This window comes from Planococcus sp. RAB007_Raresut (genome assembly GCF_057369535.1).
Map to the genome: position 1 here is coordinate 1 of NZ_JBXYIF010000003.1, position 115343 is coordinate 115343.

The window sequence follows — 115343 nt, forward strand, 5'->3', positions numbered from 1 at the left end:
AGCCCGAGAGAGCCGCAGTGAATAGGCCCAGGCGACTGTTTAGCAAAAACACAGGTCTCTGCAAAACCGTAAGGTGACGTATAGGGGCTGACGCCTGCCCGGTGCTGGAAGGTTAAGGGGAGTGCTTAGCGCAAGCGAAGGTGCGAACCGAAGCCCCAGTAAACGGCGGCCGTAACTATAACGGTCCTAAGGTAGCGAAATTCCTTGTCGGGTAAGTTCCGACCCGCACGAAAGGCGTAACGATCTGGGCACTGTCTCAACGAGAGACTCGGTGAAATTATAGTACCTGTGAAGATGCAGGTTACCCGCGACAGGACGGAAAGACCCCGTGGAGCTTTACTGTAGCCTGATATTGAATTTTGGTGCAACTTGTACAGGATAGGTAGGAGCCAATGAACCCGGAGCGCCAGCTTCGGGGGAGGCGTCGGTGGGATACTACCCTGGTTGTATTGAACTTCTAACCCGCACCCCTGATCGGGGTGGGAGACAGTGTCAGGCGGGCAGTTTGACTGGGGCGGTCGCCTCCTAAAGAGTAACGGAGGCGCCCAAAGGTTCCCTCAGAATGGTTGGAAATCATTCGCAGAGTGTAAAGGCAGAAGGGAGCTTGACTGCGAGACGTACAGGTCGAGCAGGGTCGAAAGACGGGCTTAGTGATCCGGTGGTTCCGCATGGAAGGGCCATCGCTCAACGGATAAAAGCTACCCCGGGGATAACAGGCTTATCTCCCCCAAGAGTCCACATCGACGGGGAGGTTTGGCACCTCGATGTCGGCTCATCGCATCCTGGGGCTGTAGTCGGTCCCAAGGGTTGGGCTGTTCGCCCATTAAAGCGGTACGCGAGCTGGGTTCAGAACGTCGTGAGACAGTTCGGTCCCTATCCGTCGCGGGCGCAGGAAATTTGAGAGGAGCTGTCCTTAGTACGAGAGGACCGGGATGGACACACCGCTGGTGTACCAGTTGTTCCGCCAGGGGCATCGCTGGGTAGCTATGTGTGGCCGGGATAAGTGCTGAAAGCATCTAAGCACGAAGCCCCCCTCAAGATGAGATTTCCCATTGCGCAAGCAAGTAAGATCCCTCAAAGACGATGAGGTAGATAGGTTCGAGGTGGAAGCGTGGCGACACGTGCAGCTGACGAATACTAATCGATCGAGGACTTAACCAATTACTTTTATGAATTGCTTTGTTTGACCCGTTTCCATGTCGTTTATCCAGTTTTGAAAGAATAAAAAGGCGAAAAGCTGCTAAAAAAGGGCTTGTAAAACTCGCCAGAGTTGATATAATAAAACTTGTCTTTCAGAAATAACCACATAGTCCAGTGATGATGGCAAAGAGGCCACACCCGTTCCCATCCCGAACACGGCAGTTAAGCTCTTTTGCGCCGATGGTAGTTGGGGGATCTCCCCCTGTGAGAGTAGGACGTCGCTGGGCATACATATTGGAGGATTAGCTCAGCTGGGAGAGCATCTGCCTTACAAGCAGAGGGTCGGCGGTTCGATCCCGTCATCCTCCACCATTTATTTCTCTTTCGCCGGAGTAGCTCAACTGGTAGAGCAACTGACTTGTAATCAGTAGGTTGAGGGTTCAAGTCCTTTCTCCGGCACCACTCATTGCATGAGCCATTAGCTCAGTTGGTAGAGCATCTGACTTTTAATCAGAGGGTCGAAGGTTCGAATCCTTCATGGCTCACCATTTTTAATTTCATATTTGCCACGCGGGTGTGGCGGAACTGGCAGACGCACTAGACTTAGGATCTAGCGCCTTCGGGCGTGGGGGTTCGACTCCCTTCACCCGCACCATTTTTTGCGGAAGTAGTTCAGTGGTAGAACGCCACCTTGCCAAGGTGGAGGTCGCGGGTTCGACCCCCGTCTTCCGCTCCATTTTTTTGCAGACAAGCCGACCCTAAGCCGGGGTGGCGGAACTGGCAGACGCACAGGACTTAAAATCCTGCGGTAGGTGACTACCGTACCGGTTCGATTCCGGTCCTCGGCACCATTTGTTTGACAAAAACAGCAGCATTCATAGCAAGCGCCCGTAGCTCAATTGGATAGAGTACTTGACTACGAATCAAGCGGTTAGAGGTTCGAGTCCTCTCGGGCGCGCCATATTTTTTCATCCAGCATTGATAGTCCGGGAAGTAGCTCAGCTTGGTAGAGCACTTGGTTTGGGACCAAGGGGTCGCAGGTTCGAATCCTGTCTTCCCGACCATTTTCACGGGGCCTTAGCTCAGCTGGGAGAGCGCCTGCCTTGCACGCAGGAGGTCAGCGGTTCGATCCCGCTAGGCTCCACCATTTTTATATAAAGATCCAGGCGGCGTAGCTCAGCTGGCTAGAGCGTACGGTTCATACCCGTGAGGTCGGGGGTTCGATCCCCTCTGCCGCCACTTTTTTAGGACCTTTAGCTCAGTTGGTTAGAGCAGACGGCTCATAACCGTCCGGTCGCAGGTTCGAGTCCTGCAAGGTCCACCATCATATATTATCTCGGAGGAATACCCAAGTTTGGCTGAAGGGATCGGTCTTGAAAACCGACAGGGGAGTCAAATCCCGCGGGGGTTCGAATCCCTCTTCCTCCTCCATATTTTTAAAATGTGTGGACATCTTATTTTTGATGAAAATTAGTTCTTACTATTATCGCGGGGTAGAGCAGTTCGGTAGCTCGTCGGGCTCATAACCCGGAGGTCGCAGGTTCAAATCCTGCCCCCGCAACCAAATGGTCCCGTGGTGTAGCGGTTAACATGCCTGCCTGTCACGCAGGAGATCGCCGGTTCGATCCCGGTCGGGACCGCCATTTTTTCAAAAAATATGGGTCAGTAGCTCAGTTGGTAGAGCATTAGATTGAAGCTCTAAGTGTCGGCGGTTCGATTCCGTCCTGACCCACCATTTTTTGCGGGTGTAGTTTAGTGGTAAAACCTCAGCCTTCCAAGCTGATGATGAGGGTTCGATTCCCTTCACCCGCTCCATTATTTTAACGTTATGTTATGGGCCTATAGCTCAGCTGGTTAGAGCGCACGCCTGATAAGCGTGAGGTCGATGGTTCGAGTCCATTTAGGCCCACCATTCCGAAGTAGCTCAGTGGTAGAGCACCGCACTGTTAATGCGATGGTCGTAGGTTCGAGTCCTACCTTCGGAGCCATACTGGGGAAGTACTCAAGTGGCTGAAGAGGCGCCCCTGCTAAGGGTGTAGGTCGGGCAACCGGCGCGAGGGTTCAAATCCCTCCTTCTCCGCCAGTAATTGGCCCCTTGGTCAAGCGGTTAAGACACCGCCCTTTCACGGCGGTAACACGGGTTCGAATCCCGTAGGGGTCATATTTTGAAGAAAGCGTCCTGCATGAATTTGCAGGACGCTTTTCTTACGATTAGTCAATAGATTTTTCTCAACTTTAAAGAAGTTTTTTGAAATTCCCCCTCTTCTTGAAGGCGGAAAGTGGATCGGGTTAAAAATGAGCATGCCAAAAAAACCTCCGGCTTTTTCATTTTTTCGCAGGGGAAGAATGTGTTAAACTTTAGGTGCCACGGTGCAGGGGCTCAGCCTGTAATCGTAGCGTAATTGGTGTGTGACCAAGTGGTGGATCGTTTTGAGCAGCTTGTTCATACACGCCACCACGGCAACCTTATGACATTTGTTATAAGGTTTTTTTTTTAATTTCTGGTAATAATCCACCAGGTGGTTCTGCGACAGGCGCTTTTGTTTAAGCATGTTCATGATGATGATATAGAGCAATTTGCGGAGGTGTTTGTTTCCACGCTTATTGATGCGGTCCTTCGCGAGAAACTTGCCCGATTGGTACCGGCGGATGTCAATGCCGGCAAAAGCATTCAACTGTTTGTGATTCTCAAACCGGTGGATATCGCCGATCTCGGCAAGCAGGCGAACGGCGGTATTCTCCCCGATGCCCGGAATGCTTAACAGAATAGCATACTCATCCAATGGAGAAGCCAGCGCCGCCATTTTCTCGATACACGCCTCTTTCAGCAAGACAAGCTCCTGGAACCGTTTCGCGTACAGCCGGACCAGCTCACAAGACAGGTCATCGACCTTTACTGCGGGATTGGAACTGCCTGCGGCATCCAGCAGCTGGATGGCTTTTTCTTCTGCTTTTTTCGCGGACATCCGCTTCTCGGTGTTGGCTAGAATCCGGTTTTTGAGCACTGTCTTGGAGTACCCCAATACGAGGTCTGGATGCGGAAACAACTGCACCAACCGGAGAAAGAGGTCCGCTTTTGTCGTAAACAAGCCAGTCAGTTCAGGGAACGTGAGCTGCAGTTCCGCGTGCAGGCGTCCCCGGACGACGGTCAATTCATCGTCCAGATCGGCGTAATGCCGGGACAGCTTCTTGAATTGCCGGTAACAATCGGTTGAAGGCGTCTCCAAGCGGCGTTCATTTTGGAAATGACTGCTTGCGAGCTGATGGGCGTCTGCCCGGTCGGTCTTATGCTTTCGCAAACGGTCGCTCTGCAGTTTGGCTTCTAAGGGATTCATCAGGTAATACGGATAATCGTTTTCCTGCATGAAGCGTTCGAGTGGCCGTGAATAGACCCCGGTAGCTTCGAATACCAGATGTGGCACTTCATCATAACCTGCGGTTAGGTCGTCAATTAGCAACTTCAACTCAGCAAAATCTGCGCGCGTGTGCTGGATTTCCTTTTCAGCGATACAGGTTTTCAACGAGTTATAAACTACAACATAGCTTTTCCCCATACTGACATCAAAAGCGATGACATGTTTCATCTCCCACACTCCTTTAATTAGTTTGGAAGCTTCACCGATCCTTACCGATTCCCATTTCTTCTACACGATCTCAACGGATCCCACATACTCAAACCTGATTCAGATAAGGGGGTGAAGGAGGTCCGTTTTAATTCCGGATTCTAGACCCCAAACCGCTCTCGACCTCCGCTCCACCTCTACTATAAGAAAAATAGCAGGACAAACCAATGCCTTGGTTCGTCCTACTAATCTTAGTATGTTTTTGTTGTCTAAATTATAGTCCTGAAGTTAAGGAAGTATTAAGTGATCAAATTAATAAAGAGATGAAACAAAGAAAATGACTTTAAAATAAAAAATTAAAAGCACTCTCATTGTGAGAATGCTCTTGAAATATCTTATATGATGTGACCAAGTAATAAACCTATAGCTAACAGAAATGCAAAAAGTGTATTAGTGATTCCTGTATCTTTCATTGCAGGCATTACTTTTAAGGGTTCTGTATAGCGTTTAAAGATCTGAATGATTTTAATAGGTTTCAAAATGCTAAGGAAAACTAATAATGCCCATGGGGTAATCATTCCAAATAGAACCATGACTGCTATCCAAACGTATGACAGTACGAAGAACCCTAGGAGTATGTTGACTGCAGCTGCACGGCCGGCAAGAATAGCTAAAGTTTTACGGCCGCTTGCAGCATCACCGACTATATCTCTGATGTTGTTGGACATCATAATTGCTGCTACAAGAAGTGTGCTTGGAACAGATAGCAAGATTGCATCCGTTGTAACCGTACCAGTCTGAATGTAAAAAGCGATAATGACGATAAGAAAACCCATAAATAATCCCGAAAACAACTCTCCGAATGGTGTGTAAGCAATCGGATATGGGCCGCCTGTATAGAGATAACCCACAAGCATTGCTATACCGCCAACAACCAGAAGCCACCAGCTTGTTTGCATACAGATATAGATGCCAAGAATACCGGCTATAGCATAAAGGATAAAAGCAAGGGTCAGCACCGTTTTCGGTTTAACACCATTTCGAACAATTGCTCCGCCGATTCCTACTGATTTTTCGTTATCCAGTCCTCGTGCAAAATCATAATATTCATTGAACATATTGGTTGCAGCTTGAATTAAAAGGCTGGCAACCAGCATGGCAGCGAATAATAGCCAATCAATCTGTGTATTTCTTATAGCGATCATCGTTCCTAAAAAAACGGGAGCAAATGATGCAGTCAAGGTGTGTGGGCGGGTTAACTGCCACCAGACACGCCAGCCGCTATCCGCTTGTAAAGTTGTCGTCATGTTGTATCTCTCCTCTATATATTCCATATTATATTGTACTGCAAATTTGATCGGATTACAGCAAATGTTGTGCTGATTTTAGCAGAAAAGAGTATGATAGAGGGTAGAGGTTAAAAAGTTTGAGAGCTTTTCCAGTAATTCTGGGAGCTACCATATAAACGGAGGTAATTTGATGAATCGACCACAGTATTCATCGGCCGAAAAACGAAATAATTCTAGGTATGTCGCATACCGCTTTTATACAGAAACCATTGAAGTGAACAGAATGTCTGCATTAGCTTTTTTTGAAGCAGGAGAAGGCTTTTATAAAGGCAAACGATTTTTCTGGCAGAATCCTGAGAAGACTTTTACACTTGTCGGACTGGGTCATGCACATGTGCTGACTGGTGCCAATCACCAAGGGCGATTTGAAGATGTAAAAAACAATTGGCAAAACCTGTGCAAGCAGATTGTTAATGAAGAACATTTCGTGGAGCCAATCCTGTTTGGCGGTTTTTCGTTTGATCCGCTGAACAAATCGCAGAGTATTTGGCGCGAATTTCCGGAAGCTTATTTTGCAGTTCCGACATTCCAGTTGGTAATAAAAAATGATCGTGCTTATATCAGTATTCATCTAATCACTAAAAAAGAAGATACTTTTCCTGAGTTTGAAGCTTTGCGAAAAGAGCGGGATAAGTTGATTCATGCAGCACAGGTATCCGAACCGGTTACCTATAAAAAGCCTGAGGTTAAGGGGAGGGAAGAATTGAAAAAAGCTTCCTATCTATCTTCCATTGATAAAGTTACAGGTGTAATTAAGGCAAAACAGGCGGATAAAGTCGTTATTGCAAGAGTTCTAAGATTAGACTTCGATAAAACTTTATCAGCTTCTTCTGCCCTTTATCAGGTCTCAAAGGAACAGCCTGAAAGCTTCCTTTTTGGATTAGAAGCGGAGGAGCAATTCTTCTTTGGCGCAACTCCTGAACGGCTGGTGAAAGTTGAAGATCGTCAGGCTTTATCAACTTGTCTGGCTGGTTCAACTCCAAGAGGAAAAACCGTTGAAAAAGATAATGAACTCGGAAATGATTTATTGAATGACAGAAAAAACCGTTCGGAACATCAATACGTAGTGGACATGATCAGTAAAGTTTTTGCAGCTCATTGCAGCGAACAGTTTGTACCGAAAAAGCCGAAATTGATGAAGGTAAGAGATATTCAACATTTATACACGCCGGTTGAAGGAGAATTAAAACAGGGGTCGAATTTGATCGACCTTGTAAGAGATCTTCATCCGACGCCTGCACTTGGCGGAGAACCGCGGCAATCGGCGCTTAGCCTGATCAGACAATATGAAACGATGAATAGGGGCTTCTACGCAGCACCAATCGGCTGGATAGATGCAAAGGGCGATGGGGAGTTTGCTGTAGCGATCCGTTCAGCTTTATTGGATGGAAAAGAAGCTTATTTATATGCAGGGGGCGGAATTGTCGAAGATTCCACTCCAGAGTCGGAGTATGCTGAGACTTGGGTGAAATTCCGTCCGATGCTTCGTGCCTTGGGAGGTCAATTGAGTGACGAATCGTAAATATTTAACTGAATACGTATCTGCGTTCACCCACAGTTTGGTGAACCAGGGGGTAAAAAACGTGGTGATCAGTCCCGGTTCGAGGTCGACACCATTGGCTTATGCCTGTATGAAAGAAGAAGGACTGGCCGTTTACCGACAAATTGATGAACGGTCGGCGGCTTATTTTGCACTGGGAATGGCGAAGGCATCTGGAGAGCCGGTGATGCTTCTTTGCACATCGGGAACTGCAGCGGCGAATTATTTCCCTGCGATAGTCGAAGCTTTCTATGCGAGAATTCCATTGATCGTAGTGACGGCTGATCGTCCGCATGAACTTCGGGAAGTCGGAGCGCCGCAGGCAATCAATCAAATCGATCTTTTCGGCTCACATGTTAAATGGTCTGTAGATTTACCGATGCCGGAACCTGAAAACCGGTTGGATTTTTTGGTGCGCCATTTGCATCGTTCAGTTAAGAATGCTGTATCCGAGCCGAGAGGTCCGGTTCATCTGAATGTGCCTTTCCGTGAACCTTTGATCCTGGATTTTGAACAGCAGTATGACAGCCCAGGTGAAATAACGCATTTAAAAGATGAGTCACGGTTATCTTCATCAGTGGAACAATTTTTAATGGAAACCGTTAAGGACGAAAAAGGGCTTCTGATTATAGGAGAAATGACTGAAAAGATGCCTGCTGAATTTTGGGCGTTTATCCGGAAATTGAATTGGCCGGTTCTTGCTGATCCGTTATCCAATGTTCGCAGCAATGTAGATGAAAACTGCAAGGATTTGATAATCGACAGCTATGATGCCATTTTGAAAAGCGAAGTTTTTAAAAACATAATGGAACCGGCTATGGTTATACGCATTGGACCGCAGCCAGTCTCAAAACCTCTAACGCTTTATTTAGCTTCAGTAAAACCTAAAACGTATGTTGTTTTTGATGAATCACCTATGATGCGGGATGCGCAATCTGTTGTTACTCATCATATACAAGCATCAACTGACGGTTTATGGCGATTGGCGATTGAAACGAAGGCGACCAATTCCTATACGGAAAAATGGACAGCTGCGTCTGAGTTATTTTGGGAGCTTGCAGAAGTCCATTGCAATGAAAAAGTGGATGAAGGTGTGCTGGCGAAGGTACTGTTTGATGAACTTGATCATTGTGACCTTATTGTCAGCAGCAGCATGCCTATAAGAGATACGGATACTTATTTTAAATCCACATCTCGTGACGTCATGATTTATGCCAACCGCGGTGCCAATGGCATTGACGGAGTTGTATCGACGGCATTTGGCGTGCAGGCAGCGAAGAAGCGTCCGGCTTATCTGTTTATCGGAGACTTATCATTCCTGCATGATATGAACGGCTTGATTGCTTCGAAAATGCAGGAAACGGATTTAACGATTATTGTAATGAACAACGACGGTGGCGGAATTTTTTCGTATCTGCCGCAGTCACAGGAAGAACGTTATTTCGAAGAGCTATTCGGTACGCCTACAGGATTGAAATTCGAGGATGCAGCTAGAATGTATGACGCTGATTACGCTGCTGTCGAAACGAAAGAGCAATTTGTTGAGGCTCTTCGTACGAAAAAACAAAAAGCCGTTAAAATCATTGAAGTGTTTACGGACCGGAAAACGAATGTGCGGGTCCACAGAGAGTTGTGGAATCAGTTGATCGAGGAGCTGGACGGGCAATGAAATTGGAGATTGAAGGCGTCAATTATCACATTGAACTATTGAATGAAGATAAAGATCAGGCGCTGGTATTTCTCCATGGTTTCACCGGCAGCACTGAAACCTGGCACAAGATTGTCCCTCATTTTGAAGAATATAAAATTGTGCTTATTGATCTGCTTGGCCACGGTGGCACCGACAGTCCAAAAGATCCGGAGCGGTATTCAATGGAGCAGCAGCTGCGGGATTTGGAAAAAATATTTGACCATTTGGGGCTGACGAACTTTGCCTTGGCAGGATATTCGATGGGCGGACGAACAGCTCTTGCCTATGCCTGCGAATTTCCCGGGCGGCTTTCGGCTTTATTGCTGGAAAGTTCTTCGCCTGGTTTAAAGACTGAAGAGCACCGCAGCGAGCGAAGTAAAAATGATGGCAGATTGGCCGAACGGATTATATCAGGGGGAGTCATTTCTTTCGTCGATAGCTGGGAGAAGATTCCGCTCTTTAAAACACAAGAAGCCTTGCCTGAACCAGTGAAAAGGGATGTCAGGGAAGAACGGCTGGCGCAAGATCCGATAGGTCTTGCAAACAGCCTGATCGGCATGGGCACAGGTGCGCAGAAATCTTATTGGGAAACAATCAGCCAACTGCAGCTTCCGGTATTATTAGTTACGGGACGGTTGGATGAGAAGTTTACGGCGATAGCGGAAGAGATGGTTTCTCTGATGCCGAATGCCGAACACAGGGAGATTATGGCTGGACATGCTTTACATGTGGAAAAACCTGCTGAATTTGCTACAATAGTAGGGGAGTATTTAAAATGAATTTTTAGGAGGAAAATCATGACACGTGAATGGGTAAGTGAGCGTACATATGAAGATATCAAATATGAAATTTATAATGGGATTGCAAAGATTACAATCAACCGTCCGGAAGTGCGCAATGCCTTCCGTCCAAAAACGGTACATGAATTGATCGATGCATTTTCACGCGCCCGCGATAATTCAGACGTAGGCGTAATCGTATTGACTGGCGAAGGGGAGAAAGCCTTCTGTTCAGGCGGCGACCAAAGTGTCCGCGGACATGGCGGTTATGTTGGAGAAGATGAGATTCCACGTTTGAATGTCCTTGACCTTCAGCGTTTGATCCGTGTAATTCCTAAACCGGTTGTAGCAATGGTTGCTGGATACGCAATCGGCGGTGGACATGTATTGCATGTCGTTTGTGATTTGACGATTGCTGCTGACAACGCACGTTTCGGACAGACTGGCCCTCGCGTTGGTTCGTTTGACGCTGGCTATGGTTCAGGTTACTTGGCTCGCATCATCGGACACAAGAAAGCCCGCGAAATTTGGTACCTGTGCCGTCAGTACGATGCTCAGGAAGCGCTTGATATGGGTTTAGTAAATACTGTTGTTCCTTTAGAGCAGCTTGAAGATGAAACAGTGAAATGGTGCGAAGAGATGCTTGAAATGAGCCCGACTGCACTTCGTTTCGTAAAAGCGGCGATGAACGCTGACACAGACGGCCTTGCTGGTCTTCAGCAAATGGCTGGTGATGCTACATTGCTTTACTATACAACAGACGAAGCGAAAGAAGGCCGCGATGCTTTCAAAGAAAAACGCAAGCCTGATTTCGGTCAATTTCCTCGTTTCCCTTGATTATTAATAATTGAAAGCTGTCCTCTAGGGGGCAGCTTTTTTTAGAATGAACGGAGAGTGGTGAAAGTGTCGATTCGATATAGGAGTTTTACCAAGCTGGAGCCAGGCGAGTTATTGGATGGACTGGTTTTATTGCATACGAAAGTTTTTAGCAGTTCAGATGATTTGGCTGGCAGAATGGCTGAAAAACCGAAATTGCGAATAGACGTGGCGATGGATGGTGACAGCATCATAGGCTATAAAATCGGCTATGCCTTAAACCGGGAGCAATTTTACAGCTGGCTTGGTGGTATTGATGAAAGGTATCGGCATCAGGGAATAGCGCGCGAATTAATGGAGCGGCAGCATGAATACGCGCGGGATGAGTCATATAACGCCGTAAGGACCCATACAAAGAATAAATGGCGAAGTATGCTGCTGTTGAACATTCAAAGCGGCTTTGACATCATCGGCACTTATACAGACGATACCGGAGAATCGAAAATTATTTTAGAAAAGAAGCTGTGAGTAAGAATTCAGCTTCACAGAAAGGAATTTTGAATAATGAGCTATCCGAACTGGCTTAGCCAAAGGGCACATTTAAGCGGCAGCCGAATGGCGCTGTCATATGGCGGGCAGCAATGGACATTCGCGGAAATCAATGATGTGGCGAAAAATTATGCAGGCAGGTTGACTTCTCTTGGCATCACTTCCGAAACAAGAGTTGCAATTCTCGCCAAATCGCATCCTGAGTCTGTATTTGTTATGTATGCATGTCTTCATATCGGCTGTGAAATGGTCATGCTGAATGAACGGCTTTCAGCGACGGAATTGGATTATCAATTGCAAGATTCGGAAGCTGCTTATTTATTGGTGGATGAAGAACTGCAAGGGAAACTCTATTCTGGCAATAAAATCAGTTTTTCTGATATTCAAAATGCAACGCCTTCCAAATTCACAACCGAAAAAGATTGGGCAGAGGATCGGACGATTTCAATCATGTATACATCCGGCACCACAGGATATCCAAAAGGTGTAAGGCAAACAGCGGAGAACCATTTCTCAAGTGCCGTTTCCTCGGCATTGAATATTGGCATTGCACCCGGGGACGTCTGGCTCTGTGTCATGCCGTTATTCCATATCAGCGGCTTTTCGATACTGATGCGGTCACTCATCTATGGCATGGGTGTACAGCTTCATCCGAAATTCGATGCAAAAGTCTGTGCTCATGAATTAAGCAACGGAACCGTGACTCATATGTCTGTGGTGGCAGTGACACTGGAGCGTGTTTTGAGTGAGCTGGAAACAGCAAACCTAAATGTCTCGTCAAATTTTAAAGCGATGCTCGCCGGCGGCGGTCCGGTTCCGATTTCCTATATGGAACGGGCTGAGAAGTTCGGCATCTCTGTTCTGCAGACATACGGCATGACGGAAACATCGTCTCAAACGACCACATTGCAGCCGGCAGATGCCAAAAGGAAAATCGGTTCGTCCGGCAAGCCTTTATTTTTATATCAAATAAAGATTGGTGAAAATGCAGCACCTGGTGAAAAAGCGGAAATTATGATTCGGGGTCCGCAGGTGACACCAGGGTATATCGGCAAATTTGCGGAGCGGGATGTGCAGGAGGATGGTTGGTTCCATACGGGTGACATCGGATACTTGGATGAAGATGGTTTCCTGTTTGTCGTTGACCGGCGTTCGGATCTGATAGTATCCGGCGGTGAAAATGTATATCCGGCGGAGATTGAAAAGGCCCTGCTTGGGCATCAGGCTGTCCGCGAAGCGGGAGTTTGCGGCATGCCCGATGAGCAATGGGGAGAAGTGCCGGCGGCTTTTGTGGTTCTTCATGAAGAAGTAGTGATGGAAGATTTAAAAGATTATTTGAAATCGCATATTGCCGGTTATAAAATCCCGAAAGTGATCCGTGCAGTCCATTCATTGCCGCGCAATGCTTCGAATAAAGTGCTTAGAAGAGAGTTGAAATCATGGGTGTGACGATCCGGGAAATTAAATTCCAGCGAATTCATAAAAAGCTGAAAAAACCGTTTGTCACTTCCCTGCAGACTGTGAACGACCGTGAATCAATCATAGTAACAGTCGTATCTGACAGCGGGTTGGAAGGTTTCGGAGAATGTGTAGCATTCTCAACTCCCTGGTATACGGAAGAAACGGTGGAAAGCTGTGCTTTAGTGATGGAGCGGGTTTTAAAGCCGTTATTGCTGGATAAAAACCTGTCGTCACCTCACGAAGCAGCCACTGCCTTTGCACCGGTCAAAGGCAATCATATGGCGAAAGCGGCCATCGAAATGGCTGTTTGGGACTTATTTGCAAAATATGAAGGGGTCCCGTTATGGCAGTATATTGGCGGAATCCATAAGGATATTCCGGCAGGTGTAGTGGTGGCAGCCAGTGCTGAAGGCCTTTTGCGTGACATCGAGCAGGCAGCCTTAAACGGCTATAGCCGCATCAAAATTAAAATTACGCCAGAATCTGATACAGTTTTATTGAAAGAGGCTATCAGCCGTTATCCTGATATAATGTTTTTTGCGGATTCGAATGGCGGATTCAGTGAAGAGAGTTTTACTCAGCTTACGCTTTTTGATGAAATTGGATTTTCTTTGATAGAGCAGCCTTTCGGGGAACAGGAATGGGATCTCCACGCACAGGCAAAAAAAACTATGCAGACGCCTATTTGTTTGGATGAAAGCATTACAAGCGTCCATGATGTTTTGCGGATGATTGAGATGCAGGCAGCCGATATCATTGTATTGAAAATGGGACGGCTGGGCGGCTGGCATGAAACATTGGAAGTTGTCGATTTATGCAGGAGCAATGGCATCGGGATGTGGGTAGGCGGCATGATTGAGTTTGGCGTTTCCAAAGCCCATAATCTGGCGTTGGCTTCTCTGCCGGATATTGTGCTACCTGGTGATTTTTCAGATTCCCGGCATTTTTGGGATGAAGACTTGATTGCACCTGAGATTGAAGTTATGGATGGGAAAATCGAATTGCAGCAGCTTGCCGGCATCGGCTATAGTGTCGACTTAAATAAAGCAGGGCTCTAAGAGTCTTGCTTTATTTTTTTTGCCTTTATAGAACGAAAATATGATACGATTAATTGGAACTTTCTGTATAGTTCGTAATTTAAATAGATATAAAGAATAGGAGTCATGAAAAGATGTTGAAAAGATTTTTTGCGTCAATGGCTTTCCTCATAATTGCTTCCATCTGTTTTACAGGGAATGTTATTGCCGTAGCTATCAGTGCTGAAAGAGGCGGCCAAAGTGAAGTTGGCTACGTTTTGTTGATTATTAGCGGGATTGCCATAGCTGCTGCAGTATTCCTCGGTTTTTGGATGGAAAGGGATTATCAATATTGTAAAAAAGAAGTGAAAAACATATAACCATTTGAGATTTATAAAAATCAAAGAAGAGAACCGACGTATATAAAATACTATTAAGGTGATTGAGAAGACTTGAGGTAAGGGGTGTTTCATGAGTCCACGTATATTTTTTATTGTCTTATCCGTAATTATCTTAGGTTGGATTGCTGCAGCCACTTATGCTTATTCGCAGCAGCTGGAACAGCCTGTTTTCCTGGATCATTATTTTGAAGACTATGCACATGAAAACTTGCAGATGCAATTCTACTACATAACAAATAAGAGTGATGATAATACGATTAATATGATTACACTGGGCGATATCCCGGCTTTTGTCGATGATTTTCAGGTAATGTTTACGGAAGGAACATCTTACGTGCAGTAATTCGGCTCGCATGAATTGAGGACGCTCAGCGTCAAAATGGATCCACATGAATTAAGTAAATTAAAAGAAGAAGTTATCATTAACGAAATTACTGTCTATTTGGCTGGCGGTGATTCGTTCACAGCCGATATCGGAGAAATCATTATTCATCCTGAGGACGAGTCGTCAAAACCTTATCTATCACAGATGTCTTCAGGAGATGGTGAATTGACAGTTTCCTATCTTGAGGTGGAAGAAGAAATATCGATAAATGGATTTGAACCACATTTGCCTCCATATGGTATGGCCAATTTAAAAGTTCATGTGCCGAATACTGAAGATCATTTTAATAATGTTAATTATGTCCAAAAGATTGAGAACCGGTTAAAAGCAGGAAAAGGCGATGAATTACCCAATTTGGAATTCCCCCTGAATTTTAAGAAAAATGAGGGTTTCGCAATCTCGATTCAGAATAGAGGAGATTTAAAATACGTATTAAATTCATGGGTAATGATTGATGGCGAAGATAAAAACGGTACTGCTATAAGATTTCCAGCATCTCTATATCACATTCCAATCTTGACTCGAGAGGACAGTCGTACAATTATAGAACAAAAAGGGGCGGGTAAATAAATGAAAGGATCATTGGGACAGATTTTATATGGATACGTCTTCATTTTTCTCGCCATTCGTATAGGGGTCGACATCTTGGCGGATCCGATAGGATATTTCCTGATTGCAGCCGGTTGCTATAAAATCGGAGAAGTTATTGATGAAGGCAGGCAGGCTGCTTATATCTCAATTGGTCTGATCTTCATCTCGATCCCTTCTGTGTTCATTGATTTTAATCTTGTTGACAGGGGCCCCTGGTATTATTATTCTAATTTTTTGTTCGCTGGAGAAATTGTTTTGACATTTTATCTGTTCAGGATGTTAATAAAGCTGGCGGCCAAAAATGGGGAAATGGAATTGTTTAATAGAACACAGCGTTTATTCAATGTTTATATTCCCACAAATTTGCTGATGCTTGGACTAAGCGCTGTCATGATAGCTTTTGTATATGAAAGCCTGCAGGTACTCGCGTTTCTGTTGATAATCGTCTTATTAATATTAAATATCGCCTTTATTCTATTGCTGAATGCCTTTCGAAAAGCTGCAAAAGAGGAAGAACCGCTTGTTTTGGATCTGGGGGAAGGAAGTAAGGAGGGCTGATGAAGTTTTATATCGCTTCGAGTTTTGCAAATAAGAATAAGGTCAGGGAAGCTGCCAGCCTTTTAAGAGAGGCGGGACACGTCCAAACCTTTGACTGGACAGCAAATCTGCGCGCCTCTTCGGTTGAAGAACTGGCGTTGTATGGAACGCTGGAGAAGAAAGCTGTGCTTGAGGCGGATTTTATAATCGTTTTATTGCCGGCAGGAAAAGGCAGCCATATTGAATTGGGAATGGCGCTTGGACAAGGTAAACCCGTATATCTGCTTTCGGAAACTGAAGAGGTATTCGACTTTGAAGTGACCAGCACTTTCTATTATTTACCGGACGTTCAGATTTTGGTCGGAGCATTGAGTGGGAGTATTGAAAGCATTCTAAAATCCATGGAACAGCAAAAAAGCGTCCAATGATTGCCATTGGACGCTTTTTGCATGTTATTTATAGACTGGATTACGTGGAGATTTCAGTGCTTTGAAAAGAGTTTGTATCAGGATGAATACTGCTGCTGCCGCCATACAGGAGATAGCTAACAGAAAGAAGCTGTCAGCGAATTCTTCATATTTGAAGGGCAGTGACAGGTAGGCGCCGTCTTCAAAGCCGGTTTGCTGATAATAGAACAGATGGTCAAGCAGGAGATCGAGTGTGGAGAAAAGCCAGCCGATTACGAATGCCGCAAAAATACGCATGCCATGTGCCAGCATTTTTTCTTTTCGATCTTCAGGAAACTTTAGCATTAAAGCAAGCAGAGCCGTACCAATGATAATAATCGGTATTTCCAATTGTTCTACATACATGGAACGGGTCAATATCAGACTTGTCAGGATCGCTGCGACTGTTAAAGCGGCAAGCAATTTTTTCATCTGGACCATCCTTTTCAAAAAGAAGTTATAATCAGTATACAATAAAAATGAAAATTCCGAAAACAGGTCTGGGATTTTGTTATTATAATCGTTTACAAAAAAAACACACCCGCAATGGGTGCGTTTTTATTTAAGAATAGTTTCAAGGACTTCCAGATTTCTTTTCATCAAAGTGAAGTAGGTTTCTCCATTATCGATATCTTCTTGTGTTAATACGCCAAGATTATGCATTTGCACTGCTTCCGCACCGACTTCTTTCTGGACAACTTCTGTCAGATTGGAAGAAACATTCTGTTCGAAGACGATGTATTCGATGTTTTTCTCACGCGCCATGTCGACGATTTCCGTCAATTCCTTCTGTGACGGTTCGTCCTGGCTATTTAGGCCAGCTACAGCAACCTGTTCAAAACCATATGGTTCCGCTAAATAAGTGAAAGCTGCATGGGATACGAAAAAAGTATCCTTTGATACGCGTTCCTGCAATTGGCTGAATGATTCTTCCAATTGTTCGAGCTCTTCGATCAGCTTGGCGTGATTCGTTTCATAAACTTCTGTGTTATCCGGATCTTCAGCAATCAGCGAGTCTTTGATGGATGTTGCAAGTTGCTGGCTGAGCTTTGGCGACATCCAGATATGAGGGTCTGTCGAGCCGTGGTCATGGCCATCGTGGTCAGCTTCTTCTGTATGTTCTTCATGTTCGTCCTCATGGGCTTCTTCGCCGTCATGTTCAAGTGCAGCCTCCAATTGCTCATCAGTGATTGAATCCGCAAGTGCCGCAAATTCGACATCTTCGCCATCAAGCGTTTTTTTCGCACTATCAATAAAACCTTCAAGGCCAAGGCCGATATAAAACATAAGGTCAGCTTCTGCGATAGCGATCATGTCCTGCTGGGTGGGTTCGAATGTGTGTTCATTCGCGCCAGCCGGGTAGACGGATTGTACTTCGACTTGATCCCCGCCGATTCTTTCCGTGAAATAAGTGATCGGATAGACAGTTGTATAAACTTGAATCTTCGAACTGTCTGCTGTGGAATCAGTATTCTCTGTTCCGGAATCGCCGCAGGCGGCCAATATAAGTATTGATATTAATAGAATAAATAGAGCTGATTTTTTCATGTTGATCCTCCAAAATGTAACGATTACGTTTTATTTACAAAGAGTATCTTACCGCAAACCCTATTTAAACACAAGAAAAACCTCCAACTTATTTCTTTGGAGGCCATTCTTCAGGTACGAAATCAACGCCGCCTTTATTGAATGGATGGCAGCTGAGTATTCGTTTTATTGCCAGGTAACCGCCTTTTAATGCACCGTGCTTTTCAACGGCTTCGATGCCGTAGTGGGAACAGGTCGGATAAAACCGGCAGCTTGGCGGTGACAGGGGAGATATGAACCGCTGATAGAAACGGAAAATTTTAATGAGTATTGTTTTCATATAGTTCGCCTTCTTCTTTCCATAAGATTGGAAACTCTTCATGTTTATTGTAGGCATTTTAAAGGTATTAATAAAGTAGAAGAACTTATTAATTTGAATGGAGAGTGGATTTAGATGTCAAAAGAATTAAATCAGGAATTAAACGTGCAAGTCGCAACTTGGTCGGTGGTTTATACTAAATTACATAATTTCCACTGGTACGTGAAAGGCCATCAATTCTTTACACTTCATGTAAAGTTCGAGGAATTGTACAATGAAGCTACGTTGCATATGGATGAAATTGCAGAACGTTTACTGGCGCTTGGAGGTAAACCTGTTGCGACAATGAAAGAGCAGCTGGAATTGTCTGTTGTCGATGAAGCAACAAGCAAAGAGACTTCTGATCAGATGGTCGAGACGGTTGTCAGTGATTACGATAAAATTATGGCGTCGCTGAAAAAAGGCATGGAATATGCAGCTGAAGACGGCGACGATATGACAGAAGATATGTTGAATGCCATTCACCAGAACCTTGAGAAGCATTCATGGATGCTTTCAGCATTCCTTGGCGAAAAGAAGTAAAATAAAATTACACAAGCGCACACGTTACGAATTGTGTGCGCTTTTTTTATTTGTTCAGGAGTGAGACAGGATGGAATATACGGATTTGAATGGCTTCACTTGCCGGTTATCGTTTGAAAAGGATGCTTTTCAAGTGGAAAGCCGACACGTACTGGTTATTGCGAAATTCAAAGGAAAGTGGCTGCTGACCGAACACAGGGAGCGGGGGCTGGAGTTTCCCGGTGGCAAAGCGGAAGCAGGAGAAAGTTTGGCCGAAGCCGCCAAAAGGGAAGTATACGAGGAAACAGGCGGCGTAATCGAAGAGCTTGAATGGTTTGCGGAATACTTGGTCCATAGCGAGCCGCCATTTTCTAAGACGGTATTTACAGGAACTGTTGCAGCGGTAGATGAAATTGATCTGATGGAAACAAATGGAGCTGTTATGGTTGATAGTTTGGACTTGGACAGCGACTTCAGCTTTCTGATGAAAGATGAAGGAATGAAACAAATTATGGAGCGGGTGAAACTGGATGGAAAATGGGAAGATTAAATCAAAAAGAATTTACCCTTCGCCGAATCCCCATGTGAAGCTGACGGAAATCGTTTATTGGTCAGAAGGTTTGAAGGTCAAAGGTCTACTGGCGGAGCCGAAAAAGCCGGGAAATTACAGCGGAATGCTTTACTTGCGCGGCGGTATCCAGTCAATTGGCATGGTGAGGCCGGCACGGGCTGCCCAATATGCCGCTCAAGGCTTTGTAGTGTTTGCGCCTTATTACCGGGGCAACAGAGGTGGAGAAGGGCGCGATGAATTTGCAGGTGCCGATCGCTGGGACGCGGTGCATGCAGTGGATGTGCTGAAACAATTCTGCAATGGCCACGTGCATCTGCTGGCATTTTCGAGAGGCGGCATCATGGCGCTGTGGACAGCGGTGCTGCGGGACGACATCACTTCGCTTGTGACATGGGCAGGTGTAACGGATACCGTTTTAACCTATAAAGAGAGGCCGGATATGCGCCGCATGATGAAACGTATTTACGGTGGAACACCGAATACAGCTTTGACAGCTTATGAAGAACGGAATCCACTGATGCGTCTCGAGGAAGCGACAGCCCCTATGCTGATCATTCACGGACTGCAAGATGACAACGTACTGCCGGCGCAGGCTTATCTTTTGGAAGAAGCCTTAAAACTGAATGATCATCCTCATGAAACTTGGTATTTCCCGGAGTACACGCATTTCTTTCCACCGACAGCAAACCGTAAGACAGTTGCCGCGTTAGCGCATTGGATGAAAGAAAAAGAACAGGATACTGCAAATTAAAAAGCACATCCGGCAACTTGCCGGATGTGCTTTTGCTTATTAATTATTCAATGGTCCGCCTTGAGCGCTGATGTCAGCTGATACGGAACCGAATTTCTTGAAGTTGTCCTGGAATTTCTGAGCAAGCTCCTGTGCTTTCGCATCGTAAGCTTCTTTGTCAGACCAAGCGTCACGAGGATTAAGAACCTCAGTTGGCACGCCAGGAATTTCCTGAGGAATGCTTAGTCCGAAGACAGCTTCCTGTTCAGTCTTAACATTGTTCAATTCGCCTTTGATTGCTGCGCGAACCATAGTACGTGTATAAGAAAGTTTCATGCGGTTGCCGACGCCGTATTCGCCGCCAGTCCAGCCAGTGTTTACAAGGAAAACTTCCACTTCGTGTTCATCGATTTTATTGCCGAGCATTTCTGCGTAGACAGTTGCTTGCAATGGAAGGAAAGGTGAACCGAAGCAAGTTGAGAATGTCGCTTCCGGAGAAGTGATGCCACGCTCAGTGCCTGCCAGTTTCGATGTATAGCCGCTTAGGAAATGGTACATTGCCTGTTCCTTCGACAAACGGCTGATAGGAGGCAATACGCCGAATGCATCAGCAGTCAAAAAGACGATCGTTTTCGGATGTCCAGCCATTGAAGGATGGATGCTGTTGTCGATTGCATCAATCGGATAAGCAGCACGTGTGTTTTCAGTCAATGAACCATCATCGTAATCGGGAATACGTGTTTCTAAATCAACGACAACATTTTCAAGAACAGATCCGAAACGGATTGCATCAAAAATCTGTGGCTCATTTTCACGCGAAAGGTTGATGGTTTTCGCATAGCAGCCGCCTTCGATATTGAAAACGCCGTTATCAGACCAGCCGTGCTCGTCATCACCGATCAGTTTGCGGTCCTGGTCAGCGGAAAGCGTCGTTTTCCCTGTTCCGGACAAGCCGAAGAACAAAGCAACATCGCCATCCTGGCCTACGTTAGCAGAGCAGTGCATCGGCAAAATGCCTTTTTCGGGAAGGATATAGTTCATGATTGAGAAAATGGATTTTTTCATTTCGCCGGCATATTCAGTTCCGCCGATCAGAATTACTTTCTTTTCCATGGAAACAATGATGAACGTTTCGGAATCAGTGCCGTCCACAGATGGGTCAGCCTTGAAAGTTGGCGCATAGACGACAGTGAATTCTGCGTCATGGATTTTCATTTCCTCTTCAGTTGGACGGATGAATAATTGGTGGGCAAAAAGATTATGCCACGCGTATTCATTGATCGTCTGGATGTGAAGGCGTGACTCTGGGTCTGCACCGGCAAATCCTTTAAAGACGAAAAGTTCTTCTCTTTCTTTCAGGTGTTTCAGTACTTTTGCATATAGGTTCTCAAAAACTTCAGAAGAAATCGGACGGTTTACTGTACCCCAGTCAATTTTATCTTTCGAAATATCTTCTTCTACCATATACTTATCTTTAGGCGACCGGCCTGTGTATTTACCCGTTTCGGCTCTGACTGCGCCTTCGCGCGTCAGAATCGCTTCTCCACGTGAAGTGGCTGCCTCCACCAATTGTGGGACCGACCATTGGACATTGACGTTAGGGCCGTTTAAAAGATCTTTCAAATCGCTTGCGAAGTTAACTGAGTTCATATATGTACCTTCCTTTTCGGTTATTCCCAAGGCATTGGGGAAGAGTTATATTCGAACAATAGTATAACACATTAACTCGATTAGTCTATACTAATAACCCGCTGGAATTGAAAATTCATCATTTGTGCATAATTAATACCCGAAATAGGATGTTTTCATGCATCATAGGCGAATAAAACATAAAAAACGTTGACATCATATATCCAATTCCGTATGATGAAAAATTGAACGGATACTCTTATTCCGAGCTGGTGGAGGGGGCAGGCCCTATGAAACCCGGCAACCTGCTGCATTGATGCAGCGCTGGTGCCCAACCTGAAGCAAGGCTCACAGGCCTTGGATGATAAGAGTGAAAGGTGCTTATGATGATTTCTCCTTTCCTCATTGAATGATGAGTGAAGGGATTTTTTTATGAATCGCCCTTAATCCTCGTGTACAAAGGCCACAACGGCTTGAAGTTCAATCCATAATGTTTGGAACGGACTTGACATGGGAAAACGAGTACCGTATCAATTTCGAGAGCAATCTCGCAGGATATAAGGAGGAACATTTTTTGACAAACCGTCGATTATTCACATCAGAATCAGTAACAGAAGGACATCCGGATAAGATCTGTGACCAAATCTCAGATGCCATCCTGGACGCGATCCTCGCAGAAGACCCTAATGCACGAGTAGCGTGCGAAACTACCGTTACTACAGGACTTGTTCTTGTAGCAGGGGAAATTACAACAACAACATATGTCGACATCCCGAAAGTGGTGCGCCAGACTGTTAAAGATATTGGTTATACACGGGCGAAATACGGCTTTGACTCTGAAACAAGTGCGGTGTTGACTGCAATTGATGAGCAATCGCCTGATATCGCTGCAGGAGTGAACGTTGCTCTTGAATCACGCGAAGGCCAGATGACAGATAAAGAACTGGATGATATCGGAGCAGGCGACCAAGGTTTGATGTTCGGTTATGCGAACAATGAAACCGAGGAATTGATGCCATTGCCGATTTCATTGGCACATAAATTGGCTCGCCGTTTAGCAGAAGTGCGCAAGGAAGAGATTCTTCCATATTTGCGTCCTGACGGCAAAACACAAGTGACTGTTGAATATGATGAAAACGATAAGCCGCTTCGCGTGGATACTATTGTTATCTCAACACAGCATCATCCTGAAGTAACGCTTGAGCAAATCCAGCGCAATATTAAAGAATATGTCATTGATGAAGTCGTTCCGGCTAATTTGCTGGATGATGAAACAAAATATTTCATCAACCCGACTGGCCGTTTTGTAATCGGTGGACCTCAAGGAGACGCGGGTCTTACTGGCCGTAAAATCATCGTTGATACTTACGGTGGTTATGCACGCCACGGCGGCGGTGCATTCTCCGGTAAGGACGCGACGAAAGTTGACCGTTCCGGTGCATATGCAGCGCGCTATGTAGCGAAAAACATTGTCGCTTCAGGATTGGCTGATAAATGTGAAGTGCAGCTTGCTTATGCAATCGGTGTTGCACATCCGGTTTCAATTTCAGTTGATACATTCGGCACAGGCAAAATCAGTGAAGACCAATTCATCGATCTTGTCCGCAATAATTTCGACTTGCGTCCGGCTGGCTTGATCAAGATGCTTGATCTTCGCCGTCCGATCTACAAGCAGACTGCAGCTTACGGCCATTTCGGCCGCACAGATGTGGATCTTCCTTGGGAGCGCACTGACAAAGCAGATGCTTTGAAAGAACAATCAGGAATTTAATGAAAACAAAAACCCGCACAAGCCTCATGGCTCGTGCGGGTTTTATTATTTCTGCAGGGATTTATAATAAGCGGCTTTCTCGGCATATTCACGGACAATGCGTTCCATGTCGGCGATGTCGTCTTCGTTGAGATCCCGGATGACTTTAGCGGGGCGCCCAAATGCCAGTTTGCCTGGTGGAATGACTTTTCCTTGCGGTACGAGGCTTCCGGCTCCGATAAATGCACCTTCACCGATTTCAGCGCCGTCGAGGATAACAGATCCCATGCCGATCAATGCATTCTTACGGATGATGCAGCTATGGAGCGTCACCTGGTGTCCCACTGTGACATTGTCTTCGAGAATCAATGGATTATTGGGGCTCTGGTGCAGCATGCAGAGATCCTGGATATTTGTTTTATTGCCGATAACGGTTGGGGCTACATCACCGCGGACGACTGTATTGAACCAGATGGAAGATTCTGCGCCGATTTTCACATCACCAGTGATGGTTGTGTAATCAGCGATGAAAGCGGATGGGTCTATTTGCGGGTGTTTGTCATTGTATGGGTAAATCATGGTAAAACTCCTTTAATCAAGATAAGATATCTTTAATGGTAGCAAAACCTTTTGAAAGGTCAACTTTAAGATCTGATATTAATAGAAGATAGATTAAAGGGGGCGTTGGCAAATGTGGAAATGGCAGGCTGAAGGCCAGGCGAAAGCAGTGATCGTAATTATTCACAGTGCATACGAACATCATCTGCGCTACGCTTGGCAGATCAAGGAATGGAGAAGTTCCGGTTTTGAAGTGGTGATGGGAGATCTGCCGGGCCACGGTAAAAACGGGACGATTCAAAAAGCACACACTGAATCATTCGAAGCCTATGAAAAGGCGGTCAGTGAAATGCTGGATGTGGCAATTGAGCTTGAGATACCGGTGTTCATTGTGGCACATGGATTGGGAGCTACGTTGGCCATCAATTATTTGAGCAAACATTCCATTGAAGTGGCAGGTGCCGTATTTACTTCTCCGTGGCTTCATCTGCTGCGGACACCTTCCAAATTATCCAGCGCTTTGTCAGGCGTGCCGAAAATCACCTCACAGATTAAAGTAAAACACGAAATTACAATTGAAGATCTGACCCGGAATCCTGAAGTGATCGAACTTGAAAAGGACGATGAATTATATAAACCGCAGATATCAATCGGCTGGTACCGTGAGCTGCAGGCATATATGAAACAGGCTGCAAGCGGTAAACAGGTTTATCCGGATATTCCGACATTTGTTCAGACGGCAGAGAAGGATTTGATTGCTGATAAAGAAGCGTCGAAAAACTGGCTGAAGCAGCAGAATCTTAAAGAATTCAGTTATAAGGAATGGAAAGATGCCTATCATGATCTTTTTCAGGAACCAGAGCGCGAAGATGTATTTACGACCTCGCATTTATTCATAAAAAATGTTTTACGGTCTATCGGCTATTTAGTGAAATAAGAATTGAAATAAAGTTTGAAAGGAGTGGATGAATGTGGTTTTGCGTTATAGTATTCTCGATCAGTCTCCTGTGTCGGAAGGAAGCAACCCCGGCGAAGCCTTAAAGCAGACAGCCCAATTGGCGCAAGCTGCAGAAAAATGGGGCTACACCCGGTTCTGGGTATCAGAGCATCACGATGCAGCGACATTGGCAGGTTCATCTCCTGAAATCCTGATATCCCATTTGGGGGCAGTGACGGAAAAAATCCGGCTGGGGTCCGGAGGCGTGATGCTTCCGCATTATTCTTCTTTCAAGATTGCGGAAAATTTTAAATTGCTGGAAGCGCTATACCCGGGCCGTATCGATGCAGGCGTCGGCCGGGCACCGGGTGGAATGCCCAGAGCTTCATTGGCGTTGAATGAAGGAAGATCCCGGAATGTCGACCGTTTTCCGGACCAGATAGACGAATTGTCCATGTATCTGAACGATGCAATACCGGAAGACCATATGTACCACGGTATGAAAGCGACACCGCTGACTGAATCAGCGCCACCGATATGGATTCTTGGTTCAAGTATGACGTCGGCTTTATTGGCGGCTGAAAAAGGGCTGCCTTATATGTTCGCACAGTTCATCAACGGTGAAGGCGGACAGGATTTTACCCGTACTTATAAGGAACGTTTTGAATCAGCCGGAGACGCTCGCCCCTATGTCGGATTTGCGATTTTCGTCATTTGCCAGGAAACAGAAGAGGAAGCCGAAAGAATCGCGTCTTCTTTGGATCTTGCCTTATCAATGGGTGCACAAGGCATGCCTTCGAAGGGCACGCCGCCGCCTGAAAGGGCGCTTGCTTATGAATATACAAAGTTTGAGAAGCTGCTTGTTGAAGAGAATCGGCGCCGCATGATCGTCGGCACGCCCCGAATGGTAGGAGATCGATTGGAAGAGCTTGTGGAGGAATATCAGGCAGATGAAGTGATGCTGGTTTCCATGGCTTATGATTTCAATGATAAACTGAAGACGTTTGAGCTGGTGGCTGATGAAATGAAGAAAAGAAATTCACGCAGCAAAATAGAACAATAAAAAATACCGCTGGGATGCTTGTGCATCGGGCGGTATTTTTAATGCATCGGTTTATGGCTGTGCGCTGAAACCTAGAAGCCAATTCCCAGAAAGTATTCCCGGTAAGCAAAAAATGAAACGACCAGCATAACAGCTACATACATGATGGATCCAATCAGGATATAAGAGCGCTCAGAAACGGCAGCTTTGTGTTCCATCCGAATTCCGGTCTGCCCTTGTATCGACATATCCATCTGCCTTGAAGCCATGCCGCCTTTGCTGGTGATAAAATAGATTAGAATGAGGGCAAGACCGCCGACGGGGATCGAAATATCAAGAAATGACATATTCAAAAGTACAGAAGCGATCCAGTTCAAGGCACCGATAATAACGACAGTCAATAAAATTGTGATCATATTTTTCATTATATTTTCCTCCTTTCGGCAATAAGTCGGTGGAAATTTTATCCTTTACTATTAGATTATACGGTTTCAGTAGCGCGAAGTTTCATTTGTTTATAGAATTTTCTGTATTCTAAAAGCGGGAAATCTCTAGGAGAATAGAAAAAGCGATTGCATCGTTTGATACAATCGCTTTTTGATATTGATTATTTCTTTGTTTTTTTCTCAATTGCAACCAGAAAAGGAGGGGAATGCTGCTGATTGATGAATTGGTATTTCATTACATCGAATTTGGTTTGCGGCAGCTGTGACACAAAACCCATTACGGCATCCCGTTCTTCGCTGCCGCCTTCATGTCCCGAATAGATGACGATGGCGACGATTCCTGTCTCCTTCAAAAGCTCCAAGCATTGGGTGATGGCTGCCAGCGTTGTTTCTGATTTCGTGATTATGCTGTGGTCGCCTTTTGGCAAATAGCCAAGGTTGAAGACGGCTGCGGCAATTTCTTCTGTGACATACTGAGCGATATTGGCGTGGCTGTCGAGAATCACGTCGACATTGCGATAGTCTTTGACCCGTTCTTTAGTTGCTCGGACAGCATCTTCCTGAATATCGAAGGCGTAAACTTTTCCGGCATCACCAGTTAGTTGGGCCAGAAACAATGTGTCATGGCCATTGCCGGCAGTCGCGTCAACCACTTTATCGCCTTCAACAACCGCCTCTTGCAATAAAGATTTAGTGAATGGCAGAACACGCATCAATGTCATGCTTCCACCATCCCCTGATAGTATTTCCCTTGCCAGCTTCCGCGCCTTTCAAGTTCAGCGTCAATGCCGTTCAGGACATCCCATTTATTGACGCTCCACATCGGACCGATCATCAATTCGATAGGGCCGTCACCGGTTATGCGCTGGACAATCATTTCGGGGGGGATCACTTCCAGCTGATCGGCTACGAGTTTGATGTATTCATCTTTTTCAAGGAATTCCACCATGCCTTTTTCATATTGTTTGACCATGGGTGTGCCTTTTAAAAGATGCAACAGGTGGATTTTGATGCCCTGGACATCCAATTTAGCGACTTCTCGTGCTGTTTCCATCATCATATCCCGGTCTTCAAGCGGTAATCCGTTGATGATATGGGTACAGACGCGGATGCCGCGGCTGCGCAATTTTTCGACTCCTTCTATATATAAAGAAAAATCATGTGCCCGGTTTACTAATCGGGCGGTTTTATTATGGACAGTCTGTAAACCCAGTTCAATCCATAAATAAGTACGTTCATTTAATTCAGCAAGATACTCGACCACGTCATCCGGCAGGCAATCCGGACGGGTGGCGATGCTGAGTCCGATGACATTCTCCTGTGCGAGTGCAGCTTCGAATTTCTCTTTGATGACCGGAAGCGGAGCATGGGTATTTGTATAAGCCTGAAAATAAGCGATGTATTTGCCGTCTTTCCATTTTTTATGCATTTTTGCTTTGATCTGTTCGAATTGGACCGGGATCGGATCGACCCGGTCTCCAGCAAAATCACCGGACCCTGCTACCGAACAGAAAGTGCATCCGCCGAATGCGACAGTGCCGTCCCGGTTAGGGCAGTCAAAGCCAGCATCAAGTGCAATTTTCATTACTTTATGGCCAAAATGGTCGCGTAAGTGGCGATTCCATGTGTAATAGCGTTTGCCGTCTGAAGAAAAAGGCAGGTTCATTTCCATAAAAACAACTCCTCTTTTTTGTATTGTAGCATGGCCGGATTTAGGCTCACAACGGCAGAAAAATCTGTTATTTCCGGTTCGCTGAAAATCTTCTTGTAGAGTGCGGGTAAAAGGAATACAATGACTCTTGGAAATGAGCTAAGAGGAGACAGAACGATGCCGAAACAAGTATGGCTATTAATCATCGGAATGCTCGTCAATGTTACCGGGAATTCATTCCTGTGGCCGTTGACGACTATCTATATGCACGACCATTTAGGAAAATCATTATCACTTGCCGGCCTTGTGCTGATGGCTAATGCGGGAGCCGCTGTCATCGGGAATCTGCTCGGGGGCATGCTGTTTGACCGCATCGGCGGCTATAAATCGATAATGGGCGGAATCATTGTCACGATTTTCGCTTTGACAGGATTGACCATTTGGCATGATTTTGTGCCATTCGTGGCGTTTTATACCATCATCGGATTCAGCGGCGGAATAGTGTTTCCGAGCATGTATGCGATGGTCGGAACAGTATGGCCGGAAGGCGGCCGCAAAGCGTTCAACTCTATTTATCTGGCACAGAACGTGGGCGTGGCAGTCGGTCCGGCAATGGCAGGTGTACTGGCTGCGTTGAGTTTTGATTATATATTCATGGCAAATCTCGGAATGTATATCGTGTTTTTCTTTATCGCGTTATTCGGCTTTAAATCGATGTCGATTTCCGCGTCTTCACATACCAGTGTATTCAATGAAGGCAAAAAAATCCGCAACCGGGCGCCGTTCTATGCGCTGCTCATTGTCTCGGCTGGCTATCTGCTGTGCTGGGTCGGCTATGTCCAATGGCAATCGACGATATCCGCCTACACACAGGAAATCGGCATCACCTTGCCGCAATACAGTTTTCTATGGACATTGAACGGTGCTTTGATCGTACTTGGACAGCCCCTGATTCGCCCGATCATCAAACGCATCGAAGATAATATCAAGCAGCAATTGCTGATTGGAATCGTTATTATGATGGTGTCGTATCTGGTCGTCGCTTTTGCAGAGGAATTCAGCATGTTTGTAATTGCCATGGCGATTTTGACCATCGGAGAAATGTTCGTCTGGCCGGCTGTTCCGGCACTCGCCAATCAACTGGCGCCAAAAGGGCGGGAAGGGTTCTATCAGGGAATCGTCAACAGCGTAGCCACCGGCGGCCGCATGATCGGCCCTTTGATGGGCGGATTGATGGTTGACCTTTACGGAATGTCGGCTCTCTTTATACTGATAACTATTTTGCTTGTGGCGGCAATCGGAACTTCATTGGTCTACGATATTCCGTTGAAAAAGAAACAGGCTGCTATGGATCAGGAAAAGGCGATAATTTGAATCACTTTTAGGAACTGCGCAGATGCGGAGTTCTTTTTTTTATTGTCATATTCCAAAGTCAATTGAGCTGACGGCTGTTTTAGCTCTATGTTGCGTTTCATAGGGGACTTTGTTTAAATTAAGAATGAAAGCGTTTAAATAGTATGAATACTATGTACATAAAGCTGAGGGGGAATAAAAATGAAACCTATTTACAGTTCCGCTAAAGAAGCGGTCGAACAAATTCAGGACGGGGCCACGATTATGGTGGGGGGCTTCGGTCTTGTCGGTATTCCCGAGCAATTGATATTGGCTTTGGTGGATAAAGGCGTAACCGATCTTACCGTCATTTCCAATAATTGCGGCGTCGATGAATGGGGTCTTGGACTGCTGCTGAAAAATAAACAGATTAAAAAAATGATCGGCTCCTATGTCGGAGAAAATAAAGAGTTTGAACGCCAGGTGCTGTCTGGTGAAATCGAAGTCGAGCTGACGCCGCAAGGTACACTCGCGGAAAAAATGCGCGCAGGCGGAGCGGGGATTCCTGCTTTCTTCACTCCTGCAGGCGTCGGGACTACGGTTGCTGAAGGAAAAGAAATACGTGAATTCGATGGTAAGGAGTATGTGCTTGAGCATGCTCTGAAAGCTGATTTTGCGTTGGTGCGTGCCGCTAAAGCAGATAAGATGGGCAATCTGGTATACAACAAGACTGCGCAAAACTTCAATCCGCTTGCAGCTGCAGCCGGGAAAATCACCATAGCAGAGGTTGAGGAAATCGTCGAAACAGGTACGATTGACCCGAATCATGTTCAAACCCCAAGCATCTATGTACAGGGCTTACTGGAAGCAAAACAGGAAAAACGCATCGAGCGTTTAACGACAAGACAGGCTTAAGGGAGGAAATCGATCATATGGACAAGCAATTAGTGAGAGAACGCATAGCGAAACGCGCAGAAAAAGAAATCAAAGACGGCGACTACGTCAACTTAGGCATCGGCATGCCGACTTTAGTGGCGAATTTCATTTCAGACAATAAACAAGTTGTTCTGCAATCAGAAAACGGCCTTCTTGGCATCGGACCATATCCGACTGAAGAACAAGTCGATCCTGACTTGATCAATGCCGGCAAAGAAACGGTTACGACCATTCCGGGATCTGCATTCTTCACAAGCGCCGAATCGTTTGCGATGATCCGCGGCGGCCATATCGATGTGGCAATCTTAGGCGGCATGGAAGTTGCCGAGAATGGCGACCTTGCCAACTGGATGATTCCGGGCAAAATGATCAAAGGCATGGGCGGCGCGATGGATCTGGTCCACGGCGCCAAGAAAGTCATCGTGATCATGGATCATGTGTCGAAAGACGGCTCCGCGAAAATCAAAAAGCAATGCGACCTTCCGTTGACAGGCAAAGGTGTCGTCAATAAAATCATCACAGAGCGCGCGGTTATAGAAGTGACTGAGCAGGGACTTGTGCTGACTGAAGTATTTGAAGGCTTCAGTGTGCAGGATGTCGTCGATTCGACAGACGCGCCGCTCGATACGGAAAACGTCAAAGTATCCTGAGCTATTGCCAAAAATCGGCTGCTCAGCTAGAATAGGATGTAATAGCAAAAGACTTTGATGAGGATCAGTAGATCGTGTTTATTCCCCCAGAGAGCCGGCGTTTGGTGCAAGCCGGTGGATAAAGCGGTTGAACTCGCCTTTGAGTCTGTGTATGTGAATCCAGTAATATGCACCGTTCTCCGCGTTAAGGAATCAAGTTGGGCGAGCAATCGCTAATTTGGGTGGTACCGCGGGTGATTCCCGTCCCTTATTTTTATAAGGGGCGGGGATTTTTTATTTTGAGGAGGAAAAAGACAATGACATTCAAGCACAAAGTTATCGAAAAGAAGTGGCAGAAACATTGGGATCAGAACAAGACATTCAAACTGGAGACGGATTTTGACAAGCCGAAATTCTACGCGCTTGATATGTTCCCGTATCCATCAGGAGCCGGTCTTCACGTAGGGCATCCGGAAGGCTATACGGCGACAGATATTTTGAGCCGTATGAAACGCATGCAGGGCTATAATGTTTTGCATCCGATGGGCTGGGACGCATTTGGGCTTCCTGCCGAGCAGTACGCGCTTGATACAGGCAATGACCCGGCTGAATTTACGGCGAAAAACATCGCGACGTTCAAACGCCAAATCCAGGAACTTGGTTTTTCGTATGACTGGGACCGTGAAGTCAACACAACGGATCCGAAATATTATAAATGGACGCAGTGGATTTTCATCCAGCTGTACAATAAAGGCTTGGCTTATGTCGACGAAGTAGCGGTCAACTGGTGTCCGGCGCTTGGCACAGTGCTTGCCAACGAAGAAGTGGTTGACGGAGTATCAGAACGCGGAGGCCATCCGGTCGAACGCCGTCCGATGCGCCAGTGGGTATTGCGCATTACAGAATACGCGGACCGTTTACTGGAAGATTTGGATGATCTTGACTGGCCGGAAAGCCTGAAAGATATGCAGCGCAATTGGATCGGTAAATCCGAAGGGGCTGAACTTGAGTTCCAGATCGATGGCAATGGCCATTCTTTCCGCGCATTTACAACTCGCCCTGATACGATTTTCGGCGCGACTTATGCGGTATTGGCGCCGGAACATAAATTGGTGGCGTCAATTACCACACCGGAACAAAAAGAAGCTGTTGAGAAATACATTGATGACGTGAAGACCAAGAGCGATCTTGAGCGTACGGATTTGGCGAAATCCAAAACCGGCGTGTTCACAGGAGCTTATGCCATCAATCCGGCAAGCGGCGACAAGATGCCGATCTGGATTGCGGATTACGTTTTGGCAACTTACGGAACTGGCGCAATCATGGCGGTGCCTGCGCACGATGAGCGCGATTACGAATTTGCGAAGCAATTCGATTTGCCGATTGTGGAAGTCGTGTCCGGCGGAAACATCGAAGAAGAAGCTTATGCCGGCGACGGTGAATTAATCAATTCGGATTTCCTTAATGGATTGAATAAAACCGAAGCGATTGCAAAAGCGATCGACTGGCTTGTTGAAAAAGGAGTCGGCGAGAAGAAAATCACGTATCGTCTTCGCGACTGGCTGTTCAGCCGCCAGCGTTATTGGGGCGAGCCGATTCCAATCATCCACTGGGAAGATGGCACAATGACGCCGGTTGATGAAAAAGATCTTCCATTGATGCTGCCGGTGACGACAGACATCAAACCGAGCGGCACAGGTGAATCACCGCTTGCGAATATCGATGAATGGGTCAACGTAGTGCACCCGGAAACCGGAATGAAAGGCCGCCGTGAAACAAATACAATGCCTCAATGGGCGGGCAGCTGCTGGTATTACTTGCGTTATATCGATCCGGACAACGACAATGCGATTGCTGACCCGGAATTATTGAAACACTGGCTGCCGGTTGATGTTTATATCGGCGGTGCCGAGCACGCGGTGCTTCATTTATTGTATGCACGCTTCTGGCATAAAGTACTTTACGATATCGGTGTCGTACCGACGAAAGAACCTTTCCAGAAATTGTATAACCAAGGAATGATTTTGGGTGAAGGCAATGAAAAAATGTCGAAATCCAAAGGCAATGTCGTCAACCCGGACCAAATCATCGAAAGCCACGGAGCGGATACGCTGCGCCTTTACGAAATGTTCATGGGGCCGCTTGACGCATCGATCGCCTGGTCGACCAACGGACTTGAAGGGGCACGCCGCTTCCTTGACCGTGTATGGCGCCTATTTATTGAAGACGAAGGGTTAAGCGCGAAAATTGTTGATGCGAACGACGGCAAATTGGAAAAAGTCTATCACCAGACAGTCAAAAAGGTGACAGAGGATTTCGAGGGGCTTCGATTCAATACAGCCATTTCGCAAATGATGGTCTTCATCAATGAAGGCTATAAAGCGGATGCGATTCCGAAGGAATATGTCGAAGGATTTGTGAAGATGCTGTCTCCGATAGCGCCACATGTAGCGGAAGAGCTGTGGGAGAAATTGGGCCACACAGAAACTGTCACTTATGCGGAATGGCCAGTATTCGATGAGTCGAAAATGGTTGACGATGAAGTGGAAGTCGTTGTCCAGGTGAACGGCAAAGTGAAAACGAAAATTGTGGTGGCGAAAGACAGCACGAAAGAGGAATTGGAAGCGGCAGCGCTTGCGGATGAAAGTATCCAAAAAGCGGCTGAAGGCAAACAGATCCGTAAAGTGATCGCGATTCCAGGAAAATTGGTGAATGTGGTTATCGCGTAAATCTTTGGACCGGAGTTTCAGCTTGAGGGCTGAAGCTCTGGTTTTTTATTGGGTGAATTTGGAAGATTAGGAGCTGGATTGTTACAGGACAGTAATGTGTCGCTTCCGGACAGTATTTTTGATATGCGGACAGTATTTGATCCGTTCCGGACAGTATTTTAATTCTGCGGACAGTAAATCCTTAATTTGGAAAATTACTTTGATGATTGCTGATAAATTAGCCAAAAAATAACCCTTCGCAAGCTCATGCGAAGGGTTTTCTCTGTTTATATTTGTTTTGCAAATTCTGCTGCGCTTCGTCCTGCCACGTTTCCTGTCACTAGCGCGGAAGTGATGTTATAGCCGCCGGTGTATCCGTGGATGTCGAGAATTTCACCGCAGAAGTAAAGGCCGGGCTTTTTGCGTGAAGCCATCGTTTTCGGTTCGATTTCCTTGATGGAAACGCCGCCGCCTGTCACAAATGCTTTTTCAATTGGCTGTGTACCGGTAACTTCCATAGTGAATGCGGTAAGTTGCGCTGCCATTGACCTCACTTTGTCACTGGCAAGTTCAGCGCCTGTAATTGCCGGATCAATTCCCGCCCGTTGCAGGAGGAAAAGGAGCCAACGCTCTTGCGCTAAGCTTTTCCATACGTTTTTCACGGATTTCTTCGGCTCATTCTTCATCATTTTGAACAGAAGCTGGAATGCGGATTCCGCATTTTCATCCGGCATTGAGTTGATGCGCATTTCAACTGGAGCACCATTGGTTTTCTTCATTTCTTTCACGACGTACTGGCTGCATCTGAGAACAGCAGGGCCGCTCAAACCGAAATGGGTAAACAGCATGTCCATCTGGTGCGTCACCAGGACTTTCCCTTTTTTATTCAAAACGGAAACAGCGACGTCCCGAAGAGCAAGCCCTTGCAAATCGCGGCTGACGATGAACGGCTCTTTTGACAAGAGCGGCACTTCAGTCGGATACAAATCGGTGACGGTATGGCCAGCTTTTTCAGCCCACGGATAGCCGTCTCCGGTCGAGCCGGTCTGCGGAACAGCTTTGCCGCCGACTGCGACGACGATTGATTTGGCTGTATATTCGTCGCCGGAATGCAGCCGGACGCCAGTCACTTTGTCATCGGTAATCAATAATTTTTTCACAGGCGAATCCAGCAGTACAGTTACGCCGAGGCGGTCCATTTCACGGAACATGGCATCGGCGACATCCTGCGCCCGGTTCGAAACAGGGAACATTCGGCCGTGGTCTTCTTCTTTCAAAGCCACACCGAGCCCTTCAAAAAAGGAGATGATGTCTTCATTATTAAATACGGAAAAAGGACTGTGGAGAAATCTTCCGTTCCCGGGGATATTTTTCACAATTTCGTCAAGAGGCAGCCGGTTGGTGACATTGCAGCGGCCTCCGCCTGATATGATCAGCTTTTTCCCAAGCTTTTTGCCTTTTTCAATTAATAAAACTTTTTGGTTGCGTGAAGCTGCGGCGATGGAAGCCATCAATCCTGAGGGACCCCCGCCGATGATTATAACGTCATACATATAAGAAGAACTCGCTTTCGTTTTTAGTGTGCAGTTTTCAGCGCCCAGCATATCTTTTCAGAGCTAAACGGCCATTTCCACTTTAATATTAGTATACACGATGCTTCAAAATCCGTTGAGTATTTCCATTTATAAGTGTAAACTATCGTGTAGATTGTTTTTTTATCAAGAATTAGTCAGGAAGTGCAAAATGTCAACGTTAATTAAAGGAACCGCCATTTTGACTTTGGGCTTGTTTTTATCCAAAGTGCTTGGCGTCATCTATATTATTCCATTTTATGGCTTGGTCGGAAAAGAAAATATCGGACTCTACCAATATGCCTACATACCATATAACCTGATGCTGGCAGTTGCCATATCCGGTGCGCCGCTTGCTTTCTCGAAGTTCGTGGCAAAATACAACAGTCTCGGAGATTATGAAACCGGCAGGAGATTGCTTCGTTCAGGTATTATGACGATGATGGTCACGGGATTCCTGGGATTCCTGTTAATGTATGCTCTGGCTGAACCACTAGCCCGGATCACAATTTCTGAAAAAGAGGAAATCTACTCTTTGGATGATGTTGCCTCTGCCATCAAATGGGTCAGTTTTGCTTTGATCGTCGTACCATTTATGAGTTTATGGCGAGGTTTTTTCCAAGGCTATAATTACATGATGCCTACTGCAGTTTCACAATTGATCGAACAGATTGTGCGCATCATTTTCCTCCTGGGAAGCGCCTATATTGTGATCGAAGTAGTTGGCGGATCACCTAAAACGGCTATTCAATTTGCCGTTTTATCTGCGGCAGTAGGAGCACTTGGCGGTGTTTTGGTCCTCTTCTACTATTGGAAAAAGAAAAAGCCCGAATACAATGAGCTGCGCCAGAATTCAATTGAATCGTATGATGTAGGTCTCCGGGATATGTACCGTGAGATTCTCACCTACGCTATTCCGATCGTGTTTTTAGGAGTTGCGAATCCGCTGTTCCAGTTCGTCGATTTGCTGACATTTAACCGGGCGATGGATGCGGCGGGCAATTTACCTGAAACCGATCTGCTTGGAATATTAAATCTGACGGCGCATAAACTGGTTCTGATTCCGGTTATGCTTGCGACAGGTTTCTCAATGGCTCTAATACCGTTGATCACCAAATACTTTACGCTCAATGAACATAAATCATTAACGAGAACACTTGATCAATCATTCCAGATGATTATTTTCCTTACATTGCCGGCAGTTGTTGGTATGACGTTATTGTCGGATGAGCTTTATCATATCTTCTATGAACAAAGCGAAATTGGTTCGGAAATCCTGGCTCATTATTTACCGGCAGCAATTTTGTTTTCTTTATTCCCGGTGACGGCTTCAATCTTGCAGGGAATTAATCAGCAGAAATGGATTGTCTTGAATCTAATGACTGGTTTATTGCTTAAATTATCCCTGAATATCCCGCTGATTAAACTGTTTGAAACGGACGGGGCGATTGGCGCTACAGTCATCGGTTATTCTGCAGCCATTGCCATGAACATCGGCGTCATTATGGTAACGATGAATTACCGGTCTTCAATGGTTGTGCGCCGTATCATGCTGATCGTATTAATGAATGTTGTAATGGCAGCCGTTGTTTTATTGGCGTTAGCAGGCCTTGATCTCTTCATTGATATGGATACTAAGATTCAGTCGATTATCCGAATCCTGATTGTCGGAGGAATTGGCGGAGCTGTTTACGGGTTTATCGCGCTGCGCACCGGCATTGCACAGAAAATATTCGGCGAACGGCTGACAAAATATACACGTAAATTCGGTTTTTAGGAGGCCCAAATGCGAATAGATAAATTTTTATCAAATATGGGCTTCGGTTCCCGAAAGGATGTAAAAGTTCTTTTGAAGTCGAAGGCGGTGGAAGTGAACGGCGAAGTGGTGCGGGATGCAAAACAGCATGTCGACGAAGTGGCTGACCTTATCACTGTTGCTGGTGAAACAGTGGAATATGCGGAATTCATCTATCTGATGATGAATAAACCGCCTGGTGTCATATCTGCGACAGAAGATAAGTACGATGGGACCGTGATCGATCTGCTCGGTGATGAAGAACGCCATTTTGAGCCGTTCCCGGTAGGGCGGCTTGATAAAGATACAGAAGGTTTACTGCTGCTCACCAATGATGGCAAATTGGCGCATGAATTGCTGTCGCCAAAAAAACATGTGGCGAAGACTTATTATGCGCGGATTGATGGCGTCGTTACGGAAGAAGACGGTGAGGCTTTCCGGAATGGCGTAATTCTTGATGATGGCTATCAGACGAAAGAGGCTTTTTTGAAAATCCTGAAGAGCGGCGTTGAGTCGGAGATTGAACTGACGATTACAGAAGGGAAGTTCCATCAGGTGAAGCGCATGTTTGAAAGTGTCGGAAAAACTGTGGTTTACCTGAAGCGGCTGTCGATGGGCTCGCTGGAACTGGACCCGGATCTTGAACTCGGTGAATACCGTTATTTGACGGAAGAAGAGCTTATCGGATTGAAAGAGAAAAAATGACCGCCAAAGTTGGCGGTCATTTTTTATTGAAAGATTATTTTTAATAGTGGACAGACGAAAGCGCCCTAACTTTTTGGGCGCTTTTAGTTGTCTAGACTCCGGCGGCCCAGCTCTTCGGGTCATAAGCCACTTTGGCTGTGCGGCTGAAAAGACGCCGCTTCGCCAAATCGTCTTATGTCTTTCAGAGCTTAACGGGCACCGTCGCTTTTCGTTGTCTAGACTCCGGCGGCCCAGCTCTTCGGGTCATAAGCCAGCTCAGCTGCATGGCAAAGGACGCCATTTCGATGATCTGTCTTATGCCTTTCAGAGCTTAACGGGCACCGTCGCTTTTCTTTTCTAAGATGTCATCTTCACTTTTTTTTGCGTCGTTGTCCATTTGCCCCGACTTGGACTTGTCACCAAATCGTTAAAGGCTAACACATTCAAATCTCTTTGAATGGTGCGAGGAGTGATGCCGAATTCATCGACTAAATCTTGCGTAGTTACAGTCCCGTTTTCGAGGATGTACTTATACATATCTTTAATTCGAATTAGCATGCGATCCGTAGTAGGTTTCATAAAAGAGAACCACTCCTTCATCTTTATTCCCGTTGGCAAAGACTAGCGGACGAGTTGCCGGGGTATACCCGGCTGGTTTAGGGCAAGTGTTTGAGACATCCTCCTAAAAATATTATCTGCCAGTCTAATTTATCTGACAATTTGATTATATCGAAAAAGTGTTTTAATATCCATGTTTTTATTTTAATTTACTTTAATTAACAAATAATTTACATATTATCATTCATCAGAATTCATAAAAAATATAACCGGATTTTCTTTTAATAAATCTAAAAAGGTGTACAATGGTGGTAATAAAAGTGGGGTGTTTAGATGGATTGGCAGTTGGAAGCAGAGAAAAGACAGGAAAGCATGCTGAGGGAATTGCAGGAATTGATTGCAATACCCAGCATATTGAGCGATGATGCAGCACCGGATGCCCCTTTTGGCAAAGAAGTGAAGAGGGCATTGGACTGGTTTTTGGATAAAGGCCGTGAAAATGGCTATCAGGTTAAGAATGTCGATAATATCGCAGGTCACTTGGAGATTGGGACAGGTGAAGAATTGCTGGGAATCCTCGGACACGTCGATGTGGTTCCGACCGGTGAAGGGTGGACAAAAGACCCGTTTGGCGGAGTGATTGAAGACGGCAAATTATTCGGCCGAGGAGCAATCGATGATAAAGGGCCGACAATTGCAGCGTGGACTGCTTTGAATATGGTCAAAGACGCAGGTTATGAGTTCAATAAACGCGTGCGGCTTATTATCGGAACAGATGAGGAAAGCGGCTTCCGCTGTGTTGAAAACTATTTTCAAAAGGAAGAAATGCCCACCATGGCATTTGCACCTGATGCTGATTTCCCGATTATCAATGCAGAAAAAGGAATTGCGGCTTTAATTTTCTCTCAGGTTTATTCCGGCAAGGAAGATCAATTGATCACATTCAAATCCGGCGACCGGACGAATATGGTGCCTGACATCGCGGAAGCGGAAGTGGAAGGAACACTGTCTGATTGGCGATCTGAATTTGAAAAGTTTACGGCTAAACACGATCTTGCTTTTTCAGCAGTCGAAGAAGACGGCATTGTGAAGCTTACCGTTCGCGGGAAAGCGGCACATGCAATGGAGCCGGACGATGGCATCAATGCCGGCGTCATGCTCGCCTTGTTCCTTAAAGAGCACCTAACGGGTGACGGTCAGGTATATACTGAATTTATTGCTGATAAGTTTTATGGCGATACACGCGGCAAGGCTTTCGGACTTGCTTTTACGGATGAAGCATCAGGAGATACGACATTCAATGCAGGGATTATGCGTTTTGAAAAAGCCAAAGGGGGAAAAATTGAAGTAAGCATGCGCTATTCGATTTCCTACCCGTTTGATGAAAAAATGGCTGATTATCAGGTGGAAGGTTTTTCGATGAACATCCATTCCAATTCACAACCTCATCATGTCGATGAAAATGATCCGTTTGTCAAGACACTCCAGTCTGCCTATGAAAAGCAGACCGGCGACAAGGCGGAGCTGCTGGCTATTGGAGGCGGCACGTATGCAAGAGTGATGGATAAAGGCGTCGCATTCGGTATGCTGTTCCCGGGCGAGAAAGATGTAGCCCACCAGCTGGATGAATTCGTGGATATCAGTAACCTGACAAAAGCGGTTGCGATTTACGCGGAGGCGATTTATCAGCTGGCATGCAATAAAAAAGAGTGAAAATGTCATAATCATACAACATTAATTGATTCATCATGGAAAAACACTATCAGAAGCGAAAGAGGGATTGGCTATGGAATGGATCTTACACAACGATGAGTTTATTCAGGAAGATGAGCTGAAGATATCAAAAGAGGACCGCGGGTATCAATTCGGCGATGGGATCTACGAGGTGATCCGTGTATATAATGGAAATCTCTATACGGCAAAAGAACATATCGACCGCTTTTACGCGAGTGCTGAAAAAGTGAAGATTGTCGTGCCTTACACGAAGGACGTTTTCCACAAATTGATGTACGATCTTGTCGAGAAAAATGAAATCAATAACGGGCAGGTCTATGTTCAGATCACACGAGGATCATATATACGCCAGCACCAGTTTCCTGCAGACAGCTCGCCGGTTGTGGTCGGCTATACGAAGACTGTTGAACGTCCCGTGGAGTTGATGAGAAACGGTGCCCGTGCGAAATTCATCGAAGATATGCGCTGGCTCAGATGCGATATTAAGAGCCTGAACCTGCTTGGGAATGTGCTCGCGAAACAGGAAGCGTATGAAGACGGTTGCTATGAAGCAGTTCTGCACCGTGGTGAAATCATCACGGAAGGCTCATCATCCAATATGTACGGGATCAAAGACGGCGTTCTGTATACCCATCCTGCCACAAACCTGATATTGGACGGCATTACGAGAAGAACAATTCTTGGTCTATGCGAAAAGGTTGGAATTACGGTACAGGAAACGCCGATGACAAAAGTGCAGGCGCTTAAAATGGATGAGTTCTTCATGTCATCCACGACAGCTGAAATCATTCCGCTTACAGAGCTCGATGGCTTCAAAATTGGGAATGGTGAGCGGGGCCCGTTGACTGAGAAACTGCAGCAGGCTTTTGAAGCGAAATTAAACCTGGGTGTTGAAGTGCAATAAACTCCTATCCGAAACAGCAGCCGAAATTACAGGCTGCTGTTTTTGATTTGAATCGATTTTTTGATCATCCCGATAAAATCAAGCTGACCGTTAACACCGGAGAAATGGTAAACTGATAAAAGGTGATGCAGATGGAAAAACATTATTTTATTGGAATTAAAATACCGTTTCCTGTTGCGCAAATTCTCGCCGAACAGCGTGATTCATGGCATTTGTCCAGCCATAAACGATTACCTGTGGCAGAAGATCTTCACATCACATTGCTGTTTCTGGGCGGCGACCCGCATGGTGAATTCCAGGAAGTGGCGGAAGCATTGGAGAAAGTGGGTCATAACCCTTTTACTGTGGAAATTAAAGGTACAGGATATTTCGGTAAAAAGGACCGTCCACGGGTGGTATATGCTTCCACCGAAGAAAATGAATCGTTGAATAATTTGCAGCAGAAGATTAAAGATATCCTAAAAAATTTTCAATTGAGTCCGGACAATAAACCGTTTGTTCCGCATATCACACTCGCGAACAAATGGATGGGCCAAGAGCTGTGGGAAGGGATTCCCGAGCTTAAGACCGGCCGCTTCGAAGTCGGGGAGTTCAGCTTGTTCCGGATTGAACCGACCCAAACACCACGCTATATTGCTGTACAAAATTATAAATTGAAGGATGGCGTATGATTGCGCCAGTGGGCGAGGTCTAATGAGGACAATATTCATAATAAATCCGGTTGCCGGCAATGGAAAGGCTATGAAGAAATGGATGAAATTCAAAGAAACCATCGAATTTCCATTTGAATTGGCCGTCAGCCAATACAGCGGGCATGCCACTGAGCTCGTGCGGGAATTGCAACATTCACCGGAACCGGTTCTGGTGATCGGTTTCGGGGGAGACGGCACTTTACGGGAGGTGATTGCCGGGGCGGCAGGTTCACAACAAGTACTTGTAGGCTCCATCGCAGCCGGATCCGGCAATGATTTTGGCCGCGGTTTTCATTCTTTTAAAGATGCCGTGGAAATTGCTGATTTTGTGAAGAATCCTGCTGCCAGCAGGAAAGATCTTGGAGAATTCTTTGACGGCAGGGCCTATCAGTTTGTCAGCAGCACAGGCATCGGCTTTGACGCGGAAATTTCAGTGAAGGTCAATCGATCAAGGATCAAGCATTGGCTCAATAAAATCGGGATGGGCAAACTGGTTTATTTGGTGTATGTCATTATTACACTGCTGAGATTTCGACTTTTCCGGCTTACTGTAGAACAGGAGGGTGAAATGCTCCATTTTGATAAAGTCTGGTTTGCGACAGTCAGTAACCAGCCCTATTTTGGCGGCGGCATGAAAATTTCGCCACATTCTGTGCCGGACGATGGCGTTTTGGAGCTGACCGTTGTCAACCGCCTTTCCCGATTGAAACTGCTGCTCGTTTTTGGTACGGTATTCAGCGGGAAGCATCTGCGATTTAAAGAAGTTCATCAATTGAAGGGCACCCGATTTTCATTGTCAGCCGACCAGCCGGTTTATCGCCATCTTGACGGCGACAGTGCCGGACGTACACCTGAAGATCGCAGCATCAGCTATTCGGTCAGTGCGAGTGACTGGCATTCTGTAAATAAATGATAGAAAGAGGAAGAAAAAATGAGAGCAAGATATAAACCATGGGCAGCGGAATTGATCGAAGCCCATCCGGAAATCGTAATTCCGGAACCAGCAAAATTGAAAGGCAAATGGAAAGAGGAGTTTGGCAACACGAATCCTCTGCATATTGAAGCCGGAAGCGGCAAAGGCCGTTTCATCACAGGAATGGCTATGGCGAATCCTGATATCAATTACATCGGCATCGAATTGTTCGACAGCGTGATCGTTACGGCGCTTCAAACAACGCTGGAGCAGGAAAATGGCATTCCGAATTTGCGTCTATTGCGTGTAAACGCGCAGGAAATGGAAAGCTTTTTTGAAAAGAATGAAGTGGACCGCCTGTATTTGAATTTCTCCGATCCATGGCCAAAAACGCGCCACGCTAAACGTCGCCTGACGCATGAATCATTCTTGAAATTATATGAAACAGTATTGCCAAAGAATGGGGAAATTCATTTCAAGACGGACAATCGTGGACTTTTCGAATATTCGCTGACAAGCATCTCGGAATACGGCATGCTGCTGAAGAGTGTTTCGCTGGACCTGCATGCAAATGAACCTGAATGGAACATCATGACGGAATACGAAGAAAAGTTCATGAAAAAAGGCCAGCCGATTTACCGGATGGAAGCACAATATAATTCGTAAACTGAAGGGGATGGGATGATGGATAAATTTGATTTTCACGATATGAAGTTGACTTGGCTCGATGGGGGCACAACGAATCTCGATGGCGGCACCATGTTCGGCGTAGTGCCGAAAGTGGTGTGGTCAAAACGGTATCCGGTCGATGAAAAGAATAATATCGAGCTGCCGACACATCCGATCCTGGTTCAATATGACGGCCATAATATTTTGATTGACAGCGGCCTTGGCGACGGGAAATTGACTGATCGCCAGAAGCGGAATCTTGGGGTGTCTTCTGAGTCTTCATTGAATAAGAATTTGGAGGAACTCGGCTTGTCTGCCGCTGATATCGATACGGTGCTGATGACGCATCTGCACGGGGACCATGCGGCCGGTTTGACTGGCAGGCAGGGGGAAGAGTACGTATCATCATTCCCGAATGCGAAAATTTATGTTTCAGCAGTCGAATGGAATGAAATGCAAAATCCGAATATCCGCTCCCGCAACACGTACTGGAAAGAGAATTGGGAGCCGATTCAGGATCAGGTGGAAACTTTTGAAGCTGAGTTGACGCTATTCGGCGCAATCACGATGATCCACACAGGCGGCCATTCAAATGGCCACGCTGTCATCAAACTGGAAAGCGGCGGGGAAACGATTCTTCACATGGGCGACATTATGCCGACTCATGCCCACCAGAATCCGCTTTGGGTATTGGCTTATGACGACTATCCGATGGATTCGATTTATGCGAAAGAACGTTTGATGAAAGAGGCTTTGGAGAACGGGTACTATTTCTCGTTCTATCACGATGCCTATTATCGCCTGCTGAAATGGAGCAATGACGGCAAAGAGATCGTGGAGTCGGTGCAATATAAAGAGAAGAATATCTGATTTTGAGGGAGGCACCGCTTTGGCGGTGCTTTTTATTTTGAAGGGAAGGTGACCGCAACTAAATTGGGGATTTCCGCAACTAATGTGGTGAATTCCGCAACTAAAAGCTCAAATCGCGCAACTATAAATAAAATATTGGAAAATATTTCGTTTATTTGAGCTGATTTATAGCTAACCGCACCTCAGATGGTTTTACCCGCACCCCAAAGTGCTCAAGCCGCACCCCGAACGTTTTAACCCGCACCCCAAATCCACAGCCGCCCATTAACTTATATTCCCAATTGAAAAAGACTCCCAAAAAGGGAGCCCACACTATATTTTCACACACACTTCTCAAATCCCGCCAATAGCATCCTCACAACCCAAAATGCTCCTTAATCAGACCAGCGATTCTCTCTGGACTGACACCAGAATTATTCAAACGCAAATAATGGTCAGCCTGAATTTCATTTTCATAGGAATTCAGCCGGTAGATTTTATTGGAATGGACCATTTCCTTCTCGGAGGCAGCGGTGTCCCTTTTTGTCGGCTTATGTTCGAGGCGGTTGGAGCTTTTATTTCTTATGAGCCTTTCATCCAGCTCTGCTTCGAGTTCGACAAAATAGATTTCTGCACCTTGTGCCTGGAAAATCGCACAGGTCCTGTTGACGAAATCCCAGTCTTCCTGCTGGTCGAATGCCCAGACGTATGTAAAAATCATGCCGTACCGATCGCTCTTGGCGAAGGCGCTGAAGATTTCTTCGCGGAACATGGTGGACAGCTTCCACATTTCTTTTTCAAAGCCGAAAAACGGTTCCAGCAAATCGATGGTCATGTGGTTGTGCAATAAATTCAAATCAGTTATTTTCGCCAATTCCTGGCCGACAGTCATTTTGCCGACTGCCTGTGGACCGAACAGCAGAACAAATTTCATCTTCATCCACCTGGACTTTCGCTGAATTTTTCACGAAATAAAAACTGCAGGCACGCGGAATTTCTTTCGCATGCCTGCAGATGGAAACATTCGAGTGAGTTTTAAACTTTTGAAACTTCTACGACTGCGCCGGTGAAAGCGTCCGCCATGAATTCGAATTGCTCAAGTTCATCGTCGCGGTGTCGAGTGATGCCGCCTTTGTAGACATCCGTCGTAATCGCGTGCTGTGTATAAGGTTCTGTTTTCATGTAGATCCATGAACCGTCAATCGGACCTTCTTCTTTAAACGAATTCTTCACTTGCTTCAATACTTCATCTGCCGGGTAAAGCTTCTGGTTGCGGTCAACCAATTCTTTGACGACAAATGTTGCAGCTACTCCGGTAGCGAAGCCGATCAATAAATCACGATTTTTCAATTAGATCCCTCCTATACTTACTGGCTAAATTGTACCATAACTAATAATTAAACGAGAAATGATAGCAACGTCTTTATTTGCTTCCTTTCGATATTCGAAATAAAAAAGTGGAAATAAACTGAAAAAAGCTCTAAACTGGTTAAAGGCATTTCATTTAGGAGGAAGTTGTATCATGAATAATGAAACGAGAGAATTATTTAAAACACTAACTGAGTTACCCGGTGCGCCCGGCAACGAACATGCTGTCCGCAAATTCATGAAAAAAGAATTGGGTGCGTTTTCCGATGAATTGATACAGGATAATCTAGGCAGCATCTTTGGCGTTAAGCACGGCGAACAGAATGGACCGCGCATTATGGTGGCGGGCCATATGGATGAAGTCGGCTTTATGGTTACACAGATTACTGATAATGGGATGATCCGCTTTCAACCGCTTGGTGGCTGGTGGAACCAGGTAATGCTGGCGACACGAGTGGAAATCATCGCAGGCGATAAAGTGATACCTGGTGTAATCGGATCGATTCCGCCGCATTTATTGAGCGAAGAATTGCGCAGCAAACCTATGGATATCAAGAACATGCTGATTGATATCGGTGCTGACGATCGGGAAGATGCGTTGTCGTTCGGCGTTCGTCCGGGACAGCAGATCATTCCATACAGCCCATTCACTCCAATGGCAAATGATAAAAAAATCATGGCAAAAGCTTGGGACAACCGTTACGGCTGTGGTTTGGCAATTGAGTTATTGCGTGAATTGAAAGACGAAAAATTGCCGAACGAATTGTTTTCCGGCGCGACGGTTATGGAAGAGGTCGGCCTGCGCGGTTCACAGACGGCTGCAAACATGATCAATCCGGATATTTTCTTTGCGCTTGATGCCAGCCCGGCGAATGACGCTGACGGCAATAAAAACGAGTTTGGCCAATTGGGCAAGGGGACGCTCCTGCGCATTTTGGATAAGAGCATGGTCACGCACCGCGGCATGCGGGAATTTGTTCTCGATACAGCAGAATCGAATAACATCCCGTACCAGTATTTCATTTCACAAGGCGGTACGGATGCAGGTCGTGTGCATACTGCAAATGAAGGAGTGCCAAGTTCCGTAATCGGAATTTGCTCCCGTTATATCCATACCTCATCGTCAATCATCCATACAGATGATTACGCTGCCGCGAAGGAATTATTGGTGAAGCTGGTGAAATCAGCTGACCGGACAACAGTGGAAACGATTAAAAATAACGTCTAAAAAGTGCCCTCGGGCGCTTTTTTTTTATAGAAAGGATCAATGCAGATGAATAACTTCAAAATTGCTGTTGCATCTAAAAATCCGGCGAAAATCAGGGCAGTGGAAGATTGTCTTGCTGAACTTGCGATTCAATATGAAATTACAGCCGTCGAAACGGATTCAGGAGTATCGGCACAGCCATTCTCTGTGGAGGAAACGAGGCAGGGAGCGGTCAACCGTGCAGTCTCTGCGATTGAGGGGGGATATGATTTCGCTGTGGGTCTTGAAGGAGGCGTCTATGACCTTGATGGCACGCTTTATCTTTGCAATTGGGGAGCGTTTTCGACTGCGGATGGGAAAGTCTATACTGCCGGAGGTGCGCAAATTCCATTGCCTGACATGATTGCACGAAAACTAAAAGAAGGATTGGAACTTGGACCGGTGATGGATGACTATGCTGATGAAACAGGCATCCGCCACGACAAAGGGGCAATTGGAATTCTTACAGCGGGGATGCTTAACAGGGGAGAGATGTTCGGGCATATTGTGAAATTGCTTATCGGACAATACCGCCTGGGCATCGGTTAAGTTGCATGTGATTGGAAACATCTTTAAAATAGAAGACAGCAAAGCAGGGGAGGAAGACGCGTGAAACGGTCAGTTTTAGTCACAGGAACTGTGTTATCCCTTTTTTTATTGGCAGGATGCATGGCGACTCCTGAAGAAAGATTGGCAGAAGGGCTTTCAGAAACCCGCACGGCTTTTGAAGAAGAGCCGCCGGAAACAAACGAAACCGCAGGACAAACGGAATTATATTTGCCTGGCGGCTACGATATCGAAGAGCCTTCTGATGAAAACAATATCATTATAACTAAAGGCAGCGATTCCTATGTCTTGTTCATCAATCCGAACGAAGCCGCTGACAGCAAGTTTTTCTACGATTTGCAGAAAGCGAATGATGAAGTGGAATGGATCGCTGATGAAACATTTGAACAGAATGGCCGTTTCGGTTTTACAACATTAAGAGCGATTGCTGAAGATCGGATCGAAATAGTGGTCAGTGCAGGCGGCGTGAAAATGACTGCCATCTCAGAAGAATCGGACGTTCCAGACAATATGGAATGGATGATGAAGACCGTGCGCTCTATTGATGAAGGAAATTGAGGTGAAGATAAATGAAAAAACTCCAATCGATTGAAGAGTTTAATGAACACAAAAACGGCAAGGGCGTAATTTTTATGTTCACAGCCGGATGGTGTCCGGATTGCCGTGTCATCGACCCGATCATGCCTGAAGTGGAAGAGTCTTTTGGACAATTGGATTTTGTATCAGTTGACCGGGATGAATTCATCGACTTATGCGCTGAACATGATATCTACGGAATTCCAAGTTTCCTCGCTTTCAGCGAAGGGAAAGAACTGGGCCGTTTTGTCAGCCGCGACCGTAAAACACAAGAGGAAATTGAGTCCTTTATTGCAGGATTGTCCTTATAATATCAAGACGGTTCGCCTGTGAGGGTCGAACCGTTTATTTTTGACAGAGAGGAAGATCGATATGAACTCCACACAATTATTCAATCTATTAAGAGAACGGTTGCCAAGCCATGATTTGGAATGGCGCTATGACCGTGAAAATAATACAGCGAACATCCGACACATTAAAGTTGGTAAAGGACTGACGCTCGACCTTCCGAAAATCACCAGCCGCTATGAAGTAAAAGGGGAAGAGGCATTGACTGAAATCATTTATACGATCAACGAAACATTTAATGCGATGGAACGGGAGTCAGAGGGCAATCTTCCTGGCGGGGAACATATCTATCCTGTAATCCGTTCAACTTCATTTCCGACGGAGTCCAACGAAGGAAACCGCTTCATCACAACGGACCATACTGCTGAAACCCGAATATTTTATGCGCTCGACACTGGGGCGGCCTATCGCTTAATTGACGAAAATGTGTTAAATTCATTAAGTCTGACAGAAGAACAGCTCAAAGAACTTGCGAGATTCCAGGTCAAGAAGCTGAAAACTGCGGTCAAGGAAGATCACGTTGCTGGAAACGTATTCTACTTCCTCAATGAAAACGATGGCTATGACGCCTCCCGAATTTTAAATGAGACTTTCCTGAAAGAAATGAAAAGCAAGATTACCGGGGATATGACTGTGTCTGTCCCGCATCAGGATGTATTGATCATCGGTGATATCCGCAACGAATCCGGCTACGACGTGCTTGCGCAAATGGCGATGCATTTCTTCACAACCGGTAAAGTGCCGATCACTTCTCTGTCATTCATATACGAAGACGGTGAATTGGAACCGATTTTCATCCTGGCTAAAAATAGACCCGAAGAGGAGAACGATAAAAAATGAACGCATTTTATAATAAGCAAGGAATAGGCGATGTACTGCTTGTCCAGCTGCAAACTGAAAAACCTGAGAAAATCCTAACAGAAATGAACGGCGATGTAACGCTTATTAAAAATGAAAGTGATGAAATTACGGGCTTTAATCTTTTCAATGCATCTCAGTACATCAGTTTCCCGGAAAGTGGAACGATCGATGTTTCCGAGCAGCTGGTTACTGAATTGCAGAACGCACTTGGAAAAAACAGCATTGACTATGTGCTGGAAGTCGATTTGTCGCCAAAATTCGTGGTCGGATATGTGGAGTCGAAGGAAAAGCATCCGAACGCTGATAAATTGAATGTCTGCCAGGTGGATGTAGGCGGCGAAAAACTGCAGATTGTCTGTGGTGCTCCCAATGTTGATGCCGGCCAGAAAGTGGTTGTCGCAAAAGTAGGAGCCGTAATGCCATCAGGAATGATCATAAAAGACGCGGAACTCCGAGGAGTGGCTTCGAGCGGTATGATTTGTTCGGCCAAGGAATTGGCTTTGCCGGATGCTCCAGCGGAAAAAGGGATATTAGTATTGGATAATGAAAATGAAGTCGGATCCGCATTTGAAGTAAAGGCGTGACTTGTTATGAGCTGGGTTAAAAAAGTATGGAATCGTATGTTTGCCGATGAAGTCGAGGAAGAAGCCGAACAGGAATATACAGCGCCTGTCGAGCAGAAAAGTGCGCATGTGCCTTTTCGCTTTCCGCTGATCACGGATGAAGAAAGAGAAATTTTTTTGAAGAAGGAACAGGGTGGCCAAAAAGTAACGATGGCTGAAGTGAGGGAAGAGCTTATTCGGCGTCCTTCACAATTGGCGCAGGAACCCGTTCGGAGAGAGGTCCGGCCGGAACCGAAACCGAAACCGATTCAGAGACAATCACCCCGACAGCCGATGCAGCGCCAGTCACCGGTTTCAAAACCTGTTAAAGAGACACCAAAACCGGAGCCCATCAAGCGCCGCTTTGAACCAACCAAGGTTCCGTCGCCTATTCATGGCTTCAATGAACCTAAACCAGCGCCAATAGAAATATTGCTTGAGCAAAAAGAGCGTAAAGAAGAATTCCATAGAGCGATTTCTCCGGTACAGGAAAATCCGGTCAGCGAAACCACTGATCAAGATGCAGCCCAAATATCAGCAGAACAAACAGAGCTGGAGCGCCAACTGCCTGTGATAGAAAATAGTTCTGAGCCTGATTCTGCGGAAATAGAAGAATCTTCATTACAGTCAGTTCAGGATGAAGAACTTGCCAATGTGCCTGATTCTGAAATTCCTGGTGAGGAAGAGGCACCTGAAATTACGGAAACTGTTGAACCGGAGCCAGTGAAAGAATCAGCATTGCCGGAAACAAATTCCGAGAATAAAGAAAAGCTACATACAGATATCCACGAGGATAAGAAGGAAGAACAAATTATCCTTTCAGAAAAGAAGAAAGAAAAAACAGTTCCATTTAATGTGCTGATGTTGAAATCTGATAAAGAGAAAACTAAAAAGCTGAATACAGCAACATTAAAACCACAAACTGCACCGGAAGAAAAACCTGTGCAGCCAGCTGAAAAACATCCGGAGGCAATTGCTTCAGAAGTAGCTCCAGTTGCTGAATCGGTTCCGGCACCAGCCATTTCTGTATATGAACATCCACATAAAGATTATCTTTCCGCGCCGGAAAATGACCGCAAAGATGATGAGTGGATGGAAGAACAGGGAGAGCGTCTGGTTGAAGCACTGTCGCATTTCCAAGTACAGGCGACAATTTTAAGTATTGTCCAGGGGCCTGCAGTCACTCAATTTGAATTGACTGTAGCACAAGGTGTAAAAGTCAGCAAAATCCGTAATTTGGCAGATGACTTGAAATTAGCGCTTGCCGCAAAAGATATCCGTATACAGGCACCTATTCCGGGTAAAAGTTCAATCGGGATCGAGATTCCCAATAGAACATCACGGCCGGTCAGAATTTCCGAAGTGATCGAGAGTCCGCAATTCCAGGATTCCGATTCGCCACTCGAAGCGGCGTTGGGCCTCGATTTGACCGGCCGACCTGTCACGCTGGATCTGCGGAAAATGCCGCATGGTCTGATTGCAGGTGCGACAGGATCCGGTAAATCCGTCTGCATCAACTCTTTACTGGTCAGTCTGCTTTATAAGTCTTCTCCACGTGACCTGAAATTATTATTGATAGATCCGAAAATGGTTGAGCTCGCGCCTTACAACCATATTCCGCATCTGGTAAGCCCCGTCATTACGGATGTTAAAGCGGCTACTGCTTCATTGAAGTGGGCCGTATCTGAAATGGAACGCCGCTACCAGCTCTTTGCTCATACGGGTGTCAGAGATATCAGCCGTTATAATAAAATGGTCAAAGATAAAGGCAATGATGCACAACATCTGCCTTATATATTAATCGTGATCGACGAGCTTGCAGACTTGATGATGATGTCCCCATCTGACGTCGAAGACGCGATTTGCCGCATCGCGCAAAAAGCGCGGGCATGCGGCATCCATCTGGTAATTGCCACTCAGCGGCCATCTGTGGATGTTATAACGGGATTGATCAAATCAAATATTCCGACACGCATCGCGTTTTCTGTTTCTTCTCAAGTAGACAGCCGCACTATCCTTGATTCACAAGGAGCAGAGCGACTGCTCGGAAGAGGGGATATGCTGTATCTCGGCAATGGCATGTCCGCGCCGAGCCGTATTCAAGGAACTTTTGTGACAGATGAAGAAATCGAAAAGATTATTGAACATGTCCGCGGCCAGGGCGAGCCGGAATATTTCTTCAAAGAAGAAGAATTGATCAAGCAGAACGCATCCGGCGCTGAACAGGATGATTTGTTTGAAGAGGCCTGCCGCTTTATCATGCAGCAGGGCAGCGCATCGACGTCCTTATTGCAGCGGAAATTCCATATCGGTTATAACCGTGCGGCTAGATTGATGGATTTGATTGAAGAACATGGTTTCATTTCAGAGCAGAAGGGCAGCAAAGCCCGTTCGGTACTGATTACTGAAGAGGATATTACGGAAGTATTTCAATAATTTTTTTCATTATTTCAAAATATCGATTATATCCCCTTTGGATAAAAATATGATATAATCGGATGATTGTTTGATCCATTCGGCTATCCACTAAATACAGATGGAATAGACTACTTTAAACTTCCACAGGAGGTTCACTTATGACAGTTTTACATTTTACCGGCATTAAAGGCTCAGGGATGAGTCCGCTGGCTCAGATTATGCATGATATGGGGAATGAAGTGCAGGGTTCCGATATCGCAAAATATTTCTTTACAGAAGAACGTTTGCGGGACAGAGGAATTTCAATCCTTCCATTCGATCCGGAAAATATTACAGCGGATATGACGATCGTCGCTGGGAATGCTTTTAATGATGAGCATCCTGAACTTGTGAGAGCCCGTGAACTTGGCGCTACAATCATCCGTTACCATGAATTCCTTGGGGATTTGATGAAGCAATATGTTTCCATAGCAATTACTGGCGCCCACGGAAAAACGTCGACTACTGGATTGATGGCACATGTGCTGAACGGCTACAAGCCTGTTTCTTATCTTATAGGGGACGGCACTGGATATGGTATGCAGGATTCCCATTTCTTTGTAGTTGAGGCTTGTGAATATCGCCGTCATTTTTTAGCTTATCACCCGGATTACGCGATTATGACGAATATTGATTTTGATCATCCGGATTATTTTGCCGGCATTGATGATGTTTTCAAAGCATTTGAAGAAATGGCCCAGCAAGTGAAGAAGTGCATCATCGCTTGTGGGGATGATGAATATCTCCAAAAGCTGCAGGCTCCGGTTCCGATGGTTTACTATGGTTTTGGTGAAGAGAATGATTTCCAGGCAAGAAACATCGTGAAAACAACAGAAGGCACAACTTTTGATGTAGTGATCCGCAATGAGTTCTTCCATACTTTCACTATCCCAATGTTCGGCGACCATACTATTTTGAATGCATTGGCTGTTATTTCACTGTGCCATTATGAAAATATCCCGGCGGATATTATCCAGCAGCAATTCAGTGGTTACCAGGGCGTTAAGCGCAGATTTTCTCAAACAGAGATCGGGGACCGCATTCTTATAGATGATTACGCACATCATCCGACAGAAATCCGTGCGACTTTGCAATCTGCACGGCAGAAATTCCCGGACCGCGAAGTGATTGCAATATTCCAACCGCATACTTTCACACGGACGCAGACGTTCCTCCAGGAATTTGCGGACTGCCTGAATGAAGCGGATCAAGTATATCTATGTGATATTTTTGGATCTGCCCGCGAAGAAGCGGGTACGTTAACGATTGGCGACCTTGAAGAGAAAATTAAAGATAGCCAATTATTACAGGTGGAAGAAGTGGCGAAGCTCAGCGAACACAAGAATGGTGTTTTCCTATTCATGGGTGCTGGGGACGTTACGAAATTCAAAGAAGCTTTTGAAAACCAGCTGAAGACAGAAGAAACAGTTTAACTTCCAAAGTTAAACTGTTTTTTTCTTTTTTAGCAGGTTTTTTTAATGAGTTTAGAGAAGTATTGTAAGAGGACTGTGTTTACCCGCAGTTCGTCTAGGGTAGAAATAATATATAACAGAATGTAAAAGGAGGAATTATTATGGATTGGCAAATACTGCTTTACATAGCCGCAATCGTGGCTGCAGTCGGATTCTTAATTCTATGCGTAGCTTTGGCAATGACATTGAATTCGTTGAAGAACACATTAAAAGAAGTTTCCGGCACAGTTGCCGGGCTTGAAAATCAGCTGCAAGGGGTGACGCTTGAAACCACGAACCTTCTGCATAAGACAAACGAACTTGCAGAAGATATCCAGGTGAAGACCGAGAAGCTAAATGGAGTGGTGGATGCTGTTAAAGGTGTCGGCAACTCAGTGACTGACCTTAATGCATCAGTAAGACGCATTACGATGTCTGTCGCTTCTCAAGCAGAACAGAACGAAGAGAAAATTGCCCAGGTAGTTCAATGGAGCAATGTCGCTATGGGTATCCGTGATAAATGGAAAACCCGTAAAGCTTACAGCACCCGCCAGACAGAATCTTATCAGCCGGTGCCAGGACAGAAACAGCTTCCACATAACGATCAATACTAATAAAAAATCAACTTATATAACTGGAGGAATGCAAAATGAATGGTAACAATAATGAGTACAACAACCAAAAACCTAATTATAATGACTCACAGTACAATAAAAATTATTATTCAAATTCCGGACAGAATTATCAGCAAAGCGATTATGTGCCTCAATCTTATGGCATGTCGAGCCGTTATGATGATCTCTACGATTACGAAGAAGAGTCAGGTTCAGGCAGCTTCATCGCCGGTGCTCTTGTCGGCGCGGTGATTGGTGCGGCAGCAGCGTTATTCCTGGCACCTAAGTCAGGCAAGGAATTCCGTGGAGACTTGAATAACCAGGTTACTACGCTGAAAGAAAAATCCCAAAGCTCTAAATCGGGTTCAGATAACGAAGGCGGCGGCTTGAAACAGCAGCTGAAAGACCAGTCTTCAAAAGTGGTCGATAAAGTAAAAGGCATGAAAGGCGGCTCTTCGCCAATGGATGATGGAACAGCATCATCTGAAGGAGAAGAATCGATTGATATGCATGCAACTATCGAAAATACAGTCCATGAATCCAATAAAGAGACTGAAGCAGCAGGCAATGAAGCATTCACATCAACAGCAAATGCATTAAAAGAAGCTGTAGAAGAAGTGAATGAGGACAAAAAATCAGGATCAGGCTATGCTACTGGCTCAACGGCAAAAGATGCCGGCAATACTAAAAACGGTTCGAACAAAAATCAGAACACTGGATCGGGTTCGAATTCAAAACAAAATAATGTCGGAAGCTATAATGCAAACAAAAATAACTCCGGCAATAATAACTCAAACAAAAACAATTCCAATTCCAACAGCAACAAAAACAATTCAACAAAATGATTTGGGAGCGGATAAAATGAAAAACCTTATACGCGTACAGGATTTAGACGGCCTTAAAAAGGCGGTCGAAGGAACTCAAAGCTATTGGCTTTTCAAGCACAGCAGCACGTGTCCGGTTTCTGCAGCGGCATGGAATGAATACAATGAGTATTGCTCATTGCATCCACACCAGACTTTCCTGTTCCTTGTAGTGCAGGAAGATAAGGAATTATCGCAGGAAATTGCGGAAATCACGCAAATTAAGCACGAATCGCCTCAGCTGATGCATTTTTCAAATATGCAGGTTGACTGGCATGCCTCACATAATAAGATCAAAAGTAAGGCAATGCAAGAATTTATTGCTTGATAAGACAGGCCGGAGCCCAGTGCTCCGGCTTTTTTTACATTAAAACACTTTAGTGCGTTGAAGCGCTAAAACATTTTTCGTGACTTTCCCGAATACTTTGCATATAATAGTCCTATCATGTTAAGATAAGTCACCGATTAAAGGTGATTTATGAAAGGGGAAATTAGGATGAGCCAGATGGATTTAGAACAGCTGAGAGAACAGGTCGATGCAGTAAACCTGCAAATTCTGTCCCTGATCAATGAGAGGGCTTCAGTTATACAGGAAATCGGCAAGATCAAGGAAAAACAAGGAATGAAAAGGTATGACCCGCTTCGTGAGCGTCATATGCTGGATTTATTGAAAGAAAATAATAATGGTCCTTTGGATCAAAAAACGGTTGATCATATATTCAAGGAAATTTTCAAATCTGCGCTTGATATGCAAGAAGAAGATACACGTAAAGCTTTGCTTGTATCGCGGAAGAAAAAAGCTGAAGATACAGTAATTGATATCAATGGTGAAAAAATTGGGCAAGGAGAGCCATCATTCATTTTTGGCCCATGTGCAGTTGAATCACAGGAACAGGTGTCGATTGTAGCTGAAGCGATTGGTAAAAAAGGACTTAAGATGATTCGCGGCGGTGCTTACAAACCCCGCACATCTCCATACGATTTCCAAGGCTTGGGCTTGGATGGTCTGAAGATGCTGAAAAAAGCTGCAGACCAGCATAAGCTTGCTGTGGTATCAGAGATCGTTACGCCTCATCACTTAGAGGAAGCTCTTGACTATGTCGATGTAGTACAAGTCGGCGCACGCAATATGCAGAACTTCGAATTGCTGAAAGCTGTCGGCAGCATCAACAAACCTGTCTTGCTTAAACGGGGGATGGCGGCAACGATTGATGAATTCATCAATGCGGCTGAATACATTATTGCTTCCGGCAACAGTCAAATCATTCTTTGCGAGCGCGGAATCCGCACTTACGAGAAAGCGACCCGCAATACACTCGATATCTCAGCAGTGCCGATTCTTAAACAGGAAACGCACTTGCCGGTGTTTGTGGATGTAACGCATTCTACTGGCCGTCGCGATCTGCTCTTGCCAGCAGCTAAAGCAGCAATCGCTATTGGTGCAGACGGCGTGATGGCGGAAGTACATCCGGACCCGGCTGTCGCTCTATCAGACGCACAGCAGCAAATGAACCTTCAGCAATTCGACGAATACTATGATTCGCTGATGAAATTCATGAAGCAATATGAAATGAAAATGTAATGCCAAAAAGCCGGGCGTAACCCCGGCTTTTATTTTTGTGAAGAAAAGGAAGTATAGAATTTTTTAGATTTATATTGGTTATAAAAAAGTGAATCGTTGTCCAGACTCCAGCGGCCCAGCTCTTCGGGTCATAAGCCAGCCTAGCTTCGTGGCGGAGCGCCACTGCGCTATTCTGTCATATGCCTTTCAGAGCTTAACGGGCGCGGTCGCTTTTCTTTATAGTTGATATACACAAACTTTTTGGCGTATGATTGAAGAAAAGGGAAAGAGGGCGCTTACATGACCGTAACGATTTATGATGTGGCAAGGGAAGCGAACGTTTCCATGGCAACCGTTTCACGAGTAGTTAATGGAAACCAAAACGTTAAACCAGCTACAAGAAAAAAAGTATTGAAAGTAATTGAAGAGCTTGGCTATCGCCCGAATGCAGTAGCACGGGGACTTGCCAGCAAAAAGACCACTACGGTTGGTGTCATCATCCCGGATATTTCCAACAGCACTTATGCAGAACTGGCGAGAGGCATCGAAGATATTGCAACAATGTACCGTTACAATATTATTCTTTCAAACTCAGATCAAAATGAAAATAAGGAATTGCAGCTTCTTGAAACGATGCTCGGCAAACAAGTTGATGGAATTGTTTTCATGAGTGATGTCATAACACCGGAATTGCTCCATGAGCTGGAACGTTCCCCAACGCCGATTGTCCTTGCTGGAACGATCGAAGAGACCGGCAAAATCGCTTCTGTGAACATCGATTATTATGAGGCGGCTTACGAAGCTGTGAAAAAATTAATTGATAATGGCCATAAGAGCATCGCCTTGGTGTCTGGGCCTTTAACATCGAAGATAAACAGAGATTATAAGATGAAGGCGTACCGTCAAGCATTGGAAGATGCGGGAATTGAATTTAAGTCCGAACTGGTGGTTGAATGCAATAATTCCTACGATGAAGGAATTGAAGCGGTGAAAGAACTGAAACCTTTTAAACCGACTGCTTATTTTGTCAGCAACGATGAGATGTCGATCGGTGTAATCCACCAAGTGGAAGAAGAGGGGCAAAAGATTCCGCAAGAGGTCGAAATCATCAGCTATGAAAACTCCAAATTGGCGCGGATGGCGCGTCCGATGCTGAGTTCAGTGGCATTGCCTTTATATGATATTGGGGCAGTGTCTATGCGTTTATTGACGAAGTATATGAATAAAGAAGAAATTGATGAAAACCAGGTTATTCTTCCTTATCGTATTGAAGAACGCCAATCAACTAAAAATGACGTGTGATTTGGTTTAAAGAACTAAAAAAGCTGCAGCGGAAGATTTTTCCGCTGCAGCTTTTACATTATCACAGTTTTTTCTGTGTATGCCGGATGATGTAAAGAGCTTTTTCCAGCATTTGATGATTCTTTTCAGTGATTTCCTCTTTCCGGGGAATTGGATCGTACATCTTCTCGGGATCTTCCCATGTTTTAATGAGCGCTACAGGAGACTCCGGCTGCCATTTTTCCAGCCACTTATTCGGCAAATTTCCGGTAGGGAGAGGAATATCATTCATTTCCATCCATAGATTTGCCCAGGCGCGAGGAACGACACGCCAAATATCGTATCCGCCTCCGCCGACAGCAATCCATTTGCCATCACAATATTCATGGGCAAGTTCATGAGCGATTTTAGGGATTTCACGATAAATTTCCATTGTCCCATACAAATGAGTCAACGGGTCCAGGTAATGGGCATCTGCGCCATTTTGAGAAAGAATCACGTCCGGTTTAAAATGTTCGACGATTTCCCTCATAGCTGTACGGTAGACTTCCAAAAAGGATTCGTCTTCCGTGAATGCATCGATTGGAAAGTTGAATGAAGTCCCATATCCTTGGCCGTTGCCGCGTTCATTGATATTTCCGGTGCCTGGGAACAGATAGCGGCCAGTTTCATGTATCGATACTGTGCAGACATCAGGGTCGTCGTAGAAGCACCACTGAACCCCGTCGCCATGGTGGGCATCTGTATCGATATAGAGCACACGGGCCCCATATTTCTTCTTCAAATAATTGATGGCGACCGAACTGTCATTATAAATACAGAAACCGGAGGCTTTGCCGCGGAAACCGTGATGAAGGCCGCCGCCAAGGTTAAGGGCGTGCTGGGCTCTGCCTTCCATGACGTAATCGGCTGCGGTCAATGTTCCTCCTACAAGGCGTGCGCTGGCTTCATGCATATTTTTAAAAATTGGTGTATCCTCTGTACCGATGCCATAGCTTTCGCCCTCTTCAGAAGAGATCTCGCCCTTGCTTGCCTTTTTGACAATCTCAATATACCGCTGGTCATGTGCCAGCAGCAACTCCTCATCCGTAGCGATCCGTGCTGGTACGATAAGATCTTCTGGAAGCGCATTCATTTCACGGAGCAGGTCGATTGTCAAAACGAGCCGTTTCTGGTTGAATGGATGTGTTTCAGAAAACTTATAACCCAATTGATCTTCAGAGTAGATGAAAACAGCATGTTTTATTCGTTTATTTGCGGCATGTTTGGCCATAAGACATCAAAACCTTCTTTGCGTAAGTCGTTAATGAGTGCCAGAGGATTCATCGTTTGAACCCGGAAGACGAGAATTTTGTTTTCTTTCTTGTCTCGATCAGGATAAACAAGCACGCTGAGCACATTGATATTATGCTGGTAGAACATTTTTGAAACTTCAAGCAGCACTCCGGAACGATCTTTGACGCGGATTTCTATTTGAGATCCCGGCTGATGTGTGCCGGTCAATTCGATGAAAGTATACAGCAGATCGGTTTCAGTGATGAATCCAGCCAGTTTACCGCCGCTAACCACGGGCAAGCAGCCAATTTGCTGTTCATAAAAGACCATTGCAATTTCTTCCACCGAATCCATCGGATGGGCTATTACAGGATCTGGCGTCATGATTTCCCTGACAGTCTTCTCGTAGGGTTCTCCTTTTGGTGATATGGTAAAGCGGGAAGGAAGGGCGTCTTTCAAATCGCGATCGGATACGACGCCGACAACTTTTCCATCCTCAACGACCGGCGCATGGCGAATTCTTTCTTTTTCAAATAAATCGATGACATTCTGTACAGTCTGACCTGGATTTAGCGAATGGACTTCCGTCTTCATTATTTCTTCCAATAGCATTATCAACACCCCTTAATGTTTAATACATATATCTGTGTTTGAAACGTAATTGATCGAACTTTTGAACAGATTCACGGTCTACCCGTTTGCCGATTTTCGCCATCAGGCAATTAGCGGGGTGGGAGCTGATTTCAGGTTCATCCGTCGCATAGTATTCAAGACCGCCAGCCTGCATCATTTTTTCCATGATTTTGCGGTATTCCCAGACATTAAGGCCTGTTCCTTTCAAATCCCAATGCCAATAATATTCTGTAGTGATAACAATGAAATCTTCAAAAGCATCATCCATCATTGAAGTCTTCAGTAAAGCTTTGCCGACGCCGCTGCCTCTGAATTTAGGAATCACTTCTATAGCGCCGAGTTCAATCAGATTTTCCATATTTCCCTCTGACCAACGTTCGAGCGGATCGGGGTATAGGAAAGTGACATAGCCGACAATGGTGTTATTGTCACGGGCAATGAGTATGCGGCCTTCCGGCAAATCAGCAATCCCTATTACTGCCTCGTGCTGTTGTTTGGCCGGTCGGAAAGCGATCAAATCTTCGTGGAAATCCAAAGATTTCAGTTCGTTCGAAGGAACCGGTCCTTCCACAATGATTCTTCCGTGTTTCGTTTTCAATTCCATCGCGTTATAGGTTTTCTTATGTTCCATCATTTCACCGCCTGTAAGTTTGCAATTAGCTTCATTATACATGAAAGGAAGAGGGCTTGGCTAATCACTTTGAAAGCGCTCTCTATTTTTTAAATAGTTAAAAAAGTTGGCAATATTCACTTGGGCTGATGTAGAATGAAAAAGAGATAAGAATAGAAAGGATGATTTGGATGAAAGTGGAAGCTTTGCCTGCAACATCTGGAAATTTTAACCTACATAATTATGAAGAAATCGCTTCTGGTTTTGACTGGAAAGAAGCCGAGAAAGAATTCAGCTGGTATGAAACCGGGAAAGTAAATATGGCGCATGAAGCTATTGACCGTCATGCTGCTTCCGACAGAAAGAATAAGGTTGCACTTTATTATAAAGACCAGCACAGAAATGAATCTTATACGTTTTACGAAATGAAACGAATGACCAACCGTGCAGCGAATATGTTGAAATCTCATTCGGATCTGGAAAAAGGGGATCGTTTGTTCATCTTCATGCCGCGTTCGCCTGAACTATACTTTACAATGTTTGGCGCTCTGAAAATGGGCTTGATTGTTGGGCCGCTTTTTGAAGCGTTTATGGAAGGCGCGATCTACGACAGACTGGATGATAGTGATGCGAAATCGATCATTACGACGCCAGAACTTGTTTCGCGCGTGCCGTTCGACAAATTGCCAAACTTAAAAACAATTTTCCTTGTTGGAGAAGATATTGAAGAAAACAATCATACAGTGGATGTCATGAAACATTTGCCAAAGTGCTCAGATCAATTCGAGGTAGAGTGGCTGGATAAGGAAGACGGGCTTGTTCTGCATTACACTTCAGGCTCCACTGGCAAGCCTAAAGGGGTTTTGCATGCACAGTATGCAATGGTGCAGCATCTCCAGACTGCTAAATGGGTTCTGGATTTTAACGAACAGGATATTTATTGGTGCACAGCCGACCCGGGTTGGGTTACAGGAACTTCCTATGGCGTATTCGCACCGTGGTTGAACGGAACGACAACAGTAATAATCGGCGGACGTTTTTCTCCGGAAGGCTGGTACCAGGCCATTGAAGATTACGGGGTGACTGTCTGGTACAGTGCACCTACGGCTTTCCGCATGCTGATGGGAGCAGGAGATGCGCTGGTTAAAGAATACAATCTATCGACATTGCGCCATGTATTGTCCGTGGGTGAACCTTTAAACCCTGAAGTAATAAGGTGGGGCGCACAAGTATTCGAACGCCGCATCCATGACACATGGTGGATGACGGAAACCGGTGCTCAGGTGATCTGCAATTATCCCGCGCTAGCGATCAAACCAGGCTCCATGGGTAAACCGGTTCCTGGCATCAAAGTTGCCATCGTTGATGACCAAGGGAACGAATTGCCGGCGAATCAGATGGGCAATCTGGCGATTGAAAAAGGCTGGCCGTCCATGATGCGCCAAATTTGGAACAATCCTGAGAAATATGATTCCTACTTCCTTAAAGATAAGTGGTATGTTTCAGGAGATTCCGCTTATAAAGATGAAGAAGGTTATTACTGGTTCCAGGGGCGTGTTGATGATGTCATCATGACTTCAGGCGAACGTGTTGGCCCATTTGAAGTTGAAAGTAAACTTTTGGAACATCCAGCTGTAGCGGAAGCAGGCGTTATCGGAAAACCGGATCCTGTCCGAGGTGAAATCATCAAAGCGTTTGTTGCTCTAGTTGAAGGTTATGAACCCTCAGAAGAACTCATCCAGGACATCCAGCAGTTTGTGAAAAAAGGGCTGGCTGCCCATGCAGCGCCACGAGAAATCGAATTCAAGGACAAGCTTCCTAAAACGAGAAGCGGTAAGATCATGCGCCGGGTCCTCAAAGCTTGGGAGCTTGATTTGCCGACAGGCGATTTATCGACAATGGAAGATTAAGAATGGATTTGAAATAGAAAAAACGCAGCGGAGTCATGTCCGCTGCGTTTTTTATTTGGTTAAAAAGAGCAGTGCCATTTTATAAGTGGCACTGCTCTAAGTTTATTATGCTGCATCTTCTGTATCTTCGGGCTCCTCTGGTTCAACAGGAGGATCAACCGGTTCGTCCGGTGGATCTGTCGGCTCCAGGGGTTCTTCCGGTTCCTCAGGTTCCTCGGGTTCTGCTGGTGGATCGGCTGGCTCATCCGGTTCTTCAGGCTCATCCGGCTCAGTGGCAGGAGGAGCCGAAGGCGGTGGAGCTGGTGTATCGCTTGGTTCCTCCTCAGCAGGTTCAGGCGCATCAATCGATACGGCGTTGGAGTTGGAAGACTCTCTGCCGGTGATATCAACGGCGACTACATAATAGCTGCCAGGACCTGGAACTGTGAATGAATTGCTAACGGCTTCAGAAATTGTAGCGACTTTCGAATTTGCACCGCCAGTATTTCTGTAGACCCGATAGCCGATGACATCATTTGAAGAAGAATCACTCCAGCTGAGCGATCGGCCATCAAGAGTTGCTTGAACTCCTGCCGGTGCTGCGTCATCTGCATCAAAGCTTGTTGATGAAACAACATTTGAGAATCGTGAATCAGCAGGGAACAGCTTGCTTGCATCTCCGCCGAAAGGAGCAAGAATCCGGTCGATAAAGTCTTCGGAGACTCCAACACCGCCACCTGAAGTGAATTCTGCAGGGGTTGATGAAAGAGCAGCGTAGCGTTTGCCGTCAATCGTTGTATATTTACCGGTTGTCAGGCTGTCATCCGCTTTGCTTGGTACCATTACATTTGCGTTGAACAGATCAGAACGGACAAGTGCGCCAGAACAGCCATCACTTGGGGCAAGTCCTGAAATGCCGCAGAATGAACGGCTTACAACGCCTTCAGGTGCTTTAAACGTTTCCTGTGTTCCAAAGAATTCAGGATTAACATCATAGGAAGCATTCATTAAGGACGCCCATACCTGGTTTACGCGTGTCGAAGGCTGCAAATTGCTGTTGCGCATGATATCCAGGGAGTTTCTCTCCTGGTCATAGCCAAGCCATACGCTCATTGTGACATTCGGATTATAGCCTACGAGCCAGACATCACGTGTTTCCTGTGAAGTACCGGTCTTGCCGGCGAAATCAGAACTGAATTTCAATAGATTATTTGCACGGTTAGCTGTACCTCGAGCACCGTCAAATACGTCTCGCATCATATCCGTGATGATATATGAAGTTTGTGGTGTATAAACTTCTTTCGTTTCCACTTTATGTTCGTAGACAATATTTCCTTCTGCATCTTCAATACGGTCAATCATGGATGCTTTGGCAAAAGTTCCGCCATTTGCAAATGTTGCATAAGCATTGGCAAGTTCTTCAGTTGTTGCTTCAACTCCCGCTCCGAGAGCGGCAGTGACATTTCCGTTATCCGATTCATCAACAGCGCTTAAGCCGTTATTCATCAAATAATCGATCGGCATCTGGTTTTGGATCTGTGCAAAAAGTCGAACTGCCGGTAAGTTTTGGGACTGCGCTAACGCATCACGCGCCGGCATGATGCCTTGTTCGCTTGTTGCGATAAAGTTGCTTGGTCCCCAAGGTGTGCCATCATTATCGATTATTTCAAATTTCACATCGACCACTGGGCTGCCGGCACCTATTTTACCGTACTCAATGGCTGGAGCATAGACCAGCAACGGTTTAGCTGTAGAACCTATTGAACGGTTTGCCTGAGAAGCATAGTTGAAATTAGAGATTTCATGGTCACGGCCTCCGACAAAACTTAAAATTCGGCCTGTGTCATTTTCAATAGTCGTCGAGCCGACCTGGACCGGCATCGGGACTTCTTCTTCCTGGCCTTCAGCATTGACGATTGTCTTCGTCAAAGTGGGGCCGTAAGCTTCGTATGAATCTTTGGCTATTTGTTGAGCTTCATAAAGATCTTTGCTGATACTTGAATGGATCCGGTATCCCCTTGAGCGGACGGCCCGGTCAGCCAATATCTCATATTCTTCGAATAACTTATCGTTTTCTTCCAGTGTTGCTGGATCAATTCCAGCCTCTTCAGCCAGAATATCCATGACTATACGGGTAGCCCGCTTTTCAACTTCAGTCGTAATGTGTGGATATCTTTCGTATGAACGGGTTTCATCCGTTCTGAAATCTTGTGTAATATCGTAGGCAAGTGCTTCATTGTATTCTTCTTCAGTAATATATTCGGTTTCAAGCATACGGAAAAGAACAGTTTTCATTCGGTCGATGCCAAATTCCAAATACTCGGGTTCTTTGACCCCTCCGCCTGAAGAGTATGGTGTATAGCGGAATGGAGCTTTCGGGATTCCGGCGATGAAAGCTGCCTGTGGCAGATTCAATTCGCTTGCTTCCACATTAAAAATTCCGTTGGCAGCAGTTTCAATTCCTGCAATATTGGTTCCCGCTGAGTTTCTTCCATAAGGAATGATGTTCAGGTAAGCTTCTAAAATCTCTTCTTTGGTCATGAATTTCTCGAGACGCATTGCCAAAAGAATCTCTTTGGCTTTACGTTCATAGGAAACCTCGTTTGTCAAAATCTGGTTTTTGATCAGTTGCTGAGTCAGCGTTGAACCACCAGTCTGGCTGTCGGCATTCGAAACATCCTGGAACAGCCCACGGAAAATCGCTTTGGGCACAATACCCTCGTGCTCTTCGAAATATTCATCTTCCGTAGCCAAAACAGCATTGATGGCATACTCAGAAACTTCATCGAGTTTTGTCTCTTCACGTTCAAGATCGGTTCTCAGTTTGCCTAAGTACTGATCGTCTGCAAAGAATATTTCCGAAGTTTCCTCATAAGCGTAAACTTCTCCGCGCATTTCGCTTTCAGTGCGAAGCTGTTCTTCGTCGACCAGAGAAGCGAAATATCCCGCTCCAACAGATGCGGCAAAAACACCGCCGACAACAAGGATGATGGCCATCAGGATTGCGAGATTCCATAAAACCCCTGACGTGATATTCAAGCCTTTCGCCCATTTTGTCGAACTCCATTTATGGTATGTGTCTTCGGATTTCTGCTGCCAGTATTTTAATCGTTCGCGCACATTATCTACCCCCTAAAATCTTTTTATATTATAGCATATTCTTATATTGTCGACTAAGTTATTGACAATCTATCATAATAACGTAGACTGTTAGTATATTTTAATATTAAAACGATGAAGAATCCGAAGTAGGATCTGTTATTTTTTCAAGAGAGCCGGTGGTTGCTGCAAACCGGTAAAAATGCAGAATCTGAATTACAGGTTTGGAGTTTTCGGCTGTGTCCCGGTTGGCACAAAAGAGGTGGAAGGATTCATTTCCTTCAAGCTGGGTGGTACCGCGCAATTGCGTCCCTGCATGTCTGACATGCAGGGGCTTTTTTATATGGTGCAAAAAATCCATCATATCCAAATTTGTTTTTGGGGAATTCATCCTGCTATCCATAGTAATAAAGTAATTGTACCTGAGGAGGAATCGGAATGTCGAATGAATTATTAGAAGATCTTAAATGGAGAGGTTTATTGTACCAGCAGACAGACGAAGAAGGGCTGGCTGATGTGCTGGAAAATGAAAAGATTTCACTATATTGTGGGGTGGATCCGACAGCAGACAGTATGCACATCGGCCACATTGTACCTCTTTTAACTTTGCGCCGTTTCCAGTTGCACGGCCACAAACCGATATTATTGGTCGGCGGAGCAACAGGTATGATCGGTGACCCATCGGGCCGCAATGAAGAACGCCAATTGCAGACTACGGACCAAATCGACCGGAACGTTGAGGGCATCAAAGTCCAAATGCAGCAAATCTTTGATTTCCAGACTGAAAATGGTGCTAAAATGGTCAACAACCGTGACTGGATTGGTGAAATGAGCGTCATCGAATTCCTGCGTGATTTCGGAAAATTGATTTCAGTCAATTACATGCTTGCCAAGGATTCAGTGGCGTCACGCCTGGAGACAGGTATTTCGTTTACGGAGTTTTCCTACACATTAATCCAGGCTATCGATTTTAATCATTTATATGATAATTACAATTGCCGAGTTCAAATCGGCGGGTCAGACCAATGGGGGAATATCACTTCTGGATTGGAAGTTATCCGCAAGACCCATGAGGAGGAAACTAAAGCTTTCGGCATAACAATTCCGCTGGTAACAAAAGCGGATGGCACGAAATTCGGAAAATCTGCGGGTGGATCTGTCTGGCTGGATGCGAAGAAAACATCTCCTTATGAGTTTTACCAGTTCTGGATCAACACCTCCGATGCGGACGTAATTAAATACCTTAAAATCTTTACGTTCATCAGCCGTGAAGACATCGAAGCGCTGGAGTCTTCGGTTGAAACAGAAGCACATCTGCGTAAAGCTCAGAAAGTGCTGGCTGAGGAAATGACGAAATTAATACACGGAGAAGCTGCTTTGGAAGATGCCCAGCGCATAACGAAAGCATTATTCAGCGGAGATTTGAAAGCATTATCCGCAAGTGAGATGAAAGCTGCCTTTAAAGATGTTCCTTCTATTGAAATGGAACGGGAACCGAAGTCCATAGTCGATCTTATTGTGGAAGCAGGTATTTCTCCTTCGAAGCGGCAGGCAAGGGAAGATATTACAAACGGAGCCATTTCGGTCAACGGTGAAAAAGTGACGGAACTTGAGTATGTCATAGACGAAAAAGACCGTCTTGAGGATGCGTTTGCCATTATTCGCCGAGGCAAAAAGAAATATCACATGGTGCAATTCAAAGCTTAATCAGTTTTTCACAACGAATTCTTCTTCTCCTGAAACATTGTGCTGCAGGGGTTTAAAGTCAGTGATGTTTAACACTTAGTTCAAAGGGTAACTTTGAAATGTGAGAGATTTTCTATTGACTTACAAATCTAAGTAGGCGTAATAATGTCAAGAGTAGTCGGATCTTATAGTTCAGAAAAACAAGCAATTGAAGCAATCGAGGATTTAAAAAGAAGAGGGCATCGATCTGAAGATATATCTGTCCTTGGTAAAAATGAAGAAGAAACCCGAAATGTAACAGAAGAAACAGGCACACATGCCGGTGAAGGCGCCGCAACGGGGGCAGTAACCGGTGGAGCACTTGGTGGTCTTGGCGGTGTACTTGCCGGACTGGGCGCACTTGCGATTCCAGGGATCGGGCCAATTGTAGCCGCAGGTCCTATTGTGGCTGGTTTAACCGGTGCCGCAGCAGGTGCGGGTATTGGTGGACTTGCAGGTGCATTGATCGGTATGGGTATTCCTGAAGATGAAGCGAAAGATTATGAAAACCGCTTTAACGAAGGGGAAATTCTTGTGCTGGTGGAAGATGACACCGTAGACATTCCGGATCATAATGATCGTGACCGTTTTACGGACAACGACCCGGTAATCGGTGATGAACGTCGAACTGGCGGAATAAGAGGTTCACGAGATCTTTAAAATACGGATTCCAATTATAAAGCAACGCCACCGATTTGGTGGCGTTGCTTTTTTGTATTATATAGAAGGAATATCAAAAATACAGGGGCCGTTGAGTTATCCGCGCTGCAAGAATGGCGGAACTTCCATCGATTCAAATGATTCCGGATGAATCAGCTTGCCTAGCTTGATTGCACCTTGCAGCAAGCGGGGGGAAGGACGGCAATAAAGTTCCTCTTCCATGACATGGATATTTCCGGATGCCTTCATGTCTTGATAGCCTGGTCTTTTGCGGACCAGCTCCGGCTTAACTTTATCTGTCATAATCCCAACCCAAGCGAGCAGGATATAATCGGGGTCGCGGGTATGGACATCCTCCCAGTGAGTTTGGACATTCGCTAGGTCTTTGTCGTCGAATAGATTGCGGCCTCCTGTAATTTCACTGATTTCTGTCAGCCAGTTCACCTTTCCGGGAGTAAATATTGGTTTTGGCCACCATTCCCAGTATAGTGACGGGCGGGTTTCGACAGCAGCAGAACGTGATTTTATTTCTTCAATGGTTGAAGTATACGCCGCATAAGCGGAAAGGGCGTCAATTCCGCAGGCTTCTCCCACTGTCAGTAAATCCTGTCCGATGTCCTCAAGGCTTTGAGGATCCAAAATGATATGAGGAATTTTCCTCTTTTTCAATTCTTCTACGTTTTTCTCCATGCCAGGAACGCTTAATGATGCCAGCACCAAATCAGGTTCGAGTTTTTCAAGTTCATCCATGTGGATGGACAGGTCCGGCCCAAGTCTCGGCAAGTGGGTGACAGATTCTGGCCAATCCGAGTAATCATCGATGCCGACCAGCATTTTTTCTGCGCCCAAAAAAGCCAGCAATTCTGTATTGCTTGGACATATTGATATCAGTCTCATTGCTGCACCTCCGTTTTCTCCAGTTTATCATAAAGTCAGAATGGCTGAATGGAACAGAAAAACCCCAAACCGGAGGTCCGGTTCGGGGTTTGAAATCGAAAGATTAACGTGAGTAGTACTCAACGATCAATTGCTCGTTGATTTCAGCAGACAATTCGCTGCGTTCTGGGTAGCGTACAAATGTACCTTCTTTTTTGTCAGCGTCGATTGAAACGTACTCAGGAACAAAGCTGTTCACTTCGATTGCTTCGTTGACGATGTCAAGGTTGTTTGATTTTTCACGGAAAGCGATTGTTTGTCCTGGTTTCACGCTGTATGACGGGATGTCAAGGCGTTTGCCATCAACAAGAATGTGTCCGTGGTTTACTAATTGGCGAGCTTGGCGGCGAGTGCGCGCAAGACCTAAACGGTAAACAACGTTATCAAGGCGAGCTTCAAGCAAGATCATGAAGTTTTCACCGTGTTTACCTGGCATTTTGCCAGATTTGTTGAATAGCGTTTTAAATTGGCGTTCAGTTACACCGAACATGAAGCGCAATTTTTGTTTTTCTTGCAATTGCAAACCATACTCAGAAACTTTTCTGCGTTGGTTAGCACCGTGTTGACCTGGTGCGTAAGGGCGTTTTTCTAATTCTTTACCTGTGCCTGAAAGGGAAATACCCAAACGGCGGGACAGTTTCCATGCTGGACCTGTATAACGAGACATATAAGTCTCCTCCTCTGTTGTTGGTTTTTAGAGTAAAATAAAAACCAGATGCATTCATGCTGCAAGCCATTTTATAGTCCTGTACCTTCGCTCAGCAGCCAAGAGTTACGCGATACACCTCTATAGTCTGGACACAGGCCTCGTTAGAAACCTTTGTTTTCCTATAAGGAATAAAATGGACAAGCAGGCACATACAACTGCTGCGATTATTTTACACAAAGCATAGTATAACCGATTTCCATAATCAAAGTCAATTGTTAAATAAACATATAAGAATGCCGGCTTTCCTTTTCTTGGATTTCACGTTAGAATATAATTGAATAATGTAAGCGCTTTCTATTTATGCATAAGGGGTGTAAAAAATGGAGAAATCAAAAATGAGTATGGAAACTGCTGTAATTCACAAGGGGTATGACAGCTCGAAACATCACGATAGTTTAGCAACACCGCTTTATCAGACTTCAACATTTTCATTTGCCACAGCGGAAGAAGGGGAAAATCGTTTCGCTGGCAATACCGAAGGCAATATTTATTCGCGGCTGGGAAATCCAACAGTTCGGGTGCTGGAAGAACGTATGGCTGAAATCGAACACGGCGAAGGGGCGCTGGCGTTTGGTTCCGGCATGGCATCGGTAAGTGCGATTCTTATTTATCTGACGAAAGCCAATGACCATGTCCTTTGCTCACGGGGGATCTATGGCTGCACATTTGGGCTGCTTGAAATAATGGAAGAAAAATACGGTATCACACACGACCTGGTTTCAATGACTACAGAAGAAGAAATTGAAGCAGCTGTCAAACCTGAGACGGTTTGCATCTATGTGGAAACGCCGATCAATCCCACTATGGAACTTGTGAATCTGGAAGCGGCTATAAAAGTCGCGAAGAAACACGGTCTGCGTGTGGTAGTGGATAATACTTTCTGTTCACCTTATTTGCAAAATCCGCTTGAAATGGGCGCTGACTTTGTGCTACATAGCGCAACCAAATACCTCAATGGCCATGGGGATGTCATCGGAGGTATTCTCGTGGGCAAAGACGGAGAAGAAATGCAGCATCTTCGTATGACTGTCCAAAAAGATGTCGGTGGAATCATGTCGCCGTTTGACGCGTGGCTTCTATTGAGAGGGCTTAAGACACTGCATGTCCGAATGGACCGCCATATTTCCAATGCAGAAAAAGTTCTTGCATTCTTACAGCAGCAGCCTGGGGTAAGTAAAATCTATTACCCAACCGACGCGAGCCATCCTCAATATGAATTGGCACGGAAGCAGATGAAAAAAGGTGGAGGCTTGATTTCGTTTGAGTTGGACGGAGGTAAAAAGGAAGCGAAAAAATTCATGAACGCTCTGGAACTTATTAAAATTGCTGTCAGCCTTGGTGATGCAGAAACGTTGATTCAGCATCCGGCTTCGATGACACATGCCGTAGTACCGGAAGCTGCGAGGGAAGCAATGGGCATATCGGATTCCTTGCTGCGGCTGTCAATCGGCTTGGAAGCCAGCGATGATATCATCGCTGATTTAAGCGGAGCATTTGAAAAAGTCGCTCCAGAAGCGAAGCTGCAAGAGATTTAAGAAAGCGGACCGTATGAGGCAAGACCATAATGAAGATGAAATAAAGCCAAGGGAGCTTCCTATTTGCTCCTTTGGCTTTTTGCTGTTTATTTGATAGAAAGCAGTTTGATCTACCCTTGAAAGACTGATGAAATTTGTAAAGGAGATGTTGATTAAGAAGAAGAATGTGCTATATTAACTATACTAAATTAATCGGTTTGAACCTGAAAAATGGAAATACTTAAGAAATGGTAAAGAAATGTGATGTTTTGCCGATAACACAATGAATGCATCTGCAAAAAAATAGAAATCCACTGGATGAGGTTAAATACATGACATTACATAGGATTAATGAGAATTACATAAGTGAAACAGAGAGTTTGAAGTCTAAATTCACGAGCCGTATCGGAGACGCGATTGGATGGGGGAATTTAGCGGGTGGATTGATTTTTGGTTTATACATGCTGCTGGATCCGCAGGAAACCACTTTTCTGGAATATCCCGTTCCACTAGGAATGATTATTCTGGGGATTTTATCGCTATGGGTTAATAAGCAGCAGGGAAGCGAAAAAGTGCGGCCCCATGTTTATTTGCTGAATTATATGCTGTTCCCGCTGATCCTTTTGTATTTTATAGAAGATGCCGCGACCACCATATGGTCTCTGACCTTTCTCTATTTATTGATGGCGATGGCACTGCAAAGTCGCAGGATGTTGCTTTATTCATTTGTTTCTTCAATGGTGGGATTAGGTATTTTAATGATGACAGCGCCCAAGCAATTAACCGTCTTACTGGGGATCGAAGATCATATTATCCGGATGATTTTGTTTTCGATTGCTGGAATCATTGGCCTGATTGCTCTTTATTCTATAAAAGATAAAGAAAAACTGTTGTATCACTACATCCACAAAGCAGAAGAAACTGCTTATCTCGATCCGTTCTTGAAAATCCCGAATCGTTTTGACTTTAATTTATATGTTGACCATGAACTTAAAGAATCACAGCTTTTACTTTGGAAATTGGAACTGAATCAATTCCAGTCCGTTTATGATGTTCTAGGCCATCAACGGACGGATGAATTGCTGCTGATGGTCAAACAGCGTCTTGAAGCAAAAATGACTGACGGAACGTATTTGGCGAAAGGAGAAGGGAGCACTTTTCTTGGCGCAACTTCAAATTTCGAAACTGCCGAATTGGATTCGAATCTGAAAGAAATTCTGCGATATTTAACTGCTCCGTATGATTTGTTTGGCCACGATTATCAATTGAATTTCAATATAGGTGCTGCATTGTCAGGCCCTGATGGGGATTCAAGCGACGAATTGATGCGCCATGCTCAATTTGCGCTTGACCAGGCAAAACTGGATGGCATAAACCAAATCGTGTTTTCATCAGACAAGTTAAAAAGGAGCACGATGAATCAGGTGCAGATCTCAGAAGCTCTGTATCAGGCGAATCTGGATTCAGAATTTCATGTAGTGTATCAGCCTCAAATTGAATTGAAAACCAATCAGATTGTTGGAGTGGAAGCGCTCATCCGTTGGGATCATCCTCAAATGGGCATGATTTCTCCAGGAGTATTCATCGAAATTGCAGAAAAGAATGGTTTCATCGTGCCGCTGGGCAAATGGATTCTTGAAAAAGCATGCTGGGAAGTTCAAATGCTATCTGATTCCATCGGCCGTCCATTGAAGTTGGCAGTAAACGTATCATTTATACAAATTCGCCAGGAAGGATTTGTCGAAGAAGTGCTGCAAATCCTGAAAAAGATCGGCTTTCAGCCGGACCGGCTGGAGATTGAACTGACGGAGCGGTCCTTATTCGAGAACCGGCCGGAAGATCTGGCTAAAATTGATGCGCTCCGAGCGAAGGGCATCCGCATTGCGATTGACGACTTTGGCACAGGTTACTCGTCATTCGGCATTCTGGCCAAAGTTCAAGTTGATAAAATCAAAGTTCCACGCGATTTTATTGAAAATGTCGACAGCAATCAAAACAGCCAGCGAATCGTGACGACGATCGCTTCGATGGCCGACCGCTTCCAATTGACATGTTTAGCGGAAGGAATCGAACGGCTGGAAGAAAGCAATTTCCTTCATCAGCTGATTTGCCAGGAGGTGCAGGGGTATTATTATGCCAAACCGGCAGTAATCAATCAGGTGGAGAAATGGCTGGCGGTGCCGCGTGAAAAGATTATCAGCACAATTTCTGCGAGTCACATCGAATCAGTCACTAAATAGAAAAAGCCGGAAATTCCAATTGGAATTTCCGGCTTTTATTTTATAAATGACTAATCAGAATCTCGGTGAAAGCTTCAAGGCCTTCCTGGTCTTCTTCTGTAAAGCGGCTGAGTTCTGGACTGTCGATATCAAGTACACCGAATACTTCACCGTCTTTAATCAGCGGAATGACAATTTCAGAACGTGATGCAGCATCGCAGGCGATGTGGCCTGGGAATTGGTGGACATCTTCGACCAGCATCGTTTTCTTCTCAGATACCGCTGTGCCACAGACACCGCGTCCAACTTGAATGCGGACACATGCTGGAAGACCCTGGAATGGTCCAAGAACCAGTTCGCCTTCTTCCATAAGATAGAAGCCTGCCCAATTGATGCGTTCGAGGAATTGGTTGAGAAGAGCGGCAGCGTTGCTTAGATTGGCGATTCTGTTTGTTTCGCCAGTAAGCAGTGCATCCAATTGTTTGCCGAGCATTGAATATTGTTCAGTGCGTGTTCCGCTGTAATCTGTTTGAGTGAACATGGAAACCCTCATTTCATTTTATGGTGGATTTATTATAGAGTTTTTCGTGATGCTTATGCAAGCCTGCAACACTATGTGCATCAGAACCGTAGACCAATGGAATTCCCAATGATTCCGCATAAGGAAGATAAATCTGAGGCGGATAGGATTCCTGGCAGCCTGGTTTTGAGAAGCCGGCGCTGTTCAAATCGATTTCGTATCCCGCTGACGCGATAAACCGGAACAATTGTTTTATGCGATTGCTGTCGTCTATTTTTTCACCATGATCAAGCTGGAATTTGTGTATCAATGTCGGGTGTCCGATTCGAGTCGGCTTGTATAGCCCTAAATCGGCTGAAATCGATAATTCCACTGCATCGTAGTACAAATCATATAAATCTGAAGTTGTGCCCGCAATTTGAGCGGCTTCCATAAATACACCTTTACTGAAATCAATGCAAATGTATTTCTTGTCCACTTTCAGGAAATGGACCGACAGAATCGAATCGTCCAGCATCGGACCGAATTCATCGAGGAAAAGGCGGGTTTCATTTTCGTAGCCTTGGATGAAATCGACTTCAAGTCCAGTGCGTATTTTGATATCTTTTTTATAAAGGTCTTTCACTTTGTGTACAGCTTCCAGATAAGAGGATAATGTTTTCAAATCCATCCCGCTGTCCTTGTCGGGAGTCGTGTCTTCAAAAGAAGAGGGGAGGGGAGCGTGTTCCGTAAAACTGATATCCGTAAATCCTGAAGCAAGCGCCTTCTCGACATAGGCTTCCAAAGCGTCTTTGGTGCCGTGAGGGCAATAAGGGGAATGGATGTGCGCATCTCTTTTCATGGATCGACCTGCTTTCGATTAAAATGAAAAATTTTATCTGTTTTATTTAATTTTCGCGAACACAAGCGTAAATAACATGTTAAAATAGAAGAATCTAGATATTTTAATTACATAGAGCTGGAAATGTGATTTTGAACAGGGGGCTATATGACTTATGGTGAAGTATATCATCATTGCGGTCATCATTCTATTAGCGGTAATTATCGTCGGCTTTATGTTTCGAAAGAAGCATCACGCGGAAATTGAACGCTTGGAACAATTAAAACTGCAAATACAAAATAAACCGATATTGGAAGAACTGACAAAAGTGAAACAACTCAACATGAACGGCCAGACAGAGGAAATGTTCGAACGCTGGCGCGCTACATGGACAGAAGTGATGGATGTACATATTCCGCAGATTGACGGTATGCTTTTTGACGCGGAGGATGCTGTCGACCGTTTTAAATTCGGGAAGGCGACTGCTTCCGAGAACAAAGCGGAAGAGAAAATCGATCAGGTCGACCGCCAGATGAATGAAATTCTCATTGAACTGGAAGAACTGATCGGCAGTGATGAAAAGAACCGCAGTGAAATGGATCTTCTCAGAGACCAGTACAGACAAGCGAGAAAAAGCTTGCTGGCTCACCAGCATTCATATGGCGCCGCTGCCGTACCACTTGAGAAGAAGCTGGAAACCTTCACTCCATTATTCGAAGAATATGATCAATTGACTGCTGAAGGGAACTATTTAAAAGCGCGTGAGATTGTCATCAGCTTATCGGGCGAAGGCAAGAATATTTTCCGGTTGATTGAAGTCATTCCGCCATTGCTTGCGGATATCCAGTCCAAAATCCCTTCTTATATTAATGAGCTTCGCAGCGGAATCCGCGAGATGGAATCTCAAAGCTATTATCTGGAGCATCTTGAAATTGCCAAACAGCTGGATGCGATGGAAATTGAACTCGAAACTGCTAAAGAACAGGTGATCAATTTAAATATTGAAGAACCGAAGAACGCAGTAGAGGAAATGAAAGAAAAAGTGGATTCCTATTACGAACTTCTTGAAAAAGAAGTTGAATCCAAACACTATGTTGATCAGCATAAAAATGACACAGCTGAAAAACTTGAAAAAGTCACTTTGGAAACACGTGAAATGTCCGATGAATGTGCTGTTGTGCAGCAAAGTTATAAAATCTCGGAAAACGATGCTAAAATTCCAAAAACCTGTCTGGAAGCATTAGAAGAATTACAGAAATGTTTTGATTTGCTCGAATCCCGGACAAATGAAGACCAATCGGCCTATTCAAGCCTTCAGCAGGAATTGAGTGAAATCCGTACGGAACTTGAAAACCTGGATTCAACACAGGGAACTTTCTCTGAATCGCTGAAAAGTCTTCGTACAGATGAGCATAAAGCCCGTGCAAGACTCGAAGTGCTGAAACGAAAATTGCAGGAAACAGACAGAATGCTACATAAAGCCAACACCCCGGGTATCCCCGAAGAAATGGATGTCAGACTTGAAGAAGCGGAAGAAAATCTGTTTGTAGCAATGCAAGGCCTGCAGGAAGTTCCTCTGAACATGAAGTTAGTGGACAATTATTTGGTGAAAGCTGAACGGTCCATTGAAGAAGTCGAGGAAAAAGCGGTTGAAATGGTTGAAAATGTTCAATTGATCGAACGGATCATCCAGTATGGAAACCGTTACCGTAAAACAAATCCTCAGATGAACCAGAAGTTAATGGAAGCCGAGGAGTCATTCCGTCAGCTCCGCTATACCAAGGCGCTGGAAGAAGCTGCGACTGCCGTTGAAAACTTTGAGCCGGGATCCATGAAACGGATTGAAGTGCTTGGCAAGGAAAGTGCTTGGAGAGTATAGATAGAAAAGCGGAAACGGCCGCTCAGCTCCGACAAGCGTAAGACGATTTGGCGAAGCGGCGTGTTTTCAGCCGCACAGTCTCGAAAAGCGGAAGTGCCTGTTCAGCTCTGAAAGGTATAAGACGAAGCAGTGAAGTGGCGTCCTTTGCCACGCAGCTGGTTTGACTTATATCCCGAAGAGCTAGGCACTAAAGTCTAGACACAAAGTGGCTTATGACCCGAAGAGCTGGGCCGCGGGAGTCTGGACAAAGAAAAGCGACCGCGCCCGTTATTTAATTCTGTACTACAGTACCAACAAAAAAAAGAAAACCACCAGCTCCCATGCTGGTGGTTTTCTTTTCGGAGGTAATCTTATGATTTATTTGGATAATAGTGCAACAACTAAACCTAAACAAGAAGTTTTGGAAACCTTCATGAAAGCCAGCGAGCATTATTTTGGAAATCCTGCATCTCTTCATAAAATCGGGAACGACGCTGAAAATCTGCTCGAATCAGCGCGCAAACAAATCGCGCAGATTTTAAATATGGATCAGGTGGTTTTCACTTCAGGCGGCACGGAATCGAATAACCTGGCAATTCTCGGGACAGCCGCAGCTTATGAGCAGCGCGGACGCCATATCATTTCATCGGCCATCGAACATGCCTCAGTATTGAAATCATTGGAAGAACTTGAATACAGAGGCTTTGAAATCACTAGACTTTCCGTCAATAAATCTGGACATATCGACTTGCAAGAACTGAAGGATGCCCTCAGAAACGATACGATTCTCGTAACGCTGATGCATGTCAACAACGAAACAGGAGCTGTAAATCCGATTGCTGAGATTAAAAAATTGTTGGAAGGCACACGGACTTTTCTCCACACAGATGCGGTTCAAAGCATTGGGAAAATTCCTTTAGACAAAGATAATATGCCAGACCTGCTGACCCTGTCAGCCCATAAATTGCATGGACTCAAAGGCAGCGGAATCCTGGCGTTCAACGATGTTCAGCCAGAAGCGGTCATCTTGGGCGGCGGTCAGGAATCCGGCTATAGAAGCGGAACTGTGCCAGTGCCCCTTGCCGCGGCAACGGCAAAAGCATTGCGAATTGCTCAGCCGAACCCACTATTTAAAGAATGGAATAAAAGCTTGAGAGAGTTTTTCAGTACATTTGATGATATTATGGTCATCAGTCCGGAAAATGCTGCTTCGCACATTTTGTCGGTTGCCATGAAGGGCGTTAAAGGGGAAATTTTGGTTTCAGGACTGCAGGATGAATCGGTTATCGTTTCTACATCCAGTGCCTGTTCATCGAAAAACAAAAAAACGAGCCATGTGATTGAAGCGTTGGAAATTCCAGCTGCTTATCGGGATGGTGTCATACGCATCAGTTTTGGCGCGTTTACAAATCAGCAGGATATCAGTATTTTTCAACAAGCATTCAAAAAGGTCCATCGGATTATTAAAGGAGTTTAATATAAATGAAGACAAATCAAATTCTCGTCAGATACGGCGAACTCTCCACAAAAGGCAAAAACAGAAGTTCGTTCATTGGACGGCTACGGGATAATATTCATCATACTTTCAGCGATCTTGGGAAATTGCAGATCAAAGCGGAACGCGACCGCATGTTCATCAATTCAGACAGCGAAGAAGATATGGAAAAAGTGATTGCAAGATTGCCTAAAGTATTCGGCATCCAATCATTCAGTCCAGTCACTGAAACAGAATTGTCGCTTGAAGCAATGCAAACAGCTGCGGTTGCTCTGGTAGGTAAAATGGAGCTGCAAGACAAAAGTTTTAAAGTTGCGGTCAGGCGTGCCAATAAAGACTTCGAACTTCAAAAACCGGAAATTCTCCATGGAATCGGCTCTGCCGTTCTTCGCGCTTATCCTGAACTGTCAGTTCAAATGAAGAATCCAGATATTGAATTGAAAGTGGAAATCCGTGACAAAGCGGCTTATATGACGGCGGAAGTGATCAAAGGTGCAGGAGGTTTGCCGATTGGAGCAGGCGGTAAAGCGCTGCTTATGCTGTCGGGAGGCCTCGACAGTCCGGTTGCAGGTTATCATATGCTGAAAAGAGGAGTCCGATTGGAATTGATCCATTTCTTCAGCCCGCCATTCACGAATGACCGGGCGAAAGAAAAAGTGTTTGATTTGGCTGAAAAGCTAAGTGAATTCGGCTCTTCCGTTAATCTGCATATCATTCCGTTTACAAAGCTTCAGCAGGAAGTCCATAAACAAGTGCCTGACAATATCACCATGACTTCTACCCGCCGCATGATGATGCGCGTTGCAGACAAAGTACTTGAAGCTACAGATTCAAAAGCGATCATAACCGGTGAAAGTCTGGGTCAGGTGGCGAGCCAAACTCTCGAGAGCCTGTACGCAATCAATGCTGTTACGAATACACCCGTATTACGCCCATTGATCTCGACAGATAAGCTGGAAATTATCGACACAGCCATGCAAATCGGTACACATGATATTTCAATCAGACCATACGAAGACTGCTGTACGATTTTCACGCCGGCAAATCCCAAGACAAAACCAAAACTCGACAAAGTGGAATATTATGAAGGGTTTGTCGCTTTCGAAGAACTGATACAGGAAGCGGTCGATGAACGTGAAATCATTAAATTTCCTAGACCGAAAAAAGATGAATTTGAAGATATTCTTTAAAGGCTGCCCCGTGCATCCTTTTATTTTTGGTGAATTATTTTGAATAATAAAATTATTGCGGTACAATAATAAACGTATAAGTAAATCGTTCAAGGGGGTCTCAACATGGATCGTGAAACATTGATGGCACCAAGAGATTATAATCTGGTGGATGAAATTCAAAAGTTTGCGGACGGAAGCGGGAAGATGGCACTTGTCTGGAAAAACGACAAAGGCGACTCCAAAAAAGTCACCTATGATGAATTGATGGCAGCGGCCAACAAAGCTGCTAATAGTTTTGAGAAGGCAGGACTCAAAAAAGGTGATGTGGTACTAGTAATGGTGCCAAGATTAATAGAAGCCTATATTACATATATCGGAGCTTTAAAAGCTGGACTGATTGTTATTCCGAGTTCAGAAATGCTCCGTGCGAAGGATATTTCCTACAGATTAAATCATAGCGGAGCAAAAGCCGTTGTGGCTTATGAACCATTCATGGACCAATTCAGTGAAGTGCCTGAAATGGGGCGTATCGTGAAATTTGTCATCGGCAATTCCGTCAGTTCCTGGACATCTTTAACGGAAGAAATGGAAAACGCTTCTGACCAATATGAAAAAGCGGCAACCCAAAACGATGATATGGCATTTTTATCTTACACCTCCGGTACAACCGGTAATCCAAAAGGGGCGGTTCACAGCCATGGCTGGGCTTATGCGCATCTGCGGACTTCTGCTGAGCACTGGCTCGGCGCAAAAGAAGGCGACCTTGTGTGGGCGACTGCCAGCCCAGGTTGGCAAAAATGGATCTGGAGCCCGTTCCTTGCTACATTGGGCAGCGGAGCTACAGGATACGTCTATAATGGTAAATTTGATCCTGAAACATATTTGCAGATTCTTGAAAGACAGAAAATCAATGTCCTTTGCTGCACACCTACAGAGTACCGCTTAATGGCGAAGCAGAAAAATCTTGCCGATTTCGATTTGTCATCACTTCACAGCGCTGTGTCTGCAGGAGAGCCGTTGAATGCGGAAGTCATCAATGTCTTTAAAGAGCATTTCGGACTGGAAGTAAGAGACGGCTATGGACAGACTGAAAATACATTGCTTGTCGGCGTAATGAAGGGGATGGAAATCCGTATCGGTTCCATGGGCAAGCCGACACCAGGCAACAAAGTTGAGATCATCGACGAGTTCGGGAATCCCTGCCGGACAGGAGAAGTTGGCGATATTGCGGTCCACGCTGAAACTCCTGCCTTATTCAAAGGATATTTTAATGATGATGAGCGGACAAAAATGCAATTCCGCGGCGACTATTATGTAACAGGAGATAAAGCTTCCAAAGATGATGACGGGTATTTCTGGTTTGAAGGACGGGGAGATGACATCATCATTTCTTCTGGCTATACAATCGGGCCGTTTGAAGTTGAAGACGCATTGGTGAAACATCCTAAAGTACAGGAATGTGCTGTAGTCGGTTCACCGGATGAAATCCGCGGCACTGTAGTAAAAGCTTTCGTAGTTCTGGTTGAAGGGTCTGAGCCTTCAGAAGAGCTGGTGAAAGAATTGCAGGACCATGTCAAGGAATTGACAGCTCCTTACAAATACCCAAGATCGGTCGAGTTTTTGGAACAATTGCCGAAAACCGCGTCCGGGAAGATTCGCCGTGTCGAACTGCGCCAAAAGGAAATGAATAAATAAACTGTAAAGCAGCCAAGAGTTGGCCGAAGGTAGTTCGGTCGACTCTTGGCTGCTTTTATTATTGCCTTAGCTTAGCTTGAAGCCTATAATTGAATAATATTTCGATATTGAAAATAAATAAAGATGGTGATTAACCTACATGGCTGATGAGAAAAAAGGGATTATTTATACAATACTGACGTACGCGATGTGGGGAGTCCTTCCAATCTACTGGAAGCAGCTTGGACATGTTCCAAGTGACGAAATCCTGGCAGCGCGAATTTTTTGGGCTTTCTGGGTTACTGTGGCTTTTATTTTTGCAATTGGCGGCCATAAAAAGCTGTTCGCCGACCTTAAATCTTTATGGAAATCAAAGAAAGCATTTTTCACATTGATGCTGGCATCGTATTTAATAACCCTGAACTGGTTCCTTTACATATTCGCTGTGACCAATGACCGGATTGTTGAAACGAGCATGGCATATTACATCAATCCATTGGTATCAATGCTGTTGGGCGTTTTTTTCCTGAAAGAAAAATTGACGCCAGCCATTAAAGTCGCCTTTGTGCTGGCGGCGATCGGAGTCGGAATACTTACAGTTTCCTATGGCGCATTTCCTTGGATGGCATTAGGAATGGCTTTTAGTTTCGCTTTTTATGGATTGATTAAAAAGACGATCAAATTAAATGCTTTACGGGGGCTGGCGCTGGAAACCCTATTTGTTCTGCCTGTGGCGACTGCCTTTTATATTTACTTATTTGCTATCGACAGAGTGGCCTTTACCACTGTGAACATCGAAACTGATGGATTGCTGATTTTGAGCGGAGCTGTCACAGCATTGCCACTAGTGCTTTTTGCCACAGGAGCACCTTTGATTCCGATGTATATGATTGGCTTCCTGCAGTATATCGCTCCTACGATGATGCTTATAATCGGTGTATTGATGTACGGTGAGGAATTCAACCGGACAAGTTTGATTTCCTTTTCATTCATCTGGGTGGCGCTGATTTTATTCACAGCATCCAAAATGGCTGAAGCCAGAAAAATCCGGCGTGAAAAAGTGGCGCAACCTATCGCCTACAGTAAAAAACAATGAAACATTTCCTTAGTTGAAACGTATATTGTACAAGAGAAATAAAGGAGGAATTTTTTTATGAATACGAAAAGGTGGATCGCACTGGTTATTGCTGCAGCAGTGCTTGTGATATCGCTATTGGTCAATTCGGTGTTCGCCATGTTCCAGAGTGATTTTGCCGGCAGTTTCGATGAGTTGATGGCGATGGAGTCAAATCAATTAGAAGAAACGGTCGTCGAACAGGGCAGTGCCAATTCACGAATTGCTGTTCTTGAAGTTGACGGGGCCATTCAGGATACAGGAGAAGCTTCACCTTTATTTGGCGCAGCCGGCTACAATCATGAATTTTTCATGGGACAGCTGGAACAGATCAAAGAAGATGACAGTGTCAAGGCAGTTATGCTGAAGATCAATTCACCAGGAGGCGGTGTTGTGGAGTCAGCAGAAATCCATGACAAAATCACAGAAATCCAGGAAGAAACAGGCAAGCCGTTCTATGTTTCAATGGAAGCAATGGCAGCTTCAGGTGGATATTACATCGCTGCACCAGCTGATAAGATTTTTGTGAATAAAGAAACGTTGACCGGTTCAATCGGTGTCATTATGCAAAGTGTCAATTATGGTGAACTTGCTGAACGGTATGGCGTTGATTTTGTAACGATCAAGTCAGGTCCATATAAAGACATCATGAGTCCTACTCGTGACATGACAGAAGAAGAACGTGAATTACTGCAGGAAATGCTGGACGATTCCTATCAAAGCTTCGTGGATATCATCGTTGAAGGCCGTGACATGCCGGAAGAGGAAGTACGCGCTGTAGCTGACGGACGCATCATGAATGGGCGCCAGGCGGTGGAAGCGAATCTTGCTGATGACTTTGGCTATGAAGAAGATGTAATTGCCGGATTGCGAAATGATTTTGATTTAGCGAATGCACAAGTTTTCAAATATGGAGTATCCCAAAGCTGGGGATCATTACTTAGCGTGAAAGTTCAATCGCTGTTCGGAAACGATATCGAAACGCAGATGCTGACGAAGCTGATGACCGAATACAGTTCACCACGTATGATGTATCTTTATGGTGATAAATAAGGAGGGACAATTATGGCAGACAATATTAATCCTGAAAAACCGGCACATGTTGATGGCGGGAATCTTCAATCGGCAGAAAAACAATATGAAGAAGTGTTGTTCTATGAACGCAAGCCTGCCGGTTTCTGGATCCGTTTCTGGGCTTACCTGATTGACCTCCTTGTTATTTCGGGTGTCACTTCCATTCTATTGAAACCGATATTTGCCCTGATTGGGCTCTCAGTTGATTCATCCAATTGGTACGCCCCTTTCGCGATTTTGTCGGCTCTTCTGTTCTACACATATTTCGTATTAATGACGAAGTTCTTCAGCCAGACAGTCGGTAAAATGATATTCGCCATCAAAGTGGTGTCTTTGAAGAAAGATTCACTCGATTGGGGAACTTTGCTGTTCCGGGAATGGATTGGCCGATTCATATCGGTGACCATTCTTCCGCTTTATTTCATCGTTGGATTTACCTCGCTGAAACAAGGAGTCCATGATTTCTTCGCTGATACGACAGTGGTGCATGAACAATCCTACCGAAAACGGAAAATGATGCAAAAAGTCCCGGATAATGGGTCTGGGTTGCAAGAAGAGAGCGCCTTTTAGTATGATGAAAGTAATCTGAAAGGGAGGCGTTTGAATGGTACAAGTTACATTTAAGGAAAACCCTGTTACCTTACCAAACAAAGAAGTCAAAGTTGGAGATGAAATCCCGGATTTCACAGTACTAGCAAATGACTTGAGTCCCGTAACTGCACAAGATACAGCTGGTAAGATAAGGTTGTTCAGCGTATCACCATCCTTGGATACAAGCGTTTGTTCAGATCAGGCGAAACGCTTCAGCGAGGAAGCCACATCATTGGGAGACGATGTAACAGTTTATTTTATAACTGCTGATTTACCTTTCGCTCAAAAACGCTGGGCTGAAGTCAACGAAATCAAAAACTTAACAATTCTTTCCGATCACCGTGATCTTTCATTTGGAGAAGCATTCGGTGTGACAATGCAGGAACTGCGGTTGCTGGCCCGTTCAATATTTGTAGTGGACAAGAATGATAAAGTGACGTATGTAGAATATGTTCCTGAGGGAACGAATCACCCGGATTATGATAAAGCGATCGAAGCCGTAAAAGAACTGACAAAATAATACTTGGAACCCACTCATTTGAGTGGGTTTCCTTATTGAGGACGGAGAACTAATGAATTCAGCAATGGAAAATGTATTTAATTTTATCGATAAGCATACTTCTGAAATTCAAAAGGAGCAGGAGAATTCCTATCTGGAAAGCTTGCTGACTACTACGGAGAAATGGCTGGACGGTCTGATTGCACCCGAGGAAGAAGCTGGCAAGGAAGATATTCGCAAAGCGATTCAGCTGGCGGTTCTAAAAGGCATGAAAGAACATATCCAGCCCCATCATCAGATGACGCCTGATGCACTTGGTTTGCTGATAGGTTACCTTGTAGAGTTATTTGTGAAGAAGGACCAGGCGACTATTTTAGATCCCGCTGTCGGGACTGGCAACCTGATTTTCACTGTCATGAATTATTTGGATGGCAAACTGGTGGGGGCCGGAGTGGAAATCGATGATCTCCTTATCAAGCTTGCATCCAATACTGGGAATCTAGTTCAGCAGCCGGTCACCCTTTACTTGCAGGATGCATTGCAGCCATTGATGATAGATCCGGTAGATGCAGTGGTGTCTGATTTGCCGGTTGGATATTATCCAAATGATGAAAATGCGGCAACATATGAACTGAAAGCTGAAGAAGGAATGTCGTATGCACATCATCTTTTCATCGAGCAATCACTGAAACACACGGCAGACGGCGGTTATTTGTTCTTTATCGTACCCAAAGCATTATTTGAATCACCGATGGCAGGCCAGCTGCATAATTATTTGAAGAAGACAGCAGACATACAGGCAGTAATGGAATTGCCTGAGACACTCTTTAAAAATTCTTCGCATGCCAAAGGGATTCTCGTGCTGCAGAAGAAAAAAGAAGGCGTTAAAGCGCCGAAAGAAGTGTTGTTGGCGAGAGTTCCGAATATGTCGAAGCAGGGTTCAATGGCAAAATTTTTTACACAAGTAAATAATTGGTTTAAAGAAAATAAAGAATGAAATGGTGGAAATATGCTATACTGTAAATAGCAGAAATATTGCATCAGTCCAATTGAAAAGAGGGATGACACGTGAGTGAATCCAATGAAACACCAAAAAAAGTTAGCTTGCAGGAAGCTGTAAAGCGCCAGCTTGAAGCTAAGAAAAATCAGGCTTCCGGTAAAAAAGGAAGCGGCAACGCATCTTTGGAAACAAAAAAGATGAAGAGCCAGCAAACAAAGAAAGTCAATAACACAAGACGTAAAATGGGTGTCTAAAGATCTTCAAACAACATAATAGATGAAAAAAGCGGACCTCACCAGGTCCGCTTTTTTTATTTTTTTGCAGTTTTCCATTCCTATAATAAAGGGATAAGCGCAGCTTTATAGAATTATTTATTAAGAGATAAAACATATAATCACCATTCGAAGGAGTGGAAACTATGTACCGATCGATTTTAATAGCAGCAGATGGCTCCGAAAATTCATTGCGTGCTGCCAAAGAAGCGGTAAAGTTAGCTTCTTTGGTGAAAGGGACAGAAGTAACGATAATATATGTCATTGATCACAATGAGGCTGGCAACGAGGAAATCCATCGCCATGCTTCAGCTGAAATTGAACTGGCCCGGCAGAAGAAAATCCAGCCTATTATAGAACTGCTTGAAAAAGAAATGGTATTTCACAAAGTGGAAATGATCTACGGTGTCCCTACCCACGTTATAGCAGAGTATGCGAATGACCGGAATTTCGACATTCTGATAATGGGGAAAAGAGGATTGAATCCAATGCAGGAAATGGTGCTTGGCAGTGTCAGCCGTGCAGTAGTAAACAAGGTCGATATGCCGGTGCTAATTGTAAAATAAATCTGTTGAACCTATAAGATAAAGGAGTGTGTCTGCATGATATGGATGATCATAGTGGTAATTGCGTATATCCCGATTTTTTATAAGATTCATCATAGGATTGGCCAGCTCGAAGATGAAATTGCTCAATTAAAGGAAGAAATGGACTGAACAGAAAACTGTAATAAGTGAAGAGAATGTGAACGTCTCATTACTTAAGTTTCCAATCAAGCTATAAAGGATATAGAAAAAGGACGGAGTTTATCCGTCCTTTTTCCTGTTTAATAAAGCTTTATACCAGGATTTTTTCCTTATTCATAGTTAGCGTTTCTATTAAACCGTTTGAAAATGCTATAATTACTGATTGTGATGGATATTTAAGTGACAGAGGGAATGCCTCTAAACAATGAAGGTGTCCTGGAATATGATAGACTAGGACTATAATAAATTAAAAGAGAGCTGATAAACTTGACTGCAAATAAGAAAGAAACCGAATTTTTACCGGTGCTTCTAGGTTCTGATATGAACGCCTATGGAATGGCCCGTTCTTTTTACGAAGCATATGGCATTAAGCCGCTTGTTTTGGGAAGGTCCAATCTTTCTGCAACCCAGTATAGTGACATCCTGCATTTACGGGTAATTGAAAACTTGAACGAAGAAAAAACGTTTCTTCCTTCAGTACTGAATATCGCACAGGAGTTCAAAGGGAAAAAGCTTTTGCTGCTGGCTTGCGGAGATGATTACGCGAAACTAATCATTCGCAACAGAGATAAGCTGACGCCTTATTTTGCGGTTCCATATATTGATGAAAAACTGATGGATCGTCTGGTCCTAAAAGAGAACTTCTATGATATATGCGAGCAATATGGATTTAGCTATCCACGTACGGACCTTTGCACGTATGAGAATTACAAGGAATTCACACCGAATTTCTCGTATCCGATTATCATAAAGGCGTCAAATTCTGTCGCATATTGGAATTGTTCGTTCCCAGGCAAAAAGAAAGTCTTCGTTGCACATGATAAAGCAGAAAAAGACGCAATTCTCAATGCTATCTACAGTTCTTCCTATAAAGACAATCTGACAATCCAGGAATTCGTACCCGGCGATGATTCCTTCATGCGGGTTTTGAATGCTTATGTCGGAAAAGACGGGAAAGTAAAACTGATGGCGCTTGGCAACCCGATTCTTGAAGAGCATTCACCGGAGGGAATCGGCAGTTACGCTGCGATCATTAATACTTTCGATCAAAAACTGATGGACAAAGTACGCTTTTTCTTGGAAGACATAGGCTATACCGGCTTTGCCAACTTCGATATGAAATATGATGCACGTGACGATACTTACAAATTATTTGAGATCAATCTGCGGAATGGACGCAGCAGCTATTATGTGACTGCAAGCGGACACAATCTCATGAAATATGTAGCGGATGATCATATCTTCAATAAACCGCAGAATTTGGTTTATGCCAAAGACAAGCACCTGTGGCTGATCATACCTAAAAAAGTCCTTTTCAAATACGCACAGAATGAAGTATTGAAAAATGAAGCCAAACGGCTGATCAAAGAAGGAAAAGTCACAAATTCCTTGTTTTATAAAAAAGATTTCAATACTAAACGCTGGATCAAATTGTCATTGAATAATTTAAATTACCATCGTAAATACAAAAAATACTTTAATAATAAGGGTCTGTCATAAGTTATGGAAAAAAAAACACTGGGCATCGTTGGCGGGGTAGGACCGCTTGCGACTATGTTTATAGGTGAAATGATCGTACGCCGAACTAAGGCTGCAAAAGATCAGGATCATGTAAACTCCATTATTACGAATAATACGCGCATTCCTGATCGGACTGCCTATATCATGGGGCACTCCAACAATAATCCTGTACCTGTCATGATTGAGGATATGAAAAAATTATCTTCAATCGGTGCGGAAATCATTATTATTCCCTGCAATACAGCTCACACTTTTTATGATGAGCTTCAACAAGGCTCGCCTGTTCCCGTTATCCATATGATTCGGGAGACCATGAATCGGGCATTTCAACAAGGTGCGGGAAAAGTGGGTATTCTTGCCACTACCGGGACCGTAACATCCAAGGTCTATCAGCATGCAGCAACTGAATATGGGCTGGAACCTGTTTTGCCAAGCGATGAAATCCAAGGAAAAGTCATGTCCATTATCTACGATAATATTAAAGCGGGAAAAAATGCGGATAAAGAAACATGGCATGAAATAGTCAACTATATGGAGAGGCAGGGATGCGACCGGATAGTATTGGGCTGCACCGAACTGTCCATTGTAAAAAAGGAAATGGAACTTCCTGATTTTTATCTTGATTCTTTAATAGTACTGGCCGAGACAGCCATCATTTCCTGCGGTTATGAGCTTGCTGAATAATCGGCGTAAAAAAAACCTTTTCCATGACTGGAAAAGGTTTTTTTTCGTGGTCGTTAATTAAGCTGTTGGATTTTGTGGCTGATCTGCTCTGCCTTGTAAATCAGACGGGGCATCGTCAGTGCGCACTACGAGTACGTCGCAACTCGCTGATCGTACAATATGTTCGGATACGCTACCGATCAGGAAACGTTCAACTGCATTTAAACCAGTAGCTCCGCAGATAATTAGGTCCGCGTGCACTTTTTTAGCAAGGTCCCGTGAAATCATTGTTTTAGGCGAACCGTAATCCACTACAATGTTTACGTTCTCCACGCCTGCGGCCATTGCTTCTTTCTTATAATCGGCCAAGAGGTCTTCAGCGAATTTCTGCGCTCTGTCAGCGATGGAACGATCATAGGCTTCGATAGCTGCAAATGATCTAGTATCAATAATATTGATCAGGTTCAAAGTTGCGTTATTACGTGTTGCGATGCCCACTGATTTTTTGAAAGCCCATTCAGCTTCTTTCGAGCCATCAACTGCCACAAGAATTTGTTCGTATTTTAATGTCATGATTACATTCCTCCTGTTCTATTTATGAAATTCGATACAAGTAGTTCCAGCTCCTTCTTTTTCTTGAAAAAAACGCTTATAACCTGTGTCAATAATATGTATGAAACAATGAAGCAAACATTAAAGTTATTTTAGTATAAGAAGAATTTGTTAAATAATTGGAATATTACATATTAATCCATAATAATATACGCGGGAATAGGGGATAAAATAAAAGATTTTCAAATTGCTAAATAAAATTGGGCAAAGTCTAATAATATCTGATAGAATGGATTTGCTTTGAAGTATAAAATTTCTAATCTATATTTCCTATTAAATATCATTGGAGGGTTTCACTATGCGTATTGGAGTTCCAACAGAAGTGAAAAATAACGAAAACAGAGTAGCGATGACGCCGTCAGGTGTTGTCAATTTATCATTATATGGCCATGAAGTATTTATTCAGGCTGGAGCGGGCCTTGGTTCCGGTTTTACGGATGAAGACTATAGTTCTGCTGGAGCAAGCATTGTTGCAACAGCAGAAGAAGCATGGAACCAGGAAATGATCATGAAGGTGAAAGAGCCGACAGCATCTGAATATGGCTATTTCCGTGAAGGAATGATCCTGTTCACCTACTTGCACCTTGCTCCTGAACCGGAATTGACAAAAGCTATGCTGGATTCGAAAGTTATCGGAATCGCTTATGAGACTGTACAGCTTCCGAATAACTCATTGCCGTTGTTAACGCCAATGAGTGAAGTTGCCGGTAAAATGTCAACTCAAATCGGTGCTCAGTTCCTGGAAAAAATCCATGGCGGCGGGGGAATCCTTCTAGGCGGAATTCCTGGAGTATCACGCGGGAAAGTAACAGTCATCGGCGGTGGTGTAGCAGGAACGAATGCTGCCAAAGTAGCCGTTGGCATGGGGGCTAACGTAACGATTCTTGACTTGAATCCGGATCGCCTGCGCCAATTGGATGATCTTTTCGGCCAGGATGTTCAGACAATGATTTCAAACCCGTTGAATATTGCAGATGCTGTTGAAAAATCGGATCTTGTTATCGGCGCTGTTTTGATTCCGGGTGCGAAAGCTCCTAAATTAGTGACAGAAGACATGATCAAGTCGATGAAACCAGGATCTGTTGTGGTGGACATCGCAATTGACCAAGGCGGTATTTTCGAAACGAGCGACCGCATCACGACTCACGATCAACCGACATACATCAAGCATGATGTTGTGCATTACGCTGTTGCGAACATGCCTGGAGCGGTTCCGCGTACATCCACAATCGGCTTGACGAACGTGACTGTTCCTTATGCAGTGCAAATAGCCAACAAAGGCTACAAACAGGCAATCCTTGAAAACGAAGCATTGAAAAAAGGTGTGAACACGCTTAATGGCTATGTGACATACAAAGCGGTTGCCGATGATCAAGGCGTCGAATACAAATCAGTCGACGACCTGTTGGCTTAAAAGAATAAATACTTGCAACTGTTGTACAGTCTGCATGAATATGAAAAGCTGCGCCGGATAAAATTCCAGCGCAGCTTTTTTTAATTATTGATGATCTGCAGTTCTTTTGGATATTTCGTCAACACTTCTACGCCATCTTCGGTAACGGCAAGATCGTCTTCAATTCTAACGCCGACTTTTCCAGGTACATAGATTCCAGGTTCGATGGTGAAGACCATGCCTGCTTCCATTTTCATATCATTCGATCCGTGGAGAGAAGGGAATTCATGGACAGAAATGCCGAGTCCATGTCCCAGGCGGTGGGTGAAGTATTCACCGTATCCCGCTTCCTCGATTACGCCGCGGGAAATACCGTCTAGCTCCGCGGCTGTTACGCCAGGTTTAACGGCGTTCAATGCGGCAAGCTCAGCTTTAAGCACAATATCATAAACTTTTTTCTGTTCCTCACCTGGTTCACCCAGAGCCAGGGTGCGTGTGATATCCGAACAATAACCCTTGTGGACGACTCCGAGGTCGAACAGGACAAGATCGCCTTTTTGTAATTTGCGGTCTCCTGTCTTGCCATGTGGAGAAGCTGCATGGTCTCCGGTCAATACTGTGGTATCAAATGACATATGCGTCACTCCAAGCTTTTTCAAAGCAAGTTCAATTTCAGTCATGACTTCGATTTCAGTGATGCCTTCTTTAATTGTTTTCGCTGCAACTTCAATTGCGTAATCGGCAAGCTCCGCCGCCTCGCGAAGGATGTCCAATTCTGCAGTGTCCTTGATGACACGCATGGCACTTGTTTTTTCATCGATTCCCACGATTTTTGGAGATCCGAAAAATTCGTTGATGGCATCATAGCGTTCCATGATCATATGTGATTTTTCGACCGCCAAGGTTTTGATGGAGAAAACGGTTTCACTAGCCGTCCGGTACAGAATCTCCATCGCATTGTCAGTGTCCGTATGGCCGACGATACTGCCATTCCATCCGGCATTTTTTGCATCCGGAATTTCCATCTGGGGACAGATCAGAAAAGGTTCGGACTCTCTGAAAATCATAACGCCGAGAAGACGTTCGTGCGGATTGCTTTTGAATCCCGTAAAATAAAATACGTTATCCGGGTTGGTGATAAATGCTGCATCGATATTATTTTCTTTTAGATAGCCCTGTAAATTACTGATTTTGTTCATAAGTGAATTCCTCCTCTATATGTGTAGCATAACAAAGATAAGGGTATAAGACAGCTAGAAACTGAACGCATACTTAAATGGAGGGATAACATGAAAATTTCTTATCATGGACATTCAGTCGTCAAAATTATAACCGGAGGCAAAACGATATTAATCGATCCATTCATTGACGGCAACAAGCTTTGCGATTTGAATTCCAGCAAAGAGAAACCCGATATGATTCTTCTTACACATGCGCATAACGACCATGTCGGCGACACGGTGGACATCGCTAAAGAAAATGATTCTACGGTTGTGGCGCCTGTCGAACTGGCCAATTATCTCGGTACTTTCGGGATTGAAACCGTCGGCATGAACCTGGGCGGTGCAAAGGAATTCGATTTTGGAACAGTCAAATACACGAAAGCATTCCACAGTTCCTCCTATACGACGGAAGACGGCGATGTGATCTATGGCGGTATGCCGGCTGGGATTCTCTTTAAGGCAGAAGGAAAGACGGTCTATCATGCAGGAGATACAGAGTTGTTCGGAGATATGGAACTTATCGGCAAACGCAATGACATTGACGTCGCATTTCTGCCAATCGGCGATTTCTTCACTATGGGACCTGAAGATGCTGCATATGCGGCAGAGCTTCTTAAAGCGAAAACTGTGGTGCCCATCCATTACAATACGTTTCCGCCGATTAAACAGGATCCCGAAGAATTCAAGAAGATGGTCAAAGGTTCCGATGTAAAGGTAATGAAAGCTGGAGACCAGTTCGAAATTTAAACCCAAACCCCCGAAGAGCTATCATTCTTCGGGGGTTTCTGTATTAGGAAATATGGTACACTAAAAGCATCAGGAACGCAGAAAGAATGGGTGAAATCATGGCGACAAAACATGAACAGATACTGGATTATATTGAAACGCTGGAAGTCGGGGAAAAAATATCCGTCCGACGCATTGCAAAGGAATTGCAGGTCAGTGAAGGAACAGCTTACCGTGCTATCAAAGAAGCTGAAAACAAACGCCTTGTTTCCACAATTGAGCGGGTCGGCACCATCCGCATCGAACGAAAAAAGAAAGAGAATATTGAGCGTCTGACTTACGCCGAAATCGTCAATATTGTGGACGGCCAGGTACTTGGCGGCCGGACCGGATTGCATAAGTCATTGACTAAATTTGTCATAGGGGCGATGCAGCTGGAAGACATGATGCGCTATACGGAAGCGGGCAACCTGCTGATCGTAGGCAATCGCTTCAAAGCCCATGAATATGCGCTTCAAGCTGGAGCAGCTGTATTAGTGACTGGAGGCTTTGATGCTTCGGACACAGTCAAAAAACTGGCGGATGAATACGAATTGCCGGTTATCTCTACCAGCTATGACACGTTTACTGTAGCTACAATGATCAACCGTGCCATCTATGACCAATTGATCAAGAAAGAGATTCTTTTGATAGAGGATATATTAATTCCGCTTGAAAACACCCACTATCTTCATCATCTTGATCCAATCAGCCGTTATCGTGAATTGAACAAGGAAACGACCCATGGCGGATTTCCGGTTGTTGATGATACAGGCAGGATAATCGGAATATTGACCTCGCGGGATATCATCGGTTTTACGGATGACGACAGCGTTGAAAAAGCTATGACGAAAGATCCCATCACGGTCACGCTGCAAACAAGCGTAGCATCTGCGGGACACAGGATGATATGGGAAGGAATCGATCTTTTGCCGGTCATTGATGACCAAGGGAAATTATGCGGAGTCATCAGCCGGCAGGATGTATTGAAAGCCATCCAAACAGCGCAGCGGCAACCGCAACAAGGTGAAACGATAGACGACATCATTATCAGCCAATTGCAGATGAAGCCGCACGAAAAACTGTCGTTGGAATTCCGGGTAACGCCACAAATGACCAATTCTTATGGATCAATATCGTACGGAGCTTATACGACTATCCTGTCAGAAGCCGCGACCAGCGCATTGAAAACGAAAAACCGTAAAGACAGTGTACTTGAAAATATGACGATCTATTTCCTGAAGCCGGTTCAATTGGACTCCCTGATTTACATTAAACCATCAATTTTGGATATCAGCCGTAAGTCGGCGAAGGTGGATATTGAAGTGTCATTCGAAGGGGAAATTGTCGGTAAAGCCATGCTGACGTTCCAATTGCTGGATCGTTAAAGCAATAAAAAACCCCCTCATCCAGAGGGGGATTTGCTATTCGTTCAGCCGTGTTTCTTCAGCAACGAACTTATGATAATGTCTTGCTGCTTTGTAATTATAAATCATCAATGCCAGTCCCAAAACGATAAAGATTCCGGAAATGATATAAGTGACAACGCTTTGGAAAATCGTTAATTGATTTATTCCAAAAAAGAATACAAAGCTGCCAAGGAATATGGAAGCTGTAGATGCGTACCATTTTCTGCGGATTGGCAATGTCGCTCGGAACTGCTTTGTTTTATAATAGAAATAAAACAAGATAGACACTATTATTAGAAAAAAGAAAATTAGCATAAGGACCTCCTGTATTCCAAAACTTTCTTCTATTGTACTGAGAAACGTCCCCGAATGCGAATGGATTTCCTTGAAAAACGGAGGAATGCCCTATGAACAGTCAAATCATCGACACAATTGAACAGTATGAAACAATCATTATCCACCGGCATGTCAGACCTGACCCAGATGCATACGGATCACAGCTGGGTTTAAAATACATACTCCAACATAATTATCCTGAAAAAACAATTCTGGCAGCTGGAGAACACGACCTGACAATGGAATTCCTCGGCACTCAGGATGAAGTCGCTGATGAAGATTACAATGGAGCACTTGTCATTATCACCGATACCGCCAATACTGAGCGGATTGATGATCAGCGCTATTTAAAAGGGGAAAAAATCATTAAAATTGATCATCATCCGAATGATGATGCTTACGGTGATTTATTGTTGGTGGATACAGGCGCAAGCTCCTCGTCAGAGCTCATCTACGAATTATTTGAAGTTGGCCAAAATCAGGAAAACTGGGAGCTGCCGGCATCCGCGGCCCGTCAGCTGTATGCGGGCATCATCGGCGATACAGGCCGTTTTCTTTTCCCGAGCACAACTCAAAAGACATTCCGGATTGCCGGTGAACTGATCAAGAGTGATTTTGACCGCAATGCGCTGCATAACGGTATGTATGAAATGGAAAGAAAGCTTCTGCATCTGCAGGGCTATATGTACCAGAACTTTAAAATGGATGAAAACGGCGCCGCTTACGTGAAGATCACATTGGATATTTTAAAAGAATTTGAAGTCACCGCTACCGAAACTTCATTGCTTGTCAGCTCACTTGGTAATGTTAAAGGAATGAAGGCCTGGGTAATTTTCATTGAAGAAGAAGATGAGATTCGTGTGCGTCTTCGCTCAAAAGGACCGGTGATCAACGAATTGGCGAAAGAGTTCAACGGCGGCGGCCATCCGATGGCTTCCGGAGCTACAGCTTATTCATGGCAGGAAGCTGAACAAGTGATTGCCCGGCTGAAGGAAATTTGCGCAACAGCGGAATAAGAAAGGAGGGATTGCTTTGTCAATGGCATATCCATATATAAGTACGTCAGCCGATCTGTTAAAAAGTACGGTGCGCCTTGATGAACTTTTCCCTTTTCTGAAAGAACAAGGGACCTCTTCGGTCGCAATCGTCAATTCGAAACTATACGGTGTGCTGCCATTTTGGGAAGCATGCTATCAAGCCGGCATCCATGGGGTGCTCGGCTTTTCAACGTATATGGAATACGACGGCCAGCCGTATCCGGTTGTGCTATATGCACAATCCAATAAAGGCTATGGCAATCTGTTGAAGATATCCAGCGCTTTGGCGACAAGGAAGCGAAAGGCGATCCCGGAACAATGGCTGAACGCATATAAAGAAGGACTCATCTGCGTTATACCTAATTCAGTCGAATGGACATTAACCAACCGTAATGATGCCTTCGATTATATTTCTCGGCTTTTTGGTGATTTTTGTTATGGAAGTGTGCAACGGCCTGGTGGAAATGTCTCTGATAACGAAACAGGTTTCATTGAGGCATGTGCCCGGACCGCTGTGCCGATTATGGCGACTCAAGAAGTAAAGTATCTAAAAAAGGAAGGCGCGTTTGCGTACGAAGTGGCATCTGCCATCGGGCAAGGGTTGAAACTTTCAGATGATCAGCGGCTTCAGCCGGAACATACAGACGCTTATGCGCCGACTGCTGAAGAGTTGAAGGATTGGTTTTCAGACCGTCCAGAATGGCTCGATGCTGCTGAACAGATGCTCTTAAGCTGTAAAGTCACCATACAGACCAATCGGCAGCTTTTGCCCGTTTTTCCTTTAGACAGCCAAGTGGATAAAGCGGAGTACATAAAAAAACTTTGTGTGGATGGACTGAAGGGCAGATTGAACACGGGTTCCGTTTCGTCGGAATATCTCTCTAGACTGGACTATGAGCTTGGTGTCATTAAATCGATGGGTTATATAGATTACTTCCTGATTGTTTCGGATTTTATGAGATTCGCTCGAAATGAAGGGATTATGACCGGCCCTGGCCGTGGTTCGTCCGCCAGTTCACTGGTTGCCTACTCTCTTCAGATTACAGATGTCGACCCGCTTGAACATGGCTTGCTCTTTGAGAGGTTCCTGAATCCGGAGCGGGTTACTCTTCCGGATATCGATATTGACTTTGCCGATCACCGCAGACATGAAGTAGTGGAATATGTCGCGAATAAATACGGACAGGCCAGAACCGCACAAATCATCACATTTGGAACTTTATCCGCAAAAGCGGTGGCAAGGGATACGGCTCGCGTTTTTGGATTCGAGGCAGAAGACTTGGATGCCATTTCGAAAATGATTCCGAGCCGACCGGGTACAACCTTACGAACCGCGTTAAAGGAAAATACTAAATTGAACGATTGGATCATCGCCCGTGAGGAACGAAAAACCTGGTTCAAAACTGCGCTGCAGCTGGAAGGTTTGCCGCGCCATGCTTCAACGCATGCCGCTGGCGTGATTCTTAGCCCTTCATCATTAGTGGATTATATTCCAATTGAAGAAGGGAACGAAGGAATCTATTTGACGCAATGGCCGATGGGAGAACTTGAAGCCATCGGTTTATTGAAGATGGATTTTCTCGGCTTGCGCAATCTGACGATTTTAGAACAGATTAAAAAACTTCTTTCCAGGGGGACCGGTACATCGATCGATTACCGAAAATTGCCTTTGGATGATGTAAATACTTATAAAATATTGGCGGCCGGGGATACCAGCGGCGTATTTCAGCTGGAATCCGATGGAATGAGAAATGCTTTGAGGCAGATAAAGCCCACCGCTTTCGGAGATATTGTTGCAGTCAATGCATTATTCAGACCAGGCCCGATGGAATTCATCCCACTCTATGCCAAAAGAAAACATAAGCAGGAAAATGTTACTTATGTTCATCCGATTCTTGAACCCGTACTGTCAGAAACCCATGGGGTCATCGTCTACCAGGAACAGATCATGCAGATTGCCGCCCGAATGGCTGGATTCTCTCTGGGTGAAGCAGATATTCTGAGACGCGCAGTCAGCAAAAAGAAACGTGAAATCCTGGACCAGGAAAGAGTCCATTTTGTGCAGGGAGCTTTGAAAAAAGGCTTTAAGGAAAGTGAAGCCACCGAAGTCTACGATTTAATCGTGCGCTTCGCTGATTACGGTTTCCCCAAAAGCCATGCGGTCGCTTACAGTATGATTTCATATCAGCTCGCTTATATGAAAGCGAATTATCCCATTTACTTTTATGCTGCAATGCTTGCCAATTCGTCAGGCAATGCAGAAAAGACAAAACAGCTCCTGCAGGAGATCAAGGAGAAAAAGATTCCTGTTTTGCCGCCGTCAATCCAAAGCAGCTTTAAGTCTTTTACCATTGAGGACAATAAAATACGGATTGGCTTGAACAGTGTTAAGGGAGTTCCAGGCACGGTTATAAACGCAATAATTCTGGCCAGAAAAGATGGGGGTCCGTTCACCAGCCTATTTAATGTAGCTGAGCGGATTTCCGCCATCCACTTTACCCGCAAAGCGTTTGAACCGCTGATTAAAGCTGGAGCGCTGGATGAGTTCGAACTTGACCGCGCAACGCTGCTCGCCTCATTGGATAGTGCTGTCAAGCATGCAGAACTCGTTAAACCGGATGAAGAGCCAGGGCTGTTTGATGATATGGGTGCAAGCTTTATGAAGCCGAAATACACCAAAGCTTCACCGATTCCGGAGAATTTGAAATTGGATCTGGAAATGGAAGTGCTCGGATTTTATCTTTCGACACATCCCATCGAAAGGGAAAAAGAACAGCGGCAAAAAGATTTTGATGAGTTGAAATCCCTGAAGCATAAACGCGACAAAGAACGGGTGAATGTGCTGGGGATGATTGAAGAGGTCAAAAGGATCCGAACAAAAAAAGGCGATGCAATGGCATTTGTCACTTTGCAGGATGATACAGGTCCAGCATCTGTCACTTTATTCCCGGAGGAATATGCGAAATATAATGCCATTCTTAAAGAACAGGCAATCATTGAAGTCCAGGGCACAATTGAAAACCGGATGAACAGGACCTCGGTTATCTGTAAAAATATCAGTATGTAACTGCTTTTCCAATCGGAAAAGCAGTTTTTTCTTTACGTCAGACGTTTTTTTTTGTATTGTAGGAATATGAGTGGTCAGACCACTTTCAAAAAAATGGAAACTGAGGTCTGTTATGAATCAACCAAAACGTTATTTGGACATTGTCCTGGATATACGCAAAATGATCAGCCAGGAAAATATCAGGCCTGGCGACAGGATTCCATCCGAAAGGGAATTGGCTGAAACCTTGAAAGTTGGTCGTTCAACAATTCGGGAAGCATTAAGAAGTCTTGAGTTGCTTGGATTGATCGAAACCCGCAGAGGAGAAGGCACTTTTTTATCAGACCATCGCAATCATCAATTGGTGGAAGTTCTTTCAACTTTTATCCTTCAGGATAATCAATCTCAAAAAGATGTATGGGAAACTCGGATGATTCACGAAATTTCTGCAATCCAGACTGTCTGTCGAGATGCTGTTTCGAGCCAGTTACCGGTGTGGACCGGTTTTTCCAAACGCATTGAAGATGGAGATTTCTTTCTTCGGGAAGATTTTGTCAAAGAAATAATGGTGTTATCAGGAAACCGTCTGTCATTAAAGATTTGGCTGTTATTGGCGCAGTACAGCGGCAATCCATATAAAGGCCACATATTAATAGAAGAAACAGGAATGCTCGAGAATATTTTGGCTGCAATCAGGCAGCGGGACGCTGAAAAAGCCGCATCCGGTTTAAGGATCTGGATTGCATGGCTGCAAAAGGAGACTGGAAAAGATGACGATGATTCGTGATATATTCAAACGCAATAGAGAACGGAACGATCCGACAATACCTTCCAAAGCTGCAAAAGATGTACCAGAGGGATTGATGTATAAATGTCCGGAATGCAAACATATCGTGTTGACGAAAGAGATGGCGAAGCTGCAGAAGGTTTGCCCGAAATGTGATCATCATTGCAAAATGACGGCCCATGAAAGAGTAGAAAGTTTGATGGATAAAGATTCTTTTGAATCCATCGATAATCATTTGAAAACAGGAAATCCACTTGGATTTCCTGGGTACACCGAAAAAATTGAAGCTGACAGCAAGAAAACCGGTCTTAATGAAGCTGTTTTGACAGGCATCGGAAAAATCGATGGCCAGCCACTCGTCGCCGCTATAATGGATTCCCATTTCCGCATGGGCTCGATGGGGTCGGTTGTCGGTGAAAAGATAACTCGTGCAATCGAACTTGCTACAGATAAAGGCTATCCGTTTGTTATATTCACGGCCAGTGGCGGTGCGCGGATGCAAGAAGGCGTATTATCGCTGATGCAGATGGCTAAAACAAGTGTGGCATTAAAACGCCACAGCAACGAAGGTCTATTGTTCATCTCTGTGTTGACACATCCGACAACAGGCGGCGTTTCAGCAAGTTTCGCTTCAGTAGGCGATATCAATATTGCTGAGCCGAAAGCGCTGATCGGATTTGCGGGACGCCGTGTAATAGAGCAGACAGTCCGTGAGAAATTGCCGGAAGATTTTCAGACAGCCGAGTTTTTATTGGCTCATGGCCAGCTGGATGCAGTTGTACACCGTCATAAAATGCAAAAAACTTTGTCTTCTCTGATTAAATTGCATACGAAAGGAGCTGTGGCACATGGCTAAGAAAGTCCAGAAATCACTGCCGTTTGAAGAGCCGTTGATACAGCTCCGAAAAAAAATAACGGAACTGAAAGAATACACCGAGAATGCAGAAGTGGATTTAAGCGCAGAAATCAATAGTCTGGAAGCCAGACTTGAAAAGTTGGAAATTGATATTTATGAAGACATGAAACCGTGGGACCGGGTTCAGGTTGCCCGGCACCCAAACCGGCCGACAACATTGGATTATGTGCCGCATGTTTTTGATGATTTCATCGAACTTCATGGCGACCGTCTTTACGGTGACGATGAAGCAATCGTCGGGGGCATCGCTTCTTTTAAAGGGCAGCCGGTAACGGTAATCGGCCATCAACGCGGTAAAGACACAAAAGAGAATGTACGCCGGAACTTTGGCATGCCGCATCCTGAAGGTTACCGCAAAGCATTGCGGCTGATGAAACAGGCTGAGAAATTCAGACGGCCGATCATTTGTTTGATCGATACGAAAGGCGCCTATCCCGGTAAAGCTGCGGAAGAGCGCGGACAAAGTGAAGCCATTGCACGAAATCTCGTTGAAATGGCAGGTCTCGAAGTGCCGGTCATCTCCATCGTAATTGGTGAAGGCGGAAGTGGCGGAGCTTTGGCGCTTGGTGTGGGGAACCACATCCTGATGCTTGAAAACTCCACCTTCTCTGTAATTTCACCGGAAGGAGCTGCTTCGATCCTGTGGAAGGATTCTGCTCTGGCGCAAACTGCAGCAGAAGCCATGAAAATTACAGCACCGGATCTTCTCGACATGGGCATTATCGAACGGATGATACCTGAAATCCGTGGAGGCGCTCATCACGATCCGTTAAAACAGGCTCAATTATTGTCTGAAGCCATCGAAAAATCCCTGAGCGAATTGAATCCTCTTGATGCAGAGGCTCTGATCGATCAGCGATACAATAAATTCAAAGCAATCGGCGTATTTACAGAATAAAACCGCTTCGGCGGTTTTTTTATGTCTTTCGGCAAAATTTATTGATCACATATTTTACTTCGAAATTCAGGGGAAGGGACCTGACAGCAGGCTGTAAATCGTGGTAAGGTGAATAAAGTATCAGGAAGATCAGGAGGCATGGATTATGAAGCGAATTGGAGTGTTAACCAGTGGCGGAGACTCGCCGGGAATGAATGCGGCAGTACGTGCGGTCGTCAGGAAAGCAATCTTTCATGAGGTGGAAGTTTTCGGGATTTATTATGGCTATCAGGGTTTATTGGCCGGTAATATCGAAAAACTCGAAGCGGGTGATGTGGGTGACATTATTCAGCGCGGCGGTACAAAATTGTACTCCGCAAGATGCGAAGAGTTTAAATCTGATGAAGGCCAAAACCGTGCAATTGAGCAATTGAAAAAATTCGGTATCGAAGGCCTGGTTGTCATCGGTGGAGATGGTTCATATCGCGGAGCAATGGCATTGACGAAAAAAGGTTTCCCATGTGTCGGCGTGCCGGGCACAATCGATAACGATATTCCGGGAACAGACTATACAATCGGATTTGATACAGCACTGAATACGATCATTGAATCGATCGATAAAATCCGCGATACGGCAACGAGCCATGAACGCACGTTCATCATCGAAGTGATGGGTCGTGATGCTGGGGATCTCGCTTTGTGGGCAGGACTGGCCGGCGGTGCAGAAACCATATTGATTCCGGAAGTGGATTTTGATATGGACGATATGATCGACCGTCTGCAGAAGGGGAAAAAACGCGGCAAGAAACACAGTATCATCATTGTAGCCGAGGGCGTGATGAGCGCTAATGAGCTCGGTGAAATGATACAGGGCAAAGTGGAACTCGAAACGAGAGTATCCGTACTTGGCCATATTCAAAGGGGCGGTTCGCCTACAGGCCGGGACCGTGTCCTCGGAAGCCTTTTTGGCGCACGCGCAGTGGAAGTTCTTTTGGACGGTCCCGGCGGTCGCGCAATTGGCATGAAAAATCATCAAGTGGTAGACTATGATATGACAAAAGCGTTTACCGGTGAACATGACACCGATATGAGTTTGTATACTTTATCTAAAGAATTATCAATTTAAATGCCAAATGGAGTGAGTCAATTGAGAAAAACCAAAATTGTTTGTACCATCGGACCTGCGAGTGAATCGCCGGAAACACTGGAAGCCCTGATAAATTCAGGAATGAACGTAGCGCGCTTAAATTTTTCGCACGGCAATCACGAAGAGCATGCGGAACGCATTAAGCGTATTCGCGAGGCTTCAAAAAAAACCGGTAAGATCGTCGGCATTCTGCTCGACACAAAAGGTCCGGAAATCCGCACCCATCAGATGGAGAACGACGGAATTGATTTGGTGACAAACCAGAAAATCACGATTTCAATGACAGAAGTCTTGGGGACAGCTGAAAAATTCTCAATCACTTATGATCACTTGATTGAAGATGTGCACGAAGGTTCGATTATCTTATTGGATGACGGCCTGATTGAATTGCGTGTCGAAAGTATTGATAAAGAAAATGGCCAGATTCACACAATCGTGGAAAACGCTGGTACATTGAAAAGCAAAAAAGGCGTAAATGTGCCCGGCGTATCGGTACAGCTGCCAGGGATTACTGAGAAAGATGCCCAAGACATTCTCTTTGGCATTGAACAAGGTGTGGATTTTGTAGCAGCTTCGTTCGTCAGAAGAGCTTCGGATGTCATGGAAATCCGTGAACTTCTCGAAAAGAATGGCGGATCACATATTCAGATCATTCCAAAAATCGAAAACCAGGAAGGTGTCGATAATATAGATGACATCATCGTGGTTTCGGACGGCCTGATGGTTGCCCGTGGAGATCTTGGTGTTGAAATTCCTGCGGAAGAAGTGCCATTGGTGCAGAAATCGCTTATCGAAAAATGCAATAGTGCAGGTAAGCCGGTTATAACTGCTACACAAATGCTCGATTCGATGCAGCGCAACCCTCGCCCTACCAGAGCAGAGGCAAGTGATGTTGCCAATGCCATTTTCGACGGCACAGATGCGATCATGCTTTCCGGTGAGACGGCAGCTGGTATCTATCCGGTTGAATCTGTTGAAACAATGCATCGTATTGCAATGACCACTGAATCTGCGCTCAATTACAAACAGCTTGTATCTAATAGAAGAAAAGATAAAGAAGCGAATATGACTGAAGCAATTGGCCAGGCTGTAGTTTATACAGCTTTGAACTTGAAAGTGAAAGCAATCATTGCCCCTACAGAAAGCGGAACCACGGCCAAGATGATTTCGAAATACCGTCCGGAATCACCGATCATTGCGGTTACTTCTTCTGATATTGCAGCAAAAAAACTGACTTTAGTGTGGGGCGTTCAACCTATTGTCGGGACTCCTGTATCTTCTACAGATGAAGTATTCGCTACAGCGGTAGAAGAAAGCTTGAACCACGAATATGTTGATCATGGTGATTTAGTAGTCATAACTGCCGGTGTGCCAGTCGGCAAAGCGGGTACAACTAACTTGATGAAAGTCCACGTAATCGGTGATATTGCCGCTAAAGGGCAAGGAATCGGCAAAACTGTAGCTTACGGAGAGTCACTTGTCGTTAAATCAGCTGCAGAAGCAAATGCAGTGGATACGACAGGGAAGATTCTTGTAACCATCGGGACAGACCGGGAAATGATGCCAGCCATCGAAAAATGCGCAGGCCTCATTACAGAAGAAGGCGGATTGACGAGCCATGCTGCAGTTGTCGGCCTCAGCCTTGGGATTCCTGTAATTGTCGGAGTGGCAGATGCGACAAGCGTCATCAAAAATAACGAAGATATTACTATCGATGCTGAAACAGGTGTCATTTACCACGGGCATGCAAGTGTATTGTAAGAAATAGGGGAGGTGAACGTTCAACATGAAAAGGCTGATAGCTTTATTGATTGTTGTTCCGGCTCTTGAATTGGCGCTGCTGATTTGGGCGGCGAATAATATCGGTTTCTTTGTCACTGTTGCCATGATTATCACAACTGGATTGGTAGGTGCATTCCTTGCCAAAAAACAGGGGCTAAAAGCGATCGGGGACATTCAAAATGCGATGTCGAATTTCCAGCCGCCTGGCGAAAACCTTCTAAATGCAGGATTTGTTCTGGTGGGAGGCGTCATGCTTCTGACACCAGGATTCATCTCTGATGCTGTAGGTTTCAGCATGTTATTTGCGCCAACACAAAAACTGTATAAGCCATTGGTTCACCGTTTTATACAAAAAAAAATGAAAAATACTCGGGTTATAGTAGGATAATCCGAGTATTTTTATTGTTTTTTTTGCCTAAGTTACAGAAAAACAAGCGTTTTCATTCACAAAGCCCTGTTAATTGATTATAATGAACAAGGTAAGGAACTTATCAGAGTTTCATAAACGCAGATGAATCATCATTCTGCCTTTTTTTGTGGGATGATGAATTATACTGAAGAAGGAGCGAATTTTATGACATCGTCAAAAGGTTTAGAAGGTGTAGTAGCTACACAATCCGCCATCAGTTCTATTATTGATGACACGCTTACATATGTTGGCTACAATATCGATGATCTGGCTAACAACGCCAGCTTCGAAGAAGTGATTTATTTATTATGGCATCAACGTTTGCCGAAAGCTGACGAACTTGCTGAACTGAAACAGCAATTGGCTGACAATATGTCAGTTCCTAAAGCTGTTTTGGATCATTTCAAAACATACGACATCAAGAATGTCCATCCGATGGCTGCTCTGCGTACAGCAGTATCCATGTTGGGTCTATTTGATAAAGAAGCTGAAGAGATGAACCCTGAAGCGAACTATCGCAAAGCGATCCGCATCCAGGCTAAAATCGCTACTTTGGTGACTGCATTCGGACGCGTCCGTAATGGCCAGGAACCGGTAGAACCGAAGAAAGACCTTAGCTTTGCGGCTAACTTCCTATATATGTTATCGGGTGAAACACCTGCTGATATCGAAGAAGAAGCTTTCAATAAAGCATTGGTTCTTCACGCAGACCACGAATTGAACGCATCAACATTCACTGCACGTGTTGCTGTCGCAACTCTTTCTGATGTTTATTCAGGTATTACTGCTGCAATCGGCGCCCTTAAAGGACCATTGCACGGTGGAGCCAATGAACAAGTCATGAAAATGCTGACAGAAATCGGTTCAGTGGATAATGTAGAAAAAGTGATCAATGAAAAACTTGATAATAAAGAAAAAATCATGGGCTTCGGACACCGTGTTTACCGTAAAGGTGACCCGCGTGCGAAACACTTGCGCGAAATGTCTCAGAAATTGACAAAAATTCGCGGCGAAGAAAAATGGTACGAAATGTCGATTAAAATCGATGAAATCGTTACTGGACAGAAAAATCTTCCACCAAACGTGGATTTCTATTCTGCTTCTGTTTACCATTCATTAAACATTGAACATGACCTGTTCACACCGATTTTTGCGGTATCACGTACATCGGGCTGGTTGGCTCATATCCTTGAGCAGTATTCAAACAACCGTTTGATCCGTCCACGCGCAGAATATATCGGACCTGGAATGCAGTCATATGTTCCAGTTGAAGAAAGATAATTTCGTAAATAATCTATAATAGAAGCAAAAAAATATAAAGATGATAGGGCTGGCATATTCTGCAGCCCTATGACTTTGAACACAGGAGGAATTTTATAATGGCAAACGGCGAAAAGATTTCAGTAGAAAACGGTGTATTGAACGTACCCAACAATGCAGTAATTCCATACATCATCGGTGACGGTACTGGACCGGATATCTGGAATGCAGCATCACGCGTTCTTGAAGAATCGGTAAACAAAGCATACAACGGTGAAAAATCGATCGTATGGAAAGAAGTTCTTGCTGGACAAAAAGCATTCGACGAAACTGGCGAATGGCTTCCAGAAGAAACTCTTGATGTAATCCGTGAATACTTGATCGCTATCAAAGGACCTCTTACTACACCAATCGGCGGCGGTATCCGTTCATTGAACGTGGCACTTCGCCAAGAACTTGACTTGTACACTTGCTTGCGTCCAGTTCGTTATTTCGAAGGAGTACCTTCACCGGTTAAACGCCCTGAAGACACTGATATGGTCATCTTCCGTGAAAACACTGAAGATATCTATGCTGGTATCGAATATGCAAACGGCAGCGACGAAGTTAAAAAATTGATCTCTTTCCTGACTGACGAAATGGGCGTTAAAAACATCCGTTTCCCAGAATCATCAGGTATCGGCATCAAGCCAATCTCTGAAGAAGGAACAAAACGCCTTGTGCGCGCAGCGATCAACTATGCGTTGACTGAAGGCCGCGAGTCTGTAACTCTAGTACACAAAGGTAACATCATGAAGTTCACTGAAGGAGCTTTCAAAAACTGGGGCTATGAAGTGGCAGAACAGGAATTCGGCGATAAAGTCTTCACTTGGAACGAGTACGATAAAGTGAAAGACGAGCAAGGAACTGATGCTGCAAACAAAGCACAGGAAGAAGCTCTTGCTTCAGGCAAGATCCTTATCAAGGATTCAATCGCTGATATTTTCCTTCAGCAGATCCTTACTCGTCCAAGCGAGTTCGATGTAGTTGCTACAATGAACTTGAACGGCGATTACATTTCAGATGCTTTGGCTGCTCAAGTAGGCGGAATTGGTATCGCTCCTGGAGCGAACATCAACTACGATACTGGACATGCAATTTTCGAAGCAACTCACGGAACAGCACCTAAATACGCTGGCCTTGATAAAGTGAACCCGTCTTCTGTCATCCTTTCAGGTGTATTGATGCTTGAACACCTTGGCTGGAGCGAAGCGGCTAAATTGATCACAAACTCAATGGAAAAAACTATCGCTTCTAAAGTTGTAACTTATGACTTTGCACGTCTTATGGACGGCGCAACAGAAGTGAAAACTTCAGCGTTCGCTGATGAATTAATCAAAAACATGTAATATTTGGAGAGAGGGGAATCCCCCTCTCTTTTTTGTATGACAAAACCTGTGTAACTTAGTTTCAGATTCAGCCTCAAAGGAAACAGTATGAAGTAGGGGCAATTGATTTTATTATTGATAGCGAAAATCTGATTGATAAGGAGAGATAGTATGACATTCAAGCGCAAAAAGATTTCAGTGATCGGTTCAGGATTTACAGGGGCTACGGCGGCTTTTCTGCTGGCTCAAAAAGAACTGGGGGATGTTGTGTTGGTCGATATTACGCAAATGGAAGATCCGGCAAAAGGGAAAGCGCTGGATATGGCAGAAGCAGGGCCGGTAATCGGCTATGATTCAAATGTCATCGGCACTGCTGACTATGCAGATACCAAAGATTCGGATCTGGTTATCATCACTGCCGGAATTGCCCGTAAACCAGGAATGAGCAGGGATGACCTGGTTCAGACTAACCAAAAAATCATGAAATCCGTAACTGCTGAAATCGTGAAATATTCTCCGGACTCGACGATTTTGGTTCTTACTAATCCGGTGGATGCGATGACTTATACAGTATATAAAGCCTCAGGTTTTCCGAAAGAACGGGTTATCGGCCAGTCAGGCGTACTGGATTCCGCGCGCTTCAGAACATTCATTGCACAGGAATTGAATCTTTCCGTCAAAGACATCAGCGGATTTGTTCTCGGCGGCCATGGTGATGATATGGTGCCGCTCGTTCGCTATTCTTATGCAGGCGGCATACCGCTTGAAACGCTGATTTCAAAAGAACGGCTGGATGAAATAGTGGACCGTACTCGTAAAGGCGGAGCGGAGATTGTCAATTTGCTCGGCAACGGTTCCGCTTATTATGCTCCCGCCGCGTCGCTCGTGGAAATGGCTGAAGCGATCATCAAAGACCAGCGCCGGGTATTGCCGGCTATCGCTTACCTGGAAGGTGAGTACGGAATGGACGGCATCTATTTGGGAGTGCCGACAATTCTTGGAGCAGGCGGGATCGAGAAAATATTTGAAATTGATTTAAATGAAGAAGAAAAAGCTTTATTGGATAAATCTGCAGAATCAGTAAAAGCGGTCATGAAGATTCTGGCATAAGCAGTTGAAGGCGGACGGGATTTCCTGTCCGTTTTTTCTTGCTGTTTTAAATAGGCTAATGAAACCGATATTCCGCACGCGGTTTGCTTTTCAGTGCTTAATTGATATTATTAAAGTATTAAGACAACAGGGGGGATTTTAATGTTGCTGGGAAAGAAACGGAAGTTAGGCCGTAAAATCGAAGATATGGCGACTGGTGAGAAGCTCAAGCTGACAGAAAATATTGAGGATAAAGATCTTCTCCTTTATCTGGGTCTTACAAATGACGGAAATCCACTGTACATCCAGCACGATTTTGCTTCCCAGACGAAATTCGAAAAGCCTGTAGTGCCAACAGCGATGCTCACAGGAATCATCACTTCGGCAGTCTCGAAGTATCTGCCGGGTCCAGGTTCGTATATTACCGAACAGCATTTAAAATTCAAAAAGCCTGTCTACCACTATGCAACCGTTGATTTTCTTCTGGAAGTTACCGAAGTGAATGTGTCGGCCAATGAAGTGACTGTTCGCGTGGAAGCGACAGATGAAAATGGTGAAATGGTGCTCGAAGGCATACTTGTTGCAAATCCGCCGCAAGTGCTGAGTCGGCTGACCACTGAAGCAATGGATAATTTTTAATTGGTTTGAAATGGGGGTTTCAAACTGAATGTGGAGGCTGTAAAATGCAGAAGAAAATTTTAATCATTGAAGATGAACAATCCATCGCAACATTGCTGTCTTATAATTTGACGCAAGCCGGATATGAAACGATTGTCGCAAATGACGGCAAAGAAGGATATGAACTGGCATTAAAAGAGGCACCGTCTCTTATTGTGCTGGATCTGATGCTGCCGTCAATGGACGGAGTAGAAATCTGCAAGGAATTGCGTCTGCAAAAAGTAAGCACACCCATCATTATGCTCACTGCCAAAGACGATGAGTTCGATAAAGTATTGGGACTGGAACTCGGTGCGGATGATTATATGACCAAACCATTCAGCCCGCGGGAAGTTGTTGCCAGGATCAAAGCAGTTCTTCGGAGATCGGAAGGCATTAAAGTTCAGCGCGAAGATTCATCTTCATCAGAAATGAAATTGGGCGAGTTGAAAGTTTATCCTGAACGATATGAAGCTTTCCTTAATGATGAACAATTGGAATTCACACCTAAAGAGTTCGAGCTGCTTGTTTACCTGATGGAAAATAAAAACAGGGTGCTGACGAGGGATCAATTACTGAGTGCGGTCTGGAAATATGATTTTGCAGGAGATACCCGTATAGTGGATGTCCATATCAGCCACCTCAGAGAGAAGATTGAAGAGAACAGCCGCAAGCCGGTTTTCATCAAAACTATCCGCGGTCTAGGATATAAATTCGAGGAGCCTAAAGCCGTATGAAGCCATTTCGGCGTCGGTTGCTGAGCACTCTTCTTATTTGGCTCGGCACTCTTTTGCTCAGCCTCTATATTGTTGTTGTTCAGATTCTTCCGCTGCAACAGCAAATGGACAGTGATTTGGAATTCTGGCTGTTGCTGGCTCTTGTGTTTTTGGCAGCTTTTATTTTTGCGGCAGTATTAGGCTACCGTATCATCAAAATCCATATTGCCCCAATCGAAAATATTACAGAAACTGCAATGGAACTGGTGAAAGGCAATTACCGTGCACGGGCTTATGAAGATGCCGAAATCGGTTCAGCGCCATTGAGTTCAACGATCAATGTGCTGGCGCGGAATCTGCAGGAAATAACAGCTGTCCGCGAAATGGAACAGGAGCGTTTGAAAACACTTATCGAAACCATGGGCAGCGGATTGATCATGATCGATCGGCAAGGAAAGATTTCACTTTCGAATAAATACTTCCAAAACGAATTTGAATTGACCGCAATGGATATTAAGGAAAAATTCTATGGAGAATTGCCGATTCCCCAAACGCTGGCAAGTTTTATTGAAAAGGTTTTTATGACTGAGACTCCGGCAAGGGAACAATTACAGTATCAATCGGGCATCAATACCCGCGCACTCGAGGTGTACGGGGCTCCTGTAATCGGCAATCACGAACAATGGCTTGGCATAGTCATCGTGCTTCACGATATTACTGATTTGAAACGCCTGGAACAAATCCGCAAAGATTTTGTCGCGAATGTCTCGCATGAATTGCGCACACCTGTAACTTCCATTAAAGGGTTTTCGGAAACACTGATTGACGGCGCATATAAAGATGAAACTGCTTTATTATCTTTCTTGGAAATTATTCAAACGGAAACAAATCGTTTGGAAACGTTGATTGAGGAACTTCTGGAGTTATCCCGTGTTGAACAGAGCGGCTTTGAAGTCGATGCGCAGCCTACGGACATGAAAGCGGTGATTGAATACGCTTTTGAAATGGTCCATTCCCGTTTCGAAGAAAAGAACATGAAATGCGAAACCTATCTTGAAGAAGTTTATGTGGCTGGAGACGCCAATAGGCTCGTGCAGATCATGATGAATCTGCTGGTAAATGCCATTACATATTCTGCATCTGAAAAAACGGTTACAGTCAGGTTATTCGAAAAAGCAAATCAGGCGGTCGTGGAAGTGGAAGATCAAGGGATTGGAATTGACGCTTCAGAGATTAGCCGGCTGTTCGAGCGTTTTTATCGAGTGGATAAAGCAAGGAGCCGAAATTCCGGAGGAACCGGTCTTGGTTTGTCCATCGTCAAGCATCTGGTGGAAGCGCATCATGGCAAAATAGAAGTACGGAGCACTCCTGGGAGCGGGAGCGTTTTTACCATTTACCTGCCGCTGGCTGAGTGAAACGTTATAAATATACAAAGCTTTACATTGTATTAATACTGTCTTCACATAGGGGTGGTATCTTCTAATAGAACCCCCTTTCAACACCCAATGGAGAAAAAGGACCTTCCACGAGGTCCTTTTTCTTTTTTTATGAAACTATTCATGTGGTTTTCCGTATATTTATTATACATATAGAAGGAGGACGAAATTATGACAGCAAAAAAAGTTCTGTCCATCATTGGGCTGTCCATCGTCGGGATATTGCTACTCGTAGCGGTTCTGACATCCTGGTATACGGTTGATGAATCTGAACAGGCGGTTATCATCACTTTCGGTGTAGCCAATGAAACCATTGTTGAACCAGGGCTGCATTTTAAGATGCCGTGGCCGATTCAACGGGCTGAAGTGCTTTCCAAAGAAACCTACAGTCTTCAATTCGGCTACAGCCAGGACGAAGATGGAGAGATTGTTTCTTTTGACAAAGAAACAAAAATGATCACAGGTGATGAATACATAGTTCTGACCGATTTGGTCGTACAATGGAAAATCACCGATCCGAAAAAATATCTTTTCAATGCGGAAGAACCTAAAGAGATTCTCCACGATGCAACATCCGCTTCAATCCGCTCCATCATCGGCAGTTCACTGATCGATGACGCACTGACTTCAGGAAAAGCTGAAATAGAAGCTGAAACACGTGACCTTCTCGCTTCTTTGATTGAAAAATACGATATCGGAATCTCCGTTCTGGCAGTCAAACTGCAGGATGTCGAATTGCCGAACGAGGAAGTGCGCGCCGCGTTCACCAATGTTACCGATGCGCGCGAAACCATGAATACAAAAATCAATGAGGCCAGAAAATATGAGAACCAAAAACGAAACGAAGCATTAGGGGAAAAAGCTGCGATCAATTCCCGGGCCGAGGGTCAAAAAGTGGCAAGGGTGGAACAAGCGCGTGGTGATGTAGCGGTATTCGATAAATTATTCACAGAGTATGAAGCGAATCCTGAAGTTACCAGACAGCGTTTGATTCTTGAAACCCTTGAAACGGTATTACCGAACGCAAAACTCTATATCATGAACGATGAAGGCGGCACGATGAAGTATTTGCCGTTGGGCGACAGCCAGACTTTATTGCCTCGGGCTGCAGAAACTGAGACGGGAGGCGACACAGATGGAAACGAATAAACCGCAAAACGAACCAAGTAAATTTGATGTCTATAAACCATCCAAGCCCAAAAAACAGCCGAAAGATCCCATCAACTTCAAAAAATACTGGAAGCTGATTACAGGCTTATCACTCGCATTGATAGTCTTGCTTATCTTATTGGCGAACGTCTATGTGGTTAAGGAAAACGAATACCGGGTAGTGCGCCAGTTCGGCGAAGTGGTTGATATCAAAGAAGATCCAGGCCTGCACATGAAAATCCCTTTCATCCAGAGCCTGACCACGCTGCCGAAATACCAGATGATTTATGATGTGTCGGAAGCGGAAATCAATACAAAAGATAAAAAACGGATTATCATCGATAATTACGCCGTCTGGGAAGTAGTCAATCCGCGTGAATTGATCACCAACGCTGCGACGATCGTCAACGCAGAATCCAGAATGGAAGAGTTTATCTACTCGGTGATCCGGACTGAACTTGGCCAATTGGATTATGACGAAATCATCAATGATGAAAATTCTTCACGGGGCAGTCTGAATGACAATGTCACAGCGAAGGTCAACGAACTGCTTGAAAAAGACCAGTACGGCATCCAAGTGACAGATGTCCGGATGAAACGGACAGATCTGCCGGCGGAGAACGAACAATCGGTTTATACCCGCATGATTTCCGAACGTGATTCCACAGCGCAGGATTATTTATCACAGGGTGACGCGAAAAAACGTGAAATTGAAGCGCAGGCCGACCGGGAAGCCCAGGAAGTGATTGCCACTGCCCGCAAGGAAGCGGCATTGATCCAGGCAGAAGGGGAATCGGAAGCGGCAAAAATCTACAATGAATCGTTTTCAAAAGATCCCGAGTTTTATCAATTATATCGCTCGCTCCAGTCGTATACGAAAACCATCGGTGAGGATACAGTCATCATCCTGCCTTCAGATTCACCATATGCCAGTGTTTTATCCGGCATAATGGAATAAAACCTTCCGTCATTTCTCTTCTTTTTGCCCTCGTGGTAAAATAAAGGGAATGACGGTTTTTTATTGAAAGGGGTAATTTTGTGGCTAAGAAAATACTATTACTGGACGGCAATAGCTTGGCGTATCGCGCGTTTTTCGCTCTGCCGCTGCTGACAAATGAAAATGGCATCCATACAAATGCCGTATATGGTTTCACGATGATGCTCCAACGAATTCTTGAAGAGGAAAAGCCCACTCATATGATGGTTGCTTTCGATGCTGGGAAGACCACTTTCCGGCATGAAACATTCAGTGAATACAAGGGCGGCCGCCAGAAGACGCCACCTGAATTATCCGAGCAGTTCCCCTATTTGCGGAAGCTGATCGATGCTTACCGCATTAAGCAATATGAGCTGCCGAATTACGAGGCGGATGACATTATCGGAACTTTGAGCCTGGAAGCGGAAAAGCAAGGCGATGAAGTGATTGTCATTTCAGGTGATAAGGATTTGACCCAACTGGCATCTCCCACCACTACGGTTTATATCACGCGCAAAGGAATTACGGATATTGAAAAATATACCGTTGACCATATCAAGGAAAAGTATGGCCTGACACCTTTACAGATCATTGACATGAAAGGCTTAATGGGCGATTCTTCCGATAATATACCAGGTGTTCCAGGCGTCGGCGAAAAAACCGCGCTGAAATTGCTTGCAGCCCATGGTTCAGTCGAAGGCGTTTACGAGGCGATTGAACAGCAAAAAGGAAAGATGAAAGAGAAGCTGGTCGCCAATGAAGATCTCGCTTATATCAGCAAAAAGCTGGCTACGATTGAACGGCAGGCACCGGTTGAAGTAAAACTTGACGAGCTGGGTTATGATGGCCCCGACCAAGATGAATTGATCCGGATCTGGAACGAGCTGGCTTTTAAATCTTTATTGGAGAAAATGGATTATACGGCAGAAGAAACCGTCAAGGAGGAATTGAAGTATTCAGTTGTAACCGAAGTGGATCCTTCTATTCTAAAAGATGAAATGGCGGTTCACCTGGAAATGTATGATGAGCATTACCACACCTGCGACCTTCTTGGCGTGGCATTGTCTGATGAAATCGACACCTACGTCATACCGATGGACGTGGTAAAAGGGTCGGAAGTGTTAAAAAAATGGCTGGCAGATCCTTCGAAGAAAAAATACATGTCCGATTCGAAAGCGTCGACTGCCGCATTCCTGCGCAGTGAGATTGAACTCGATGGCGTCGATTTCGATTTGATGCTGGGTGCCTATATCGTCAATCCTTCACTGACGTATACCGATATGGCCAATATTGTGTTGGAATACGGCTATACAGATGTGTCTACAAATGAACAGGTGTACGGCAAAGGCGCTAAGAAAAAAGTGCCGGAAGATGACATCTTGCATGAGCATATTGCCAGAAAAGCACGGGCAATTTGGAAAGTGCGTGACATCATCATCAAAAAACTGGATGAGAATGAACAGTTTGACCTCTATGACAAATTGGAGCTTCCGCTTGCTACAGTTCTGGGCAAAATGGAATCACTTGGCGTTAAAGTGGACCGGGCGCAATTATCAGATATGGGAGAAGAATTGGCAGCGAAGCTGAAAACGATTGAATCCGAGATATACAGTCTTGCCGGACAGGAATTCAATATTAATTCACCGAAGCAATTAGGTGTCATCCTGTTTGAAAAATTAGGCTTGCCGGCTTTAAAGAAAACCAAAACCGGTTATTCGACAGCCGCTGATGTACTGGAAAAACTGGAAGGCCAACATGAAATCATTTCCCACATCCTGCTTTACAGACAGCTCGGTAAACTTCTTTCTACTTATATAGAAGGTTTATTGAAGGAAATCCATGATGATGGCAAAATCCACACTCGTTTCCAGCAGGCTCTGACTACAACGGGCCGCTTAAGCTCGACGAATCCGAATCTGCAGAATATTCCTGTGCGCCTGGAAGAAGGGCGTAAAATCAGAAAAGCGTTTGTTCCTTCTGAACCGGATTGGGTGATGGTGGCAGCAGATTATTCACAGATTGAATTGCGTGTACTTGCGCATATGTCTGAAGATGAACGGCTAGTGCAGGCATTCAAAGACGATCAGGATATTCACACCGCCACAGCTGCGGATGTATTTCATGTTCCATTGGAAGAAGTGACAGGGGATATGCGCCGCGCTGCCAAAGCGGTCAATTTCGGCATTGTCTACGGCATCAGTGACTATGGCTTATCGCAAAGCCTGAATATCCCCCGTAAGGAAGCAGCGGAATTCATTGACCGTTATCTTAAGAGTTTCCCTGGAGTTCAGCAATATATGACCAATATCGTTTCATCGGCGAAGAAAGACGGATTCGTGACGACATTGATGAACCGCAGACGTTACTTGCCTGATATTACGAGTTCAAACTTCAACCTGCGCAGTTTTGCGGAGCGGACAGCGATGAATACACCGATTCAGGGAAGTGCAGCGGATGTCATCAAAAAAGCGATGATTGATATGGACGAAGCTTTAGAACGTGAAGGCTTGAAAGCGAATATGCTGCTGCAAGTGCACGATGAACTTATTTTTGAAGCGCCAAAAGATGAATTGGATAAATTGATGGAATTGGTTCCTAAAGTGATGGAATCGGCAATGCAATTGAACGTACCATTGAAAGTTGATATCGCACACGGCGATACATGGTATGAAACGAAATGATTGGAGGCCTGTAGAATGCCTGAACTTCCTGAAGTAGAGGGCGTGGTCCGGCAAATACGGCCAGTTGCGATCGGCAAGAAAATAGATGATGTTTTTGTATCCGATACGATCCGGTTGTCAAAAACCGGAGGGAAGGAAGCCGTTTTAAAGAAAGTCGAGGCCGACAGTTTTATTGATCGATTAAAAGGTTCACAGATAGTCAGTGTGGAGCGGCGCAGTAAATATATTTATT

General features: G+C 44.8%; 107 protein-coding genes, 20 tRNA genes, 2 rRNA genes, 1 riboswitch and 2 other annotated features (1 of these 132 running past the window's edge). Of the genes, 104 read left to right on the forward strand and 25 right to left on the reverse strand.

The window, feature by feature from the left end:
- The 22 genes from AC2Q9J_RS06540 to AC2Q9J_RS06645 form a co-directional block, all read left to right on the forward strand.
- Window positions 1–1161: ribosomal RNA gene (locus AC2Q9J_RS06540) — 23S ribosomal RNA — on the forward strand; the annotation flags it as partial.
- 149 nt (window positions 1162–1310) lie between these two features.
- A 5S ribosomal RNA gene (gene rrf / locus AC2Q9J_RS06545) occupies window positions 1311–1427 on the forward strand.
- A 9-nt stretch (window positions 1428–1436) separates the two neighbouring features.
- Window positions 1437–1512, forward strand: a tRNA-Val gene (locus tag AC2Q9J_RS06550).
- Between the two features lie 14 nt (window positions 1513–1526).
- Window positions 1527–1602, forward strand: a tRNA-Thr gene (locus tag AC2Q9J_RS06555).
- A 10-nt stretch (window positions 1603–1612) separates the two neighbouring features.
- Window positions 1613–1688: transfer RNA gene (locus AC2Q9J_RS06560), tRNA-Lys, on the forward strand.
- A 22-nt stretch (window positions 1689–1710) separates the two neighbouring features.
- Window positions 1711–1795 (forward strand) — tRNA-Leu (locus tag AC2Q9J_RS06565).
- A 6-nt stretch (window positions 1796–1801) separates the two neighbouring features.
- A tRNA-Gly gene (locus tag AC2Q9J_RS06570) sits at window positions 1802–1876 on the forward strand.
- A 26-nt stretch (window positions 1877–1902) separates the two neighbouring features.
- A tRNA-Leu gene (locus tag AC2Q9J_RS06575) sits at window positions 1903–1991 on the forward strand.
- 33 nt (window positions 1992–2024) lie between these two features.
- Window positions 2025–2101 (forward strand) — tRNA-Arg (locus AC2Q9J_RS06580).
- Window positions 2102–2127: 26 nt separating this feature from the next.
- Window positions 2128–2204: transfer RNA gene (locus AC2Q9J_RS06585), tRNA-Pro, on the forward strand.
- 7 nt (window positions 2205–2211) lie between these two features.
- Window positions 2212–2287: transfer RNA gene (locus AC2Q9J_RS06590), tRNA-Ala, on the forward strand.
- A gap of 18 nt (window positions 2288–2305) precedes the next feature.
- A tRNA-Met gene (locus AC2Q9J_RS06595) sits at window positions 2306–2379 on the forward strand.
- An 8-nt stretch (window positions 2380–2387) separates the two neighbouring features.
- Window positions 2388–2464: transfer RNA gene (locus AC2Q9J_RS06600), tRNA-Ile, on the forward strand.
- Between the two features lie 14 nt (window positions 2465–2478).
- Window positions 2479–2571, forward strand: a tRNA-Ser gene (locus AC2Q9J_RS06605).
- A gap of 56 nt (window positions 2572–2627) precedes the next feature.
- Window positions 2628–2704: transfer RNA gene (locus AC2Q9J_RS06610), tRNA-Met, on the forward strand.
- 3 nt (window positions 2705–2707) lie between these two features.
- Window positions 2708–2783 (forward strand) — tRNA-Asp (locus AC2Q9J_RS06615).
- Between the two features lie 16 nt (window positions 2784–2799).
- Window positions 2800–2875 (forward strand) — tRNA-Phe (locus AC2Q9J_RS06620).
- 6 nt (window positions 2876–2881) lie between these two features.
- Window positions 2882–2955, forward strand: a tRNA-Gly gene (locus tag AC2Q9J_RS06625).
- Window positions 2956–2975: 20 nt separating this feature from the next.
- Window positions 2976–3052: transfer RNA gene (locus AC2Q9J_RS06630), tRNA-Ile, on the forward strand.
- A gap of 1 nt (window position 3053) precedes the next feature.
- Window positions 3054–3128 (forward strand) — tRNA-Asn (locus AC2Q9J_RS06635).
- Between the two features lie 4 nt (window positions 3129–3132).
- Window positions 3133–3223, forward strand: a tRNA-Ser gene (locus AC2Q9J_RS06640).
- A gap of 6 nt (window positions 3224–3229) precedes the next feature.
- Window positions 3230–3301, forward strand: a tRNA-Glu gene (locus AC2Q9J_RS06645).
- A 190-nt stretch (window positions 3302–3491) separates the two neighbouring features.
- Here AC2Q9J_RS06645 and AC2Q9J_RS06650 read toward each other — a convergent pair.
- Together AC2Q9J_RS06650 and AC2Q9J_RS06655 are read right to left on the reverse strand one after the other, a co-directional pair.
- Window positions 3492–4724: an IS110 family RNA-guided transposase gene (locus tag AC2Q9J_RS06650; protein WP_499038285.1), complete on the reverse strand. Its 1233-nt coding sequence runs from the start codon at window positions 4722–4724 to the stop codon at window positions 3492–3494.
- Between the two features lie 374 nt (window positions 4725–5098).
- Window positions 5099–6010, reverse strand: coding sequence for a 1,4-dihydroxy-2-naphthoate polyprenyltransferase (locus AC2Q9J_RS06655; RefSeq protein WP_499038286.1), 912 nt, complete (start codon window positions 6008–6010; stop codon window positions 5099–5101).
- A gap of 172 nt (window positions 6011–6182) precedes the next feature.
- On the opposite strand from AC2Q9J_RS06655, the gene AC2Q9J_RS06660 reads away from it, so the two are divergent.
- The 12 genes from AC2Q9J_RS06660 (at window position 6183) to AC2Q9J_RS06715 (ending at window position 16245) form a co-directional block, all read left to right on the forward strand.
- Window positions 6183–7574 carry an isochorismate synthase gene (locus tag AC2Q9J_RS06660; RefSeq protein ID WP_499038288.1) on the forward strand — a complete coding sequence of 464 codons (1392 nt, stop codon included), beginning with the start codon at window positions 6183–6185 and terminating at the stop codon, window positions 7572–7574.
- The gene (gene menD, locus AC2Q9J_RS06665; protein ID WP_499038290.1) at window positions 7561–9261 is read left to right on the forward strand and encodes a 2-succinyl-5-enolpyruvyl-6-hydroxy-3-cyclohexene-1-carboxylic-acid synthase; all 1701 of its coding nucleotides are present in this window, start codon (window positions 7561–7563) and stop codon (window positions 9259–9261) included. The genes AC2Q9J_RS06660 and menD overlap by 14 nt, the downstream gene beginning before the upstream one ends.
- A complete protein-coding gene (gene menH, locus AC2Q9J_RS06670; RefSeq protein WP_499038292.1) occupies window positions 9258–10061 on the forward strand; it encodes a 2-succinyl-6-hydroxy-2,4-cyclohexadiene-1-carboxylate synthase in 804 nt (267 codons plus the stop codon). The genes menD and menH overlap by 4 nt, the downstream gene beginning before the upstream one ends.
- Before the next feature lie 18 nt (window positions 10062–10079).
- The gene (gene menB, locus AC2Q9J_RS06675) at window positions 10080–10898 is read left to right on the forward strand and encodes a 1,4-dihydroxy-2-naphthoyl-CoA synthase (RefSeq protein WP_084246646.1); all 819 of its coding nucleotides are present in this window, start codon (window positions 10080–10082) and stop codon (window positions 10896–10898) included.
- Between the two features lie 66 nt (window positions 10899–10964).
- On the forward strand, window positions 10965–11405 hold the full coding sequence (locus AC2Q9J_RS06680; protein WP_499038294.1) for a GNAT family N-acetyltransferase: 441 nt from the start codon (window positions 10965–10967) through the stop codon (window positions 11403–11405).
- A 36-nt stretch (window positions 11406–11441) separates the two neighbouring features.
- Window positions 11442–12875, forward strand: coding sequence for an o-succinylbenzoate--CoA ligase (locus tag AC2Q9J_RS06685; protein WP_499038296.1), 1434 nt, complete (start codon window positions 11442–11444; stop codon window positions 12873–12875).
- Window positions 12866–13945 (forward strand): o-succinylbenzoate synthase, encoded by a 1080-nt coding sequence (gene menC / locus AC2Q9J_RS06690; protein WP_499038298.1) that lies wholly within the window; start codon window positions 12866–12868, stop codon window positions 13943–13945. Before AC2Q9J_RS06685 ends, menC begins: the two co-directional genes overlap by 10 nt.
- Window positions 13946–14058: 113 nt before the next feature.
- Window positions 14059–14283 carry a hypothetical protein gene (locus AC2Q9J_RS06695; RefSeq protein WP_499038300.1) on the forward strand — a complete coding sequence of 75 codons (225 nt, stop codon included), beginning with the start codon at window positions 14059–14061 and terminating at the stop codon, window positions 14281–14283.
- Window positions 14284–14374: 91 nt separating this feature from the next.
- Complete coding sequence (locus AC2Q9J_RS06700) at window positions 14375–14647, forward strand: hypothetical protein (RefSeq protein ID WP_499038301.1); 273 nt, start codon at window positions 14375–14377, stop codon at window positions 14645–14647.
- Window positions 14648–14683: 36 nt separating this feature from the next.
- Window positions 14684–15259, forward strand: coding sequence for a hypothetical protein (locus AC2Q9J_RS06705; RefSeq protein WP_499038303.1), 576 nt, complete (start codon window positions 14684–14686; stop codon window positions 15257–15259).
- Window positions 15260–15838: a hypothetical protein gene (locus AC2Q9J_RS06710; protein WP_499038305.1), complete on the forward strand. Its 579-nt coding sequence runs from the start codon at window positions 15260–15262 to the stop codon at window positions 15836–15838. It abuts the gene before it with no gap.
- Complete coding sequence (locus AC2Q9J_RS06715) at window positions 15838–16245, forward strand: group-specific protein (RefSeq protein ID WP_499038306.1); 408 nt, start codon at window positions 15838–15840, stop codon at window positions 16243–16245. The genes AC2Q9J_RS06710 and AC2Q9J_RS06715 overlap by 1 nt, the downstream gene beginning before the upstream one ends.
- A 24-nt stretch (window positions 16246–16269) precedes the next feature.
- Here AC2Q9J_RS06715 and AC2Q9J_RS06720 read toward each other — a convergent pair whose 3' ends face one another.
- The 3 genes from AC2Q9J_RS06720 to yidD form a co-directional block, all read right to left on the reverse strand.
- A complete protein-coding gene (locus AC2Q9J_RS06720; RefSeq protein WP_499038308.1) occupies window positions 16270–16695 on the reverse strand; it encodes a hypothetical protein in 426 nt (141 codons plus the stop codon).
- Between the two features lie 126 nt (window positions 16696–16821).
- Window positions 16822–17811 carry a metal ABC transporter solute-binding protein, Zn/Mn family gene (locus AC2Q9J_RS06725; protein WP_499038309.1) on the reverse strand — a complete coding sequence of 330 codons (990 nt, stop codon included), beginning with the start codon at window positions 17809–17811 and terminating at the stop codon, window positions 16822–16824.
- 88 nt (window positions 17812–17899) lie between these two features.
- Window positions 17900–18130, reverse strand: a complete 231-nt coding sequence (gene yidD, locus AC2Q9J_RS06730; protein WP_205854560.1) for a membrane protein insertion efficiency factor YidD — start codon at window positions 18128–18130, stop codon at window positions 17900–17902.
- 114 nt (window positions 18131–18244) lie between these two features.
- Between yidD and AC2Q9J_RS06735 the strand changes: the two genes are divergently transcribed.
- The 3 genes from AC2Q9J_RS06735 to AC2Q9J_RS06745 all read left to right on the forward strand — a co-directional run bounded on the left by AC2Q9J_RS06735 (window position 18245) and on the right by AC2Q9J_RS06745 (window position 19992).
- Window positions 18245–18691 carry a Dps family protein gene (locus tag AC2Q9J_RS06735; RefSeq protein WP_499038311.1) on the forward strand — a complete coding sequence of 149 codons (447 nt, stop codon included), beginning with the start codon at window positions 18245–18247 and terminating at the stop codon, window positions 18689–18691.
- A 70-nt stretch (window positions 18692–18761) separates the two neighbouring features.
- A complete protein-coding gene (ytkD, locus tag AC2Q9J_RS06740; protein ID WP_499038313.1) occupies window positions 18762–19220 on the forward strand; it encodes an RNA deprotection pyrophosphohydrolase in 459 nt (152 codons plus the stop codon).
- Window positions 19201–19992 (forward strand): alpha/beta hydrolase family protein, encoded by a 792-nt coding sequence (locus tag AC2Q9J_RS06745; RefSeq protein WP_499038315.1) that lies wholly within the window; start codon window positions 19201–19203, stop codon window positions 19990–19992. Before ytkD ends, AC2Q9J_RS06745 begins: the two co-directional genes overlap by 20 nt.
- A gap of 39 nt (window positions 19993–20031) precedes the next feature.
- Here the strand turns inward: AC2Q9J_RS06745 and pckA are convergent, their stop codons facing one another.
- Complete coding sequence (gene pckA, locus AC2Q9J_RS06750) at window positions 20032–21621, reverse strand: phosphoenolpyruvate carboxykinase (ATP) (protein ID WP_499038316.1); 1590 nt, start codon at window positions 21619–21621, stop codon at window positions 20032–20034.
- A gap of 235 nt (window positions 21622–21856) precedes the next feature.
- Window positions 21857–21971, forward strand: a riboswitch (SAM riboswitch).
- 203 nt (window positions 21972–22174) lie between these two features.
- Here pckA and metK point away from each other — a divergent pair.
- Window positions 22175–23371 carry a methionine adenosyltransferase gene (gene metK / locus AC2Q9J_RS06755; RefSeq protein WP_084246616.1) on the forward strand — a complete coding sequence of 399 codons (1197 nt, stop codon included), beginning with the start codon at window positions 22175–22177 and terminating at the stop codon, window positions 23369–23371.
- A gap of 45 nt (window positions 23372–23416) precedes the next feature.
- On the opposite strand, the gene AC2Q9J_RS06760 is transcribed toward metK, so the two are convergent.
- A complete protein-coding gene (locus AC2Q9J_RS06760) occupies window positions 23417–23929 on the reverse strand; it encodes a gamma carbonic anhydrase (RefSeq protein WP_499038318.1) in 513 nt (170 codons plus the stop codon).
- A gap of 112 nt (window positions 23930–24041) precedes the next feature.
- Here AC2Q9J_RS06760 and AC2Q9J_RS06765 point away from each other — a divergent pair, with 112 nt between their 5' ends.
- Together AC2Q9J_RS06765 and AC2Q9J_RS06770 are read left to right on the forward strand one after the other, a co-directional pair.
- Complete coding sequence (locus AC2Q9J_RS06765; protein WP_499038320.1) at window positions 24042–24845, forward strand: alpha/beta fold hydrolase; 804 nt, start codon at window positions 24042–24044, stop codon at window positions 24843–24845.
- 34 nt (window positions 24846–24879) lie between these two features.
- A complete protein-coding gene (locus AC2Q9J_RS06770) occupies window positions 24880–25908 on the forward strand; it encodes an LLM class flavin-dependent oxidoreductase (protein ID WP_499038322.1) in 1029 nt (342 codons plus the stop codon).
- Window positions 25909–25979: 71 nt separating this feature from the next.
- On the opposite strand, the gene AC2Q9J_RS06775 is transcribed toward AC2Q9J_RS06770, so the two are convergent.
- The 3 genes from AC2Q9J_RS06775 to mnmL all read right to left on the reverse strand — a co-directional run bounded on the left by AC2Q9J_RS06775 (window position 25980) and on the right by mnmL (window position 28005).
- Window positions 25980–26312, reverse strand: coding sequence for a hypothetical protein (locus tag AC2Q9J_RS06775; protein WP_499038324.1), 333 nt, complete (start codon window positions 26310–26312; stop codon window positions 25980–25982).
- A gap of 182 nt (window positions 26313–26494) precedes the next feature.
- Window positions 26495–27055, reverse strand: a complete 561-nt coding sequence (gene mnmM / locus AC2Q9J_RS06780; protein ID WP_499038326.1) for a tRNA 5-(aminomethyl)-2-thiouridylate-methyltransferase MnmM — start codon at window positions 27053–27055, stop codon at window positions 26495–26497.
- Entirely contained in the window at window positions 27052–28005 is a 954-nt protein-coding gene (gene mnmL / locus AC2Q9J_RS06785) for a tRNA modification radical SAM protein MnmL/YtqA (RefSeq protein WP_499038328.1), read from the reverse strand. The genes mnmM and mnmL overlap by 4 nt, the downstream gene beginning before the upstream one ends.
- Window positions 28006–28161: 156 nt before the next feature.
- On the opposite strand from mnmL, the gene AC2Q9J_RS06790 reads away from it, so the two are divergent.
- The 4 genes from AC2Q9J_RS06790 to leuS all read left to right on the forward strand — a co-directional run bounded on the left by AC2Q9J_RS06790 (window position 28162) and on the right by leuS (window position 33610).
- Complete coding sequence (locus AC2Q9J_RS06790; protein WP_499038330.1) at window positions 28162–29358, forward strand: MDR family MFS transporter; 1197 nt, start codon at window positions 28162–28164, stop codon at window positions 29356–29358.
- A gap of 180 nt (window positions 29359–29538) precedes the next feature.
- Window positions 29539–30231, forward strand: coding sequence for a CoA transferase subunit A (locus tag AC2Q9J_RS06795; protein WP_499038332.1), 693 nt, complete (start codon window positions 29539–29541; stop codon window positions 30229–30231).
- A gap of 17 nt (window positions 30232–30248) precedes the next feature.
- Window positions 30249–30902: a 3-oxoacid CoA-transferase subunit B gene (locus tag AC2Q9J_RS06800; RefSeq protein ID WP_499038334.1), complete on the forward strand. Its 654-nt coding sequence runs from the start codon at window positions 30249–30251 to the stop codon at window positions 30900–30902.
- Between the two features lie 45 nt (window positions 30903–30947).
- Window positions 30948–31153, forward strand: a binding site (T-box leader).
- 45 nt (window positions 31154–31198) lie between these two features.
- A complete protein-coding gene (gene leuS / locus AC2Q9J_RS06805; RefSeq protein WP_499038335.1) occupies window positions 31199–33610 on the forward strand; it encodes a leucine--tRNA ligase in 2412 nt (803 codons plus the stop codon).
- 266 nt (window positions 33611–33876) lie between these two features.
- On the opposite strand, the gene AC2Q9J_RS06810 is transcribed toward leuS, so the two are convergent.
- Window positions 33877–35142 carry a BaiN/RdsA family NAD(P)/FAD-dependent oxidoreductase gene (locus tag AC2Q9J_RS06810; RefSeq protein WP_499038337.1) on the reverse strand — a complete coding sequence of 422 codons (1266 nt, stop codon included), beginning with the start codon at window positions 35140–35142 and terminating at the stop codon, window positions 33877–33879.
- Between the two features lie 190 nt (window positions 35143–35332).
- On the opposite strand from AC2Q9J_RS06810, the gene AC2Q9J_RS06815 reads away from it, so the two are divergent.
- Complete coding sequence (locus AC2Q9J_RS06815) at window positions 35333–36937, forward strand: putative polysaccharide biosynthesis protein (RefSeq protein WP_499038340.1); 1605 nt, start codon at window positions 35333–35335, stop codon at window positions 36935–36937.
- Between the two features lie 9 nt (window positions 36938–36946).
- Window positions 36947–37660 carry a pseudouridine synthase gene (locus tag AC2Q9J_RS06820; RefSeq protein ID WP_499038342.1) on the forward strand — a complete coding sequence of 238 codons (714 nt, stop codon included), beginning with the start codon at window positions 36947–36949 and terminating at the stop codon, window positions 37658–37660.
- A 336-nt stretch (window positions 37661–37996) separates the two neighbouring features.
- Here AC2Q9J_RS06820 and AC2Q9J_RS06825 read toward each other — a convergent pair whose 3' ends face one another.
- Window positions 37997–38218 carry a DeoR family transcriptional regulator gene (locus tag AC2Q9J_RS06825; RefSeq protein WP_084246586.1) on the reverse strand — a complete coding sequence of 74 codons (222 nt, stop codon included), beginning with the start codon at window positions 38216–38218 and terminating at the stop codon, window positions 37997–37999.
- Between the two features lie 312 nt (window positions 38219–38530).
- On the opposite strand from AC2Q9J_RS06825, the gene pepV reads away from it, so the two are divergent.
- The 6 genes from pepV to AC2Q9J_RS06855 all read left to right on the forward strand — a co-directional run bounded on the left by pepV (window position 38531) and on the right by AC2Q9J_RS06855 (window position 43979).
- Window positions 38531–39910, forward strand: a complete 1380-nt coding sequence (gene pepV, locus AC2Q9J_RS06830; protein ID WP_499038345.1) for a dipeptidase PepV — start codon at window positions 38531–38533, stop codon at window positions 39908–39910.
- 73 nt (window positions 39911–39983) lie between these two features.
- Window positions 39984–40835 carry a D-amino-acid transaminase gene (dat, locus tag AC2Q9J_RS06835; protein WP_499038347.1) on the forward strand — a complete coding sequence of 284 codons (852 nt, stop codon included), beginning with the start codon at window positions 39984–39986 and terminating at the stop codon, window positions 40833–40835.
- A 131-nt stretch (window positions 40836–40966) separates the two neighbouring features.
- Window positions 40967–41506 carry an RNA 2',3'-cyclic phosphodiesterase gene (gene thpR, locus AC2Q9J_RS06840; protein WP_499038349.1) on the forward strand — a complete coding sequence of 180 codons (540 nt, stop codon included), beginning with the start codon at window positions 40967–40969 and terminating at the stop codon, window positions 41504–41506.
- 22 nt (window positions 41507–41528) lie between these two features.
- Complete coding sequence (locus AC2Q9J_RS06845) at window positions 41529–42440, forward strand: diacylglycerol/lipid kinase family protein (protein WP_499038351.1); 912 nt, start codon at window positions 41529–41531, stop codon at window positions 42438–42440.
- A gap of 18 nt (window positions 42441–42458) precedes the next feature.
- Window positions 42459–43106, forward strand: coding sequence for a tRNA (guanosine(46)-N7)-methyltransferase TrmB (gene trmB, locus AC2Q9J_RS06850; protein ID WP_499038353.1), 648 nt, complete (start codon window positions 42459–42461; stop codon window positions 43104–43106).
- Between the two features lie 18 nt (window positions 43107–43124).
- Window positions 43125–43979 carry a YtnP family quorum-quenching lactonase gene (locus AC2Q9J_RS06855; RefSeq protein WP_499038355.1) on the forward strand — a complete coding sequence of 285 codons (855 nt, stop codon included), beginning with the start codon at window positions 43125–43127 and terminating at the stop codon, window positions 43977–43979.
- Between the two features lie 355 nt (window positions 43980–44334).
- On the opposite strand, the gene AC2Q9J_RS06860 is transcribed toward AC2Q9J_RS06855, so the two are convergent.
- Together AC2Q9J_RS06860 and AC2Q9J_RS06865 are read right to left on the reverse strand one after the other, a co-directional pair.
- Window positions 44335–44892 carry an AAA family ATPase gene (locus tag AC2Q9J_RS06860; RefSeq protein ID WP_499038357.1) on the reverse strand — a complete coding sequence of 186 codons (558 nt, stop codon included), beginning with the start codon at window positions 44890–44892 and terminating at the stop codon, window positions 44335–44337.
- A 101-nt stretch (window positions 44893–44993) separates the two neighbouring features.
- Window positions 44994–45308 carry a peptidase M4 gene (locus AC2Q9J_RS06865; RefSeq protein WP_084246570.1) on the reverse strand — a complete coding sequence of 105 codons (315 nt, stop codon included), beginning with the start codon at window positions 45306–45308 and terminating at the stop codon, window positions 44994–44996.
- A 172-nt stretch (window positions 45309–45480) separates the two neighbouring features.
- Between AC2Q9J_RS06865 and AC2Q9J_RS06870 the strand changes: the two genes are divergently transcribed.
- The 13 genes from AC2Q9J_RS06870 to ccpA all read left to right on the forward strand — a co-directional run bounded on the left by AC2Q9J_RS06870 (window position 45481) and on the right by ccpA (window position 57774).
- A complete protein-coding gene (locus AC2Q9J_RS06870) occupies window positions 45481–46554 on the forward strand; it encodes a M42 family metallopeptidase (RefSeq protein WP_499038359.1) in 1074 nt (357 codons plus the stop codon).
- A gap of 45 nt (window positions 46555–46599) precedes the next feature.
- Complete coding sequence (locus tag AC2Q9J_RS06875; protein WP_499038361.1) at window positions 46600–47121, forward strand: DUF84 family protein; 522 nt, start codon at window positions 46600–46602, stop codon at window positions 47119–47121.
- Between the two features lie 60 nt (window positions 47122–47181).
- Window positions 47182–47697 (forward strand): hypothetical protein, encoded by a 516-nt coding sequence (locus AC2Q9J_RS06880; protein WP_499038363.1) that lies wholly within the window; start codon window positions 47182–47184, stop codon window positions 47695–47697.
- A gap of 11 nt (window positions 47698–47708) precedes the next feature.
- On the forward strand, window positions 47709–48026 hold the full coding sequence (locus tag AC2Q9J_RS06885) for a thioredoxin family protein (protein ID WP_499038365.1): 318 nt from the start codon (window positions 47709–47711) through the stop codon (window positions 48024–48026).
- A gap of 61 nt (window positions 48027–48087) precedes the next feature.
- Window positions 48088–48903, forward strand: coding sequence for a DUF1444 family protein (locus tag AC2Q9J_RS06890; protein WP_499038367.1), 816 nt, complete (start codon window positions 48088–48090; stop codon window positions 48901–48903).
- Window positions 48900–49508 carry a YtpR family tRNA-binding protein gene (ytpR, locus tag AC2Q9J_RS06895; RefSeq protein ID WP_499038369.1) on the forward strand — a complete coding sequence of 203 codons (609 nt, stop codon included), beginning with the start codon at window positions 48900–48902 and terminating at the stop codon, window positions 49506–49508. Before AC2Q9J_RS06890 ends, ytpR begins: the two co-directional genes overlap by 4 nt.
- Before the next feature lie 6 nt (window positions 49509–49514).
- Window positions 49515–51962 (forward strand): DNA translocase FtsK, encoded by a 2448-nt coding sequence (locus AC2Q9J_RS06900; protein ID WP_499038371.1) that lies wholly within the window; start codon window positions 49515–49517, stop codon window positions 51960–51962.
- 140 nt (window positions 51963–52102) lie between these two features.
- Window positions 52103–53416: a UDP-N-acetylmuramate--L-alanine ligase gene (gene murC / locus AC2Q9J_RS06905; protein WP_499038373.1), complete on the forward strand. Its 1314-nt coding sequence runs from the start codon at window positions 52103–52105 to the stop codon at window positions 53414–53416.
- Window positions 53417–53556: 140 nt separating this feature from the next.
- Window positions 53557–54048, forward strand: coding sequence for a DUF948 domain-containing protein (locus AC2Q9J_RS06910; RefSeq protein ID WP_499038375.1), 492 nt, complete (start codon window positions 53557–53559; stop codon window positions 54046–54048).
- 35 nt (window positions 54049–54083) lie between these two features.
- Window positions 54084–54893, forward strand: coding sequence for a YtxH domain-containing protein (locus AC2Q9J_RS06915; RefSeq protein WP_499038377.1), 810 nt, complete (start codon window positions 54084–54086; stop codon window positions 54891–54893).
- A 16-nt stretch (window positions 54894–54909) separates the two neighbouring features.
- Entirely contained in the window at window positions 54910–55239 is a 330-nt protein-coding gene (gene ytxJ, locus AC2Q9J_RS06920) for a bacillithiol system redox-active protein YtxJ (RefSeq protein WP_117312042.1), read from the forward strand.
- A 168-nt stretch (window positions 55240–55407) separates the two neighbouring features.
- On the forward strand, window positions 55408–56493 hold the full coding sequence (locus tag AC2Q9J_RS06925; RefSeq protein ID WP_499038379.1) for a bifunctional 3-deoxy-7-phosphoheptulonate synthase/chorismate mutase: 1086 nt from the start codon (window positions 55408–55410) through the stop codon (window positions 56491–56493).
- A 279-nt stretch (window positions 56494–56772) separates the two neighbouring features.
- Window positions 56773–57774: a catabolite control protein A gene (gene ccpA, locus AC2Q9J_RS06930; protein ID WP_499038381.1), complete on the forward strand. Its 1002-nt coding sequence runs from the start codon at window positions 56773–56775 to the stop codon at window positions 57772–57774.
- A gap of 61 nt (window positions 57775–57835) precedes the next feature.
- Here ccpA and AC2Q9J_RS06935 read toward each other — a convergent pair whose 3' ends face one another.
- The 3 genes from AC2Q9J_RS06935 to AC2Q9J_RS06945 are packed head-to-tail and all read right to left on the reverse strand — an operon-like array spanning window position 57836 to window position 60292.
- The gene (locus tag AC2Q9J_RS06935) at window positions 57836–59026 is read right to left on the reverse strand and encodes an acetoin utilization protein AcuC (protein WP_499038383.1); all 1191 of its coding nucleotides are present in this window, start codon (window positions 59024–59026) and stop codon (window positions 57836–57838) included.
- Entirely contained in the window at window positions 58996–59640 is a 645-nt protein-coding gene (locus AC2Q9J_RS06940) for an acetoin utilization AcuB family protein (RefSeq protein ID WP_499038385.1), read from the reverse strand. The genes AC2Q9J_RS06935 and AC2Q9J_RS06940 overlap by 31 nt, the downstream gene beginning before the upstream one ends.
- A 19-nt stretch (window positions 59641–59659) precedes the next feature.
- The gene (locus AC2Q9J_RS06945) at window positions 59660–60292 is read right to left on the reverse strand and encodes a GNAT family N-acetyltransferase (RefSeq protein WP_499038387.1); all 633 of its coding nucleotides are present in this window, start codon (window positions 60290–60292) and stop codon (window positions 59660–59662) included.
- Between the two features lie 170 nt (window positions 60293–60462).
- On the opposite strand from AC2Q9J_RS06945, the gene acsA reads away from it, so the two are divergent.
- Entirely contained in the window at window positions 60463–62181 is a 1719-nt protein-coding gene (acsA, locus tag AC2Q9J_RS06950; RefSeq protein ID WP_499038389.1) for an acetate--CoA ligase, read from the forward strand.
- A 105-nt stretch (window positions 62182–62286) separates the two neighbouring features.
- Here acsA and AC2Q9J_RS06955 read toward each other — a convergent pair whose 3' ends face one another.
- A complete protein-coding gene (locus AC2Q9J_RS06955; RefSeq protein WP_499038391.1) occupies window positions 62287–65280 on the reverse strand; it encodes a transglycosylase domain-containing protein in 2994 nt (997 codons plus the stop codon).
- 105 nt (window positions 65281–65385) lie between these two features.
- Window positions 65386–65576 (forward strand) — a binding site (T-box leader).
- 121 nt (window positions 65577–65697) lie between these two features.
- Here AC2Q9J_RS06955 and tyrS point away from each other — a divergent pair.
- Together tyrS and AC2Q9J_RS06965 are read left to right on the forward strand one after the other, a co-directional pair.
- Window positions 65698–66966: a tyrosine--tRNA ligase gene (gene tyrS / locus AC2Q9J_RS06960; RefSeq protein WP_499038393.1), complete on the forward strand. Its 1269-nt coding sequence runs from the start codon at window positions 65698–65700 to the stop codon at window positions 66964–66966.
- Between the two features lie 144 nt (window positions 66967–67110).
- A complete protein-coding gene (locus AC2Q9J_RS06965; protein ID WP_499038395.1) occupies window positions 67111–67644 on the forward strand; it encodes a general stress protein in 534 nt (177 codons plus the stop codon).
- A gap of 96 nt (window positions 67645–67740) precedes the next feature.
- Here the strand turns inward: AC2Q9J_RS06965 and AC2Q9J_RS06970 are convergent, their stop codons facing one another.
- Window positions 67741–68541, reverse strand: coding sequence for a cobalamin-binding protein (locus tag AC2Q9J_RS06970; protein ID WP_499038397.1), 801 nt, complete (start codon window positions 68539–68541; stop codon window positions 67741–67743).
- Between the two features lie 103 nt (window positions 68542–68644).
- The gene (gene rpsD, locus AC2Q9J_RS06975) at window positions 68645–69247 is read right to left on the reverse strand and encodes a 30S ribosomal protein S4 (protein ID WP_084246529.1); all 603 of its coding nucleotides are present in this window, start codon (window positions 69245–69247) and stop codon (window positions 68645–68647) included.
- 362 nt (window positions 69248–69609) lie between these two features.
- On the opposite strand from rpsD, the gene megL reads away from it, so the two are divergent.
- Together megL and AC2Q9J_RS06985 are read left to right on the forward strand one after the other, a co-directional pair.
- Window positions 69610–70824: a methionine gamma-lyase gene (gene megL / locus AC2Q9J_RS06980; protein WP_499038400.1), complete on the forward strand. Its 1215-nt coding sequence runs from the start codon at window positions 69610–69612 to the stop codon at window positions 70822–70824.
- A gap of 311 nt (window positions 70825–71135) precedes the next feature.
- Window positions 71136–73043: a putative bifunctional diguanylate cyclase/phosphodiesterase gene (locus AC2Q9J_RS06985; protein ID WP_499038402.1), complete on the forward strand. Its 1908-nt coding sequence runs from the start codon at window positions 71136–71138 to the stop codon at window positions 73041–73043.
- 40 nt (window positions 73044–73083) lie between these two features.
- Here AC2Q9J_RS06985 and AC2Q9J_RS06990 read toward each other — a convergent pair whose 3' ends face one another.
- Together AC2Q9J_RS06990 and hisJ are read right to left on the reverse strand one after the other, a co-directional pair.
- Entirely contained in the window at window positions 73084–73563 is a 480-nt protein-coding gene (locus tag AC2Q9J_RS06990; protein ID WP_499038404.1) for a GAF domain-containing protein, read from the reverse strand.
- Window positions 73564–73576: 13 nt separating this feature from the next.
- Window positions 73577–74383 (reverse strand): histidinol-phosphatase HisJ, encoded by an 807-nt coding sequence (hisJ, locus tag AC2Q9J_RS06995; protein ID WP_499038406.1) that lies wholly within the window; start codon window positions 74381–74383, stop codon window positions 73577–73579.
- A 154-nt stretch (window positions 74384–74537) separates the two neighbouring features.
- On the opposite strand from hisJ, the gene ezrA reads away from it, so the two are divergent.
- The 13 genes from ezrA (at window position 74538) to cuyB (ending at window position 88062) form a co-directional block, all read left to right on the forward strand.
- Window positions 74538–76241 (forward strand): septation ring formation regulator EzrA, encoded by a 1704-nt coding sequence (ezrA, locus tag AC2Q9J_RS07000; RefSeq protein ID WP_499038408.1) that lies wholly within the window; start codon window positions 74538–74540, stop codon window positions 76239–76241.
- A 352-nt stretch (window positions 76242–76593) separates the two neighbouring features.
- A complete protein-coding gene (locus tag AC2Q9J_RS07005; RefSeq protein WP_499038411.1) occupies window positions 76594–77697 on the forward strand; it encodes a cysteine desulfurase family protein in 1104 nt (367 codons plus the stop codon).
- Between the two features lie 5 nt (window positions 77698–77702).
- Entirely contained in the window at window positions 77703–78905 is a 1203-nt protein-coding gene (gene thiI, locus AC2Q9J_RS07010; protein WP_499038413.1) for a tRNA uracil 4-sulfurtransferase ThiI, read from the forward strand.
- A 105-nt stretch (window positions 78906–79010) separates the two neighbouring features.
- On the forward strand, window positions 79011–80582 hold the full coding sequence (mbcS, locus tag AC2Q9J_RS07015; RefSeq protein WP_499038415.1) for an acyl-CoA synthetase MbcS: 1572 nt from the start codon (window positions 79011–79013) through the stop codon (window positions 80580–80582).
- A gap of 139 nt (window positions 80583–80721) precedes the next feature.
- On the forward strand, window positions 80722–81657 hold the full coding sequence (gene rarD / locus AC2Q9J_RS07020; protein WP_499038417.1) for an EamA family transporter RarD: 936 nt from the start codon (window positions 80722–80724) through the stop codon (window positions 81655–81657).
- A 57-nt stretch (window positions 81658–81714) separates the two neighbouring features.
- On the forward strand, window positions 81715–82728 hold the full coding sequence (sppA, locus tag AC2Q9J_RS07025; RefSeq protein ID WP_499038419.1) for a signal peptide peptidase SppA: 1014 nt from the start codon (window positions 81715–81717) through the stop codon (window positions 82726–82728).
- A 12-nt stretch (window positions 82729–82740) separates the two neighbouring features.
- Window positions 82741–83319 carry an RDD family protein gene (locus AC2Q9J_RS07030; protein ID WP_499038421.1) on the forward strand — a complete coding sequence of 193 codons (579 nt, stop codon included), beginning with the start codon at window positions 82741–82743 and terminating at the stop codon, window positions 83317–83319.
- Window positions 83320–83353: 34 nt separating this feature from the next.
- Entirely contained in the window at window positions 83354–83860 is a 507-nt protein-coding gene (gene tpx / locus AC2Q9J_RS07035) for a thiol peroxidase (RefSeq protein WP_499038423.1), read from the forward strand.
- 52 nt (window positions 83861–83912) lie between these two features.
- The gene (locus AC2Q9J_RS07040) at window positions 83913–84836 is read left to right on the forward strand and encodes a class I SAM-dependent methyltransferase (protein ID WP_499038425.1); all 924 of its coding nucleotides are present in this window, start codon (window positions 83913–83915) and stop codon (window positions 84834–84836) included.
- 71 nt (window positions 84837–84907) lie between these two features.
- On the forward strand, window positions 84908–85093 hold the full coding sequence (locus AC2Q9J_RS07045; protein ID WP_101801700.1) for a hypothetical protein: 186 nt from the start codon (window positions 84908–84910) through the stop codon (window positions 85091–85093).
- A gap of 164 nt (window positions 85094–85257) precedes the next feature.
- Entirely contained in the window at window positions 85258–85677 is a 420-nt protein-coding gene (locus AC2Q9J_RS07050) for a universal stress protein (protein WP_499038427.1), read from the forward strand.
- A 501-nt stretch (window positions 85678–86178) separates the two neighbouring features.
- Window positions 86179–87357, forward strand: coding sequence for a carboxylate--amine ligase (locus tag AC2Q9J_RS07055; RefSeq protein ID WP_499039114.1), 1179 nt, complete (start codon window positions 86179–86181; stop codon window positions 87355–87357).
- Between the two features lie 3 nt (window positions 87358–87360).
- The gene (gene cuyB / locus AC2Q9J_RS07060) at window positions 87361–88062 is read left to right on the forward strand and encodes a cysteate racemase (RefSeq protein WP_499038429.1); all 702 of its coding nucleotides are present in this window, start codon (window positions 87361–87363) and stop codon (window positions 88060–88062) included.
- Between the two features lie 57 nt (window positions 88063–88119).
- Here cuyB and AC2Q9J_RS07065 read toward each other — a convergent pair whose 3' ends face one another.
- Window positions 88120–88614, reverse strand: a complete 495-nt coding sequence (locus tag AC2Q9J_RS07065) for a universal stress protein (RefSeq protein ID WP_499038431.1) — start codon at window positions 88612–88614, stop codon at window positions 88120–88122.
- Window positions 88615–88951: 337 nt separating this feature from the next.
- Here AC2Q9J_RS07065 and ald point away from each other — a divergent pair, with 337 nt between their 5' ends.
- Entirely contained in the window at window positions 88952–90067 is a 1116-nt protein-coding gene (gene ald, locus AC2Q9J_RS07070; protein ID WP_499038432.1) for an alanine dehydrogenase, read from the forward strand.
- An 80-nt stretch (window positions 90068–90147) separates the two neighbouring features.
- Here ald and AC2Q9J_RS07075 read toward each other — a convergent pair whose 3' ends face one another.
- Window positions 90148–91245, reverse strand: coding sequence for a M24 family metallopeptidase (locus tag AC2Q9J_RS07075; RefSeq protein WP_499038434.1), 1098 nt, complete (start codon window positions 91243–91245; stop codon window positions 90148–90150).
- 90 nt (window positions 91246–91335) lie between these two features.
- On the opposite strand from AC2Q9J_RS07075, the gene AC2Q9J_RS07080 reads away from it, so the two are divergent.
- Both AC2Q9J_RS07080 and AC2Q9J_RS07085 read left to right on the forward strand, forming a co-directional pair.
- Window positions 91336–92016, forward strand: a complete 681-nt coding sequence (locus AC2Q9J_RS07080) for a metal-dependent hydrolase (RefSeq protein WP_499038436.1) — start codon at window positions 91336–91338, stop codon at window positions 92014–92016.
- Between the two features lie 98 nt (window positions 92017–92114).
- Entirely contained in the window at window positions 92115–93422 is a 1308-nt protein-coding gene (locus AC2Q9J_RS07085; RefSeq protein WP_499039116.1) for a DRTGG domain-containing protein, read from the forward strand.
- Between the two features lie 36 nt (window positions 93423–93458).
- Here the strand turns inward: AC2Q9J_RS07085 and AC2Q9J_RS07090 are convergent, their stop codons facing one another.
- A complete protein-coding gene (locus AC2Q9J_RS07090; protein WP_499038438.1) occupies window positions 93459–93758 on the reverse strand; it encodes a YtpI family protein in 300 nt (99 codons plus the stop codon).
- 92 nt (window positions 93759–93850) lie between these two features.
- Here AC2Q9J_RS07090 and AC2Q9J_RS07095 point away from each other — a divergent pair, with 92 nt between their 5' ends.
- From AC2Q9J_RS07095 to mutM, 18 genes are all read left to right on the forward strand, one after another.
- Entirely contained in the window at window positions 93851–94795 is a 945-nt protein-coding gene (locus tag AC2Q9J_RS07095; protein ID WP_499038440.1) for a DHH family phosphoesterase, read from the forward strand.
- 22 nt (window positions 94796–94817) lie between these two features.
- A complete protein-coding gene (gene dnaE / locus AC2Q9J_RS07100; protein WP_499039117.1) occupies window positions 94818–97883 on the forward strand; it encodes a DNA polymerase III subunit alpha in 3066 nt (1021 codons plus the stop codon).
- 112 nt (window positions 97884–97995) lie between these two features.
- Window positions 97996–98649 (forward strand): FadR/GntR family transcriptional regulator, encoded by a 654-nt coding sequence (locus AC2Q9J_RS07105; protein WP_499038441.1) that lies wholly within the window; start codon window positions 97996–97998, stop codon window positions 98647–98649.
- Complete coding sequence (gene accD / locus AC2Q9J_RS07110; RefSeq protein ID WP_499038443.1) at window positions 98633–99505, forward strand: acetyl-CoA carboxylase, carboxyltransferase subunit beta; 873 nt, start codon at window positions 98633–98635, stop codon at window positions 99503–99505. Before AC2Q9J_RS07105 ends, accD begins: the two co-directional genes overlap by 17 nt.
- The gene (locus AC2Q9J_RS07115; protein WP_499038445.1) at window positions 99498–100463 is read left to right on the forward strand and encodes an acetyl-CoA carboxylase carboxyltransferase subunit alpha; all 966 of its coding nucleotides are present in this window, start codon (window positions 99498–99500) and stop codon (window positions 100461–100463) included. Before accD ends, AC2Q9J_RS07115 begins: the two co-directional genes overlap by 8 nt.
- A gap of 145 nt (window positions 100464–100608) precedes the next feature.
- A complete protein-coding gene (gene pfkA / locus AC2Q9J_RS07120; RefSeq protein ID WP_499038447.1) occupies window positions 100609–101568 on the forward strand; it encodes a 6-phosphofructokinase in 960 nt (319 codons plus the stop codon).
- A 21-nt stretch (window positions 101569–101589) separates the two neighbouring features.
- Window positions 101590–103350, forward strand: coding sequence for a pyruvate kinase (gene pyk, locus AC2Q9J_RS07125; protein ID WP_499038449.1), 1761 nt, complete (start codon window positions 101590–101592; stop codon window positions 103348–103350).
- Between the two features lie 25 nt (window positions 103351–103375).
- Window positions 103376–103759, forward strand: coding sequence for an FxsA family protein (locus AC2Q9J_RS07130; protein ID WP_499038451.1), 384 nt, complete (start codon window positions 103376–103378; stop codon window positions 103757–103759).
- A 186-nt stretch (window positions 103760–103945) separates the two neighbouring features.
- The gene (gene citZ / locus AC2Q9J_RS07135; protein ID WP_499038453.1) at window positions 103946–105061 is read left to right on the forward strand and encodes a citrate synthase; all 1116 of its coding nucleotides are present in this window, start codon (window positions 103946–103948) and stop codon (window positions 105059–105061) included.
- A 98-nt stretch (window positions 105062–105159) separates the two neighbouring features.
- A complete protein-coding gene (gene icd, locus AC2Q9J_RS07140; protein ID WP_499038455.1) occupies window positions 105160–106428 on the forward strand; it encodes an NADP-dependent isocitrate dehydrogenase in 1269 nt (422 codons plus the stop codon).
- Window positions 106429–106578: 150 nt separating this feature from the next.
- On the forward strand, window positions 106579–107517 hold the full coding sequence (gene mdh / locus AC2Q9J_RS07145; RefSeq protein ID WP_499038457.1) for a malate dehydrogenase: 939 nt from the start codon (window positions 106579–106581) through the stop codon (window positions 107515–107517).
- Between the two features lie 141 nt (window positions 107518–107658).
- Window positions 107659–108135 (forward strand): MaoC/PaaZ C-terminal domain-containing protein, encoded by a 477-nt coding sequence (locus AC2Q9J_RS07150; RefSeq protein WP_499038459.1) that lies wholly within the window; start codon window positions 107659–107661, stop codon window positions 108133–108135.
- 44 nt (window positions 108136–108179) lie between these two features.
- Window positions 108180–108890 carry a response regulator transcription factor gene (locus AC2Q9J_RS07155; protein ID WP_499038461.1) on the forward strand — a complete coding sequence of 237 codons (711 nt, stop codon included), beginning with the start codon at window positions 108180–108182 and terminating at the stop codon, window positions 108888–108890.
- Window positions 108887–110284, forward strand: a complete 1398-nt coding sequence (pnpS, locus tag AC2Q9J_RS07160) for a two-component system histidine kinase PnpS (RefSeq protein WP_499038463.1) — start codon at window positions 108887–108889, stop codon at window positions 110282–110284. The genes AC2Q9J_RS07155 and pnpS overlap by 4 nt, the downstream gene beginning before the upstream one ends.
- Before the next feature lie 192 nt (window positions 110285–110476).
- Window positions 110477–111454 carry an FtsH protease activity modulator HflK gene (gene hflK, locus AC2Q9J_RS07165; RefSeq protein ID WP_499038465.1) on the forward strand — a complete coding sequence of 326 codons (978 nt, stop codon included), beginning with the start codon at window positions 110477–110479 and terminating at the stop codon, window positions 111452–111454.
- Window positions 111441–112412: a protease modulator HflC gene (hflC, locus tag AC2Q9J_RS07170; protein ID WP_499038467.1), complete on the forward strand. Its 972-nt coding sequence runs from the start codon at window positions 111441–111443 to the stop codon at window positions 112410–112412. The genes hflK and hflC overlap by 14 nt, the downstream gene beginning before the upstream one ends.
- Before the next feature lie 80 nt (window positions 112413–112492).
- Window positions 112493–115111, forward strand: a complete 2619-nt coding sequence (gene polA / locus AC2Q9J_RS07175) for a DNA polymerase I (protein WP_499038469.1) — start codon at window positions 112493–112495, stop codon at window positions 115109–115111.
- Between the two features lie 15 nt (window positions 115112–115126).
- Window positions 115127–115343, forward strand: the beginning of a protein-coding gene (mutM, locus tag AC2Q9J_RS07180; RefSeq protein WP_499038471.1) for a bifunctional DNA-formamidopyrimidine glycosylase/DNA-(apurinic or apyrimidinic site) lyase. 653 nt of this gene lie beyond the right edge of the window; 217 of the gene's 870 nt are visible here — the first part of the coding sequence; the start codon lies at window positions 115127–115129; the stop codon falls past the right edge of the window.

Excerpts from the sequence above, each read along its gene's own strand:
- AC2Q9J_RS06860 (WP_499038357.1), bottom strand. The coding sequence starts at position 44,892 with ATGAAATTTGTTCTGCTGTTCGGTCCACAGGCAGTCGGCAAAATGACT.
- AC2Q9J_RS06700 (WP_499038301.1), top strand. The coding sequence starts at position 14,375 with ATGAGTCCACGTATATTTTTTATTGTCTTATCCGTAATTATCTTAGGT.
- AC2Q9J_RS06915 (WP_499038377.1), top strand. The coding sequence starts at position 54,084 with ATGAATGGTAACAATAATGAGTACAACAACCAAAAACCTAATTATAAT.
- AC2Q9J_RS06720 (WP_499038308.1), bottom strand. The coding sequence starts at position 16,695 with ATGAAAAAATTGCTTGCCGCTTTAACAGTCGCAGCGATCCTGACAAGT.
- AC2Q9J_RS07085 (WP_499039116.1), top strand. The coding sequence starts at position 92,115 with ATGGCGACAAAACATGAACAGATACTGGATTATATTGAAACGCTGGAA.
- dat (WP_499038347.1), top strand. The coding sequence starts at position 39,984 with ATGGAATGGATCTTACACAACGATGAGTTTATTCAGGAAGATGAGCTG.
- AC2Q9J_RS06735 (WP_499038311.1), top strand. The coding sequence starts at position 18,245 with ATGTCAAAAGAATTAAATCAGGAATTAAACGTGCAAGTCGCAACTTGG.
- AC2Q9J_RS07095 (WP_499038440.1), top strand. The coding sequence starts at position 93,851 with ATGAACAGTCAAATCATCGACACAATTGAACAGTATGAAACAATCATT.
- AC2Q9J_RS06660 (WP_499038288.1), top strand. The coding sequence starts at position 6,183 with ATGAATCGACCACAGTATTCATCGGCCGAAAAACGAAATAATTCTAGG.
- rarD (WP_499038417.1), top strand. The coding sequence starts at position 80,722 with ATGGCTGATGAGAAAAAAGGGATTATTTATACAATACTGACGTACGCG.
- AC2Q9J_RS06695 (WP_499038300.1), top strand. The coding sequence starts at position 14,059 with ATGTTGAAAAGATTTTTTGCGTCAATGGCTTTCCTCATAATTGCTTCC.
- AC2Q9J_RS06900 (WP_499038371.1), top strand. The coding sequence starts at position 49,515 with ATGAGCTGGGTTAAAAAAGTATGGAATCGTATGTTTGCCGATGAAGTC.
- yidD (WP_205854560.1), bottom strand. The coding sequence starts at position 18,130 with ATGAAAACAATACTCATTAAAATTTTCCGTTTCTATCAGCGGTTCATA.
- AC2Q9J_RS06815 (WP_499038340.1), top strand. The coding sequence starts at position 35,333 with ATGTCAACGTTAATTAAAGGAACCGCCATTTTGACTTTGGGCTTGTTT.
- AC2Q9J_RS07005 (WP_499038411.1), top strand. The coding sequence starts at position 76,594 with ATGATTTATTTGGATAATAGTGCAACAACTAAACCTAAACAAGAAGTT.
- AC2Q9J_RS06935 (WP_499038383.1), bottom strand. The coding sequence starts at position 59,026 with ATGGCCAAACATGCCGCAAATAAACGAATAAAACATGCTGTTTTCATC.
- ytpR (WP_499038369.1), top strand. The coding sequence starts at position 48,900 with ATGAACGCATTTTATAATAAGCAAGGAATAGGCGATGTACTGCTTGTC.
- AC2Q9J_RS06745 (WP_499038315.1), top strand. The coding sequence starts at position 19,201 with ATGGAAAATGGGAAGATTAAATCAAAAAGAATTTACCCTTCGCCGAAT.
- hflC (WP_499038467.1), top strand. The coding sequence starts at position 111,441 with ATGGAAACGAATAAACCGCAAAACGAACCAAGTAAATTTGATGTCTAT.
- mdh (WP_499038457.1), top strand. The coding sequence starts at position 106,579 with ATGACATTCAAGCGCAAAAAGATTTCAGTGATCGGTTCAGGATTTACA.
- AC2Q9J_RS06760 (WP_499038318.1), bottom strand. The coding sequence starts at position 23,929 with ATGATTTACCCATACAATGACAAACACCCGCAAATAGACCCATCCGCT.
- AC2Q9J_RS07075 (WP_499038434.1), bottom strand. The coding sequence starts at position 91,245 with ATGAACAAAATCAGTAATTTACAGGGCTATCTAAAAGAAAATAATATC.
- mnmM (WP_499038326.1), bottom strand. The coding sequence starts at position 27,055 with ATGACATTGATGCGTGTTCTGCCATTCACTAAATCTTTATTGCAAGAG.
- AC2Q9J_RS07040 (WP_499038425.1), top strand. The coding sequence starts at position 83,913 with ATGAATTCAGCAATGGAAAATGTATTTAATTTTATCGATAAGCATACT.
- AC2Q9J_RS07115 (WP_499038445.1), top strand. The coding sequence starts at position 99,498 with ATGGCTAAGAAAGTCCAGAAATCACTGCCGTTTGAAGAGCCGTTGATA.
- hflK (WP_499038465.1), top strand. The coding sequence starts at position 110,477 with ATGACAGCAAAAAAAGTTCTGTCCATCATTGGGCTGTCCATCGTCGGG.
- ezrA (WP_499038408.1), top strand. The coding sequence starts at position 74,538 with ATGGTGAAGTATATCATCATTGCGGTCATCATTCTATTAGCGGTAATT.
- rpsD (WP_084246529.1), bottom strand. The coding sequence starts at position 69,247 with ATGTCTCGTTATACAGGTCCAGCATGGAAACTGTCCCGCCGTTTGGGT.
- AC2Q9J_RS06810 (WP_499038337.1), bottom strand. The coding sequence starts at position 35,142 with ATGTATGACGTTATAATCATCGGCGGGGGTCCCTCAGGATTGATGGCT.
- thiI (WP_499038413.1), top strand. The coding sequence starts at position 77,703 with ATGAAGACAAATCAAATTCTCGTCAGATACGGCGAACTCTCCACAAAA.
- pnpS (WP_499038463.1), top strand. The coding sequence starts at position 108,887 with ATGAAGCCATTTCGGCGTCGGTTGCTGAGCACTCTTCTTATTTGGCTC.
- pepV (WP_499038345.1), top strand. The coding sequence starts at position 38,531 with ATGGATTGGCAGTTGGAAGCAGAGAAAAGACAGGAAAGCATGCTGAGG.
- AC2Q9J_RS06845 (WP_499038351.1), top strand. The coding sequence starts at position 41,529 with ATGAGGACAATATTCATAATAAATCCGGTTGCCGGCAATGGAAAGGCT.
- tyrS (WP_499038393.1), top strand. The coding sequence starts at position 65,698 with ATGTCGAATGAATTATTAGAAGATCTTAAATGGAGAGGTTTATTGTAC.
- AC2Q9J_RS06650 (WP_499038285.1), bottom strand. The coding sequence starts at position 4,724 with ATGAAACATGTCATCGCTTTTGATGTCAGTATGGGGAAAAGCTATGTT.
- citZ (WP_499038453.1), top strand. The coding sequence starts at position 103,946 with ATGACATCGTCAAAAGGTTTAGAAGGTGTAGTAGCTACACAATCCGCC.
- AC2Q9J_RS06970 (WP_499038397.1), bottom strand. The coding sequence starts at position 68,541 with ATGAGACTGATATCAATATGTCCAAGCAATACAGAATTGCTGGCTTTT.
- icd (WP_499038455.1), top strand. The coding sequence starts at position 105,160 with ATGGCAAACGGCGAAAAGATTTCAGTAGAAAACGGTGTATTGAACGTA.
- hisJ (WP_499038406.1), bottom strand. The coding sequence starts at position 74,383 with ATGAAAAGAGATGCGCACATCCATTCCCCTTATTGCCCTCACGGCACC.
- AC2Q9J_RS06925 (WP_499038379.1), top strand. The coding sequence starts at position 55,408 with ATGAGCCAGATGGATTTAGAACAGCTGAGAGAACAGGTCGATGCAGTA.
- ald (WP_499038432.1), top strand. The coding sequence starts at position 88,952 with ATGCGTATTGGAGTTCCAACAGAAGTGAAAAATAACGAAAACAGAGTA.
- menB (WP_084246646.1), top strand. The coding sequence starts at position 10,080 with ATGACACGTGAATGGGTAAGTGAGCGTACATATGAAGATATCAAATAT.
- sppA (WP_499038419.1), top strand. The coding sequence starts at position 81,715 with ATGAATACGAAAAGGTGGATCGCACTGGTTATTGCTGCAGCAGTGCTT.
- AC2Q9J_RS06890 (WP_499038367.1), top strand. The coding sequence starts at position 48,088 with ATGAACTCCACACAATTATTCAATCTATTAAGAGAACGGTTGCCAAGC.
- pfkA (WP_499038447.1), top strand. The coding sequence starts at position 100,609 with ATGAAGCGAATTGGAGTGTTAACCAGTGGCGGAGACTCGCCGGGAATG.
- accD (WP_499038443.1), top strand. The coding sequence starts at position 98,633 with ATGACGATGATTCGTGATATATTCAAACGCAATAGAGAACGGAACGAT.
- AC2Q9J_RS06685 (WP_499038296.1), top strand. The coding sequence starts at position 11,442 with ATGAGCTATCCGAACTGGCTTAGCCAAAGGGCACATTTAAGCGGCAGC.
- acsA (WP_499038389.1), top strand. The coding sequence starts at position 60,463 with ATGAAAGTGGAAGCTTTGCCTGCAACATCTGGAAATTTTAACCTACAT.
- megL (WP_499038400.1), top strand. The coding sequence starts at position 69,610 with ATGGAGAAATCAAAAATGAGTATGGAAACTGCTGTAATTCACAAGGGG.
- AC2Q9J_RS06655 (WP_499038286.1), bottom strand. The coding sequence starts at position 6,010 with ATGACGACAACTTTACAAGCGGATAGCGGCTGGCGTGTCTGGTGGCAG.
- AC2Q9J_RS06885 (WP_499038365.1), top strand. The coding sequence starts at position 47,709 with ATGAAAAAACTCCAATCGATTGAAGAGTTTAATGAACACAAAAACGGC.
- AC2Q9J_RS06710 (WP_499038305.1), top strand. The coding sequence starts at position 15,260 with ATGAAAGGATCATTGGGACAGATTTTATATGGATACGTCTTCATTTTT.
- pckA (WP_499038316.1), bottom strand. The coding sequence starts at position 21,621 with ATGAACTCAGTTAACTTCGCAAGCGATTTGAAAGATCTTTTAAACGGC.
- AC2Q9J_RS06705 (WP_499038303.1), top strand. The coding sequence starts at position 14,684 with ATGGATCCACATGAATTAAGTAAATTAAAAGAAGAAGTTATCATTAAC.
- AC2Q9J_RS06910 (WP_499038375.1), top strand. The coding sequence starts at position 53,557 with ATGGATTGGCAAATACTGCTTTACATAGCCGCAATCGTGGCTGCAGTC.
- AC2Q9J_RS06855 (WP_499038355.1), top strand. The coding sequence starts at position 43,125 with ATGGATAAATTTGATTTTCACGATATGAAGTTGACTTGGCTCGATGGG.
- AC2Q9J_RS07150 (WP_499038459.1), top strand. The coding sequence starts at position 107,659 with ATGTTGCTGGGAAAGAAACGGAAGTTAGGCCGTAAAATCGAAGATATG.
- ccpA (WP_499038381.1), top strand. The coding sequence starts at position 56,773 with ATGACCGTAACGATTTATGATGTGGCAAGGGAAGCGAACGTTTCCATG.
- AC2Q9J_RS06940 (WP_499038385.1), bottom strand. The coding sequence starts at position 59,640 with ATGCTATTGGAAGAAATAATGAAGACGGAAGTCCATTCGCTAAATCCA.
- trmB (WP_499038353.1), top strand. The coding sequence starts at position 42,459 with ATGAGAGCAAGATATAAACCATGGGCAGCGGAATTGATCGAAGCCCAT.
- AC2Q9J_RS06825 (WP_084246586.1), bottom strand. The coding sequence starts at position 38,218 with ATGAAACCTACTACGGATCGCATGCTAATTCGAATTAAAGATATGTAT.
- AC2Q9J_RS07030 (WP_499038421.1), top strand. The coding sequence starts at position 82,741 with ATGGCAGACAATATTAATCCTGAAAAACCGGCACATGTTGATGGCGGG.
- AC2Q9J_RS06715 (WP_499038306.1), top strand. The coding sequence starts at position 15,838 with ATGAAGTTTTATATCGCTTCGAGTTTTGCAAATAAGAATAAGGTCAGG.
- ytxJ (WP_117312042.1), top strand. The coding sequence starts at position 54,910 with ATGAAAAACCTTATACGCGTACAGGATTTAGACGGCCTTAAAAAGGCG.
- AC2Q9J_RS07090 (WP_499038438.1), bottom strand. The coding sequence starts at position 93,758 with ATGCTAATTTTCTTTTTTCTAATAATAGTGTCTATCTTGTTTTATTTC.
- tpx (WP_499038423.1), top strand. The coding sequence starts at position 83,354 with ATGGTACAAGTTACATTTAAGGAAAACCCTGTTACCTTACCAAACAAA.
- AC2Q9J_RS06945 (WP_499038387.1), bottom strand. The coding sequence starts at position 60,292 with ATGGAACATAAGAAAACCTATAACGCGATGGAATTGAAAACGAAACAC.
- mbcS (WP_499038415.1), top strand. The coding sequence starts at position 79,011 with ATGGATCGTGAAACATTGATGGCACCAAGAGATTATAATCTGGTGGAT.
- AC2Q9J_RS07105 (WP_499038441.1), top strand. The coding sequence starts at position 97,996 with ATGAATCAACCAAAACGTTATTTGGACATTGTCCTGGATATACGCAAA.
- AC2Q9J_RS06725 (WP_499038309.1), bottom strand. The coding sequence starts at position 17,811 with ATGAAAAAATCAGCTCTATTTATTCTATTAATATCAATACTTATATTG.
- murC (WP_499038373.1), top strand. The coding sequence starts at position 52,103 with ATGACAGTTTTACATTTTACCGGCATTAAAGGCTCAGGGATGAGTCCG.
- menH (WP_499038292.1), top strand. The coding sequence starts at position 9,258 with ATGAAATTGGAGATTGAAGGCGTCAATTATCACATTGAACTATTGAAT.
- AC2Q9J_RS07065 (WP_499038431.1), bottom strand. The coding sequence starts at position 88,614 with ATGACATTAAAATACGAACAAATTCTTGTGGCAGTTGATGGCTCGAAA.
- AC2Q9J_RS06965 (WP_499038395.1), top strand. The coding sequence starts at position 67,111 with ATGTCAAGAGTAGTCGGATCTTATAGTTCAGAAAAACAAGCAATTGAA.
- AC2Q9J_RS07055 (WP_499039114.1), top strand. The coding sequence starts at position 86,179 with ATGAACGCCTATGGAATGGCCCGTTCTTTTTACGAAGCATATGGCATT.
- dnaE (WP_499039117.1), top strand. The coding sequence starts at position 94,818 with ATGGCATATCCATATATAAGTACGTCAGCCGATCTGTTAAAAAGTACG.
- AC2Q9J_RS06820 (WP_499038342.1), top strand. The coding sequence starts at position 36,947 with ATGCGAATAGATAAATTTTTATCAAATATGGGCTTCGGTTCCCGAAAG.
- AC2Q9J_RS07050 (WP_499038427.1), top strand. The coding sequence starts at position 85,258 with ATGTACCGATCGATTTTAATAGCAGCAGATGGCTCCGAAAATTCATTG.
- AC2Q9J_RS06870 (WP_499038359.1), top strand. The coding sequence starts at position 45,481 with ATGAATAATGAAACGAGAGAATTATTTAAAACACTAACTGAGTTACCC.
- mnmL (WP_499038328.1), bottom strand. The coding sequence starts at position 28,005 with ATGGAAATGAACCTGCCTTTTTCTTCAGACGGCAAACGCTATTACACA.
- thpR (WP_499038349.1), top strand. The coding sequence starts at position 40,967 with ATGGAAAAACATTATTTTATTGGAATTAAAATACCGTTTCCTGTTGCG.
- AC2Q9J_RS06800 (WP_499038334.1), top strand. The coding sequence starts at position 30,249 with ATGGACAAGCAATTAGTGAGAGAACGCATAGCGAAACGCGCAGAAAAA.
- AC2Q9J_RS07130 (WP_499038451.1), top strand. The coding sequence starts at position 103,376 with ATGAAAAGGCTGATAGCTTTATTGATTGTTGTTCCGGCTCTTGAATTG.
- AC2Q9J_RS07155 (WP_499038461.1), top strand. The coding sequence starts at position 108,180 with ATGCAGAAGAAAATTTTAATCATTGAAGATGAACAATCCATCGCAACA.
- AC2Q9J_RS06790 (WP_499038330.1), top strand. The coding sequence starts at position 28,162 with ATGCCGAAACAAGTATGGCTATTAATCATCGGAATGCTCGTCAATGTT.
- menC (WP_499038298.1), top strand. The coding sequence starts at position 12,866 with ATGGGTGTGACGATCCGGGAAATTAAATTCCAGCGAATTCATAAAAAG.
- ytkD (WP_499038313.1), top strand. The coding sequence starts at position 18,762 with ATGGAATATACGGATTTGAATGGCTTCACTTGCCGGTTATCGTTTGAA.
- AC2Q9J_RS06795 (WP_499038332.1), top strand. The coding sequence starts at position 29,539 with ATGAAACCTATTTACAGTTCCGCTAAAGAAGCGGTCGAACAAATTCAG.
- AC2Q9J_RS06875 (WP_499038361.1), top strand. The coding sequence starts at position 46,600 with ATGAATAACTTCAAAATTGCTGTTGCATCTAAAAATCCGGCGAAAATC.
- cuyB (WP_499038429.1), top strand. The coding sequence starts at position 87,361 with ATGGAAAAAAAAACACTGGGCATCGTTGGCGGGGTAGGACCGCTTGCG.
- AC2Q9J_RS06765 (WP_499038320.1), top strand. The coding sequence starts at position 24,042 with ATGTGGAAATGGCAGGCTGAAGGCCAGGCGAAAGCAGTGATCGTAATT.
- AC2Q9J_RS06990 (WP_499038404.1), bottom strand. The coding sequence starts at position 73,563 with ATGTTCACTCAAACAGATTACAGCGGAACACGCACTGAACAATATTCA.
- AC2Q9J_RS06985 (WP_499038402.1), top strand. The coding sequence starts at position 71,136 with ATGACATTACATAGGATTAATGAGAATTACATAAGTGAAACAGAGAGT.
- AC2Q9J_RS07080 (WP_499038436.1), top strand. The coding sequence starts at position 91,336 with ATGAAAATTTCTTATCATGGACATTCAGTCGTCAAAATTATAACCGGA.
- leuS (WP_499038335.1), top strand. The coding sequence starts at position 31,199 with ATGACATTCAAGCACAAAGTTATCGAAAAGAAGTGGCAGAAACATTGG.
- AC2Q9J_RS06775 (WP_499038324.1), bottom strand. The coding sequence starts at position 26,312 with ATGAAAAATATGATCACAATTTTATTGACTGTCGTTATTATCGGTGCC.